The 115,343-nt window shown below is 39.1% G+C and carries 108 protein-coding genes (1 of these 108 only partly in view); 57 read left to right on the top strand and 51 right to left on the bottom strand.

Features of this window, described 5'->3' with window-relative positions:
• Positions 1 to 800 carry the 5' portion of a ChaN family lipoprotein gene (locus QNM16_RS04735; protein WP_284019426.1) on the bottom strand. It extends 40 nt beyond the left edge of the window, so the window shows 800 of its 840 coding nt (coding positions 1-800); the start codon lies at positions 798 to 800; the stop codon falls past the left edge of the window.
• A gap of 410 nt (positions 801 to 1,210) precedes the next feature.
• A complete protein-coding gene (locus QNM16_RS04730) occupies positions 1,211 to 2,194 on the bottom strand; it encodes a response regulator (protein WP_284019425.1) in 984 nt (327 codons plus the stop codon).
• 210 nt (positions 2,195 to 2,404) lie between these two features.
• Between QNM16_RS04730 and QNM16_RS04725 the strand changes: the two genes are divergently transcribed.
• Positions 2,405 to 3,499: a helix-turn-helix domain-containing protein gene (locus tag QNM16_RS04725; protein WP_284019424.1), complete on the top strand. Its 1,095-nt coding sequence runs from the start codon at positions 2,405 to 2,407 to the stop codon at positions 3,497 to 3,499.
• Between the two features lie 68 nt (positions 3,500 to 3,567).
• Here QNM16_RS04725 and QNM16_RS04720 read toward each other — a convergent pair whose 3' ends face one another.
• Genes QNM16_RS04720 through QNM16_RS04710 form a run of 3 tightly spaced genes read right to left on the bottom strand, consistent with a single transcriptional unit; the run spans position 3,568 to position 6,124 of the window.
• Complete coding sequence (locus QNM16_RS04720; protein ID WP_284019423.1) at positions 3,568 to 4,419, bottom strand: hypothetical protein; 852 nt, start codon at positions 4,417 to 4,419, stop codon at positions 3,568 to 3,570.
• A 30-nt stretch (positions 4,420 to 4,449) separates the two neighbouring features.
• A complete protein-coding gene (locus QNM16_RS04715) occupies positions 4,450 to 5,247 on the bottom strand; it encodes a hypothetical protein (RefSeq protein ID WP_284019422.1) in 798 nt (265 codons plus the stop codon).
• Positions 5,248 to 5,275: 28 nt separating this feature from the next.
• Entirely contained in the window at positions 5,276 to 6,124 is an 849-nt protein-coding gene (locus QNM16_RS04710; RefSeq protein WP_284019421.1) for a hypothetical protein, read from the bottom strand.
• A gap of 307 nt (positions 6,125 to 6,431) precedes the next feature.
• Here QNM16_RS04710 and QNM16_RS04705 point away from each other — a divergent pair, with 307 nt between their 5' ends.
• Positions 6,432 to 6,797 carry a hypothetical protein gene (locus QNM16_RS04705; protein ID WP_284019420.1) on the top strand — a complete coding sequence of 122 codons (366 nt, stop codon included), beginning with the start codon at positions 6,432 to 6,434 and terminating at the stop codon, positions 6,795 to 6,797.
• A 78-nt stretch (positions 6,798 to 6,875) separates the two neighbouring features.
• Here QNM16_RS04705 and QNM16_RS04700 read toward each other — a convergent pair whose 3' ends face one another.
• Positions 6,876 to 8,384, bottom strand: a complete 1,509-nt coding sequence (locus QNM16_RS04700) for a hemolysin (protein ID WP_284019419.1) — start codon at positions 8,382 to 8,384, stop codon at positions 6,876 to 6,878.
• 203 nt (positions 8,385 to 8,587) lie between these two features.
• A complete protein-coding gene (locus tag QNM16_RS04695; protein ID WP_284019418.1) occupies positions 8,588 to 8,797 on the bottom strand; it encodes a hypothetical protein in 210 nt (69 codons plus the stop codon).
• Positions 8,798 to 8,874: 77 nt separating this feature from the next.
• Here QNM16_RS04695 and QNM16_RS04690 point away from each other — a divergent pair, with 77 nt between their 5' ends.
• Positions 8,875 to 9,381: a GNAT family N-acetyltransferase gene (locus tag QNM16_RS04690; RefSeq protein ID WP_284019417.1), complete on the top strand. Its 507-nt coding sequence runs from the start codon at positions 8,875 to 8,877 to the stop codon at positions 9,379 to 9,381.
• Here the strand turns inward: QNM16_RS04690 and QNM16_RS04685 are convergent.
• The 9 genes from QNM16_RS04685 to ald form a co-directional block, all read right to left on the bottom strand.
• Positions 9,376 to 9,621: a DUF3862 domain-containing protein gene (locus QNM16_RS04685; RefSeq protein ID WP_284019416.1), complete on the bottom strand. Its 246-nt coding sequence runs from the start codon at positions 9,619 to 9,621 to the stop codon at positions 9,376 to 9,378. The two genes, QNM16_RS04690 and QNM16_RS04685, sit on opposite strands and share 6 nt — an antisense overlap.
• Before the next feature lie 13 nt (positions 9,622 to 9,634).
• The gene (locus QNM16_RS04680) at positions 9,635 to 10,477 is read right to left on the bottom strand and encodes a CsiV family protein (protein ID WP_284019415.1); all 843 of its coding nucleotides are present in this window, start codon (positions 10,475 to 10,477) and stop codon (positions 9,635 to 9,637) included.
• On the bottom strand, positions 10,474 to 13,947 hold the full coding sequence (gene mfd, locus QNM16_RS04675; protein ID WP_284019414.1) for a transcription-repair coupling factor: 3,474 nt from the start codon (positions 13,945 to 13,947) through the stop codon (positions 10,474 to 10,476). Before mfd ends, QNM16_RS04680 begins: the two co-directional genes overlap by 4 nt.
• 17 nt (positions 13,948 to 13,964) lie before the next feature.
• Positions 13,965 to 14,855 carry a carbon-nitrogen hydrolase gene (locus QNM16_RS04670; protein WP_284019413.1) on the bottom strand — a complete coding sequence of 297 codons (891 nt, stop codon included), beginning with the start codon at positions 14,853 to 14,855 and terminating at the stop codon, positions 13,965 to 13,967.
• Complete coding sequence (locus tag QNM16_RS04665) at positions 14,848 to 15,900, bottom strand: agmatine deiminase family protein (protein WP_284019412.1); 1,053 nt, start codon at positions 15,898 to 15,900, stop codon at positions 14,848 to 14,850. The genes QNM16_RS04670 and QNM16_RS04665 overlap by 8 nt, the downstream gene beginning before the upstream one ends.
• Positions 15,901 to 15,956: 56 nt before the next feature.
• Positions 15,957 to 16,553 carry a PilZ domain-containing protein gene (locus tag QNM16_RS04660; RefSeq protein WP_284019411.1) on the bottom strand — a complete coding sequence of 199 codons (597 nt, stop codon included), beginning with the start codon at positions 16,551 to 16,553 and terminating at the stop codon, positions 15,957 to 15,959.
• An 85-nt stretch (positions 16,554 to 16,638) separates the two neighbouring features.
• Positions 16,639 to 18,507: a methyl-accepting chemotaxis protein gene (locus QNM16_RS04655; RefSeq protein WP_284019410.1), complete on the bottom strand. Its 1,869-nt coding sequence runs from the start codon at positions 18,505 to 18,507 to the stop codon at positions 16,639 to 16,641.
• A gap of 122 nt (positions 18,508 to 18,629) precedes the next feature.
• Positions 18,630 to 19,472, bottom strand: coding sequence for an HDOD domain-containing protein (locus QNM16_RS04650; protein ID WP_284019409.1), 843 nt, complete (start codon positions 19,470 to 19,472; stop codon positions 18,630 to 18,632).
• A 153-nt stretch (positions 19,473 to 19,625) separates the two neighbouring features.
• Positions 19,626 to 20,747, bottom strand: coding sequence for an alanine dehydrogenase (gene ald, locus QNM16_RS04645; protein ID WP_039609996.1), 1,122 nt, complete (start codon positions 20,745 to 20,747; stop codon positions 19,626 to 19,628).
• A 137-nt stretch (positions 20,748 to 20,884) separates the two neighbouring features.
• On the opposite strand from ald, the gene lrp reads away from it, so the two are divergent.
• The 7 genes from lrp (at position 20,885) to rmf (ending at position 28,434) form a co-directional block, all read left to right on the top strand.
• On the top strand, positions 20,885 to 21,364 hold the full coding sequence (gene lrp, locus QNM16_RS04640) for a leucine-responsive transcriptional regulator Lrp (protein WP_039609997.1): 480 nt from the start codon (positions 20,885 to 20,887) through the stop codon (positions 21,362 to 21,364).
• 68 nt (positions 21,365 to 21,432) lie between these two features.
• The gene (locus tag QNM16_RS04635; RefSeq protein ID WP_284019408.1) at positions 21,433 to 24,078 is read left to right on the top strand and encodes a DNA translocase FtsK; all 2,646 of its coding nucleotides are present in this window, start codon (positions 21,433 to 21,435) and stop codon (positions 24,076 to 24,078) included.
• Between the two features lies 1 nt (position 24,079).
• A complete protein-coding gene (gene lolA, locus QNM16_RS04630; protein WP_284019407.1) occupies positions 24,080 to 24,709 on the top strand; it encodes an outer membrane lipoprotein periplasmic chaperone LolA in 630 nt (209 codons plus the stop codon).
• Positions 24,702 to 26,057, top strand: a complete 1,356-nt coding sequence (locus tag QNM16_RS04625; RefSeq protein WP_284019406.1) for a replication-associated recombination protein A — start codon at positions 24,702 to 24,704, stop codon at positions 26,055 to 26,057. The genes lolA and QNM16_RS04625 overlap by 8 nt, the downstream gene beginning before the upstream one ends.
• Before the next feature lie 6 nt (positions 26,058 to 26,063).
• Complete coding sequence (gene crcB, locus QNM16_RS04620; RefSeq protein ID WP_063360119.1) at positions 26,064 to 26,444, top strand: fluoride efflux transporter CrcB; 381 nt, start codon at positions 26,064 to 26,066, stop codon at positions 26,442 to 26,444.
• 10 nt (positions 26,445 to 26,454) lie between these two features.
• The gene (serS, locus tag QNM16_RS04615; protein ID WP_063360088.1) at positions 26,455 to 27,744 is read left to right on the top strand and encodes a serine--tRNA ligase; all 1,290 of its coding nucleotides are present in this window, start codon (positions 26,455 to 26,457) and stop codon (positions 27,742 to 27,744) included.
• 519 nt (positions 27,745 to 28,263) lie between these two features.
• Positions 28,264 to 28,434, top strand: a complete 171-nt coding sequence (gene rmf / locus QNM16_RS04610) for a ribosome modulation factor (RefSeq protein ID WP_023398857.1) — start codon at positions 28,264 to 28,266, stop codon at positions 28,432 to 28,434.
• A 69-nt stretch (positions 28,435 to 28,503) separates the two neighbouring features.
• On the opposite strand, the gene fabA is transcribed toward rmf, so the two are convergent.
• A complete protein-coding gene (gene fabA / locus QNM16_RS04605; protein ID WP_046355548.1) occupies positions 28,504 to 29,019 on the bottom strand; it encodes a bifunctional 3-hydroxydecanoyl-ACP dehydratase/trans-2-decenoyl-ACP isomerase in 516 nt (171 codons plus the stop codon).
• 191 nt (positions 29,020 to 29,210) lie between these two features.
• Here fabA and QNM16_RS04600 point away from each other — a divergent pair, with 191 nt between their 5' ends.
• From QNM16_RS04600 to QNM16_RS04580, 5 genes are all read left to right on the top strand, one after another.
• Positions 29,211 to 30,065 carry a 6-carboxytetrahydropterin synthase gene (locus QNM16_RS04600; protein WP_284019405.1) on the top strand — a complete coding sequence of 285 codons (855 nt, stop codon included), beginning with the start codon at positions 29,211 to 29,213 and terminating at the stop codon, positions 30,063 to 30,065.
• Positions 30,058 to 30,876 carry a peptidoglycan DD-metalloendopeptidase family protein gene (locus QNM16_RS04595; protein WP_284019404.1) on the top strand — a complete coding sequence of 273 codons (819 nt, stop codon included), beginning with the start codon at positions 30,058 to 30,060 and terminating at the stop codon, positions 30,874 to 30,876. Before QNM16_RS04600 ends, QNM16_RS04595 begins: the two co-directional genes overlap by 8 nt.
• Positions 30,876 to 31,307, top strand: coding sequence for an acyl-CoA thioesterase (locus tag QNM16_RS04590; RefSeq protein ID WP_063360085.1), 432 nt, complete (start codon positions 30,876 to 30,878; stop codon positions 31,305 to 31,307). The genes QNM16_RS04595 and QNM16_RS04590 overlap by 1 nt, the downstream gene beginning before the upstream one ends.
• A gap of 511 nt (positions 31,308 to 31,818) precedes the next feature.
• Positions 31,819 to 32,112, top strand: a complete 294-nt coding sequence (locus QNM16_RS04585) for a hypothetical protein (protein WP_284019403.1) — start codon at positions 31,819 to 31,821, stop codon at positions 32,110 to 32,112.
• Between the two features lie 372 nt (positions 32,113 to 32,484).
• The gene (locus tag QNM16_RS04580; protein WP_284019402.1) at positions 32,485 to 32,853 is read left to right on the top strand and encodes a hypothetical protein; all 369 of its coding nucleotides are present in this window, start codon (positions 32,485 to 32,487) and stop codon (positions 32,851 to 32,853) included.
• Positions 32,854 to 32,916: 63 nt separating this feature from the next.
• Here QNM16_RS04580 and QNM16_RS04575 read toward each other — a convergent pair whose 3' ends face one another.
• Both QNM16_RS04575 and azu read right to left on the bottom strand, forming a co-directional pair.
• Positions 32,917 to 34,857, bottom strand: a complete 1,941-nt coding sequence (locus QNM16_RS04575) for a S41 family peptidase (RefSeq protein ID WP_284019401.1) — start codon at positions 34,855 to 34,857, stop codon at positions 32,917 to 32,919.
• Between the two features lie 305 nt (positions 34,858 to 35,162).
• Positions 35,163 to 35,612: an azurin gene (azu, locus tag QNM16_RS04570; RefSeq protein ID WP_284019400.1), complete on the bottom strand. Its 450-nt coding sequence runs from the start codon at positions 35,610 to 35,612 to the stop codon at positions 35,163 to 35,165.
• A gap of 511 nt (positions 35,613 to 36,123) precedes the next feature.
• Here azu and QNM16_RS04565 point away from each other — a divergent pair.
• A complete protein-coding gene (locus QNM16_RS04565; RefSeq protein WP_284019399.1) occupies positions 36,124 to 38,124 on the top strand; it encodes a S8 family serine peptidase in 2,001 nt (666 codons plus the stop codon).
• 56 nt (positions 38,125 to 38,180) lie between these two features.
• Here QNM16_RS04565 and QNM16_RS04560 read toward each other — a convergent pair whose 3' ends face one another.
• Both QNM16_RS04560 and QNM16_RS04555 read right to left on the bottom strand, forming a co-directional pair.
• Positions 38,181 to 41,549, bottom strand: a complete 3,369-nt coding sequence (locus QNM16_RS04560) for a hybrid sensor histidine kinase/response regulator (RefSeq protein ID WP_284019398.1) — start codon at positions 41,547 to 41,549, stop codon at positions 38,181 to 38,183.
• A gap of 122 nt (positions 41,550 to 41,671) precedes the next feature.
• The gene (locus QNM16_RS04555) at positions 41,672 to 42,808 is read right to left on the bottom strand and encodes a response regulator (RefSeq protein ID WP_284019397.1); all 1,137 of its coding nucleotides are present in this window, start codon (positions 42,806 to 42,808) and stop codon (positions 41,672 to 41,674) included.
• Between the two features lie 115 nt (positions 42,809 to 42,923).
• Between QNM16_RS04555 and QNM16_RS04550 the strand changes: the two genes are divergently transcribed.
• Complete coding sequence (locus QNM16_RS04550; RefSeq protein WP_284019396.1) at positions 42,924 to 43,622, top strand: response regulator transcription factor; 699 nt, start codon at positions 42,924 to 42,926, stop codon at positions 43,620 to 43,622.
• Between the two features lie 105 nt (positions 43,623 to 43,727).
• Positions 43,728 to 44,759: a CHASE3 domain-containing protein gene (locus QNM16_RS04545; RefSeq protein ID WP_284019395.1), complete on the top strand. Its 1,032-nt coding sequence runs from the start codon at positions 43,728 to 43,730 to the stop codon at positions 44,757 to 44,759.
• A gap of 127 nt (positions 44,760 to 44,886) precedes the next feature.
• Here QNM16_RS04545 and QNM16_RS04540 read toward each other — a convergent pair whose 3' ends face one another.
• Both QNM16_RS04540 and QNM16_RS04535 read right to left on the bottom strand, forming a co-directional pair.
• Complete coding sequence (locus QNM16_RS04540; RefSeq protein ID WP_211037211.1) at positions 44,887 to 45,954, bottom strand: response regulator; 1,068 nt, start codon at positions 45,952 to 45,954, stop codon at positions 44,887 to 44,889.
• Positions 45,955 to 45,958: 4 nt separating this feature from the next.
• Positions 45,959 to 47,161 (bottom strand): EAL domain-containing response regulator, encoded by a 1,203-nt coding sequence (locus tag QNM16_RS04535; RefSeq protein ID WP_284019394.1) that lies wholly within the window; start codon positions 47,159 to 47,161, stop codon positions 45,959 to 45,961.
• A 185-nt stretch (positions 47,162 to 47,346) separates the two neighbouring features.
• Here QNM16_RS04535 and QNM16_RS04530 point away from each other — a divergent pair, with 185 nt between their 5' ends.
• Together QNM16_RS04530 and QNM16_RS04525 are read left to right on the top strand one after the other, a co-directional pair.
• Positions 47,347 to 48,300 carry an ABC transporter substrate-binding protein gene (locus QNM16_RS04530; RefSeq protein ID WP_284019393.1) on the top strand — a complete coding sequence of 318 codons (954 nt, stop codon included), beginning with the start codon at positions 47,347 to 47,349 and terminating at the stop codon, positions 48,298 to 48,300.
• The gene (locus tag QNM16_RS04525) at positions 48,297 to 51,458 is read left to right on the top strand and encodes a PAS domain S-box protein (RefSeq protein WP_284019392.1); all 3,162 of its coding nucleotides are present in this window, start codon (positions 48,297 to 48,299) and stop codon (positions 51,456 to 51,458) included. The genes QNM16_RS04530 and QNM16_RS04525 overlap by 4 nt, the downstream gene beginning before the upstream one ends.
• Here the strand turns inward: QNM16_RS04525 and QNM16_RS04520 are convergent.
• Positions 51,455 to 53,680, bottom strand: coding sequence for a TonB-dependent siderophore receptor (locus QNM16_RS04520; RefSeq protein ID WP_284019391.1), 2,226 nt, complete (start codon positions 53,678 to 53,680; stop codon positions 51,455 to 51,457). The genes QNM16_RS04525 and QNM16_RS04520 overlap by 4 nt on opposite strands.
• Positions 53,681 to 54,059: 379 nt before the next feature.
• On the opposite strand from QNM16_RS04520, the gene QNM16_RS04515 reads away from it, so the two are divergent.
• Together QNM16_RS04515 and QNM16_RS04510 are read left to right on the top strand one after the other, a co-directional pair.
• A complete protein-coding gene (locus QNM16_RS04515) occupies positions 54,060 to 55,130 on the top strand; it encodes a sensor histidine kinase (protein ID WP_237139290.1) in 1,071 nt (356 codons plus the stop codon).
• Between the two features lie 4 nt (positions 55,131 to 55,134).
• A complete protein-coding gene (locus QNM16_RS04510) occupies positions 55,135 to 55,959 on the top strand; it encodes a LytR/AlgR family response regulator transcription factor (protein ID WP_284019390.1) in 825 nt (274 codons plus the stop codon).
• A gap of 104 nt (positions 55,960 to 56,063) precedes the next feature.
• On the opposite strand, the gene pyk is transcribed toward QNM16_RS04510, so the two are convergent.
• On the bottom strand, positions 56,064 to 57,497 hold the full coding sequence (pyk, locus tag QNM16_RS04505) for a pyruvate kinase (protein ID WP_284019389.1): 1,434 nt from the start codon (positions 57,495 to 57,497) through the stop codon (positions 56,064 to 56,066).
• Between the two features lie 433 nt (positions 57,498 to 57,930).
• Here pyk and gndA point away from each other — a divergent pair, with 433 nt between their 5' ends.
• Complete coding sequence (gndA, locus tag QNM16_RS04500) at positions 57,931 to 59,304, top strand: NADP-dependent phosphogluconate dehydrogenase (protein WP_284019388.1); 1,374 nt, start codon at positions 57,931 to 57,933, stop codon at positions 59,302 to 59,304.
• 58 nt (positions 59,305 to 59,362) lie between these two features.
• Here the strand turns inward: gndA and ansA are convergent, their stop codons facing one another.
• Positions 59,363 to 60,373: an asparaginase gene (ansA, locus tag QNM16_RS04495; protein WP_284019387.1), complete on the bottom strand. Its 1,011-nt coding sequence runs from the start codon at positions 60,371 to 60,373 to the stop codon at positions 59,363 to 59,365.
• An 84-nt stretch (positions 60,374 to 60,457) separates the two neighbouring features.
• Positions 60,458 to 62,326 (bottom strand): signal peptide peptidase SppA, encoded by a 1,869-nt coding sequence (gene sppA, locus QNM16_RS04490; protein ID WP_284019890.1) that lies wholly within the window; start codon positions 62,324 to 62,326, stop codon positions 60,458 to 60,460.
• Between the two features lie 239 nt (positions 62,327 to 62,565).
• Here sppA and QNM16_RS04485 point away from each other — a divergent pair, with 239 nt between their 5' ends.
• From QNM16_RS04485 to upp, 4 genes are all read left to right on the top strand, one after another.
• Positions 62,566 to 64,527, top strand: a complete 1,962-nt coding sequence (locus QNM16_RS04485; RefSeq protein ID WP_284019386.1) for an FAD-dependent oxidoreductase — start codon at positions 62,566 to 62,568, stop codon at positions 64,525 to 64,527.
• 109 nt (positions 64,528 to 64,636) lie between these two features.
• On the top strand, positions 64,637 to 65,326 hold the full coding sequence (locus tag QNM16_RS04480) for an HvfX family Cu-binding RiPP maturation protein (protein WP_284019385.1): 690 nt from the start codon (positions 64,637 to 64,639) through the stop codon (positions 65,324 to 65,326).
• An 81-nt stretch (positions 65,327 to 65,407) separates the two neighbouring features.
• Positions 65,408 to 65,956: an NAD(P)H nitroreductase gene (locus QNM16_RS04475; RefSeq protein ID WP_284019384.1), complete on the top strand. Its 549-nt coding sequence runs from the start codon at positions 65,408 to 65,410 to the stop codon at positions 65,954 to 65,956.
• 18 nt (positions 65,957 to 65,974) lie between these two features.
• On the top strand, positions 65,975 to 66,607 hold the full coding sequence (gene upp, locus QNM16_RS04470; RefSeq protein WP_063360063.1) for a uracil phosphoribosyltransferase: 633 nt from the start codon (positions 65,975 to 65,977) through the stop codon (positions 66,605 to 66,607).
• A gap of 38 nt (positions 66,608 to 66,645) precedes the next feature.
• On the opposite strand, the gene QNM16_RS04465 is transcribed toward upp, so the two are convergent.
• The 3 genes from QNM16_RS04465 to QNM16_RS04455 form a co-directional block, all read right to left on the bottom strand.
• The gene (locus QNM16_RS04465) at positions 66,646 to 67,230 is read right to left on the bottom strand and encodes a TVP38/TMEM64 family protein (RefSeq protein WP_284019383.1); all 585 of its coding nucleotides are present in this window, start codon (positions 67,228 to 67,230) and stop codon (positions 66,646 to 66,648) included.
• A gap of 111 nt (positions 67,231 to 67,341) precedes the next feature.
• Entirely contained in the window at positions 67,342 to 67,737 is a 396-nt protein-coding gene (locus QNM16_RS04460; protein ID WP_284019382.1) for a DUF2141 domain-containing protein, read from the bottom strand.
• A 47-nt stretch (positions 67,738 to 67,784) separates the two neighbouring features.
• Positions 67,785 to 68,519, bottom strand: coding sequence for an SDR family oxidoreductase (locus tag QNM16_RS04455; protein ID WP_284019381.1), 735 nt, complete (start codon positions 68,517 to 68,519; stop codon positions 67,785 to 67,787).
• Positions 68,520 to 68,717: 198 nt separating this feature from the next.
• On the opposite strand from QNM16_RS04455, the gene QNM16_RS04450 reads away from it, so the two are divergent.
• The 4 genes from QNM16_RS04450 (at position 68,718) to QNM16_RS04435 (ending at position 71,583) form a co-directional block, all read left to right on the top strand.
• A complete protein-coding gene (locus QNM16_RS04450) occupies positions 68,718 to 69,236 on the top strand; it encodes a Crp/Fnr family transcriptional regulator (RefSeq protein WP_284019380.1) in 519 nt (172 codons plus the stop codon).
• Positions 69,237 to 69,415: 179 nt separating this feature from the next.
• Positions 69,416 to 69,919 (top strand): DUF3887 domain-containing protein, encoded by a 504-nt coding sequence (locus tag QNM16_RS04445; protein ID WP_284019379.1) that lies wholly within the window; start codon positions 69,416 to 69,418, stop codon positions 69,917 to 69,919.
• A 206-nt stretch (positions 69,920 to 70,125) separates the two neighbouring features.
• On the top strand, positions 70,126 to 70,383 hold the full coding sequence (locus tag QNM16_RS04440; protein ID WP_284019378.1) for a hypothetical protein: 258 nt from the start codon (positions 70,126 to 70,128) through the stop codon (positions 70,381 to 70,383).
• A 1,014-nt stretch (positions 70,384 to 71,397) separates the two neighbouring features.
• Positions 71,398 to 71,583, top strand: a complete 186-nt coding sequence (locus tag QNM16_RS04435) for a YqaE/Pmp3 family membrane protein (protein ID WP_063360053.1) — start codon at positions 71,398 to 71,400, stop codon at positions 71,581 to 71,583.
• Positions 71,584 to 71,688: 105 nt separating this feature from the next.
• Here QNM16_RS04435 and QNM16_RS04430 read toward each other — a convergent pair whose 3' ends face one another.
• Positions 71,689 to 72,516: a hypothetical protein gene (locus tag QNM16_RS04430; protein WP_284019377.1), complete on the bottom strand. Its 828-nt coding sequence runs from the start codon at positions 72,514 to 72,516 to the stop codon at positions 71,689 to 71,691.
• Between the two features lie 239 nt (positions 72,517 to 72,755).
• A complete protein-coding gene (locus QNM16_RS04425; protein WP_284019376.1) occupies positions 72,756 to 73,598 on the bottom strand; it encodes a LysR family transcriptional regulator in 843 nt (280 codons plus the stop codon).
• A 144-nt stretch (positions 73,599 to 73,742) separates the two neighbouring features.
• On the opposite strand from QNM16_RS04425, the gene rimK reads away from it, so the two are divergent.
• The 5 genes from rimK to QNM16_RS04400 are packed head-to-tail and all read left to right on the top strand — an operon-like array spanning position 73,743 to position 77,245.
• On the top strand, positions 73,743 to 74,648 hold the full coding sequence (gene rimK, locus QNM16_RS04420) for a 30S ribosomal protein S6--L-glutamate ligase (RefSeq protein WP_284019375.1): 906 nt from the start codon (positions 73,743 to 73,745) through the stop codon (positions 74,646 to 74,648).
• A gap of 20 nt (positions 74,649 to 74,668) precedes the next feature.
• Complete coding sequence (locus QNM16_RS04415) at positions 74,669 to 75,703, top strand: succinylglutamate desuccinylase/aspartoacylase family protein (RefSeq protein WP_284019374.1); 1,035 nt, start codon at positions 74,669 to 74,671, stop codon at positions 75,701 to 75,703.
• Positions 75,700 to 76,134: an ATP-dependent zinc protease family protein gene (locus QNM16_RS04410; RefSeq protein ID WP_284019373.1), complete on the top strand. Its 435-nt coding sequence runs from the start codon at positions 75,700 to 75,702 to the stop codon at positions 76,132 to 76,134. The genes QNM16_RS04415 and QNM16_RS04410 overlap by 4 nt, the downstream gene beginning before the upstream one ends.
• 2 nt (positions 76,135 to 76,136) lie before the next feature.
• A complete protein-coding gene (locus QNM16_RS04405; RefSeq protein ID WP_284019372.1) occupies positions 76,137 to 76,637 on the top strand; it encodes a DUF1003 domain-containing protein in 501 nt (166 codons plus the stop codon).
• Positions 76,634 to 77,245, top strand: coding sequence for a mechanosensitive ion channel domain-containing protein (locus QNM16_RS04400; RefSeq protein WP_284019371.1), 612 nt, complete (start codon positions 76,634 to 76,636; stop codon positions 77,243 to 77,245). The genes QNM16_RS04405 and QNM16_RS04400 overlap by 4 nt, the downstream gene beginning before the upstream one ends.
• A 58-nt stretch (positions 77,246 to 77,303) precedes the next feature.
• On the opposite strand, the gene QNM16_RS04395 is transcribed toward QNM16_RS04400, so the two are convergent.
• Positions 77,304 to 79,868 carry a TonB-dependent receptor gene (locus tag QNM16_RS04395; RefSeq protein WP_284019370.1) on the bottom strand — a complete coding sequence of 855 codons (2,565 nt, stop codon included), beginning with the start codon at positions 79,866 to 79,868 and terminating at the stop codon, positions 77,304 to 77,306.
• A 149-nt stretch (positions 79,869 to 80,017) separates the two neighbouring features.
• On the opposite strand from QNM16_RS04395, the gene QNM16_RS04390 reads away from it, so the two are divergent.
• A complete protein-coding gene (locus QNM16_RS04390; RefSeq protein ID WP_284019369.1) occupies positions 80,018 to 80,542 on the top strand; it encodes a YaeQ family protein in 525 nt (174 codons plus the stop codon).
• Here QNM16_RS04390 and yfaE read toward each other — a convergent pair.
• The 4 genes from yfaE to QNM16_RS04370 all read right to left on the bottom strand — a co-directional run bounded on the left by yfaE (position 80,534) and on the right by QNM16_RS04370 (position 85,227).
• Entirely contained in the window at positions 80,534 to 80,806 is a 273-nt protein-coding gene (yfaE, locus tag QNM16_RS04385; RefSeq protein ID WP_284019368.1) for a class I ribonucleotide reductase maintenance protein YfaE, read from the bottom strand. The two genes, QNM16_RS04390 and yfaE, sit on opposite strands and share 9 nt — an antisense overlap.
• Positions 80,806 to 81,936, bottom strand: coding sequence for a class Ia ribonucleoside-diphosphate reductase subunit beta (gene nrdB, locus QNM16_RS04380; protein WP_039610058.1), 1,131 nt, complete (start codon positions 81,934 to 81,936; stop codon positions 80,806 to 80,808). The genes yfaE and nrdB overlap by 1 nt, the downstream gene beginning before the upstream one ends.
• Before the next feature lie 630 nt (positions 81,937 to 82,566).
• Positions 82,567 to 84,579, bottom strand: a complete 2,013-nt coding sequence (locus tag QNM16_RS04375; protein WP_284019367.1) for a hypothetical protein — start codon at positions 84,577 to 84,579, stop codon at positions 82,567 to 82,569.
• Positions 84,580 to 84,759: 180 nt separating this feature from the next.
• Positions 84,760 to 85,227 carry a nuclear transport factor 2 family protein gene (locus QNM16_RS04370; protein ID WP_284019366.1) on the bottom strand — a complete coding sequence of 156 codons (468 nt, stop codon included), beginning with the start codon at positions 85,225 to 85,227 and terminating at the stop codon, positions 84,760 to 84,762.
• 506 nt (positions 85,228 to 85,733) lie between these two features.
• Here QNM16_RS04370 and QNM16_RS04365 point away from each other — a divergent pair.
• From QNM16_RS04365 to QNM16_RS04355, 3 genes are all read left to right on the top strand, one after another.
• The gene (locus QNM16_RS04365) at positions 85,734 to 87,314 is read left to right on the top strand and encodes a sensor domain-containing diguanylate cyclase (protein ID WP_284019365.1); all 1,581 of its coding nucleotides are present in this window, start codon (positions 85,734 to 85,736) and stop codon (positions 87,312 to 87,314) included.
• Between the two features lie 121 nt (positions 87,315 to 87,435).
• A complete protein-coding gene (locus tag QNM16_RS04360; protein ID WP_284019364.1) occupies positions 87,436 to 88,842 on the top strand; it encodes a YfcC family protein in 1,407 nt (468 codons plus the stop codon).
• Positions 88,843 to 89,117: 275 nt separating this feature from the next.
• Positions 89,118 to 91,682 (top strand): putative bifunctional diguanylate cyclase/phosphodiesterase, encoded by a 2,565-nt coding sequence (locus QNM16_RS04355; RefSeq protein WP_284019363.1) that lies wholly within the window; start codon positions 89,118 to 89,120, stop codon positions 91,680 to 91,682.
• A 164-nt stretch (positions 91,683 to 91,846) separates the two neighbouring features.
• On the opposite strand, the gene hemH is transcribed toward QNM16_RS04355, so the two are convergent.
• Positions 91,847 to 92,866 (bottom strand): ferrochelatase, encoded by a 1,020-nt coding sequence (gene hemH / locus QNM16_RS04350; RefSeq protein ID WP_284019362.1) that lies wholly within the window; start codon positions 92,864 to 92,866, stop codon positions 91,847 to 91,849.
• Positions 92,867 to 93,093: 227 nt separating this feature from the next.
• Between hemH and QNM16_RS04345 the strand changes: the two genes are divergently transcribed.
• On the top strand, positions 93,094 to 94,644 hold the full coding sequence (locus QNM16_RS04345) for a methyl-accepting chemotaxis protein (protein WP_284019361.1): 1,551 nt from the start codon (positions 93,094 to 93,096) through the stop codon (positions 94,642 to 94,644).
• Positions 94,645 to 94,849: 205 nt separating this feature from the next.
• Here the strand turns inward: QNM16_RS04345 and QNM16_RS04340 are convergent, their stop codons facing one another.
• Together QNM16_RS04340 and yddG are read right to left on the bottom strand one after the other, a co-directional pair.
• Positions 94,850 to 96,058, bottom strand: coding sequence for a tyrosine-type recombinase/integrase (locus QNM16_RS04340; protein WP_284019360.1), 1,209 nt, complete (start codon positions 96,056 to 96,058; stop codon positions 94,850 to 94,852).
• 46 nt (positions 96,059 to 96,104) lie between these two features.
• The gene (gene yddG, locus QNM16_RS04335; RefSeq protein WP_284019359.1) at positions 96,105 to 97,037 is read right to left on the bottom strand and encodes an aromatic amino acid DMT transporter YddG; all 933 of its coding nucleotides are present in this window, start codon (positions 97,035 to 97,037) and stop codon (positions 96,105 to 96,107) included.
• 164 nt (positions 97,038 to 97,201) lie between these two features.
• Here yddG and QNM16_RS04330 point away from each other — a divergent pair, with 164 nt between their 5' ends.
• Positions 97,202 to 97,711: a peptide-methionine (S)-S-oxide reductase gene (locus tag QNM16_RS04330; protein WP_284019358.1), complete on the top strand. Its 510-nt coding sequence runs from the start codon at positions 97,202 to 97,204 to the stop codon at positions 97,709 to 97,711.
• Between the two features lie 316 nt (positions 97,712 to 98,027).
• Here the strand turns inward: QNM16_RS04330 and QNM16_RS04325 are convergent, their stop codons facing one another.
• Positions 98,028 to 98,369: a hypothetical protein gene (locus QNM16_RS04325; protein WP_284019357.1), complete on the bottom strand. Its 342-nt coding sequence runs from the start codon at positions 98,367 to 98,369 to the stop codon at positions 98,028 to 98,030.
• Positions 98,370 to 98,438: 69 nt separating this feature from the next.
• Positions 98,439 to 100,262, bottom strand: a complete 1,824-nt coding sequence (locus QNM16_RS04320) for a hypothetical protein (protein WP_284019356.1) — start codon at positions 100,260 to 100,262, stop codon at positions 98,439 to 98,441.
• Between the two features lie 735 nt (positions 100,263 to 100,997).
• Between QNM16_RS04320 and QNM16_RS04315 the strand changes: the two genes are divergently transcribed.
• A complete protein-coding gene (locus QNM16_RS04315) occupies positions 100,998 to 101,228 on the top strand; it encodes a hypothetical protein (RefSeq protein WP_284019355.1) in 231 nt (76 codons plus the stop codon).
• Positions 101,213 to 101,512, top strand: coding sequence for a hypothetical protein (locus tag QNM16_RS04310; protein ID WP_284019354.1), 300 nt, complete (start codon positions 101,213 to 101,215; stop codon positions 101,510 to 101,512). The genes QNM16_RS04315 and QNM16_RS04310 overlap by 16 nt, the downstream gene beginning before the upstream one ends.
• A 51-nt stretch (positions 101,513 to 101,563) precedes the next feature.
• Here QNM16_RS04310 and QNM16_RS04305 read toward each other — a convergent pair whose 3' ends face one another.
• Both QNM16_RS04305 and QNM16_RS04300 read right to left on the bottom strand, forming a co-directional pair.
• Entirely contained in the window at positions 101,564 to 102,049 is a 486-nt protein-coding gene (locus QNM16_RS04305; RefSeq protein ID WP_284019353.1) for a hypothetical protein, read from the bottom strand.
• Between the two features lie 161 nt (positions 102,050 to 102,210).
• A complete protein-coding gene (locus QNM16_RS04300; protein WP_284019352.1) occupies positions 102,211 to 102,417 on the bottom strand; it encodes a hypothetical protein in 207 nt (68 codons plus the stop codon).
• Positions 102,418 to 102,672: 255 nt separating this feature from the next.
• On the opposite strand from QNM16_RS04300, the gene QNM16_RS04295 reads away from it, so the two are divergent.
• From QNM16_RS04295 to QNM16_RS04285, 3 genes are all read left to right on the top strand, one after another.
• On the top strand, positions 102,673 to 103,221 hold the full coding sequence (locus QNM16_RS04295; RefSeq protein WP_284019351.1) for a DinB family protein: 549 nt from the start codon (positions 102,673 to 102,675) through the stop codon (positions 103,219 to 103,221).
• A gap of 146 nt (positions 103,222 to 103,367) precedes the next feature.
• Positions 103,368 to 103,547 (top strand): hypothetical protein, encoded by a 180-nt coding sequence (locus tag QNM16_RS04290; protein ID WP_284019350.1) that lies wholly within the window; start codon positions 103,368 to 103,370, stop codon positions 103,545 to 103,547.
• Positions 103,548 to 103,748: 201 nt separating this feature from the next.
• Positions 103,749 to 105,158: an ATP-binding protein gene (locus QNM16_RS04285; RefSeq protein ID WP_284019349.1), complete on the top strand. Its 1,410-nt coding sequence runs from the start codon at positions 103,749 to 103,751 to the stop codon at positions 105,156 to 105,158.
• A gap of 37 nt (positions 105,159 to 105,195) precedes the next feature.
• Here the strand turns inward: QNM16_RS04285 and QNM16_RS04280 are convergent, their stop codons facing one another.
• Together QNM16_RS04280 and QNM16_RS04275 are read right to left on the bottom strand one after the other, a co-directional pair.
• The gene (locus QNM16_RS04280; protein WP_284019348.1) at positions 105,196 to 105,426 is read right to left on the bottom strand and encodes a hypothetical protein; all 231 of its coding nucleotides are present in this window, start codon (positions 105,424 to 105,426) and stop codon (positions 105,196 to 105,198) included.
• 19 nt (positions 105,427 to 105,445) lie between these two features.
• The gene (locus QNM16_RS04275; protein WP_284019347.1) at positions 105,446 to 105,724 is read right to left on the bottom strand and encodes a hypothetical protein; all 279 of its coding nucleotides are present in this window, start codon (positions 105,722 to 105,724) and stop codon (positions 105,446 to 105,448) included.
• A gap of 147 nt (positions 105,725 to 105,871) precedes the next feature.
• On the opposite strand from QNM16_RS04275, the gene QNM16_RS04270 reads away from it, so the two are divergent.
• Positions 105,872 to 106,375 carry an RNA polymerase sigma factor gene (locus tag QNM16_RS04270; protein WP_284019346.1) on the top strand — a complete coding sequence of 168 codons (504 nt, stop codon included), beginning with the start codon at positions 105,872 to 105,874 and terminating at the stop codon, positions 106,373 to 106,375.
• On the top strand, positions 106,375 to 106,932 hold the full coding sequence (locus QNM16_RS04265) for a hypothetical protein (protein WP_284019345.1): 558 nt from the start codon (positions 106,375 to 106,377) through the stop codon (positions 106,930 to 106,932). Before QNM16_RS04270 ends, QNM16_RS04265 begins: the two co-directional genes overlap by 1 nt.
• A 126-nt stretch (positions 106,933 to 107,058) precedes the next feature.
• On the opposite strand, the gene QNM16_RS04260 is transcribed toward QNM16_RS04265, so the two are convergent.
• Positions 107,059 to 107,271, bottom strand: coding sequence for a hypothetical protein (locus QNM16_RS04260; protein WP_284019344.1), 213 nt, complete (start codon positions 107,269 to 107,271; stop codon positions 107,059 to 107,061).
• A 431-nt stretch (positions 107,272 to 107,702) separates the two neighbouring features.
• Between QNM16_RS04260 and QNM16_RS04255 the strand changes: the two genes are divergently transcribed.
• Together QNM16_RS04255 and QNM16_RS04250 are read left to right on the top strand one after the other, a co-directional pair.
• Entirely contained in the window at positions 107,703 to 107,876 is a 174-nt protein-coding gene (locus QNM16_RS04255) for a hypothetical protein (RefSeq protein ID WP_284019343.1), read from the top strand.
• An 885-nt stretch (positions 107,877 to 108,761) separates the two neighbouring features.
• Complete coding sequence (locus QNM16_RS04250; RefSeq protein ID WP_284019342.1) at positions 108,762 to 109,412, top strand: hypothetical protein; 651 nt, start codon at positions 108,762 to 108,764, stop codon at positions 109,410 to 109,412.
• A 72-nt stretch (positions 109,413 to 109,484) separates the two neighbouring features.
• On the opposite strand, the gene QNM16_RS04245 is transcribed toward QNM16_RS04250, so the two are convergent.
• A complete protein-coding gene (locus QNM16_RS04245) occupies positions 109,485 to 109,889 on the bottom strand; it encodes a type II secretion system protein GspG (RefSeq protein WP_284019341.1) in 405 nt (134 codons plus the stop codon).
• A 345-nt stretch (positions 109,890 to 110,234) separates the two neighbouring features.
• Here QNM16_RS04245 and QNM16_RS04240 point away from each other — a divergent pair, with 345 nt between their 5' ends.
• The 6 genes from QNM16_RS04240 (at position 110,235) to QNM16_RS04215 (ending at position 113,102) form a co-directional block, all read left to right on the top strand.
• Complete coding sequence (locus QNM16_RS04240; protein WP_284019340.1) at positions 110,235 to 110,390, top strand: DUF3164 family protein; 156 nt, start codon at positions 110,235 to 110,237, stop codon at positions 110,388 to 110,390.
• 153 nt (positions 110,391 to 110,543) lie between these two features.
• The gene (locus QNM16_RS04235) at positions 110,544 to 110,726 is read left to right on the top strand and encodes a DUF3164 family protein (RefSeq protein WP_336620297.1); all 183 of its coding nucleotides are present in this window, start codon (positions 110,544 to 110,546) and stop codon (positions 110,724 to 110,726) included.
• Positions 110,696 to 110,857, top strand: coding sequence for a DUF3164 family protein (locus QNM16_RS04230; protein ID WP_336620295.1), 162 nt, complete (start codon positions 110,696 to 110,698; stop codon positions 110,855 to 110,857). Before QNM16_RS04235 ends, QNM16_RS04230 begins: the two co-directional genes overlap by 31 nt.
• Positions 110,821 to 111,531 carry a phage head morphogenesis protein gene (locus QNM16_RS04225; protein WP_284019338.1) on the top strand — a complete coding sequence of 237 codons (711 nt, stop codon included), beginning with the start codon at positions 110,821 to 110,823 and terminating at the stop codon, positions 111,529 to 111,531. Before QNM16_RS04230 ends, QNM16_RS04225 begins: the two co-directional genes overlap by 37 nt.
• Positions 111,525 to 111,815, top strand: a complete 291-nt coding sequence (locus QNM16_RS04220) for a hypothetical protein (RefSeq protein WP_284019337.1) — start codon at positions 111,525 to 111,527, stop codon at positions 111,813 to 111,815. Before QNM16_RS04225 ends, QNM16_RS04220 begins: the two co-directional genes overlap by 7 nt.
• A 420-nt stretch (positions 111,816 to 112,235) precedes the next feature.
• Positions 112,236 to 113,102, top strand: a complete 867-nt coding sequence (locus QNM16_RS04215) for a hypothetical protein (protein WP_284019336.1) — start codon at positions 112,236 to 112,238, stop codon at positions 113,100 to 113,102.
• Positions 113,103 to 113,481: 379 nt separating this feature from the next.
• Here QNM16_RS04215 and QNM16_RS04210 read toward each other — a convergent pair whose 3' ends face one another.
• From QNM16_RS04210 to QNM16_RS04200, 3 genes are all read right to left on the bottom strand, one after another.
• Positions 113,482 to 113,772, bottom strand: coding sequence for a hypothetical protein (locus tag QNM16_RS04210; protein WP_211013347.1), 291 nt, complete (start codon positions 113,770 to 113,772; stop codon positions 113,482 to 113,484).
• 63 nt (positions 113,773 to 113,835) lie between these two features.
• Entirely contained in the window at positions 113,836 to 114,156 is a 321-nt protein-coding gene (locus QNM16_RS04205) for a hypothetical protein (protein WP_284019335.1), read from the bottom strand.
• Positions 114,157 to 114,720: 564 nt separating this feature from the next.
• Positions 114,721 to 114,945, bottom strand: a complete 225-nt coding sequence (locus QNM16_RS04200; RefSeq protein ID WP_284019334.1) for a hypothetical protein — start codon at positions 114,943 to 114,945, stop codon at positions 114,721 to 114,723.
• Positions 114,946 to 115,343 lie beyond the last annotated feature (398 nt).

Genomic DNA, 115,343 nt, shown 5'->3' with positions numbered 1-115,343 from the left:
GCTTTTATTGCATTGTTCATGTTTTCTTTTTGAACGTACCTTTCTGGCAATGGTTTTATTGTATAAATGAAATCACCAGCAGCCCAATCTATTTTTTTATCTACAAATTGTGGACTGATAACAGCGATCTTAAGATCAGGGGAAAGGCGTTTAAGCGCATCGACTGTGCCGAGATGATAATTACTGTGGAAAGCGCCATTGAAGTGTATTATCTGGCTGTTAGGGTTACGCTTTATTGCATTAAAAATTGACTCTGCCATTGTGTTGTCACGTGCTAGTTGAGCGTAAAAGCTATTGCTTAGTTTGACAGGTTCTGACTTAGCAGCATTTGGCCTATGATGACTCATAGCAGCCATAAATTTGTCTTGGTATGCAGCAGAGCTAGAAGTTATATCTGTCGCTACCCAATTTCTCTGTGGGGTTTTAAACCCCTGAATGTAGTCAGGACCTTTTCGAGCAACGCAGCGTACTACACTCAGTGGGGTATTTGCAGCAATAGCGTGTAGTTTATTTTCACGTGCAAATTCTACCAGAGGGCGATAGTCGCTCTGATAGTTGTCCCAAGCATCGGCTTGTTTTATTAACGTTTGCTCTCCTATTTCATTGTTAATATATTGGGTTAGAGTTATTTGTTTATCTCTTGAAAACTGCTCGAAGCTTAGCTGTAAATTGTTGTTTTGTTGGTATATCAATGGCAATAACTCGGCTTGAAGTCGATGAGAGGCGCTATGTGTGTGGTATTCACCAATAAATATTACATTCGCTGATTTCAATTGAGTTGCTAATTCTTCTAAGCTCATAAGCTGCTCATTTTTCGTATTTAAGATATTATAATTGTGCAGCATAGTTATCGGTTTAGGTGTTAATGTATTTACGTTGTTTATTACACAGCCTTGTGTAAACATCAGTGAAATGGACATTAAAAGAGCAGGTTTTAAAAATTTGGTTTGTGTCATGAAGATCCCAACGTGATCATTAACTTATGAGAATAATATTAGCATTAATGTAATGATAACGATTCTCAATAATGTTGTCGAGTTCGGCAAAATTGAAAACTGTCATAAATAGATAAATGGCCTAGTAGAATGAGTATTTCAAAAGGTTTTAGTGCACAATATGAACATGGCCTTTTACGAAAGAACTATTTTTGGCGGAGAATATAGCCGTAATAAAGTGAATCTAACGAAAAGCAGAATGGATAATTACACTGTCAGAAAAAAACCATGTCATCATTGTCATCACTTAAATCTTTCTCGATTGTGATTGCTGCTAAATCATCAACTAACTCATTAACTAATAATAGGCTTTTATCATCTTGCCGGTCGCTTAAATGCTCCTGTATATCTTGAATTATCGAGTCCATATGCTGCAGCTTGGCAATTTCATTCAGTCTGATGTCAATGGCTTCGACAACGTAATGAAAAATATCGATCAATGATCCCTTGTTGTAACTGTCGGTTGGCATGTTTTTGACAATAAGTTCGGCCTGATGATATTTAAAAAAAGTTGATTGGCCGAAAGATTGTACGTTTGCGCTGTTAACCTCTAAATCATTGAATAGCTCAAGTTCCATATCACAAATAGCTTCATCATTATTTTTAAAATGATATTCAGTACCATCAGTGAGCTTTAGGCGGGCAATGTAATCAAGTTCCCAGCTTTGCATCAATGAAGATAAATAGCCCGAAAACTTGTTGATGTCGTTAAGGTTTAAGCATTGACGATAAAAGTGTATAAGTGCGTTGTGGTCGAGTTGCGTTCTAAAAGTTCTATCTGTTTGGATTTGTGAGTCTTTTTTGGCATGCTTTAGCGCGCGCAATCGCTTCGCTTGATAATCTAGCAAGCTGTCTAATTTTATTTTTAAAACCTCTTTGCCAATGTCTTTTTGTATGTAATTTTCTGCCCCGGCTTCAAATGCTCTCAGTCTCCACTCTAAGTCAGTTTCACCGCTTAAAAACACAGTGATCGTATCTTCTTTTTTGGGTGTGTTTATCCTCCGGCAAAACTCTATGCTGTCGCCGTCTGGTAAATAAAGGTCTAGAAGAAATATATCGAATTGTTGTTTATCTAGCGCTTTGTTAGCTGCTTCTAAGCTATTACACCATGTAAACTCAGCTCTATCTCCACCTAAAAGCTGTACTAGGCTTGCATAAACTTGGTTGTCTTCGACCAAAAGCACAGAGAATTTTTTCATGGCTTTCAACTTGCGAATAGATTTGATTAAACCTGATAGATAAGTATGTGCTGCAATACGACAAAAGCAATGGTTGTACCTATATGTTTAAGACTAATGCTATTTAAGAATGTTTTGGATCACATTTTATTAAATTTGTAATTATTTCTGTAACATTTTTGAGGGTGACACGGTCTGCCTCTTTGCGCAAATGAAAATAAGGAAAATAGTATGTTTGAGCTAGTAAGCGACGTGATTCGAAATTTTTATATTCTCAGCTTAGTTTTAGGGTGCATCGTGTGCCTATTACTCTTTTTATCAAAAACTAAAACCCTCGCATGTAGTCTCCTCGGCATTTGGATCTTGTTGTTTGTAACTGAACTGACGCAAGTTGCACTTGTCATGATGGATATAATGGCATACAACAGCTTTATATCATTTGACGCTTTATATGGGTTGGTTTTCTATTTTTATGTTCGCTTTCAAATAGAAGCGAAAAAAGTTTCCTTTGAAGATATATTTCATGCTCTGCCTATCTGTGCAAGTTATTTATTTAGTATGACGTGGGATTTTTGCTTTGGCGTTGTCTGTGCCTTGTCTTACGCTGTTTATATTGTCCATTATTTAAATGTTCATCGGCCAAAACTCAAAATTGAAGTGACCAATCAACAGTACGACAACTTTACTTGGCTTGTCGCTATGGCTAGGTTTCAACTTATTTGTTGGTGCTTAGTTCTTTTACTTTTGTCTGTAAACGATATTTTCTCTGTGCCGGTTAGTAAACTCATTGCCTTAGCAAGTTATGTACCTATGAGCTTTTGGCTATTTTATTTGTCATACTTTAACCAAATCAAGCCACTTTATGTACAAGGCAATGTGTATAAATTCAGTGAGAGTCATGAGAATGCGCAAGTACATAAAAATCACTGCAAGTCATATGAGCACATTATTCACCGACTTAATAGTTCAATGCGTAGTGATAAACTATTTTTAAACCCCCAGTTAAGTATTTCAGAACTTGCTAAGCATATCGACTCAACAACTGCTGAAGTGTCTTGCACATTAAATACGCATTTAAACATGAACTTTTATGACTTTGTTAACCGTTACCGTGTTGACGAAGCCAAGCTTTTATTGTGTAAAACTCAGCATAAGGTGCTCTCTGTAGCTTTTGATGCTGGTTTCAATAGTAAATCCACATTTAATAAGCTGTTTAAATCTTACACAGGTCTAACACCAAGCCAATTCAGAAAAGAAGCCTGTGGCTTATTTCATGATGATTCACAAGGAGCTGTTAGATCTCTCAATCATTTTCTGGTTGAATAATTCATTCACTCTTAAAAAAGCCATCAAGTTGATGGCTTTGACCGAAGAATGATGGGAGATGATTGTTACTACTGATTAGAGAAGAAGTTACTACCTGCTCGATAGTCATGTATGCCTGTTGTTGAGCGCTTGAAGCCACCTGCGACCGTTGAGGCTTCACCATTTGCTTCGTTGAAGCGTCCGCCAAGTACAACCGCAGCTGGACTACCTGATTTATTGTCACTACCGCCCACAACCACAGCATATGGTGCACTGACAGTGGTTTGGTTAAATTGACCGCCACTGATAGAAGAGGCTATACCAAAGGCTGAGTTGTGACGACCGCCTACGACACTGGCAAGTTGAGCGTAAACTCGGTTGGTTTCGCCACCAGAAATGCTTGCCCAAGTTGCATCTGCGTATATCGTATTGTTAGTACCCCCAAAAATACTGGCATGGTTTGCTTCAACAGTATGATTGCTACCTGACATAATGGCAGAGCCATAACCACTGATTTTATTGCCAGAGCCTGCAATGACAGCAGATTGCCCAGTCACTGTATTGTTTCGCCCAGTGACTAACGTGCCTGTTGATTGATAGCTATGACCATCACCTAAAATGACATTGTGTGAGCCTCTACGGTCTAGTTCAGGTGTTTGGCTACCGTACTGAAGTGTGTTGTATCCCAAGATTAAGTTTCCAACACCATTGGCGGCGCTAACATTATTCTTTTCATGCGTGTAGCCTGTGCCGTTTGCGATATGTAGATTACAGCCGTTGACTACCAGTGTATTTCCAACCTTGCTCATACACTGTAAAATCGCGCGTAATGCTTGGTCATTGTTTATCGGGTCGTTACCATGGTCGTGTGAACTTGCAAATGAGGTAGTGCTGACAATTGCAAGGCTAATAAGGGCAAATGGTTTTTTTAAATTCAACATGTTGTTACTCCAAAATAGTTTGTTTTTAGGTTATTTATCAGAGAAAAAGTAGCCAGCTTGATAGTCATCTTTACCGCCGACAGTCCGACTAAGGCCGCCACCGATACTGGAAGTAAATCCATTTGCGCGATTGAATTCGCCACCTAATACAGCACTGAGTTCACCATTAGATTCGTTGTTACGACCTCCTGTAATACTTGAAAGCGGACCGCCTGAGAGGTTATTCTGACCGCCTAAAATCATTGAGCTTTGGCCCTTTGCAACATTGTTTTCACCGCCGTAAATAGAGGCAAAAAAGTTTTTAGCAGTATTGCCTTTACCACCGGCAATTAAAGCGAAGTTATGGAACGGCAAGGCGCTATTTTGTTGCCCACCTAAAATTACGGAGAAAGCCGCTTCTGCTGAATTTGACTCGCCGCCCCATATTACGCTGTTAAATCCTGAGACGTGATTATTAACACCAGCTACGGAAGTCGAGTTTGCAAAAGCAGAATTACTGTCACCTGCAATGACACTGCCGATTGAAGAGAATTGGTGTCCATCTCCAATCACTAAGTTATGTGAACCTGTGGCCGTCTGTTGAGAAGTAGTTGCTTGTTTGTTGTATCCAACAATGACATTGCCTTTACCATTTTTAGCCTCGTTACCGTGAGAGCCATTAACGACTTGAACGTCACATCCTCGCACAACAAGTGTGTTGTCAACACGTTCTAAGCAAGAAAGAATATCAATTAAAGCAGTTTGTTCTTGTTCAGTGAGGGTTGTTGCCTGTGCGTTTATAGAGGCGGCTGAAAGTGCAACAACAGCAAATTTAGATAATAGTTTCATGTTCGTTATCCTTTAGTTTTTGTTTTCATTAGTTTTGTTCGTTTAAAGCGTCCGCTCTATATGGGTCTTGTGAGTTGAAAGTTCCCGCTCGAAATTCATGGTCATTAGTTGTTTGTCTGTCTGCTCCACCTGCGATGGTCGAGCGGAACCCTTTTGCCGTGTTGTTTTGCCCACCCAAGATGGTGGCGGCTTCCCGTGCTGCGGTGTTATTGCGGCCACCGGCAATAACCGTCTGTTGCACTGTAGCTGTATTGTTTTGACCGCCTAGAATATTGACTTGTAGTGCTTTAACTACTTTGTTATTTACGCCGCCAGCAATTGTGCTGTACTGGCCATCTAAATCATTACTTTGTCCGCCTAAAATGACCATTGCATGGGAAAACTCATCTGAAATTGTGTTGTTATTACCCCCTAAGATGCCACTTAAAAACGCCTTGTTTGTGTTGCCTAAGCCGCCAGCAATCGTGCCTCTGTCTGCATTTGCTCCCTCAACTAAGCTGCTTGACCCAGTAACGAAACTTGAAGGGGCATGCACGGTATTTTTAGTGCCTGCAATCAAAGAGCCTGAGCGGGTATAAGTGTGCCCATAACCAATAATTAAATTATGCGAGCCTGATGTAGAAACTGGTGGTTCAGAGCCAACATCGTTATAGCCGATAATTAGGTTACCTGTACCATTATTAGACTGTGTATCACCCAGTCCATTGGTAATTTGTAAGTTGCAACCGTGGATGTGGATAGTGTCATTAGACTGAGACATACAGCCTAAAATGTTCGATAATTTAGCGCGTTGATCAGTATTCAAATGATGTGCGCTGGCTGAGATTGATATGCAGGTTAGCCCAGTTACAATGGCTAGTTTTTTAAATGTATTCATATTAATAGCTCCAATTAAATATTACGCTCATATTGCGTGCTTCTGGTGTGCAGATAGCTTGATGAACTGTTTTGTGCTTGTTGCTAAGCACTGGAGCCACTTTATCGAGTGTTTTTATAGGAGGCGTCCGAACTGTTTTAAGTAGACCCTTTTTATTTTGATGATTTTTAACTCATTGAATGTATTTAATTTATTTTCAAAAAGTTAAAGTGCACATAAATCTAGACTAGAAAATAAGACATTTTCAGGCTGGCTTTGCAGTACTTTTTATGATTAAAGTAAAAGGGTGGATAAAAAAGGAGAAAATATGGTTATATCTAATATCAAGTATGTAATATTAGGATGTTTAGTCTCTTCTAGCGTATTGGCAGCCCCTGTATTTTCGGACTTTAGTGATAGAGTAGACATACCAAGTGCTAAATCGGTCACTGTTGAAAATCAAACACAAAAGCAGTTCAACAATTATCTCAATAATATAAAGGCTCAGAAGCACCATACTTCTATTGGGGCTATGTATTCAGCGCTGACGCCTGACGAGCAAATCAAATATAAATATGAAAAAGGCATTTTACGAGAGGCAGTCAAGTTTGAGTCGCTACATGAGTATACTTACAAAGTGAAAGTGTCAGCTAACAAGGTTGAACAGCAAACACACTATATATTTTGGGAGTAGGAGAGAGCTCGATAAAAAAGCGATTTGCTGTTAAGGCCAGTTAAGCAGCAAATCGCATAAAGGTTAGATTAGTTAAATTTAGTCACATCCTTTTTGGATTGGCGTAGTCCAGACCCTCACGACAAAATCATTGTAGTCATTATCGTTTTGATCTTCCCAGTATTGCTTGTCACCATATACAGTGTAATTTGTGGTTAACTGATTACTGTTTCCGTTGATCGCCAATACATAATTATAGCTACTGCCGACTAGCACATCGTAACTACCAGAGCCGCCGTACTCGTCTAACAGTTTGACATAGCTGCCATTAACTTTAACGCCCCAGTCGTTATTATATCCAGCGCTTTCACTCACAAATTGATAGTTGATACGGGTATATTCGTCTGGAATACACTGCGGGTCATTTTCAAGTACGGTACCTGGTAATGACGCAGAGCCAGTCACATTCTGATCTGCGGTAGCTTGAAGGGTGAATGTTTCGTCGCCTTCATAATCTTGGTCGTCAGTTGTATCAATGACTATATTCGCGGTGGTATCACCGCTCGGGATTGTGATGCTACTTTGACTTAAGGCTAAATCAGCTGAACTCGTCGTGCCATGCGTAATACTTAAATCAATAGAGACATCCTGATAGTAATCATTACTCAAGGTGACTTGATATTCTAGCTGTGAACCTTCAAAAGCAGAGTCTTTAACTGCTTCCAATGTAAAAGTTGGAATAGGGTCAGTTTCACACGTTGGTGTGGTGTAACAAGCAACTTCATTGTGCGTGTTCGTGGCTAGGTCGTTGAGTCTCACAGGTACAGTCGCCAGTAGGCAAGTGTTACCAGACTGTGGATTCATTTTATAAAGCTTGGAGCGATTCACATGACCATAGTCATTGATCAGTGTTCGACTAACCACGACTTCTCCAGCTTGGTTTAATGTCGCGCCGGTTGCAGCAGTTAATGAATGGTTTGCAAGCTTGGTGACTTCGTATGTAGTTCTATCAATTTGATAAACAGATCGACTGGTAATTTGATAGAGATTACCGTCTTGGATGACTAAGTCTCCCCTAAATTTGCCCTTCAATGAACCCAATGCACCTAATTCAGTGGCCGCACCAGTATTTTTATTAATTTGATATAGCTTTTTAAAGTCAGTACCAAGTAGCTCGTTACTGTCAGGGTCAAAGACCATACTCAAAACTTGTGTGGTTCTATCAACCACGGTGTGTGAGTTTGTATTAAAGTCATAATAAGCAAGGCGTAGATACTTAAAACGCTGACCTTCAATAGGTAAGTGCGCCTTTTGCTCTTCAGTGAGGTCTGTTAAGCCACTGATGTCCACTTTGTATTCAATGGGTCTTGGTGCCGAAATGTAATACATGCGCTTATCTTCACTGTCATAAGCTAACGCGGAGGCGCTAAATTCGGCAAGGGTTTGTGCATATGCACTATTATTCTGCTCATTTAAGCCAAATAAAATCCCCACATCGCCACGACCAGCATTGATGCCGAATAATTCGCCGTGACAAGTATTTGCAAAGCCAAGGGTGGGCAATGACGCAGTTGCGAGGGTTAAAATGGTTAGTGATGTTTTTAGCATGGTAACAAACTCTGTTCAGTTTATCCTAAGCAAGCTAACACAACACAAAGTAATCACACATCTACATCCTCTGTACGATGTGCATTCTTATTCCTTCGAGACAGACGCATCCATTATTATCTTTGCAATCTCATTATATCATCCTCCCTTATGAACAAAATTGCAACAATAAAATACAACTAATGGATTAAAAAAAGCGAGAGTTAACTGTTTTTGTGTGATTCCAAGTAGTTAGGCAGTAGCTCATCAACAATTAATTTTGCAGGGAGTGTATAGCGAACACCTTGGAACATGACAGAAGTGTGTTCATCGATGCCTGTGATACCTGTTAAGGTCCAGCCTTCGCCTTTTTCTGGACACAAAACTTTTGTAGTCGGTGGGATCACTTTAAATTCGTCACTTTTTTCAGTCATATTTTTATCTTCACTGGACTTTCAAATAAGATGAGGTAGTTTATACCAAAATAATAAAAAATCGACCCATAAACCAGATGGAACTACGAACAAAGAGGCTGATATTACGCCCCGTTTCTTATAGAGACTGTAACGCACTGCTTAAAATTTTAAATGACCCAAAAGTGAGTCACTATAACGACTACGGTACTGATTTATCTTTGCAAGATATCAAAGCCATGATCCAAGGTGATTTAGAGCTTTTTTATCAGGGGGTTGGAGCGCGTTTTGCACTATTAAAAGAGGGGGTTGTAATTGGCTCAATAGGTTTTTTTGACTATCAAGATTCTACATCAGAAATTTCAATTGGTTATGAACTTGCTCCTGAATATTGGGGTAATGGGTATATGCGCGAAGCGGCTAGTTGTCTAGTTGACTCATTGGCAAACGTACTACCTAAAGCGCTTATTGAGCAAATTAATGCCAAAGTTGATAAAGAAAATAAAAGAAGTATTAAGTTATTAAAGCATTTGGGTTTTGAGCAAAAGCACAAGCGATATCGCTTACACCTTTGCCAAATTGAATCACAGATGCGTGCTTTATAGGCCTTTTTTGCTAAATAATGTCACGCGATCAGAAACCAGTGTCACAGTAATGTTCTTGGATTCATTTCCCCAAACACAGTTAGTATGCAACGTTTTTTCTTCGCATGAATCTGCTGAACCTAGGACTTGTTCAAGTTCTGCTTTCTCCATACCAACAGATATTTTTTCGTAATTTTCGATACTGACTTTTGAGCAAGCAGTAAGTGAAAGTAAAGCTGCAATGACTAAAAGTTTTTTCATGCTATTGATCCTGTTAGTGCTTATATTTTCTTATCTGAAAAATAATACCCATTTTAGGGTGATCTAAATAATGTATATCGCCACTATAAACGCGAGTGAACTGAGACATTCTAGCTGACTCCAGCTCACCAGAATCTGACATATAGCGATAATCAAAGTTACTCGTCACGTATAAGTAGTGGCGAATATGAATTTTCATCGTACCATCTAGCTCCCACAATGTGTCACCGCCAGTTCTTATACTGGGCTTTGGCTCGTTACTGAGTAGGCTGATAAAGTTATCGTTACTCGACTCATTATAGATGTAGCTGGCAGGCTCAACGTACTTTTTACCGCCATAAACAACAACGTTGGGAGCACGCTTTTTACTTTGATCAGGGAAACGCCAACCAGTATGTAAAATAGCTGTATGCCCTTTACGTTCAAGCTTTTTGCGTATTGACTCAAACTTAAGTTGCTCAGGTGCCAACAAATACATAGATTGCATATGTTCAAGTGGCTCACTGACAGGCACAACAGGTAGAATGTCATAGCGTCTTACATAGTCAATGTCGTCATCGCAATACCATGAACTTTGGGCTCTAGTAAACTGTTCAGTGACACTGCGTGGGTCGTAGCTTGGGTCTCCTGATAAGCAAGACTGATGACCAACATTATTGTACCCTTGCGTGAGTAAATCTAATCGTTTCTCAGTAGGTAACGGCGGCGTTTCAATTGAAAAGTCCTCCTTAATGGTTGACGCATCTTTTTGAGAAAAAGCGATTAACTCAACTTCATACCAGCGCACCGCAAAAGCAGGCATGGCTGATGTGCTCAATGCTGCTAATAGTCCCCATTTAACGATCGATTGCTTCATGCAACAGCCTTTTTCTGAAAGTCATCCATCATGGCATTAATGAGCTTCAAACGCTCTTGGCCATTTTTTTCTTCTATATTAAAGCGTAATTTACTCGCGCCTTCCATACGATATATGGCAGGGTTGCTTTGTATCAAGCCGATGATGAACGTCGGGTTAACACTGGTGTTATTACTAAATTCAAAATAGCCACCTTTTGGATTCGCTTCAATCTTCTGTATTCCGATTTGTTGTGCTTTACATTTCAATAGCTGTATTTCGAAGATATTTTTAGCAGCATCTGGTAATAAGCCAAAACGGTCTATTAGCTCAACCTTTAACTCGTCTAGTTCATTTTCAGAAGACAGAGTAGCAATGCGCTTGTACATGCTAAGGCGAGTATTCACATCATGGATGTAATCATCAGGCAGTAGAGCTGGAAGTTTCAAGTCAACTTCGCTTTGTTGTTGTAATAAATTCTCAAGCGTTGGCTCTTTACCATCTTTGAGTGCTTGGACGGCTTGCTCTAACATTTCCATGTACAAGGTAAAGCCAACAGTTTGGATTTGACCGCTTTGGTCGTCACCTAGCAGCTCACCTGCGCCACGGATCTCTAAATCATGCGTTGCAAGTGCAAAACCAGCGCCTAAGTCTTCAAGAGACTCAATAGCTTGTAGTCGTTTTATCGCATCTTTGGTCAAGCTTTGGCTATTTCGAGTTAGTAAATATGCATATGCTTGATGATGGCTACGACCAACTCGGCCGCGAAGCTGGTGTAGCTGTGCTAAGCCAAGTTTGTCAGCACGATCCATAATGATGGTATTCGCTGTTGGGATATCTATACCTGTTTCTATGATAGTGGTACATACCAACACGTTGTGTTTTTGATGGTAAAAGTCACTCATCAAATGCTCAAGTTCGCGTTCGCGCATTTGACCATGCGCAACAGCGATATTTGCTTCTGGTACAAGCGCTGAGATATCCGCTGCAGTTTTTTCGATGGTTTCAACGTTGTTGTGCAGGAAGTAAACCTGACCACCGCGTTTTATCTCGCGTAAGATGGCTTCACGAATAAGTTCGTCGTTGCGCTCATGGACAAAGGTTTTAACTGCCAGTCGCTTTGCTGGTGGCGTTGCGATAATAGATAAATCACGCATACCGCTCATCGCCATATTAAGCGTTCTTGGGATTGGCGTTGCTGTTAGCGTTAAAATGTCGACGTCTGCACGAAGCTTTTTAATCTTTTCTTTTTGGCGTACACCAAAGCGGTGTTCCTCATCGACAATCAATAAACCTAAGTCTTTAAACTTTATGTTTTCTTGAATGAGCTTATGGGTGCCAATGACAATATCAATTTTGCCGTCTTCCAAGGCATTTAGTGTTTCTTTTTGTTCTTTTGTGCTGTTAAAGCGAGACAATACGCCGACTTCGATAGGCAGATCGGCAAAGCGGTCTTTGAAGTTTTCAAAGTGTTGTTGTGCAAGTAGTGTTGTTGGTACTAGCACGGCAACTTGTTTATTGTCGTTTATGGCAACAAATGCGGCACGCATGGCGACTTCTGTTTTTCCAAAGCCCACATCACCACATACAAGCCTATCCATTGCTTGATTAGTCTGCATGTCACCAATAACAGCCTCGATTGCGTTACGCTGATCGTCTGTTTCTTCAAATGGGAAACTATTGCTGAAATCTCTATAGGCGCCACCATCAAGTTTAAATTGATGGCCTGGTTTGCTTTGACGTTTAGCGTAAATATCTAATAGTTCAGCTGCAACATCTCGCACTTTTTCAGCGGCTTTACGTTTGGCTTTCTCCCAAACATCTGAACCCAATTTATGCAGTGGGGCAGAGGCTTCTTCACCACCAGAATAACGACTCAGCATATGCAAAGATGAAACCGGAACATAAAGTTTGGCATCACCAGAGTAGATAATGGTCACAAACTCTGTGGCAACCCCCGCAGCATCAATGGTTTGCAAACCAAGGTAGCGACCAACACCGTGGTCTAAATGCACAATTGGCTGGCCCTCTTTTAGCTCAGCTAGGTTACGAATAAGGGCATCTTGTCCTTGCTCGTATTTGTGCTTACGACGTCTGCGTTGGGATACTTTAATCCCCAGTAATTCTTGTTCTGTGATGAGTGATAAAGGTTTCTCGCCATTAAGAAAAACAGATGCTTCAAGCGGGCTGACTACCAAACCAACGTCGGTACGGCCTTTATTGAATGCTGCAAAGGACTCGAATTCTTTTAGTTTCAAGCCTGTTGGCTTTAAAAGCGTTAATAATGATTCACGACGACCATCTGACTCAACACTGAAAAGTACTTTACCTTTTTGTTTTTTTTGTTCAGTGATGTAACTCACAATGGCTGAATATGGATCTGCTTGCTTATGATCAATACGCACATCATCAATAAGGGCAGAATTAACGTTTGTGTGGCCTGCTTTGGTCCCAAGAGGGGCTTGGCTTAATCGAATTCTGGGGTAATGTGAAAACGCCTCAAAAAGCGACTCGACATTAAGGTAAAGTTCTTTTGGTTCTAGCAATGGTCTTAATGGATCAACTCTACGGTTTTCATATCGTTTACTGACATCTGACCAAAAGTCTCCAGCGGCGTGCTCGATATCGCCTAGATGCATGAAAACAACATCTTTAGGTAAGTAATCAAAAATGGTCGCCAGCTTGTCATAAAATAGTGGTAAGTAGTATTCAATGCCTGCTGGCCAATTACCCCGTGTTACCTGCATGTAGATGGAGTCTTGTTCAGAGCTTGCTCCAAAGGTTTCACGGTATTGAATTCGAAAGCGCTCAATGTCACTTTCGTTGGTTGGAAATTCGTGTGCAGGCAATAAGTCTATTGACTTTATGGTCTCGCTTGAGCGCTGTGTTTCAATGTCAAAAAGACGAATACTATCTAGCTCATCATCAAAAAAGTCTAAGCGGTAAGGGTGCTGACTGCCCATTGGGTAAAGGTCAATAATAGAACCGCGCACAGCGAATTCACCATGTTCCATAACCTGCTGTACGTTACGATACCCCGCTTGAGTAAGGGTGTCTTTGAGACCTTGCGCATCTAGCGTGTCGCCCACTTTAAACTGCAGTGCATTGCCATAGATAAACTCAGGCGGCGCGGTTCTGAGCATTAATGTTGCAACAGGGATGAGCAGCACCCCTTGTTGCTTTGTGCGTAGCGCATTAAGACTGGCTAAACGCTGAGAAATAATATCTTGGTGCGGCGAAAAATGGTCATAGGGGAGGGTTTCCCAATCTGGAAAAACCATGACATTGTCTTCACCAAGTAAATAACCTAGCTCAGTTTCTAATCGAAGTGCACTGGGGGTGTCTGGCGTGACTAAGACAACAAGGGATTGGTTCTTTTTTACTCCCTCGCTGATAGTAATTGCCAAACTACTACCGAGTAATTGACCCCAATGGATCTTGTCCTTTGCTGATTTTACCCAAGGTAGCTCATTCCACTGCACTAATGCCATTCTTAACTCCTAACTACTTAATCTCTGTATATTTTACATAGGTCTTGATAATGATCTATACGTCTATCGCGTAAATACGGCCAAATACGACGAACCGACTCACTGCGGTCTTGATCAATATCGACGACAAGCACTTCTTCTTGATCTTCAGTACCATGAACAAGCAGTTCACCCTGAGGACCGGCGACAAAAGAATTGCCCCAGAACAAGATACCTTCGCTTTGCGCACTTGGATCAGATTCGTGACCAACTCGGTTAACACTAATAACAGGTACACCATTAGAAACAGCATGTGCGCGCTGTGCAATCATCCATGCATCACGTTGACGAATTTGCTCATCTTTATCATCACGCGGGTCCCAGCCAATGGCAGTTGGGTAGATAAGCAACTCAGCACCCGCCATGGCCATTAATCTCGCGCCTTCAGGGAACCATTGATCCCAACAAACTAACACGCCTAATTTGCCCACTGATGTTTGGATTGGTTCAAAGCCTAAATCACCCGGGGTAAAGTAAAACTTTTCATAGAAGCCAGGGTCGTCAGGAATATGCATCTTACGATACTTTCCTGCAATGGTGCCATCCGACTCAATTACGACTGCGGTATTGTGATATAAGCCCGTTGCTCGTTTTTCAAAAAGCGAGGCGACAATAACAACGTTGAGTTCTTTCGCAAGCGAACAAAATGCATCCGTACTTGGGCCCGGTATGGTTTCAGCTAAGTCGAATAAATCCGTGTCTTCAGTCTGACAGAAATATAGGCTACGGTGAAGCTCTTGTAATACAACTAATTTTGCACCTTGTGCTGCCGCATTTTTAATGCCTGAAATGGACTTTTCGAAGTTACTTTCTAGGTTGTCGCTATTAGCGTGTTGGATTAACGCGACTTTCAAATTATTGTTACTCATTTGGGTTCCTACTTAAAAAGCCTTGAGGTAGTTGCATTGTGATACAGTGCAAACTGCCAAATTGATGAATAATTGGCAGGCAGTCAATGCCAATAATGGTTCTTTCAGGATGTGCCTTTTGCAATTGAGTCAATGCAAGTGCGTCTTTTTCATCTCCATAAATAGGGAGCAACACAGTATCGTTAATGATCAGATAATTCGCATAGGTTGCAGGTAAACGCTCATTCTCATCATTGTATTTAGCACTTGGCCAAGGTAAAGGTACTAAGTTATATGGTTCACCTGAAGGAGTGACAAACTCTTTAAGTTGAGACTCCATCGCATTGAGTGCCTGATAATGTTCGTCTTGTTCATCGTCACATTGCACATAAACAAGGGTATTATTCGGTGCAAATCTGACTAGCGTATCAATGTGGCTGTCCGTGTCGTCACCAGCAAGATAGCCATGGTCAACCCACAAAAATGAAGTTGCGCCTAGCTCTTTAGTGAGCTCAGCTTCAACTTGCTGCTTGTTCAGGTGAGGGTTGCGATTTGGATTCAGTAAGCACTCTGATGTGGTTAACAAAACTTTGTGCTCGTTAATCTCGACACCGCCACCTTCTAACACCAAGTTGACTTGTTGAACTTGGTTATGTTCGTCTGCAATTTGCTGACACATAGCGGCATTGATCTTGGTATCTAAATCGCTTTGGTATTTGTTTCCCCAGCCGTTAAAGATGAAGTCTTTTATACTGAGTTCACCGCTTGTATTGGCTGTAGTCAGCGGGCCATGATCACGTGCCCAAGTATCGTTGCAAGGCGCATCAACAAATACGATTCGTTGCATATCTACGCTGGCATTAATCAGTAGGGTGGTAATATGGTTTTTAAGCGCTTCGTCGTGGGCAACGATAACCACTTTTTGAACTTGTGATATTTGCTGACATAAGGCGATATAAACAGGCTCAACTTGCTCAAGAATATCAGCCCAGTCAGTATTTTTGTGTGGCCATGTGACCATCACCGCATCTTGCGGTGACCATTCAGGTAATAACGTAAAACTCATGACGATAATAGATTTTTAATTGCTAGGGGCTAAGTGTATCACTGCACGGCGCTGTGTCAGCTATTTTGATCACTTTCGGTGTCTGATTGTCGTTTTTTTAATTGCCTTGTTTGTGCATGTAAGCTGGCTCGAACTAATAGCTCTTGGTCTGTATCTCTAATTTGAGTGAAAGCTAGGGTATATTGAAGGGCATCATCATCTTGTTTTGAAATCTCAATCACTTGGCTATAGCAAAAAATGGCACTGGCTTCATATTGCAAAAACACTTTGGTTCTAAAGTTCTGCCCGATTTGAAATTGCTCATTTGTCGTGAACTTGATCCCACCACCGCCATAACTGTCGCAATAGCTGGTTTCATCTTCTGGTTGTTCATTGGCAAGAATGTGGCTCATGATGAGGTCAATTTTTCGCGATTGAGCTTGAAGGTAAGCGGCCAAGTCTGAAGCAACATCACCTAGGTTTCTCAAAGGTCTTAGCGCATTCAAATCTAGCTCATTAATTTCATTAGCCAGCCTGAATAAGGGAGGTATTGCGGCTTCAAGCTGAGCTTGGCTTCTAGGCACCATGTTTTCATCAACAGGGAATAAGTTGATTTGATTTGCTTCGTCTATCTGAAAATATTGGTCAAAGTTTTCTTTTAAGTTCGTTTGCATTTATGTATGCCGATATTAATGTTGCTAGAGTAGCTATACCTTTATTTTCGCCACTCTAGCCATTTAAATCAAGATGTTAACTAATTTATACTTTAAATTGCTCCAACATGTCCTCTTGTTTTGCGATTTTATCAACTTGAGACTTCATGGTGTGATCCACCACTTTCGCTTCATCGACAACGGTATTTGACAGGTTTCGTATCTCAGATGCATTGTGATCGACTGCTTCTACCACTGTTTTTTGCTCTTCCAACATGCTGGCAATATTTACATTTAGCTCAACAATATTGTTAATTGACTCTCGAATGGCGTGGAGGGCATCTTTTGTTTCTTCCGCTTTGACAACGGTCTTTTCAACAATAGTTTGGCTTTGCTTCATAACCCCTACAGCATTTTCAGCCCCAGATTGAAGTTGGTCGATCATCGATTTAATTTCTGTGGTGGCCTCTTGTGTGCGCTGGGCTAAGGTTCTCACTTCATCTGCCACCACTGCAAAGCCTCTGCCAGACTCTCCGGCTCTGGCAGCCTCGATTGCCGCGTTAAGAGCAAGTAGGTTTGTTTGCTCTGCAATACCATTAATGACAGAAAGGATCTGCTCAATTCCAGACGAAGATACTTCTAGTTCATTAACGACTTCTACAGCGCGTTCAATTTGTGATGAAAGCTCACTGATGGAGCTAGTTGATTGCACGACTATGCTCTCACCATCTTTTGCCAAACCGTCTGTAGTCTTAATTGCGTCAGCAGCAAGCTGTGCTGTACTTGCAACCTGTTGCTCTGTATTGGACATATTGGCAGTCGAGTTGACTAACTCATTCAGTGCTTCCAGCTGTCTTTGGATGGCTTGTGTTGCGTGGTTAGCACCGGCAGATGTTTGCTTGGCATCATCGAGTACTTCGTGTCCTAAAGTTTGAATTTCGGCAATGATGTTTTGCAGTCGAGAGGTAAATAAGTTGAAGTTTTCTGCTAAGTCAGAAAACTCAGGTTCACTCGAAGCTTGCAACCGAACTGTAAGGTCTGCGTTCCCTCTGGCAATATTAGACATCGCAGCGTTAATCGCTTCAAGTGGTTTTAATAAGATATTAATGACATAAGATAAGGCTAAGAAGCTTGCGATAACTGCGATGATAGAGACGACTGTTGCGTTGTAGGTGAGCGTTTCCATAGCAGAAAACACTTTTTCTTTCTCAAGGGCAACACCGACATACCAATCATATCCTTCAACTGCTTTAAACATAACAAGGTAGGTGACCCCGTCAATTTCAATTTCCTGTGATGATTCCCTGACAACTGTGTTACCTAAGAAGTTACGTGCAGGTTGGCCATTTAGCGATACATCTGGATGAGAAATGGTGCTGCCGTTAGAGCTCACCATAAATGAAAAACCAGCATCAAATAAGTTAAATGAATTAATCATGTTGCCCAGTTTCGCAAGGCTGACATCATAAAAGATGGCGCCGTGAAATTGACTACCTTTAAATACTGGTGCACCAATGGATACAACAATCTCACCACTGACGGCATCCGCATAAGGATCTGTCACGACTAAATTCTTTGCCGCCTTTGCATCTTTATACCAAGGGCGAACTCTTGGGTCCCATGTCGAACCAGGGTTCCAGTTTGGGTCGCTTGCCACATATTTACCTGAACTTTCTTCACCGTAGCCGATGAGTAAAAACTCAGAGGTTAGCTTGGGCTGAGAAATCATAGGCCGTGCCTTTTCAAGGCCATCGACCTGAGCGACTAGCCCAGTAGTAAGCGCTGCAAGGTTCATAGCGCCCTGCATTTGAGCAGTGACAGTATTACTGATCCCTTGGATCACTTCTTCCATACTGTGAGTGACTTGTTCTTCTAAGTTTTCTTTAAGCAGGAAGTATTGCTTGACCGACAGTAAGAATAAGGCAAGCACTAAAACACTCGCAGAAACGGCGACTACTTTATATTTAAACTTCACTGAACGTCTCCCAGATGTGAGCTTATTATTAAAGGTAAATCATAAGCGAATAGTTGCAATGATTTACGGTAGTTTAATGGTTTTATTTACAATTTAGCATCAAAACTTCAAAGTAAAGTACGTTATGTTGACTCCAAAGTACTATATAACTCATCCAGTTCTTCTTCAGACATATTCACAAAATCTAATACTTCATCACTAATCGCCTGCCATTCATGATCGTGCTCGATGGTGGCGGTATTTTTGAATAGAAAATTACCGTGACGAGCAAGCTTTAAAACCGAAAGAAGTTCCAAAGCAATACCGTCTAGCTCGCCAGAGCGGAATATGCCATTGGCATCATGTTGGTAATAGATGACGTTGATCATAGGTTTTGGCAACTTCCATTGCTGCGCAAGTAGTGCGCCTATGGTGGCGTGGCTAGTATTGTATTTACCAAATTCAAACTCAGTTGCTTTGCTCCAACCATGGGTTTTCGCAACGTCTATCACCTCGATGTAATCATCAAAATGTACACACAATAAAGGGATCCCAACGGTATGGAATAACCCAAGCATGTAAGCATGGTTCGATAAACCGGGTTTGTTTAACTTCAAGCAGAGCGTTGAGCAAAGCTGCGCAATATCGCTTTGGTCTTGCCAAAAGTTTTCTAAAGCTGGTGGCGTTTCAACAGTCGCTTTAACAGCAACCGCTTTAACAAGCGGTATTAAACGCTTCAGACCAAGGATCATGATGGCTTGTTCAAGAGATTCAATTTCTTTACTACGGCGAAAGGCTGCTGAGTTGACGACTTGGAGTATTGCGGCGCTGATGGCAACGTCACTTTGTAAAATTTGAGTGATTTTATTGATGTTTGGTTCAGGGGATTTTGTTTCTTGTGAAAATTGAACAAGTGCTTCGGGTCTTGGTGGGATGGATATAGACCTGAGGATCTGTTTTTCTTGTTGGGTTAAAGATATGGCCATAACTTCTCGCTCACTGCATTATCTTACATTGATAAGAATAGCCAAGAATTGTAAAAACGAGAAAAATAGAAAGGGTATGGGAGGGAACAATTGATTTAAAATCAAAAAGGCCCGCGAAAAGCAGGCCTTTTAAATATTCAATGCTGTTTGCGATTATGCGTTTTCAACAGCTGAACGTGGCTCAACAAATTCCATATTGAAACCTTCAGCAACTTCTTTACAAGTTACTTGGCCTTTAAGAACGTTAAGACCGTTTAAGAAGTGCTCATCAGAAAGAAGCGCTTCTTTGTAGCCTAGGTTCGCAAGCTTGATGATATACGGCAGAGTTGCGTTGTTAAGTGCAAACGTAGAAGTACGAGGAACCGCACCTGGCATGTTAGCAACACAGTAGTGAACAACGTCGTCAACGATATAAGTTGGTTCTGCGTGTGTAGTCGCTTTAGAAGTAGCGATACAACCACCTTGGTCGATTGCAACGTCAACGATAGCAGCGCCAGGCTTCATCGCTTTGATGTGTGCTTCAGTTACTAGCTTAGGAGCAGCTGCACCTGGGATTAGTACACCACCGATAACAAGGTCTGCTTCAACAACGTGCTTCTCTAGTGCATCAACTGTTGAGTAGATAACTTTTGCTTGGCTACCGAACTGAGCGTTAAGGCTACGTAATACGTCGATGTTACGGTCAAGGATAGTAACGTCAGCACCCATACCAACAGCCATTTGAGCTGCGTTACGACCAACCATACCGCCACCGATAACAACAACTTTAGCTGGCTCAACACCAGGTACGCCACCAAGTAACATACCGCGGCCTAGGTTTGACTTTTCAAGCGCCTGAGCACCTGCTTGAATAGACATACGGCCAGCTACTTCTGACATTGGCGCTAGAAGTGGAAGACCACCACGTGAGTCAGTTACAGTTTCGTATGCAATACAGATTGCGCCGCTCTTGATTAGATCTTCAGTTTGCGGAAGATCTGGTGCTAGGTGAAGGTAAGTGAACAGGATCTGATCTTCGCGTAACATTGCACGCTCAACAGCTTGTGGCTCTTTTACCTTCACAATCATTTCAGCTTTAGCGAAAACGTCCGCAGCTGTAGGTAAAATTTCAGCACCCGCTTGGATATAATCTTCGTCAGTGAAACCAATGCCGATACCTGCATTTGTTTCAACAATAACCTGGTGGCCGTGGTTAATTAGCTCACGAACACTTGCTGGAACCATACCAACACGGTACTCGTGGTTTTTAATTTCTTTAGGTACACCAATAATCATAATAAATCGCCTCAAATAAGAACGGATAACATTTTCGACTATTATAATTATGCAAAGCTAGTGTGTCCTACCTTTTTTGTGGTAATTTAAAGATGAATTGACTTTAAATTTTATAAAAATAGGATAAAACACTTTTCATGCATACTCAGCTAGATAGAACTGATAGAAAAATTTTAGTCGAATTACAAAAAGACGGAAGAATTTCTAATGTTGAATTAGCCAAACGAATTGGATTAAGTGCAACACCTTGTCTGGAAAGGGTAAAAAAACTAGAGCGAGAAGGGTTTATAAAAGGTTATAAAGCGGTAGTCGACCCGGTTAAACTTGGGCAAGGACTGCTGGTATTCGTTGAAGTGACCATAAATAAAAACTCGCCAGATGTTTTTGAACGTTTCAATGAGGCGGTGAAACAACATGATGAAATCATTGAATGTCACCTAGTATCTGGGAATTTCGACTTTTTGCTAAAAACCCGTGTAACGGACATGTCAGAGTATCGAGGAGTGTTGGGGGAAATCCTGCTTAAATTGCCAAATATTAATGAAAGTCGTACTTATGTTGTTATGGAAGAGGTAAAAGGGGAGGAGGGGGAGATTATAAAACCTTGTGCACCTTAAAGAATTTCTTGATATGGTGTAACCTATAATAGAAGTTTACAACAAAAGATAAATACAGGTTGAATGTAATGCGCTTAAATGGTGTTCAGCGCCTACTAGAAACGGGACTTATTGTTAGCACAGCAGCTGCAATTTTTACGCTTTGCGCCTTAGTTTCATTTGATCCAGCCGATCCGGCGTGGACACAAACGGGTGAGTTTGTACAAGTCAATAATATCACAGGTGCTGCAGGCGCTTGGGTTGCTGACATTTTATTGTTGAGTTTTGGTTGGCTTGCCTTTTGGGTGCCAGCAGCGATGCAGCTGTTTGGTTATGTGTTATTCAAAAAGCCTCACAAAATTCTGCAGCTTGACTACACAACGCTTGGTTTAAGAATTATTGGTGCAACGCTTTTAATTGCGTCATCAAGTGCCATAAGCAGTATCAATTTTGATGATATATACACCTTTTCTTCAGGCGGGGTAGTGGGAGATGTGGTCGCCGGCGCGATGATGCCAGCGTTCAACTTTACAGGAACCTCTATTCTACTTTTGTGCTTTTTCTTTGCTGGTGTCACTTTACTAACAGGCGTTTCTTGGGTTGAAGCGGTTGATTATTTAGGGGAAAAAGTTGTTCAGTTTGTTAAATTTTTATTTAAAAAAGCGACCACAAGGACGCCTAAGCCTGTGCCCACCTCTGCACAAGTAATCGCAGCAGATACTGAGCAAGTACTTGAAGTAGAACAAAAGGTAAGTATCGAAGATAGAGAACATATTGATGAAAGTGAGCGCGCTCAAAAAGAGCCTGAGGGAGTTGTAGAAGAGGCTAAAGAACCTAATAAAGAACAAGCTGAAAAACCGCTAAAATTAAAAGATAAACTGTTTTCAGTTGTTGGCCGTAAAGATAACAACGAGCAGGTGTCTCCTAAAAATGTTGAGCCTGTATTTGAGCAAAAGCAGGAGTCTAACGATGCGGTTTCTGCAGATGTCTTTGATGAACTTGATCATATCCTTGAACAAGAAATTAATTTCTCTGCTATTGATGACGAGTCACTTGATACGGTTGCTGCCCTTAATGCGCTAGATGATGCAGCGGTTAAAGAAGAGCCAGTAACTAAAGTGGTATCGCCAGCAAGACCAATAAACAAGCCAACGCTAAGCTCTGAGCAAAAGCCAGCTTATCAGCCGCCTCCTTCTGCTAAAGAGCAGTTTGAAGCACTGTTAGAAGCGCAGCCTCCTAAAGATCCACTACCATCTCTTGACCTGCTTGATAGACCTGATAAAGCGGAGAACCCAATTACTAAAGAAGAGCTAGACTCTGTGTCACGTCTTGTTGAAGCAAAATTATTGGACTTTAACATTCAAGCCGCAGTGGTGGGTGTTTACCCAGGTCCTGTTGTTACGCGTTTTGAGCTCGACCTTGCACCAGGTATTAAAGTGGCCAAAATTACCGGCCTTGCAAAAGATTTGGCCCGTTCACTGTCAGCTGTAAGTGTACGTGTAGTCGAAGTGATCCCCGGTAAAACTTATGTTGGACTGGAATTACCGAATAAAAACCGAGAAATAGTCAGGCTTTCAGAGGTCATTAACGCCCCTAAATTTGAGCAAAATCCTTCACCATTAACCATGGTTTTAGGTAAAGACATCGCAGGCGAACCAGTTGTAGCTGACCTTGCAAAAATGCCACATTTATTGGTAGCTGGTACAACTGGTTCCGGTAAGTCAGTTGGCGTTAATGTTATGATATTAAGCTTACTGTATAAGTCACCGCCTGAAGACGTTCGTATGATCATGATAGACCCTAAAATGTTGGAGCTATCAGTGTATGAAGGTATTCCACACTTGTTGTGTGAAGTTGTGACAGATATGAAAGAAGCAGCCAACGCACTTAGATGGTGCGTTGGTGAAATGGAACGACGTTATAAGTTAATGTCTGCATTAGGTGTAAGAAACTTAAAAGGTTATAACCAGAAAGTCACTGCTGCCAAAGAAGCTGGGCATCCTATTTTAGATCCGTTATTTAAAGATACCGATGGTATGGCTGATGGACCAGAGGAGTTAGATAAGCTGCCAAGTATTGTGGTCGTTATTGATGAATTTGCAGACATGATGATGATCGTTGGTAAAAAAGTTGAAGAGCTCATTGCCCGTATCGCTCAAAAAGCACGTGCAGCCGGGATACACCTTGTATTGGCAACACAAAGACCGTCAGTTGATGTTATCACAGGTCTGATTAAGGCAAATATACCGACGCGAATGGCGTTCCAAGTTTCAAGTAAAATTGACTCGCGCACCATACTAGATCAGCAAGGTGCAGAGAACTTATTAGGTATGGGTGATATGCTCTACTTACCACCTGGCACGAGTGTACCGATCCGTGTTCATGGTGCGTTTGTAGATGACCATGAAGTACATGCCGTTGTGAATGATTGGAAAGCGCGTGGTAAGCCAAACTACATCGAAGATATTTTATGTGGTGAGGCAACGGAAGAAATTTTATTACCTGGCGAGCAGCCTGAAGGTGCTGACGATGAGTCTGATCCGCTCTATGATGAAGCCGTTGGCTTTGTTATTGAAACTGGTAAGGTATCGGTTTCAAGTGTGCAACGAAAATTAAGGGTTGGATATAACCGAGCAGCACGTTTGGTTGAACAGATGGAAATGTCAGGTGTTGTAAGTGCGCCAGGTCATAATGGCGCGCGAGAAGTATTAGTACCGAAAGGTGGAGCAAATTAAAATGAAGTTTAAAACAATAGCCTTAGTACTAGGTTTTAGCTGTGGCTTGATGTCACAAAGCTTTGCTGGAGATGCGGAGTCTCTTAAGACAAAGCTAAAATCGTTAAATACATTTAAAGCAAATTTCACGCAACAAGTGAAGGATGAAGAAGGTACATTATTACAAGATGGAACAGGCAATATTGCGCTAAAATACCCTTCTAAAATCCGTTGGCAGCAGTTAGAACCTGATGAAACGCTTTTAGTGTCTGATGGTGATAAGACTTTCTATTTCGATAGTTTTGCTGAGCAAGTAACAGTTATGAATACAGCCGGCTTAATTGACACTACACCTTTTGTTTTACTGACAACACAGGATAAGTCTCAGTGGGCAAAATATGATGTCACAAAAACGACAGTTGGTTATCGTGTATTGCCAAAGCCTGATGTTGAATCACAAGTGGAGCAATTAGATATTGTGTTTGAAAGCGCAGGGCTTGCCATTGATTCGTTAAGTATCAAGGATGCTTCAGGGCAGATCTCGACGTTTAAATTTGTAGATGCGAAAACGAATTTAGAAATGGACGATAAATCTTTTACCTTTAAAATTCCGCATGGAGTGGTCATAGACGACCAGACAACAGGTGAGTAATCTAGGTTTTGATTTTGCCCCAGATGTTAGACCTTTGGCCGCTAGAATGCGGCCAAAGTCGTTACAGGGCTATATTGGGCAAACACATATCATTGAAACAGGCTCTGTACTTTATCGTGCCATTGAACAAGGGCGATGTCACAGTCTGATTTTATGGGGCCCGCCGGGAGTTGGAAAAACTACTTTAGCGGAGATCATAGCAAATCATGCAGATGCAGAGCTTGCAAAGTTATCTGCCGTGACTGCGGGTGTGAAAGAAATTCGCGAAGCTGTATTAGAAGCAAAAAGTCGGCTGTCTCAATCTGGCAGGCGAACTTTACTTTTCGTCGACGAGGTCCATCGCTTTAATAAATCTCAGCAAGATGCTTTTTTACCTCACATAGAAGATGGCACATTTGTTTTCATTGGTGCGACAACGGAAAACCCATCATTTGCATTGAATAATGCTGTTTTGTCTCGTGCCCGTGTGTATACACTAAAGCCTTTATCGCAAGATGAATTACTGTTTACGCTACAAAATGCCATTGAGCATGATGAGCAATTGAGTCAGCTGACTATTCACATTGAACAAGAAGCTTTAATTGCGATTGCACAGGCGGCTGATGGTGATGCTAGAAAAGCATTAAACTTGTTGGAGCAATCGGTTGACCTTGGTCATCGCACTGGCAGTGACATAAAAATTGACAGTGATGTTCTTTCGCAAATTTTACCAACTCACCTAGCCAAGTATGATAAAGGCGGTGATATTTATTATGATTTGATTTCTGCATTTCATAAATCGGTTCGTGGTAGTAACCCTGACGCAGCACTTTATTGGTATTGTCGTATTTTAGCAGGCGGCGGCGATCCGCTTTATGTTGCAAGACGTCTGCTTGCCATTGCCAGTGAAGATATTGGAAATGCAGATCCAAGAGCGCTTCAGGTTGCACTGAACGCGTGGGATATTTTTCACAGAGTAGGGCCTGCTGAAGGCGAAAGAGCGATTGCACAAGCGACCATCTATATGGCGAGTGCAGCCAAGAGCAACGCAGTTTATACCGCATTTAAACAGGCGAAAAGAGACGCTGAGACAGACGGTGACTTACCTGTACCGGAACATCTTCGTAATGCGCCAACAAAGCTGATGAAGGAAATGGGCTTTGGCGCAGAATACCGTTATGCACATGATGAACCTGGTGCCTACGCGGCAGGGGAAAACTACTTTCCAGAATCTGTTTCAGACAGACAATATTACCACCCAACTGAACGTGGGCTAGAAAAACAGATTAAAGAAAAACTCAATTACTTAAAAAGCCTCGATAATGCGAGTGCTCAACAAAGGTATGCTCAAAAACTGGGTAAAACGTAAATGGAAGTGCTCAAAACTTATCTAATGATTGCCGTTGGTGGCGCATTTGGTGCCTGCTTACGGTTTTTTATTAGTGATATTGTGTTAAAACTCATGGGTAAGGGATTCCCTTTTGGGACATTGACCGTTAATATTCTTGGTTCATTGTTGATGGGCATTCTTTACGGATTAATCGAAAAGCAAATAATCGCGGTATCTCCTGCCAAGGCGTTGATAGGGGTTGGCTTTTTAGGTGCTTTGACGACATTTTCAACATTTTCTATGGACAGCCTTTTGTTGTTACAACAAGGCCAGTTCGTGAAGATGGCACTGAATATAGCGTTGAATGTCGTCGTATGTATATTTATGGCCTGGATAGGTCTTTGCTTAGTCATGCAAAAAGGTTAAAAGAACAAACATGTTAGATCCAAAGTATTTAAGACAGGACATCGAAGAAGCTGCTGCGCGCTTAAAAAAACGTGGCTTCGAGTTAGATGTTGAGGCAGTTAATGCGTTAGAAGAACAACGCAAAACGTTACAAACAAAAACACAAGAATTACAAAGCGAGCGTAACAGCCGCTCTAAAGCGATTGGTCAAGCTAAAGCAAAGGGTGAAGATGTTCAACCATTGTTAGATGCTGTTGCAAATCTTGGTGATCAGCTATCAGCTGCAAAAGCTGAGCAAGATAAAATATTAGCTGAGCTACAAGACTTAGCGTCAACATTGCCAAACTTACCTGCTGAGGATGTGCCGGCAGGCGCTGATGAAGATGACAACGTTGAAGTTTCTAAGTGGGGCGAGCCTAAGCAGTTTGATTTTGAAGTAAAAGATCACGTTGATTTAGGTGAAGCATTAGGCAAAGGCCTAGACTTTGAAACGGGTGTTAAATTAAGTGGTTCTCGCTTTACTGTTATGCGTGGCGGCGTTGCACGCATGCACCGTGCACTTGTTCAATTTATGCTTGATACGCACACTGATAAAAACGGCTACACTGAAATGTATGTACCGTATCTTGTGAACAAAGCAAGCTTATATGGCACTGGCCAGTTACCTAAATTTGCTGCGGACTTATTCCACACTGAAGTATTAGAAGAAGATCAGGATGGCTACAGCTTAATTCCAACAGCTGAAGTACCATTAACAAACTGTGCTCGCGATGAAATTTTCGACGAGAAAGAGCTGCCTATCAAGATGACAGCACATACACCTTGTTTCCGTAGTGAAGCGGGTAGCTATGGTCGTGATACGCGTGGTCTAATCCGTCAGCATCAGTTTGACAAAGTAGAATTAGTTCAACTAGTCAAGCCAGAAGATTCAATGGCTGCACTTGAAGAGCTTACTGGCAGCGCTGAGGGGATTCTTCAAGCACTAGAGCTTCCTTACAGAAAAGTGGTTTTATGCACGGGCGATATGGGTTTTGGTGCGGCGAAAACATACGATCTAGAAGTATGGCTTCCTGCTCAAAATACATATCGTGAGATTTCATCTTGCTCTAACATGCAAGACTTCCAAGCTCGTCGTATGCAAGCGCGCTTCCGTCGTGCGGGCGAAAAGAAACCAGAGTTACTTCATACATTGAATGGTTCTGGCCTTGCTGTAGGTCGTACATTAGTTGCAATATTAGAAAATTATCAACAAGAAGATGGCTCGATTATCGTACCAGAGGTACTTAAGCCATACATGGGTGGTTTAGAGATCCTTAAGTGATCAACCCAAGTGATTGATATCAGGCCGCTATCTTGCGGCCTTTTTTATGACAAAATAATGAATGTTTTTTTACGTTCGATCTGGTTTTTTCTATTCTGATTTTTGATTTTTTTGTATTATAAAATTGATTAATTAAATTTTAATGCATAAATATTGCAAATAAAAATTTCACAAAAAGTTCTTATCTACTCTTAGTTGCATGTGCTTTCAAACTATGATTAATTAGAACTTGAGGTTTGGCCATTCCTTCTAAATAAGTCTTGCGCGCTTTTGAAAAAAGCGAGCTGGAGTCTTATTGTTACCATTATTGCAAAATTGATATTTGATTCTATCCAAGGTAGTTAGGCAGGTAATACACGCTCATAAATCGCGGTAAATATTTTTCATATCAAAGAGGTTGTATGTGCTTTTGCATAACACGCGAAAAGAGTTTGCAAATTACAGTTGCGTTAACTATTTATTAAATGTGGATGTCGATAAGACGAAGCAATCAAAAATTTGAAGGTGAGGAATTTACCTATGAAGAGACAGAAAAGAGACCGTTTAGAAAGAGCACACTCACAGGGATTTAAAGCAGGTTTAGCAGGGCGGTCTAAAGATTTATGTCCATATCAGCAAATTGAGCACAGATCAGAATGGTTAGGTGGCTGGCGAGAGGCCATAGACAATCGCAACATGTTTAAAACATAAAACAGAGCCAACAGAAACGAATTGAAAGAATAAAGCCCCGAAAGGGGCTTATTTGTTTAAAGCGCTAAATTAGAAAGCGCTCGTATCTTGGAATAGACCTACTTTTAGATCTTTTGCTTCGTAGATTACACGACCGTCAACTTCAACAACGCCGTCAGCAAGACCCATGAATAGTTTGCGCTTGATAACACGCTTCATGTCTACGCGGTAAGTTACTTTTTTAGCAGTAGGTAAAATCTGACCAGTAAATTTAACTTCACCAACACCTAGTGCACGGCCAAGACCAGGGCCACCAGACCATCCTAAGAAAAAGCCAACAATCTGCCACATAGCGTCTAAGCCTAGGCAACCAGGCATTACAGGGTCGCCACGGAAATGACAATCGAAGAACCAAAGATCAGGGTTGATATCAAGCTCAGCAATGATTTGACCTTTACCGAATTCACCACCGTCTTCGTTTATTTCAACGATACGGTCCATCATCAACATATTATCGATTGGCAGGCGACAGTTGTTTTCACCAAACATTTTGCCTTCAGCACAAAGGATGAGTTCTTCTTTTGTGTAGCTATTTTTAGGTTCCATAGTATTCATTCTTCATTTTTTAATTGCGGGTACTCTAGCGTACAGTTGTACGCTAAACAACTCTGAACAGTTAAATTTTTATCTCAACATTACGTCAAAAAGATTAAAATCAATTCTCTTTATGAATAACGCGATTTTTAGTTGAAAAAACTTTATAATTAGTTTGTTTGTTAGTAATTTAATGGAAATTTATGATCCTTTTTGTAGATGCCTTGACGGTAATAGACTTTTCTTACTTGTGTGCTAAGCGCGGAGCTGTTGGAGAAAGTTGGATAGTTGACATGACTTTGCATGGCCAACTCAATGAAGAATCAATGGTTTTGGACTTTGCTAAAGTAAAAAAACAAATCAAAGCAATTATTGATAACACAATAGATCATAAGTTAGCCATTCCTTCTGCATTGCAGTGTCAATTTGAAAATCGAGATGGTCGTGTATCTTTTGACTATGAATTCAGTGGTCATCACCTTGCTATGAATGCACCTGATGAAGCTGTTTGCATGGTTGAAGGTGATAAAATTGATGAGACGTCAGTGATTGCTTTCTTAAAGCAACAGATCCTCCCACAAATGCCAGATAATGTTAAAGACATTGAAATTACGCTTCGTCCAGAGCAAACAAGTAGCTTCTATTATCATTACAGCCATGGACTCAAAAAGCATGATGGCAACTGTCAGCGTATTATTCATGGGCATCGTTCTTTGATAGGTATTTTCTTTGACGGTGTCAGTATGCCTAGACTGCAAAAAGAATGGTCTCAGAAATGGGAAGACATCTATTTAGGCACACAAGAAGATTTAATTGAGCACGCTCAATTACAATATATTACGGCTACAGAAGATGATTACTCTTTTGCTTATGAGTCATCTCAAGGCTATTTCGAAATGTGTATTAGCAAATCACGTTGCGATATTTTGCCATGTGATACAACGGTTGAGTGTATTGCTGAATATCTTGCTAATGAAATTAAAAAATCAAACCCAGACAAAGAAGTTAAAGTAAGAGCTTACGAAGGTGTGGGTAAAGGAGCGATTGCGTATGCATAAACTGCTGCTGGCACTTAGCGCATGCTTTGCATTAAGTGCACAAGCAATTGAACTGAAGGGACATCTAACTCAAGGAGGTATGGTTACTGGCCAACTGGAAGGAGTTAAATCTGTTTCTTTCAATGGTAAAGAGCTAGATGTTACGCCCGATGGTCAGTTTGTGTTTGGATTTGGACGAGATGCTAAATCTGATCACTCTTTAACTTGGGTAGATAAAAATAATCAAAAACATACTAAAAGCTTTTTAATTACAAGTCGTGATTACGATATTGATCGTATTACGGGTGTTGCAAAAAAGTATGTATCACCACCTAAAGAAGTGCTTCAACGCATTCGTAACGACTCTGCGAAAGTTGGCGCTGCGAGGTCAAAGAGTAGTAAATTAGAATTCTTTGATATGCCAGTTTATCGTCCTGCTAAAGGGCGAATTTCAGGTGTATATGGCAGTCAGCGATATTTCAACGGTGAGCCCAGAAGACCACATTTTGGTTTGGATATAGCTAATAAAACAGGCACGCCTATTTGGGCACCACTGGCTGGAAAGGTAGTGCTTGCTGAGAGTGACCTGTATTACAGTGGTGGTACGCTTATTTTGGATCATGGCTATGGCATAACCTCTACATATATTCATATGAGCAAGTTGCATGTCAAAGTAGGTGATATGGTTTCAACCGGTGATGTTATCGGTGATATTGGGGCAACTGGTAGAGTAACAGGGCCGCATTTAGATTGGCGTTTTAACTGGTTTGGCGAAAGGTTAGACCCTGAATTACTTATGATTGATAAACTAGCAAACAAAAGCAGTAAATAATGACAGAACAACATAAAGACGCAACCATCGCGAAGCGTATTGAAGATTCAACAACCTCTGTAACTAAAACGGTATTCCCAGGAAGAACTAACCACCACAATACACTGTTTGGTGGTGACGCACTTGCTTGGATGGATGAAGTCGCTTTTATCGCAGCGACTCGCTTTTGCCGTAAGCCACTTGTGACTATCTCTTCAGATCGTGTGGATTTTAAAGAAGCAATTCCTGCTGGCACTTTTGCTGAGTTAGTAGCAAAGGTAGTACATGTCGGTAACACGAGCTTAAAAGTAGAAGTGCAAATTTTCTTAGAAACGATGCACAAAGATGACAAGCATTTAGCTATCTCAGGTAACTTCACATTTGTTGCTGTTGATGACAACCATAGACCAACACCAGTTGTGTGTGACAAGATGCTTAATGGTTTTAAGTAAATAAAATTGTGGGGCGATAAGCCCCATTTCTACTTAGATTTCAATTTATGCTCATTGACTAATTTCAAAATATTGTCACTGTTACATTATTTTGTATGTAATTTTACCCACTACGTTTGCAGTTAAACTTTCTGTTTATGCAGAACACTTTTTCCATTCCTTTTGTACAATTCACAACATCCACTATGAATTTATTTAACGCTGCCAGTTCCTTGATAGGCTTTGATTATCCTTCGTTAACTTATTAAAGGTAGGTTTGATTTATCCATAGTTGCTATTGAAGCTTGGTTTTTCATCGAGCTCTATAGGTGTACAAATTGCGTTTTGTGAGTAAAACCTTTGCTATTGATACATACCTCATAAAATATTACATAAGTAGAATGTGTATTATTTTCATATTCAAAATATAGTTTTTTTAAAAATCTTTAGGGTCTTTTCCCGTCAGCATACTTATCCGTAAATCCTGATCTACACTTGTCATTGGCTTTCATTAAACAGTAAGGAGCTTGTGATGATTACAGTACATAGAGAATATTGCTTATCAGGCGAAAAAGGGCTACATGCTCATGTTGAAGTCTTTCCAACAGGACAATTAGACGTTGATATTATTGAACTTCACGAGCATCACTCGACTGAATTCGATAAAATTAAGTATGAGCATACAGGACCTGATATTGTGGTGACAGGCGTTGAGGGAACAACCAGTTGGCAAGTTGTCCTCAAAGAGCGAGATGCAAGAGAGTTATCTCATTTAATTGCTGATGCTAACGAAGAGTATGAAATTTTAATGCGTGATCTCGGGTAATCTCGATATTTTTGGTTGAGACTGTATTTATCAGCTAGGTACTTTGATGAAGCGAAGGTCGTGTATCCGAACGATTCGGCACCAAGTGACTAGCTGTGAGCTTGCGTGGTATGCAGTAGAGTACATTATCGCTGAAATGATTGAGGATGTTCTGTAAAGACACCCTCAGTTCTTCCAAGTTTTCTTATCGATTGAATAATTTTCAAGGTTTCAGAGTTTTTTCATATCAACTAGTACGAAGTACTCTTGGAATGTTCCAAATTGTGCAGTAATTTTCTTACATTCATTATATAATTTCGTTTTTGTAAATAAATGTCGATTTAGTTTGTTTTAGCAGAAATGGGCTTATGTAGGTTTTGTTGGATGTAGGGTATGCCTGATTCTGTATTTTTTTTGATTTTGATAATTGCTACTTTACACCATTGGATTGGTAATAAATTAGTATTGAATGAAAAGTTACTTAAACGGATCAAACCAAAACGTTTGTTAGGGCGTTATTGTACTGAAACTTTCTTGCTAAATATGTGGCATTTTTCAACGGCTTGTTGGTTTGGCTTTGCTGCAATTGTTTTTGTTTTTACGCTTTTTGAGAAGCCTTCTAAAGAGGTCATATTGTTTGTCACATTGTGCATCTTTTCATTTAGTGGTTGGTTATGCTCCTCTTCTAGAAAATACAATGTAATTTATTGGGGTGTGTTCTTAATCATATTATCAATAAGCTTTATTGTTGCTAAACATTAAAAAAGCTCTTGTGCTTCTATCAAATTAGAGTCACAAGAGCTAAGATTTCGTTAAATTTTAACTTTAGTTAAAATAGCGAATACCATTCCATAATGGCGCTTTACCACCATCTAAACCAATGAATCTTACTTGGCCTTCAATAGACGAGGCTGGTATTGTATATTCGACGGTTTTACTTGAATCGCCGTAAGCACTGATATTGATAACATCAACTTTTACATCATTTAGGTATATCTCAACTAACTCTGTATTTGTTACTTCGAGTGAGAATGTTCTGCCTGCAGTACTTAGATCAGTTACTCTTGATTGTAAAAAGCGAACCGTTGATTTGTTCGGTGCTTCGCTTAACAAATCTCTTGCGATAGTTTCAAAGTTACCTAGCCCTGAATCTTTTATGCTTTCAAGAGTTTTCGGAACGTGTTTGTCTGCAACACATCCAAAATCTTCGATGATGGCATTTTTGTTATGACCATGACGAATCATTTGTCTCCAAGAAACAGTCATCTCTTGGCCATAAGGTAGCGCTTCAAAATAAGGTGCACCAACGTATTGTGAAAATACTGAATGTCTCATCACATTAGCACCACCAGCACCAGTTCGTTTATGTTCGCCATATACTTTGGCTACACCATTATCTTGTACGGAACAGGTGAATACATCTCCTGAAGAATAGGTTCTCGCGTCAGACCATACGCCAACAGGCTTGTAGTATGATTGGCCGAATTCATTGTTTTGAGCAACCGTGATGTAGCTTGCAGTATCAGTGTATCGAGCATTTGTACCAGTTACGTCGGCTAATACTTTCTGCCATTGTGGGCCGAATGTACTAAAGATTGTATTGTGCAAGATGTCATAGTTAAGTTTGGTGTTGATAAACTTTAACTCAGTTGGCTTTGCAAGCTTAGGAGTAAATAGTTGCACCAATCTGTCAGCATAAGTGATATATCCGCCTGGGTTATCCCTTACGTCAAATACCAATGCATCTGTGTCTGCTAACTCATCAGTTAATAGTTCACTCAGAATTCTAAGTGAATTATCGATTTCACCTACAACTCTAAATCTGTCTAATTTGATATAACCAACTTGCTGGCCATCCACTTCACGAATTGCCCAAGATACTTCTGGATCAGCCGATGGGTTGGTAAAGAAAGGCGCACCAGAATCAGTATCTAGCTCAGCTTTAATGCTATGGTGTTGATCGGCTTCGAAGTTTGTACTTTCTTCTAATAGCTGTCCAACATTTGCAGTGCTTTCACTGTTTGCCGATGTTGCTGGAACTCTGGTTATCCAAGGGATAGTTGTTGTGTACGTTTCCCCAGTTGCATGAGAGATAAACTCGATAGTAACGTCATTGTCTTCAGGTACAAGAGACAATGCGTGGCCTTTGCGAGTGATCGCTGATAGCGCTCTAATAAAGCCAGCATCTTCGTTTGCACCAAAACCAACATACAAATTATCTTCAACAACTTGGTGGATTGGCTTGCCATTATAAGAAACAACTTTATCACCAACTTCTGGTAATCGGCTATCTGTTACATAAGGTACAAGACTCTCAAATAAATTCGATACACGGACTTCTGAATTACCGAATAAATCTGATGTTTTATCAAACTCAAAAGGTAAATATGAAGCGTAGCTACGCACTGGTTGAGGATGAACGTATACTAAGTGTAAGTCGCGTTGTGCCTTGAATATTTTTGTAAGGCGCGAGTGCATTTCGTCTGTACTAATAGCATCAAGTTCATCAATTAACTTATGGATTTCAGAAACAGCGTTTACATGGCCGTTTGGAGAGATCCCATAATAAATATCTTTTGCATATTGATGTACATAAAGGTCTTCCAAGAAGATTCTCGCTTGCTCTACAACAAGTTGTTTTTCTTGTTGAGTATATTCAGGAGATTTGATCTGTTCTCTTACTTCGGAAAGTGGTGCATAGTTGTTAGCTAGCGCTGTTGAACTCAAAACTAGTGCTAGAGTACTAGCTAATATTGACCTTTTCATTAGAATATCCTTACTTGTTATTAAGTCACATATTCAAACGATTAATATTTAAGAAAATAACGTTCTAGCAGGATATTTTTAAATTTTTTTTAAAAAAAGTTGGGTTAAAGTTGATTTGAGTTGAAAAAGTTAGCAATAAAATTAGTGGAAGTGATTATAAATATACACATTTCAACGCATCTGAATAAGTAAGTTGCTTTATAACTTTAAAGGGATGTAATTTTATATTACAGATTTCTTATGTTGAATGAATATTATTCAATATGCCAGTATAGTACGAGTTATATCTTATACTGGCACAAATTTTATACAATATTAAAAGTCCCTTTCATGATCGCAAAATGTCCAGGGAATGAGCAAAAGAAATTATATTCTGTATTTTTGTTCATGCCATTTGTTGAAAAGGTAATAGAAGTAGATTCTCCGCCACCAATAACAGACGTAAATGCAAATACCCTTGGATCATTAGGTTTAACATAGCTACTTTTAACACCAGCCCTCATTCCATCAGATGCAACAGCCTTAACATTTTTCTTTTCTGTTAATACCCAGTTATGACCCATAACTGTTGCTGGAAGCTTGCCTGTGTGAATAAGTGTTAATTTTACTTCTTTGCATTTCTCTGGTACGGACAATGACTTTTTTGAGAATTGCATCATATCGTTTGATTCAATTGTTAGCTCGCAGTCATTGGCTGAAGCTTGAAAAGCTGAAATACAAAGCATGGCAACCGCGAATTTTTTAATAATTTTCATTGATGTTACTCCTTAATGGAAATTATTCTCATTATCCTAGAATCTGGTTCTGGAGTAAATCATAATTGTTTGAAATAGTTTTATTTAAGTTGATCTTGATTATTTCTTAGCTTGATTTTAAGTGGAATAGGGTCTTTGTAATTGACGCACAGACAAAAAATTGTTCTGAAGAGTTTTTGTCGACTCAATTTTCCATATGATTAAATTAAGCTGGTTACTTTTTAAAAAATATTCCCAATATTGTTATTTTTTTTGATTGTTGCTGTTTGTATTAATGGGCAAGTAATTCTCAAAAAGCATTATTTACAATATCTGCTCAAAAACCAGTCAGTTGCATATTTTTATTTATTGCTTTTTTACTTTTAATGAAGAAAAAATGAATTTTTGTAAATAAATGGTTGTAAATGAAGTTTTGCTTGTGTAGTGTGTTTGCAAGTTAGGTACACAATTACTAGCGCAATAGGGATTCACCGCATTGGATGCGGATAAAAATAAGAATATAGGAATCAGCATGAAAAAAATGTTCAAATTAACTTCAGTCGCGTTAGCAGTTGCAGCGCTTTCTGCAACGGTTGCTCAAGCACAGGAAACAAAACAATACATCTTAAAGCAAAGTGATCTTAGTATCTTTGCTCCAGAGACTAGTCGTTTTGCAAGGGCCAATATTACAGAAAGTTTCAGCGCAGAAGCTTCTGCAGAAGTTTTATCAACAGACACAACAGGTACTGTTGTGACTATGGATTTAACACCTGAGCAGGTAGCTAAGTTAAAAGCGTCTGGGCAATATGCATATATTGAAGAAGATTTTGAGTATGTACCATTTACACAAGACTTTGTAGGTGAAGTATCACCTTATGGTCTTGCTGAAGTTCAAGCAAACCTATTGCAAGATACCAATGCGGACTTGTTTAAAGTGTGTGTTATCGACTCTGGTTATGACTTAGGTCACCCTGATTTACCGCAAAACGCAACCGGTTTCACCGATTTACCTGGTGGTTTAAATTGGTACCAAGATGGTTCAGGCCACGGTACGCACGTAGCAGGTACTATTGTTGCGCTTGATAATGGCAAAGGTGTGGTAGGTGTACTTCCAAACGATAAGATTGGTATACACAACGTTCGTGTATTTGATAACGATGGCAAGCAAGGTCTTACTTCTCGTATTGCTCGCGCAGTAGACAACTGTGTTGAGAATGGCGCTAAAGTTATCAACATGAGTTTAGGTGGTGGCAGCCCAAGTCAGTATTTCCAAGAGCGTTTGCAGGCAGCTTATGATAAAGGCGTATTGATTATCGCTGCAGCAGGTAACGATGGCAACGCAACGATGAGCTATCCTGCGAGTTATGACACGGTTGTATCTGTTGCAAATATTGATGAAAATAGAGTGAAGAACCCATCCTCACAATATAATGTACAGGTTGAAATTGCAGCGCCAGGTACTGATGTACTGTCAACTGTACCAAGAAGCTCAGGTATTCTTGCTGGTATTACTGCAGGCGGTAATTTTGTAAAAGCTGGTGGTATGACTCATTCAGTTGAGGGTACAGTTAGCGCAGAACTTGTAGATTGCGGTCAAAGTTTAACAGCATGTGCGGCAACACAAAGTATCTGTTTAATTGAGCGCGGCGGTGCATCATTTAAAGATAAGGCTGCAAATTGTGAAGCGGGCGGAGGTGTTGCTGCAATTATATACAACAATGCAGCAGGTGAATTTGGTGGTACGCTTGGAGATGCAAACCACGGTTTAACTATTCCTGTGCTTTCTTTATCACAAGACGCAGGCACTGCACTTAAAGCATCAGTAGGTAGTTCAGTTAAAGTAGAATTGAATGCAGTGTTAGATTATGGTCTTAAGACTGGTACCTCAATGGCAAGTCCGCATGTTGCAGGTGTTGCAGCGCTAGTTTGGAGCCAGCACCCAAGTTGTACAAACGTAGATATTCGTAATGCACTTAATGCTACTGCAATTGATTTAGGTACTGCAGGTCGTGATGATGAATATGGTTATGGTCTAGTTCAAGCGAAAGCTGCATCAGATTACATTGCTGCAAATGGTTGTGGTGGTGCTGTTGATAATCAAGCTCCAGTTGCAGACTTTACTTTCAGCTGTAGTGCATTAGCATGTGATTTTAATGCGACTTCAAGCCGCGATGCAGATGGTCAAATTGTAAGTTACGACTGGAATATCGGTGGATTTAATACAACAGGTGCCAGAGTTTCACACGCATTTTCTAATGCTGGCGCATATCAGGTTTCTGTTACTGTGACTGACGATGCAGGAGCAACACACAGTATTTCTAAATCTGTAACTGTGACAGATTTCGTTGATAATACAGGCTGTGTTGGTCTAAGTGAGTGGAGTGCATCAAAAACATATGTTGCAGGTTCTGAAGTTTCTTACCAAGGCAGCAAGTATCGCAGCAACTGGTGGAATAGAGATGCGAACCCAGCTCAAAACTCTAATGTTGGTAACGACTGGAAAGTATGGACTGACCTAGGAAAGTGTAACTAATTCCTTAAAAACCTTGAGATGAAAAGGTAAGAAGGCGACATCTTATGTCGCCTTCTTTATTTGATAACGTCTAGGATTTTTTTAATAAGCTGTTGTTTATTGAATGGTTTGTAAAGAATTTTATCAGTTGTTAGCTGCTCAGTATCTTCGCAATCAATAAAACCAGAAATAAACAAATAGTGTAAGTTATTTTGAATCGTTAATGCGGATTGAATAAACTCTATGCCGTCAGAGTGTGGCATAATGACATCGCTCACCACGAAATCAACATTCTGCTGTTGTAAAACAGATAAACCCACTTGAGCATCACACGCTTCTATCACTTGCACATGTGTACTCTCTAAAAATGATTTAACGAGATACCGAATATCTTCTTCATCATCGACTATCAATAAGGTTTTAATCGCCTCTGGCAATACTAAGGGGTGATCAGTAACAGTAGGGGGGACGGAAGTAGGTTTCTTGGTAACAGAGGGAAAATATACTGTAAATTCAGTACCTTTCTCAACCTGTGATACGACGTCAATTGCACCATTTGAGGCTTTTACAAAGCCGTAGCATTGTGAAAGGCCTAAACCGTTACCTGTTTCCTTTTTAGTAGTAAAAAATGGGTCGAAGATTTTTTCTATATTTTCTGGAAGAATGCCAATGCCTGTGTCTTTAAAGCTTACCTTGATAATATTGGGAGTGTTCAGTTCAAGTGCTTGCATTCTCTCTTGAGGAAGTAATATTTTTTCTGTTGATATTCTTAATTCTCCACCATTTGGCATTGCATGCATGGCATTGATGGACATGTTCAATAGTAAATCTTCAAACAGGTTCTCCTCTAGATATGCTTGTTCGATATTGGCATCTAGGTTTAGGGTGAGCTTTATTTTGGAGGTCATTGCCGCTTCAAGAAGTTTTTTGTTTTTTTGGATTAATTCATTAATATCGACATAGTTAGGTGAACTAGGTGTTTTTTTTGCAAAGGTGAGTAGATTACCTGTTAGCTTTTGTCCGCGATAGCATGCTCTTTCAATGGCTTTTAAGCTAGTTGTGGTGTCTTTACTGAAATCTTCTAAGAGGTTTGTATAGCCTAAAATAATCCCTAATATATTGTTGAAATCATGCGCAACACCACCTGCTATATTTCCAAGAGATTCAAGTTTGGAACTGCGATTAATTAGCTTAGCTTGTTGCTCATGCTCACTCATATCTTGAAAGTTGGCAATAAAGTGTAATTCTCCGCATTCGGTTAATGGCATACTAGCAACCGAGATCCTTATTGGGAAAATGTACCCGGTTTTATGCTTTGCGTTTACATCTCTACCCAAACGGTTGTTGATGATTTGCGATGATCCTGATTGTATATAACTGGCAAGTTTTTCAGTGTGTTGGCCAACACCATCAGTTAATTCGTCTATGCTGCGGCCAACAATTTCATGCTCTTTATAACCAAATATATTTTCAGCTTCAGGGTTAAAAGACAGGATAGTGCCATGTGAGTCCGTGGTGAAAATACCCTCTAGTAATGATTCAATGATACGTTTTTGTTCTGCTTCTTTTAGTTCGATTAATTTTTGTTTAGATTCAAGCTCCGTTATATCTTCCCCTTTAAAGATAAAGCCGATAATTTCCTTGTCACTAGAGTGGTAGGGAATATAAGAAACTTGCAGTTTGCGTTCTTTCGGTGTGCTCACAAATAAAGTTTCTTTAAATGAGATTGTCTCACCTTGAAGTGCTTTGTCTATTTTGCTTTTGACTTTGTCAAACAAGGAGTGACCTAATATTTCAGAAACTGTACGACCTAATACTTCGTCACGGTTTTTGTTATGTAGTTTTAAATAAGCTTCGTTTACAGTTACAAACTTGTACTTTAGGTCAAGAAAAGCGAACATATCATTGGAATTCTCAACGATGCCTCTGTATCTTTCAAGTTCTCTCATTTGCTTATATTTGTCAGCTAAGCTTACTATAAACACAATGAACTCTTGATTGGTTTTATTGAAAATAGAGCCACCAATTAAAATAGGGACTTCGTGACCTAATTTGTGTATATAAACCTTTTCAAATGGCGTCCAGTATCCCTTTTCATTTGCTTCTTCAACGGCACGAAGGTCTAGAGGAAGGTATTTATCTGGAGTAAGGTTTTTCCAGTCGATTTGGCCATTTAATAGTTCATCTTTTGTATAGCCAATCATGTCTAAAAGTGTTGTATTGGCGTCAAGGATATTTCCTTTTGCATCGGAGTGAATAATGCCGATAAAGTTGGACTCTTTCCAACGCTTAAATCGCTCAGCTTCAGAATCTAATTGATGATTTAACTTGATGAGCTCATCAATATTATTTTGTAAAGCCTGTTCAGTCTGGTCGCGCTGCTGGAGCATGAAATCTATGGATTTGATAACCTCCTGAATCTCATGAATAGTATGCTTATCAGTAATTCTGAAATGCTTGCCATCTGCAGCTGTCACCAAAGCTTTATGAATGATAAAAAAAGGTTTAGTGAGCCAGCTGATTAAAATAAAAGAAAGTAGAGAAACGAAACAAAGTGCGCCTATCACAATTTCTATTGACTGTAAGTTTAATTGTTCAACCCTTTTAAAAGCTTCCGTTTTATCTATTTTTACAACCATCCCCCAGTCTGTTTCTGGTATGTGATGTGAAATCGCTAAAACAGGGATCTCCCTATAATCCACATAATCAGGAAAAATATCGTTTGTACCATTGATAGCGTGTGTGATAGGGATCTCTAAATTATTTTTAGAGACAGTAAATGAGAGCGCGACAGATGGGTCGTTTCGTGTGGGCGTAAGAAATATGGCATCCCCGTTTGTATCTCGAGACGCAAGTACAATTTCACCACTTTTTCCAAGGCCTGTATAGTCATTAACAATGGCTTGCAGCTCATCGTTTGTGAATGCGACCTCAATGTAACCAATCAATTGCTTATTTAATTCGATGGGTTCGATAAACAAGAGTAATTGAGACTTTTTTGAAAAAAGTATTTTTACGTTATAGGGGGAGCCATCAGTTTTTAAATCGCTTGTGTTGATAAGTGAATGTAAGTCGTCTTTAGAGGTAAATACAAGTTCCTTGTTGTCGTTGTAGATTGCAATACCGTATATGTTTGTACTGGATGAAATGGCATGGGTTATTATTTCACCAATTTTTTTGACCAAGTGGTGTTCTGGTTTGCTTGATGTTTGCTTTAAAAGATTTCTGAGTTGAGTACGACTTTTAATAAGTGCGACAGCATTTTTTTTGTTGGCCAGCAAGCTGGTTATTCGTTTATGATTGATATCAGCAACATCTTGCAATTTGGCGATAGTTTCATTGCGAAGCAACTGCTTTTCACTGGTGACGTTTAATAGGTGAAATATGATTAAAGGAACAGTGGTACAGGACAGCATAACCAAAAGAATTAATGTTCTAAGCTTCATGCAATGTTCTCAATTAAATAAGATACTAGACTCTGATTTATTATGACTGGCTCAAGCGAGCTAATGGTATTGAAATTCACGTTGCGTCTACAAAGTGTAGTTAAATAACTGAATATGTGTATCTAAGGTTTTGACTTTGGCTCCGAAAAAGGACGAACCTGTGACGATTCTGTTTTGTTGATTTCGGTTGATAAACTTGCCGCTGAAGAGGTAAGCCTTTGACTTGCTTCATCTATTCGAGATAGCGTGTGTTTGGTTAGCTCAGTCAGCCATTGTTTTTGCTGATCTGTTATGTTTAATGATTGAAAATTAGCTGTGATTTCATACATCATGATTGTCAGGAGTCTATTCGTATCGTTTTGATAGTCATTGACTTCGAGACGAAGTGCTTCAAGCTTTTGAGGAAGAGTGTAGATTGGTGATTCGTTTTTTGATGGCTGACAAAGTTCTAGTGCTTTTGCGTTCATTGCCTCAGCTAAACCACACGCATTTTGCTTTACCAGCTCAAAGTTATGGCTATTATCTGGCGTGTGTTTAATCAAAAATGACACATTGTCCTGATTAATAAGTACTCGGTTGGAAAACTCATGTATGTGACCTGCATGTTTTAATATCTCAAAGATTTCTTCCTCAATGGGCGTGGTGCGAATACGATCATCTCGCAGGCAGGTTGGCTTGGGTAACCTGAAACAAATAGACGTCTGTAACCCAAAGCTTGACATGAGAGAGAAAAAAGCGTCGGCGATACCGTGTACAGTAGAGCATAAGGTAATATCGTTATAAAAGTGCATGATTTGGTTGCATTGGGACACTTGCTCTATACGTTTGTTATATGCCCTGTTATTACTATTAATGGATTCTTGTAACTGCTCCCGGTTTAATTGGCGTCCTATACTAGTGCCAATTTTGTGTTTGAGTTCATCTATTTCAAACGGCTTTGTGAGAAAGTCTGCTGCTCCCATCTCAAAGGCTTTTAGCTTTTGAGATATATCTGTCTCACCAGAAATGAAAATAATTTCGAACTTGGACTGCTCGAAATTTTTCTTATGCAGTTCTTCACAAAATTCTATGCCAGTGATATCGGGTAAATGTAAGTCAAGTATGATGGTTTGCGGTTTAAGCTTTTCAGTAGCTTGAAGCGCTTCTCGTGCGCATGTGAATGTGTAGACATCGAATTGAGTATTTAAAATTTCTTTGTAAAGGGCTAAATACTCCAAATCGTCCTCAACAATCATGACTTTACCTTTTGAGAGTTGCATTTGACACCTCAATTACTATGCAAACTACATTGAAGCCTAGTACTTATTTGTGTCTATACTTTTTCTAGAATATTTCTGAGATATGTCTGGGTTGATAAATGTGATGGGAGCGAATATGCACACTTTACTGCTCATTGAAGATGATGAACAGCTTGCCGAGGTCACTTGTGCCTATTTGGAGCTAACGGGGTTTAAAGTAGATAGGGCATCGAGTGCAAAAGCATGTTGGGAAAAACTGCAAGAGAATTCATATGCCCTAATCATTCTCGACTTAGGGCTGCCTGATGAAGATGGCTTGGTATTGCTGCGTAAGCTAAAAAACCGTCAAGGTTTAACCCCTGTAATCGTTTCTTCAGGGCGTGGAAGTGATGAAGACAGAGTGGCTGGCCTTGAGTTCGGTGCGAATGATTACCTAGCAAAGCCTTATACAGTTAAAGAGTTATTGTTGAGAATTAACCTTTTGATTGATAGCACGCCAAATAAAATGACAGGCACAGACAAAGTTGTGCTTGGTGATAAGACGATAGATTTTGATAATCAAGTGGTGTTAGATTCTAGTGGCAGTGAAGTCGTGTTAACGCTCCATGAGCAAACTGTGTTATTTTTACTTGCCAAAAACGCGCCACGTATATATACCCGCGAGGAAATAATAGACGCCACGAGATTGCATCAAGGCCCTGAGTCGGTGCGTGCAGTTGACACCATTATTTGCCGGCTACGAAAAAAGCTTGAAATTAACCCAAAAAAACCTCAGGTTATCCAAACGAAAAAAGGCCTAGGTTACCGTGCTATTACCAAGTCCAGTTTATGCTGAATTGGCTGAGCTTTACTAATTTTTTGCAAAGCCACTTTAATTAATGTCCTTTTGCCAGATCGTGTCTACACTCTTTGAATATGTGACAGCAAAGAGGGTATCCTTTTGAATTACAGCCTAAAAAGTGTACTTGTTATCTTTATCAGTTTTAGCATTTTTGCTGGTACTGTTAATCTATTAATTATTACAAGTAGTTACTCAAATAAGAATGAGCATGAATTTTGGTTAATCCACACATATGAAGTGCTAGATTTAGTTAGCCAACTTAAAGTTCAAGTTAAAAGTACTGAAACTGGACAAAGAGGTTACTTGTTAACTGAAGACCTAGAGTATTTAGTACCATATAACCAAGGTCTGAACCTGAGTTTGAATACCTTTGAGGCGCTAAAAATAAAAACCAAAGATAACCCGACACAACAGAAAAGGTTAAATGAACTGAATGGTATCCTAAACCAAAGGTTTTCAGAGTTGGAGCAGACAATCCAGCTTGCCAAAAAAGGCGCTATAAATGAAGCAAAAAAGTTAGTGAAAACGGATATTGGTAGGCATTTAATGGAAGAGATTGAGTTGGTTTTATTGGCATTTGAGCAAGAGGAGCGATACCTACTCAATAAACGCACAAGAGAGTACATCGAAGCAAAAAGTTTGCATTCCACTTCGGTCATTATTTTGGAGTGCGTGTATATTATATTGATAGTATGGCTGATCTATTCTATTCGAGATAAAGTGCTTAAGCCACTAAGAGTACTTGGGTTGTATATTAAAAATTATCCAGAGTCTGAAAAATTTGAAATAGCAAAAGATAGTAACTGTATCGAAGTAAGTGAACTGGCACAGGGGATCAAAAGTCGTTGTTCAGAAAGTGAAAAGGCAATTATTCAATTAAAGCAAAACGAGCAGGAAATGGCTGAGCAGTTGAAGTATGTTACACAACGTGCTTTAGCACTTTGCAGTTCAAATGAGCACTTTACGGCAAAGTTATCTTCAATGCTACAGCAGTATTTTCGAGATAAGCAGGGGGCCTTCAGCTATGAAGATATTGATAATATTCTAAAGCTCACCATTTCCGAAAGAGATTCTAATAAGGAGTTAGAACTTTATTTAAAAAGTAATATAAATCAAAGCAACAAAACTTAAAGCAGTACAGGGTATGGGTTTTCATTCTGAATCGTTAATACAATAAAGACTATTATATCACTAGCCAGAGCGTAATCGGTACTTTTAAATTGTCAGACAAAACCCAAGCTATTCAGTTAAATGTATTTTAAACATCGCGAGCGGCATCATTGATGTGCTCAAGTATATCTTGTAATTCAGATTCTATTTCATAGCTTGTTTCCATCAAAGAATCTGCATTTTTCTGAGCGCGCTCAATTAAGGCGAGCAGTTGTGTTTCTGTTTGCTGTGAAAGCTCATGGCCTAACTCAAAAGTTGCGAAGACCTGATTGAGTTCTGATTCAAGGTTATCAATAATATTAACTACGCCAGATTTGATGGCGGCGTTCTTATCTTTGTAATTAGTCAGTGCATTATTTAAACTTATTTCTGTCATTATCCTGATAATACAGCTTTCTATCCCATCCATAAGATAAGCCAAATAATCTTTCATAACGCCACTTTTACTGTGGTTACTCGGCATATTTTTAACCAGTAAACTACAGTATTGCCAATTGAATGCTGCGCGATTGCTACCAAACTCCATAATACGCTTGGCACTTTTTAGGGAGCTTAGCAGACTGACATCAATGTTGTTCAGTATTTTATTGTCAAAAAATACTATCTCTTCTCGATTGACTCTAAAAGTGAGAGATGTACGCAACCCAAATGAACGAGTGGTGTGAAAAATAGCATTTGCAAGCTGACTAAATGTTCGACATTGTTGAGTTTGTTTATAAAACTGAATGATCGTGCCTAAAGATGCGATGTCTGATAAAGCCTGAATGGCAATTTCATCTGCATCACTGCTTGTTTGTTGTGCATAAGAAAGTAGTGTATTGATCTTTTTAATGAGTTCAGTCGGCTCGGCAGGTTTGGCAATAAAATCATTGCCGCCAGAGTCGTACGCTTTGAGCCTTTCTTCAATCGAGCATAAGTTGGATAAGAACAGAATGGGTATTTGGTGACCAGCTTGACGTATTGAGTAGGTCGCTTCATAGCCACTTATTCCGGGCATCTGTATATCCATAATGACCAAATCAGGCTGGAATATGTTGACGCTCTCAAGTGCTGCCTCTCCGCTGCTTGCAGTTTCGATTTCATAGTGCCCAGAAAGCGTATTTATTTGATATTCCAAAGCGAAGTCGTCGTCATCGACGATTAATATTTTATTCATATAATTACCGTGTTAGTTGGTTGTTTAGCCAATGAACGAAATCTTTAAAAGGGAGTGGTTTAGATATAAAGTAACCCTGTGCGAGGTCACATTTTAGGTCTCTTGCAAGATCCCAATCAGCTTGCGTTTCAACACCTTCAGCGACAATATGCATACTCAGCGTTTTCGCAAGACTCACACTTGATTCAATGATGGCTTTACTTGTTTTGTTATTGGTCGCATCAGAGATAAATTGGCGATCTATCTTTAACTCTGTAAACGGTATTTTTTTTAGTTGCTCTAAACTCGAATACCCCGTGCCAAAGTCGTCAATACTTAAGCCGAAGCCTTTCAACCTCAGTCGTAAAAGTACATCAAGGGTGGAAACTAGATTTTGTATGAGTCGACTTTCTGTTAACTCTAAAGTAATGCTGTTACAAGGAATACCATGGATGTTTGCGAGGTCTTCAATTTGCTCGGGCAAATCAATGGCACACAAGCTATCCGTGGAGAGGTTTATGGACAAGTTTAATTGTTCACCATAGATATTAGAAAGCTCTTTAAATTGCTTTAGAGCTTGCCGAAAAATACTTCGGGTGATCGCATCAATCATACCAGTCTCTTCAGCCATTGTAATAAATGATGCGGGGCCAATTATTCCTCTTCTAGGATGTGCCCATCTAGCGAGTACTTCTATCGATTTTAGTTGCCCGGTTGAAAAGTCGAGTTGTGGTTGATAAAAAGGGATAATTTCATCGTGGGCTATGGCCTCTTTGAGCTCTTCAAGGCAAATATCCTTGGTAATTGGGTTGAATACTGGTGCTTTCTCCTCAAAAAGCCGATTTAGCTTTTGGTTTAAAACCTCAATGGTGATCGGTTTAGGGATGGCACCTAAAACTCTAATATGTTGAGCACCAGCAAGCGCAGCTGTAGTGTCTAGGATGCGTTGATCTTGACCACTTAACAGTATAACAGCGCCTTTGAAACTATACTCTGACAAGTGTCGAAGCACTTCAACGCCATCCATATCAGGCATGATTAAATCTATAATTATCAGGTCAAAACACTCACCATTTTTGATACGTTTAAGGGCATTAACTCCACTTATTTCGACTTGGATATTTTCGACTCCGAGCTGATTAAATTCATGGGTGAGCATGTCATGAATAAAGTCATCATCGTCTATTACAAGCACGTTAAGTGCTTTATATTGTTTTTTTAATGTCAATGGTACCAAGCCTTATATTTACAATGATGACTCTAAATTGAGTAGAGTGTATATGGCAATGCCTGTGTCTAATAATCGTAGGTCAAATGGTGATAACTTGCCAAAAGCATGGAGAAAAAACCATAACCTTTAAGTTGGGCTACACTATTTTTAATTATTCGGTGATTGAAATGAGAGTGAATCTGATGAAACTTAAGTACTTTATGTGTTTTTTATTTTTTTTCTTAGCTTCACTCAGTCAATTTGGATGCTCAAAGTTTGATAATAAAACAATTAGAGTAGGTTCAAATGTATGGCCAGGTTACGAGACTTTATATTTGGCGAGGCACCTAGGTGAGCTGCCTGACAACATTAAGTTAATAGAGTTACTGTCAGCAACAGATGTCATGGAAGCGTTTCGTTTGAAGCGCCTAGAAGTCGCTGCACTTACTATGGATGAAGCAATGACGCTCGTAGCAGAAGGTATTGATTTGAGAGTCTTTTTAGTGATGGATGTGTCAAATGGCGGAGACCAACTCATAGTACGTCCTGATATTAATGAACTATCAGAACTAAACGGAAAAACAATTGGGTATGAGCAAACTGCATTAGGTGCATTGATGTTACACGAGGTCTTGTTCGCTGGTGGGCTCGATATCAAAGATGTTACGTTGATACACCTTCAAATTAATCAGCAATTAGATGCTTTCTCGAAAGGCTATATAGATGCGTTGATAACTTTTGAGCCAGTTGCCACGCAATCAAAACAACTTGGCGGTAAAGTCATATTTGATAGCTCACATATTCCCAATACGATAGTAGATGTATTAGTAGCGAGGAAAGAGACACTTGAAAAGCATAAAAACCTTATCCAAACACTTGTGAATGGACAATCCAAAGCGCTCGATACCATCGAGACTTCTAAAGTTGAAAGCTTAAAAGTGATGGCGCAGCGGATGGAAATTTCTCAAGAGCAGTTAGATGAGGCAATGCAAGGGATCCACTATCCGGATTTGCAAGAAAATCAGACATTACTAAGGAAAAACGGGAAGTTATTTGCGACGGTAGAACGCTTAAATACAATTTTATATGAGGCGAACCTAATTGCTCAACCGGTTGAAGCACATAAGCTTTTTGATGATAGCTTTGTAAGCCAATGAAAAATTTACTCTTACCGCGTTCTATTGTCGTATGGGTGCCATTGTGCACTGCTTTGATTTTTATCATTTCTATTACAACTGGCGCCAGTCTAACTTACATTGGTAGTCGCAATGTAGCAGAAGAGAATAGCCTATCTCAAATAAGTTATGTGTTACTGTCATTAAAGAATAAAGCAGAGCAAGAAGTGTTTAGGTCCGGTCACGATGTTTTAAATCATGAAGCATCAATTATCGGTACTATTTCTGCGGTTGATGATGTGGCGGTGACTGACGATAAAGGTATCATCTGGGCGTCAAATCGATATAGCACCAGAGGCAAACCTTTACTAGATATTGCTTCTTATATGTCTAAAGCCGATATTCAAAATACACAAATGTATAAGTCTATTCAGTTTCACTACTCACCTGATAAGCAAATGGTTGAAGCTACTTTGAGCTATATATGGCCCTCAGAGAGTGAAATCCGGTCTAGTAAAAGAGGACTTATCTATCTGAAATACGATTTGAGCTATGACAGATTACATTTATCTGAGTTTATTACACATCAACTGATGTTTATTGGATTACTTGGATTGGTATTGATAATTTGTACCATGGTGCTTTTACGTCACTTTTTTGTAGAGCCAATTAAACAGCTTATCGTGCAAGCCTCGGCGTTGGCAAAAGGGGACTACGGCAAAAAAATTGAGGTGCAAGGCGCAAAGGAAGTACAAGCTTTAGCAAAATCATTCGTGCAAATGCGTGAAGCAGTATCAAGACATATAAATGAATTAGATGAAGTCAGGTCTCAGTTGGAAAAACGCGTTCAGCTGAGAACGTCTGAGCTAAATAAGGCCAATTTGAATTACAAGTATGCTCAAAATATGGCTATGTTAGGGCATTGGTCTTATGAGCTTTCTACTGGAGTTTGTGAGTTTTCAAATGAAGCAAGAACAATATTGGGTATTGAAAAATCAGGTACCGCAGGCCATGTCCAATGGCTATTTGGCAGTCAAGATCCGAAAGATGACAACAAGAATGAGTTGCTAGCTGACTTATTGGATCATGAGCAGGAATTTAAGGATTTTAATTATACCATTATTGTAAATGGCAGTATGCGTTATATCCGCATGGTTTCAGAGCACGTATTTGACTCGTTAAGTAAGCAAGTAAAGATCACGGGGATTGTGCAGGATGTTACTGACTTAAAGCAAAAAGAACTATCTTTGCTTGAGAGTGAGGCAAAAATGCGTGCAATAGTTGATACAGCAGCCGATCCAATCATTGTTATTGACACTCAAGGATTCATTCAAGAGTTTAGTCCTTCTGCGAGTAAAGTATTTGGGTATAGCAAAGATGAAGTGTTAGGTCAGAATTTGAAAGTGTTGATGCCAGAACCAACACGAAGTGAGCATGATAACTACCTTGAAAAGTATAAACAAACTGGTATACGTAATGTGATAGGTAATAAAAGAGAGGTGACTGCACAGAGGAAAAATGGCAATCAATTTCCAATTGATTTAGCGGTGACAGAAACAAACATTGCAGGTAAAGGCTATTACACAGCCATCATCAGAGATATTACCCAAAGAAAAGAAGCAGAAGAAATATTATTAGAGGCAATGAAAGCCGCCCAGAGTGCCACAGTTGCAAAATCCACATTTTTAGCCAATATGTCTCATGAAATTCGCACGCCTATGAATGCAATAGTTGGCTTGTGCAGCTTGATGTCTGATACTCCGCTATCTCAAAAGCAACAAGGCTATATAACAAAGTTGACGCGCGCATCAAACAGTTTACTGAATATCATTAACGACATTTTAGACATATCAAAAATTGAGTCAGGGAAGCTTGAAATTGAGCATATACCTTTTCGTTTAGAAGATGTTGTGGATTTAGCAAGTGATATTATTTGTGACCGGGCTCAAGAGAAAGATATTGATTTTTACATAGAGATTGCTAGCTCTGTGCCTACGGCTTTAATTGGTGACCCTGTACGTTTAGGGCAAATACTCATTAACTTACTGGGCAATGCTGTTAAATTCACGCCAAATAACGGGAAAGTCGTTCTAAAGCTTGAGGCTGACACATTAACAGATACTAAAGTCATGCTTTTAGTGTCAGTGATCGATACTGGTATTGGTATCGCTAAAGATAAACAGGAAAAGCTCTTTTCAGTTTTTACCCAAGCTGATATTTCTACAACAAGAGAGTTTGGTGGGACTGGTTTAGGTTTAGCGATTTGTCGTAATTTAGTTTCGATGATGGGGGGACAAATTGGCCTTGAAAGTGAATTGGGTTCTGGCAGTCGATTTTACTTTACGGTGAATATTTTAAGACAGCAAGGGATACCATCAGCAAGGCAGCAAAAGACCAATACTATCGATAAAAAAGTATATGCGGATCAGGCGGAGCGGATTAAGAATATTGAAATTCTGTTGGTTGAAGACAATGATATAAATCTAGAAATTGCATTAGAACTCTTAACGAGTATAGGAATACAAGTTGTTACGGCGACTAACGGTAGTGAAGCAATAAGCGTGCTTAAGGAGAAACCAAATATTGGCTTGATTCTAATGGACTGCCAAATGCCAATTATGGATGGATATAGAGCCACTGAGTTAATTAGGCAAGACAAACGGTTTATTGACCTACCTATTATCGCTCTGACAGCCAATGTTATGCCTGAGGATATAAAAAAGATTGAATTGAGCGGAATGAATGGTTTTATTGCTAAGCCGTTGAACGTTGATACACTGTTTCAAATGATATTTGAAGGAGTTAAGCCTTTAATAAGCTCGTCTGAATCAAAATTAAACTTGCCAGTAGAAGGTTTTAATTCCGAAATTGATTTTGAATTGGGTTTAAAGCAAGTAAATGGTGATGTTGATTTTTATAAAAAGATGGTGGAAAAATTCCGCATTAAACAGTCAGACTTCACTCAGAGACTTAGGTTACTGGTTGAAGATAAAAAGTTTGAAGAGGCAAGGCGAGAGGCTCATACTTTAAAAGGTCAAGCTGCTTACCTAGGCTTTAATTCTGTTTCTGCAAAAGCTGCGTTGTTAGAGAGTAAATGTGCGGATAAGTTACCCTGGGACAACATTGAGCACGAAGCTAATAGTGTTGCCTCATTAATTAGCACTGCAATTAATGAGGCAGAGTTAAAGATAACTACTTAAAAACGATATTTCAGGTTAGCTGTGACAGTACGACGCTGGCCGTAGAAGCAATCGCCTCGGTACAAACAACTTGTGATGACTGTTTTGTCTGTTAAGTTGTCAATGTTAAGGCTTAATTCATAGTCGTTTAACTGGTAACCAACCATCATGTCGTATAAAGTAAAGCTGTCAGTGGTGAGTGCTTTATGGTATTCAACACTACCGACTGATACTGAGCGGCTGCCATCAAATGTTTTACCAACATATCGGATACCTGCACCAAACTTTAGCCCCTCTAATAGGTTGTCTGCACGATAAGTTGCCCATATAGATGCTAAATGCTCAGGAGTTGCAGACAAAGGTACGTCATCGGTACCGGCCTTTAATACTGCACCAGCCATAATTTGCTGCTGTTGAGTAGGAGCCTGTTGAGCTAAAGTAGCTGCTTGGGTAAAGATCTCTTGTGCAGATAGCGGAGTCGTATCTTGTTCTGATTCTGTGTAGGCATATGAAGCATATATATCTAAACTTTCCCACTCTAATTGAGCTTCAAGCTCAAAGCCATCAACTGAGACTTCACTATCTTGTACATGTTCAAGAGGGGAAATTTCTCTTACATGATTTTTATCTGTAATATGGAAAACACTAGCAGTAATTAAGTGTTCAGTGCCAGCAGGCTGATATTTCACACCGTATTCAATTTGCTCACCTTCTTTAGGCTTAAAACTACCGCCTTGTGGCTTTGAACCATATAAAGGTTGGAATGATTCCGAGTAACTAACATAAGGTGAGATACCATTTTCAAATTGGTATAGTCCGCCAATTCGGCCGGTCAAAGCACTTTGCGATTTTTTAACTTGCAACAAACTTGCAACATCACCTACTTTTTCCCATGTTTTTTGTTCGAGATCGTCGTGACGTAGTGCAGTGTTTAATACAAAGTTATTGTACTCAAACGTCGCTTGGATATATCCACCTAGTTGAGTATTCAATTGTTCTGGCGCGATGTCTTTTATTTCTGTCGGTAATGGGTCATTTAAGCCATAGACTGGGTCGTATAAATCCAGTGCAGAAGAGACTGCACCGCGCAAACGGCTGGTGCGTGTTTCTGCGTCTTGAAAATCAATACCAGCAACAATGTTTACTTCTATATCATTGAATTCAATATACTGATGCAGCTGGATATCACTTAACAAGCTCTTTGATTCGCCATCTGACATGCTAAAGATACGGTTGATTGAACGTTTATCTGCTTCAAACTTAGGTGGCCAAGAGAAAATAGTACGGTACTCAGAAGAGCTATCACTGTAGCGAGTTGACCAGTTAACTTGCGTGTCTTCAGAAATACTGTGCTCTACGATTGTTGTGATTGCAAACTGCTCCGTATCATAGCTGTCCCAACCTGGCTCGCTCACAAAACGTTCACTCGGTATTTGTCCATACTGTGCTGGTAAAATGGTGCCTTCGTGAGGGAAGAATTGGGTTGAAGAGCCTGACTCATTTTCTTGGATATTGGTTAGGATTGTTAAGCGAGTATCTTGATTTATATCCCAAGCAAAGCTTGGTGCAAATACAAGTGTATTGTCTTCAACAAAGTCTGTTTGGGTATCACTATTGCGATATACGCCAACAAACCTTGCTTGATATTCATCGTTTTGTCCAAAAGCAGTGTTGTAGTCACCAGCCAGCTGTGCGCGATCATAGTTACCAACTTGAGCCCAGATCTCGCCTTGAGTTTCGCTATGCGGACGTTTTGATACTGAGTTTATGATACCGCCTGTTGAACCTTGACCATAGAGAACAGAAGAGGGGCCCTTTAAAATTTCAACGCGCTCAAGTGTATATGGGTTAGTACGAGTGTTGTTGTAGTGCCCAAACTGCATTTGCAGGCCGTCTACATAAATTAGGGGATCCACACCACGCACTTTTGACCAATCACCGCGTGTATCGACACCATATGGGCCATTGTACACACCAGCGACATAACCAATTGCATCTTGCAATGTTTCTGCACCAAGATCAGCTATACGCTTTGAAGTTAAAACAGAAACTGAAACAGGTGTTTTGGTGATAGGCACATCTGATTTTGATGCACTTGCACTAACATAAGAAATAAGCCCTTTAGGACTGACTTCAATCACTTCCAATTCATTTTTTTTTGAATCGTCAGCGAGTGACACACCAGAAAAAGCAATCGCAAGTGCTGAAAGAAGCATTGGATATTTGGTTTTAAATGAGCGCATGATTTTCCTTCATTATTAAATAATCGCGCGAATAGTATTGTAAGTGATAACGATTATCAATGGTGTTTTTGGTGTTTTTTTTATAAGAAACATATATGTAAGAAATTACTTAACACGCCACTATTTCTCTTCATTTTTAATTTACATGCGTACCTTTAATAGGGGTGTTTGTATGTGGATTTGCAGGTTGTAAATTATGGTTGGAATCGTAATTTAAACTGATGTTTAAGGCTGTATTTGATTGGTAAGCGTGTTGTTACGGTGTTTCAATAACCTTTATGTTTGCGGTTAATTGTTGGAAATACAAGACTATTGGTAGTGCTTAACTGGTTTTCTATGGGATATAATCCAAGGTAAGTTATACGAGGTAAAAATTAATTTGAATTGGCAAGCTTTAGTCGATAATCGACAACGATTTTTTTGGGTTTTACAGATATCTGGTTGGATTGGTTATGCACTGGTTAACTATATAGGCTCAAAAGTATTTGAAATGCGTGACATTTATGTATTTGTCATCGTACTCAATGCGTATGCTGGTTGTTTGATGACGGTGCCCCTTAGGTATCTCTATCGACGAGTTTGGAATGCAAAACCTTGGATTTTAATATTCGTTGTTTTTAGTGTTTCTTACATTACAGGCACGTTGTGGTCAGTTGTACAAAAGTATAACTTGTGGGAAATATATCGTCATGGTTATCGACCTGAAGAGTGGTTCTATTACCTTCAGCAGGGATTAGATTCAGTCTATATCGTGTTGTGTTGGAGCGGTCTTTACTTTGGAATTAAGTATTACCAATTACTGCAAAGTGAACGACAAAAAGCACTTAAGGCCAATACCATGGCCCATGAAGCACAATTAAAAATGCTTCGTTATCAGCTAAACCCTCATTTTTTATTTAACACATTGAACGCGATATCAACATTGATTTTGGTTGAAGAGAACAAAGACGCTAATCAGATGGTGTCTAGGTTAAGTGACTTTTTAAGATATACCTTAAACACAGACCCAATTAAAAAAGTGCCTCTTGAGCAGGAACTTCACGCATTAAAATTGTATCTAGAGATAGAGAAGGTTCGCTTTGATGAGCGCTTGGCGATAGATTTAGATATTACAGAGCAAGCAAAAAATGCGCTTGTACCAAGCTTAATATTGCAGCCATTGATTGAAAACTCCATTAAATATGCGATTGCGCATATGGATGAGGGCGGCAAGATTGAAATTAAAGCGCAAGTATTCGCCAATGAACTATTGTTAGAAGTTGGTGACAATGGTCCTGGGGCTGAGCTTACCGATGGTCAGCTGACCAATGCCAGCGGTGTTGGCATCGCAAATACTAAAGACAGATTAAAAACACTTTATGAGAATAATTACTCGTTTGTGTTATCAAATAATTCGCCTTCAGGATTGAAGGCAAACATACGAGTTCCGTTTGAAAAGGCCGAGAAGTGAAGTAATGAGCAAGATTAAAACGATAATTGTTGACGACGAGCCACTAGCAAGAAAGGGCTTGGCAGTCAGATTGAAAGAATTTGATGAAATAGAAGTAGTCGAACTTTGTAACGGTGGACAAAAAGCCATTGACATTTGCCAGCAGCAGGATATTGATTTGGTCTTTTTAGATATCCAAATGCCTGGGCTAAATGGTTTTGAAGTAGCGCGAATTCTAAGTGAAAGTGTTAAACCTTTGCCTGCTATTGTCTTTGTTACAGCGTTTGATCACTATGCGGTCAAAGCGTTTGAGATCCACGCTTTGGATTACATTCTAAAACCAGTTGATGACAACAGACTAAAACAGGCGATCGAAAAAGTGCAAAGTTATTTAAAGAACCAACAAGATAACGCCCATAAGAAAAAGCTAGCCAGCTTTGTGGCGGGGATAACGGGTAACAATTGCGAAGAAATTCTTAAAAAGCTAGCCACTGGTGATGCAATTGAAGACAAAAAGTTTCCTGAATCTCTTGCTGTAAAAGAGCAGGGCGAAATAATTAGAGTCTCGACTGCAACTATCCAGTGGATTGATGCTGCGGGTGATTATATGTGCTTACACTGTGCTGACGGGCAAACGCACATCTTACGTAAAACAATGAAAGAGCTAGAACAAGAGCTTGACCCGAAACTGTTTGTACGCGTCCATCGTTCAGCTATCGTAAATACCGGACAAATTAGTAAATTAGTGACGCAAAGCAGTGGTGAGTATTTGTTGGTATTGGATAACGGTCAAGAGCTCAAAGTAAGCCGAAGTTATAGAGATAAAGTAAAGTCTGCGTTGGCAAGTTAGTAACTCATTAACTCAGCACTTTTATATCGTTTTGTCTTAACGTCTGATACAAAAAAGCCCAACTAATTAAGTCGGGCTTAAGTATGTATCAGTAATCGTAACGATTAAACAGTGACGATTTTCAACGTATTGGTAGCACCAATAGTTTCCATTAAGTCACCGTGAGTAAGAATAACGGTATCGCCTTTTTCTAAAGAGCCACTTTCAACAAGCGTATTTAGCGCATCATTAACAAGCGAGTCAGCTGTGCAACTTGTTGAATCAAAGTACACTGGGTAAACACCGCGATATAGTGCTGTTTGACCCAGTGTAGTGGCGTGGCGAGATAGAGAGTAAATAGGCAATCCAGAGCTGATCCTTGACATCAGTTTAGAAGTGTTGCCAGATTCAGTTAATGCGACAATTGCCTTAACTGAATCTAAGTGGTTCGCTGCGTACATTGCTGATAGAGCTAAAGTCTCCGATGTATCTGAAAACATACTATCTAGTCTGTGTTTAGAAATATGAGTCTCAGGTTGAGATTCTGCCCCCAAACATACGCGAGCCATTGTCGCTACAGTTTCCTCTGGATAGTCGCCAGCCGCTGTCTCAGCCGAAAGCATAACTGCATCTGTGCCGTCTAAAACTGCGTTTGCAACATCCATTACTTCAGCACGAGTTGGCATTGGGTTGTCAATCATTGACTCCATCATTTGTGTCGCTGTGACTACGGTTCTATTTAAAGAACGTGCGCGGCTGATAATTTGTTTTTGTTTACCAACAAGCGCTGCATCGCCAATTTCAACACCTAAGTCACCACGCGCAACCATCACTGCATCTGACGCTAATACAATATCGTCAATTGCTTCAACTGTTTCAACAGCTTCTGCACGTTCGATTTTAGCAAGTAACTGAGCGTTAGAACCCGCTTTTTCAGCAAGGCTTCTTACATAACGCATGTCATCACCGCTACGAGGGAAAGAAACTGCAATGTAGTCTACGCCAATTTCTGTGGCAGTGATTAAGTCTTCTTTGTCTTTATCTGTAAAGGCGGGAGCTGTTAAACCGCCACCCAATCTATTAATGCCCTTGTTGTTTGACAAGATGCCACCAACGGTTACGGTACAAATTACTTTTTTATCGACGACTTCATTGACTGTTAACTGAATTAAACCATCATTCAATAATAGAAGATCACCTGTATTTACGTCTTGTGGTAACTCTTTATAGTCAATGCCCACAGCTTCAACAGTGCCTTCGCCAAGGCCAAGCTCTGCATCTAGAGTGAATTTAGCGCCCACTTCTAGGTTTACTTTACCTTCAGCAAAAGTCGAAACGCGAATTTTTGGTCCCTGTAAATCTGCAAGGATTGAAACATGCTTATCTAGTCGTTTAGCTATTTCACGAACAGCGTCTGCTCTGTTTTTGTGATCTTGCGCTACACCATGGGAAAAGTTTAGTCGTACTACATTAGCACCTGCGCGAATGATTTTTTCTAAATTATTATCTCTATCTGTAGCTGGTCCCAGTGTGGCAACTATTTTAGTGCGTCTAAGCATCAGATTCTCCTGTAGGCTGCTCTTGCTAACATCTTCTCAATTCAAAGTGGTTAAATAATGGACTTTTAAACCTTAATTAAGCAAATATTCTCAGATAATTACGCTTTTCTGTAAAGTTTTGCCACTTAACCCTTTTTCATACACAAATTAAATTATATGATCTGTATGACGTGATTATGACACCGGTGTCAGTAGTCGTCAATCTTAGAGTGAAAGAAGATTATCTTTAACACTCTGACTGATAATGTGTTTAGCCTGTGTGTAGAGCAAACTTTTGCTTGTGCTAAAACACGAGATGACTAAAAAAGTACTAAACTTCAAATTGTTTGATACTTAAGGTGGCCCGAGCAGAATATTGTTGAATGCTCAGGTATAATGTACCGGACATCGTGTAGACGAATTTAAGTGTGGTTGTTACCGAGGAGGAAACTTAATGCAAGTTGCATTAGTTGGTTTAGGTGTAATGGGCAAAAACCTTGCACTGAACTTAATAGAGAAAGGTATGACATTAGTCGCCTATGATAAAAACCCAGACGCAGGTGCTGAATTAATTAGTTGTGCGCAGTCTTTGGGTGTAGAAGAGCGTCTCCATATCGTATCGGATCTCGGTGATATGGTTAGAAGACTAGAGCCTCCTCGCTCGGTACTATTATTAGTACCTGCAGGCGAGCTTGTAGACTCAGTATGCAATGAATTGATTGAAGCCGGCGTGTCAAAAGGCGATATTATTGTTGATTGCGGAAACAGTAACTACAAAGACGGTATTGCTCGTAAACTTAAATACCAGAACAAATTTGAGTTTGCCACCATGGGGATCTCAGGTGGTGCAGAAGGCGCAAGACATGGCCCAGCTATGATGGCCAGTGGCTCAGAGGGCGGCTGGGAGCGTTTAGTTCCTTGGTTTGAAAAAGTTGCAGCCAGCTACAATGGCGAGTCATGTTTTGCCCGTGTAGGTCAGTCTGCGAGTGGGCACTTTGTGAAAATGGTTCACAACGGCATTGAATATGCGCTAATGCAATTAATCGCCGAAGTTTATCATTTGCTTCGCATCGGTACAGGTCGTTCACCTAAGGAAGTCGCTGAGATTTTTGAATCTTGGTCAGAAGGTGAGTTGAACAGTTATTTATTATCGATCTCTCGCCATATCTTAAGTCTAGAAGACGGTAACCAAACACCTTTGGTTGATTTAATTGATAATAAAGTAGGGGCGAAGGGCACTGGCCTTTGGACTGCGCAAAATGCGCTAGAGCTGGGTATTGCGGTGCCTTCACTGGTTGCTGCGGTACAGGCGCGTCACTTAACAAATACTATCAGTACGCTTGCAGCGAAAGAGATGACGTACCAAGCGAAAGAAACCAAAAAAATTGATATCGATTTAGATGAACTTAAATCAGCATTTTATTTTGCTAGCTTGCTTTGCTACCGTCAGGGCCTTGCGTTAATTAAAGGTGCATCACGTTCACATCAGTGGAAAGTTGACCTTGCTAAGACATTACAAACATGGCGTGCTGGTTGTATCATTCGTGCAGATTACCTTGATGATATCGCTAAAGGTGTTGATTTCATCGATACACTTGAAGCAGAAGCGCATGCACTTAGAAGTATTACGGGCCAAGCAATTCAGACTGGATTAGCTTTCCCTGTACTCGCTTCGACACAAACTTATATTGCAACGCTGAGCACACCTAGCAATGGTCATTTAGTTCAAGCTCAGCGTGACTACTTTGGTGAGCACGGCATCAAAACACACAGTGGTGAGACTTCTCATTTAACTGATTTAGTCGATTTACCTGAAAAGGTACGTTAACTATCAGAAAAGGCCACAGTATGTGGCCTTTCTTAATCGTTTAAACAATTAAGCATAATTATCTTGTTAGTTCACCGCGCAAGTTATCCTGCATTAAGTGACGAATTGTTTCTAACTCCAACTCTTGGCTAAATAAGTAATGCAGCTTTGTTAAACACGCTTCTAGTGTCATATCGTAGCCGCTGATCACACCACAGTTTAACAATGCATTACCTGTTGCATAGCCCCCCATATTCACTTGACCTTGTATACATTGAGTTAAGTTTACAATTACTACTCCACGCTCAGAAGCACTCTTTAGGGTCTTTAAAATATCATCTTGCTGTGGGGCGTTACCTACGCCAAAGCTAAGTAAAATTAGTGCTTTAACATCTGACGACAGGACATTTTCAACCATAGCAGCGTTGATACCTGGATAGAGGTGTAGTACCGCTATTGGCTGAGATTGAATAGAAGTTACATCTAAGTCTTGATCAACGTAAGGGCTTAACTTGCCTTCTTGAAGTTGAATATTGATCCCTACTTGTGCAAGCGGTGCTAGGTTAGGAGATGCAAAAGCATCGAACCCATCAGCATGTGCTTTAAGTGCACGGTTTCCTCTAAACAATTTATTATTGAAAAACAAACTAACTTCAGCGATAGGATAGTTTGCGGCAAGATACATGGCGTTCAATAAGTTAACTTGCCCATCAGACCTAAGCTGAGATAATGGAATTTGAGAGCCTGTGACGATTACTGGTTTTGTCAGATTTTCAAACATGAAGGACAGGGCTGATGCTGTGTATGCCATAGTATCAGTCCCATGTAATACCACAAACCCATCATAATCATCATATTTAGATTGAATATCTTCAGCGATTAATTGCCAGTGCAGAGGTGACATGTCCGAAGAGTCAATGAGCGGACAATATTCATGAATATCAAATAACGGCATTTCTTCACGTGTGAATTCAGCGTTATTTTTTACAGTCTCAGTGAGATAACCAGCAACAGGTACATAGCCTTTGCTTGATTGTTTCATCCCTATGGTACCGCCGGTATAGGCAATGTAGATTTTTTTTCTTTTCATAAAAAAGCCCAGATTTGAGTCTGGGCTTAGTATACCAACTGCAGCATCACATTGCAGTTTATTCATTAACCTTGTAACTATGAACTATTGCGACACATCACACATAGTACACAGACTATATATACTGTTTGGGTCGTTATATAGTTCAATCATATTCGCACTTTGTTGTACTTTATTTATCAGCTGATTGATACTTTGGTGCGTTATTCTTTGGAAAGTATCCGTTTGTGACGCACTTGGTAATAGGGATTGCACTATTTCAGCACCAAAAATTTGTTGCATTAATAATTCTTTTTCACTGAGAGTTTGCTCAACCGTGAACACTTCATAATGCTCTAAGCTTGCAAGTGCAGCGGCAGATTCAATGGCATCACCTTTTGTACCAAGCTTATCTATCAACCCAAACTCCAAGGCTTGAGGGGCGAGCCAAACTCGGCCTTGTGCAATTTCATCTACTTTTTCCTTGTTTAGGTTTCTAGCTTCAGAAATCATCGACAAAAACTTATCATAAGCATCGTCAACGCCCATTTGTATGATATCTGCATATTGAGGGTCGATACCACGCGAAATAGAAGAAGACCTAAGTTCAGTCGTTGCTACACCGTCAGAGTAAACACCAAGCTCTTTTAATGAATTCTCAAAGGTAAATATAGTGCCGAAAATACCGATTGATCCCGTAATGGTTGAAGGTGATGCCCAAATCTCGTTGGCTGATGCAGCAATCCAATAACCACCGGATGCAGCAACTGATCCCATAGAAGCAACGAGTGGTTTACCTGCTTCTTTTATTGCTAATACTTCATCTCGTATCTGCTCTGATGCAAACATACTTCCGCCACCTGAATCAATGCGTAGTACAACCGCTTTGACACTATCATCAAGTCGCGCTTTTCTAAGTAATGCTGCCGTAGACTCACCACCGATCACACCGGCTTTACGTTTACCGTCGACTATTTGTCCTTTGGCTACAACTACTGCTACTTTGTCAGTGAATGGACTAGGTTGAGTGGAGAAGCCAGATATTGATGCTAAGTACTCTTTGTATTTGACTTGTTTGTATTTATTTCCTTTTGCATTTGTACCGACTAAGGCTACCATTTTTTCATTAAATTGCTGGTCTGTTTTGAGTGAGTCTACCCAGCCATATTTTATTGCGAATTGTGCAGAGTCACCTGATACAGAGGACATTTTTTCACTAAGTTGCGTTAAAGTCTCATCAAAATTATCTACGTTAAATGGTCGACGAGCAGTTACGTCATTTTTGTATTGTTCCCATAGACTATTTAACCATAGCTTATTCGCTTCTTTAGCAGCATCAGACATATCATTTCTGATAAATGGTTCAACTGCTGATTTGTAGGTTCCAACACGGAAGATGTGCTGAGTAACATGTAACTTATCTAACGCATCTTTGAAATACATTGGGTAAGTGCCGAATCCTTTAATGCTTACGCCACCATATGGGTGTATAGAGATTTCGTCTGCAGCTGCTGCTAAATAGTATTGCGTTTGCGTAAAATAGGGACCATGAGCATAAACAGGTTTTCCTTGCGCCTTGAATGCGTCAAGTGCCACCGTAATATCTCTTAATTTGTCTAAGTGTCCTTGATGTAAACTTTTAAGATCCAAATGAATCGCTTTGATGCGGTCATCATGGGTTGCTTTGTTAATGACTTTAATTACGTCATCCACCAGTACTTCCATTGGTTTGTCACTGGGGCCGAATGCATCATCCAGTGCCGCGTCGACAGGGTCAACGTACGTTAGTTGCTCTACTAACTTACCTGACAGGTTCAAACGTAAAACGCTATCTTGAGGTATGAGGACTTCCTCTTCTGAAGACATCATGGCAGCGACAATACCTATGATAAGTACAACAAATACCAAGTTTACAATTAGCCTGCGTGAGAAGTTCAACGCATGCCATATACCTTTAAATAGTTTTGCGATCAGCTTCAATGTTTTTCCTCTGGTTTAAGTACCGAAATGCTCTCATTAATATCATAACTTAGTTGTTCGCTCAGTGTTACTTTTAAAACGTAACGAAGTATTACTTCGCTCACTTTAGTCGCAAATTTGTGGAATTATTATAAATTTATCTACTTTTAAGTAATAAATTTTTGCTTTTTACTTGCCAAAATCTATAAATTGGTTAATGTTCACAGGTAAGACCAGTTACATTGGGGCGAGCAATGTTAGAACAAAAACTAAAACTTAATAATTCTGAGCTACGTAACCGCTTGGTCATGGGTTCAATGCACACAGGACTTGAAGAAGGATGGCACAATCGAAAAAGGCTGCGCGCTTTTTACGAGGAAAGAGCAAAAGGCGGTGTAGGCCTAATCATAACGGGCGGATATAGCCCTAATATTCGTGGCAAACTTACTCCCATCGCGTCGTCTTTTAATTCCCGCTATGACGTGATTAAACATAAGGCATACACGGAAGCAGTTCATCGGCACCAAGGTAAAATTTGCCTACAACTTTTGCATGCTGGGCGCTATGCATACCATCCATTCAATGTTGGACCGAGTAAAATTAAAGCGCCTATAAACCCATATACACCAAAGTCCATGTCGCTAGGCATGATCAAAAGCACGATTAAAGATTTTGCGAAATCAGCTTATATGGCTGAAAAAGCGGGATACGATGGTGTAGAAATCATGGGCTCAGAAGGATATCTAATCAACGAGTTTATGGCACCACATACCAACCACCGTAAAGATGAATATGGCGGTACACTCGAGAACCGTATGCGGCTGGCTGTTGATATCGTAAAAGCGGTCAGGGCACGCGTGTCTGACCAATTTATTATAGTGTTTAGATTATCCGTGATGGATTTAGTGCCAAATGGCTCCACCAGCGAAGAAGTAACGGTGCAAGCCAAAGCCCTTGAAGCTGCAGGTGTTGATATTTTAAATACGGGGATCGGTTGGCATGAAGCCCGTGTGCCGACCATTGCCAGTATGGTGCCCCCTGGTGCATTCAGAGAAGCGTCTAAGCGTTTAAAAGATGTCGTAGACATACCCGTTGTCGCGGTAAACCGTATAAACACACCTGAACTCGCTAATAACATCCTAGACAAAGGTGAAGCCGATCTTATTTCTATGGCAAGGCCACTGCTTGCAGATCCTGACTTTTTTAACAAATACGCACAGAATAAGTCTGAGCAAATCAATATTTGTATTGGATGTAATCAGGGGTGTTTAGACCATGTTTTTAAAGGTAAGCGAGCAACTTGCTTAGTGAACCCTCAAGCTGGTTTTGAATTAGATTATCCCCTTGAGCAAACCTCAAGCCCTAAAGATGTCTTAGTTGTTGGTGCGGGACCTGCTGGATTATCAGTTAGCTGCTATTTGGCTAAAAAAGGTCATAAAGTTACATTGATAGATAAAAATGAGCATGCTGGCGGCCAATTTAATCTCGCAATGCGTATCCCCGGCAAAGAAGATTTTAAGTTAGCGCTTAAATATTTTTTAAACGAAGTGACACGACTCGGCGTAAAAATGGAGCTAGGTAAGCCTTATAACAATAAAATGGATGCTGATTATGACGATATTGTTTTTGCAACAGGGGTAAGTCCGCGTTTGTCAAAAATCGAATGTAGTGATGGAAAACGTGTTTTGGCATATGATGAGGTTATTCGTAAAGAAGTTGAGCTCGGCAGTAAAATCGCGATTCTAGGGGCTGGTGGCATTGGTTTCGATATGGTCGCATTTTTAACTGAGCCTGAAAACCAGTCTATTGAAGATTTCAAAGGCCAGTGGGGTATTGAACAGTCTGTCGTTCCATCAACTGAGCAACGAAAAATATATATGCTTAAACGCAGTGCGGGTCGCTTTGGCTCAGGCTTAGGTAAGACCACAGGTTGGATCCATAGAGCTGTGGCTAAGCACCACCAAGTTGAACAGATAGCAGGCTGCGAATATGTTTCTTTTTCAAATAACGGCCTAGTTGTACGTATTGATGGTAAAGAGCAAACACTTGATGTGGATACAGTGATTGCTTGTATTGGTCAAACTTCAAATGAGTCCGATTTTGAAAAAGAAAACTTACCAAATAATCATCACGTGATCGGTGGAGCTTTGCTTGCCAGTGCCATTGATGCAAAGCGGGCTATTTACGAAGCATTGCAAGTCGCAAGAAAGATATAAACGATAAAAAACAAAACGGCACAAGGGTGCCGTTTTTTTTACCCTGCAATAAAAGTTGCCGCGCTTCGGTCTACACTGTATGAATACAATCAAAGGTGTAAATCGTTATATGATTAATAAAATCCAATCCATTTATCAAACAAGTATCGCAAAAGCAGATATCTTAAGTGGTCTAGCCCCACTTATTTTAAGGTTGATTGTTGCGCCAGTCATGATTATCGCGGGCTATAACAAACTCAATTTAGCGAAAGAAGAAGCAGGCTTTTTCGAAAGCATGTTAGCAGATGAAAACGTGGTTGCTTGGTTTGGTAATCCAGACTGGGGGTTAGGGTTACCATTTCCAGAATTATTGGCATTTCTAGCAGGCTGGACGGAGTTTTTAGGTGGCTGGTTAATTCTAATTGGGTTACTCACTAGATTGGTGTCTATACCATTAATGGTGACTATGTTTGTCGCTGCTACACAAGTCCATTGGCATAATGGTTGGTTTTCGGTTGCGCCAGCAAACCCTGATACCAGTGCTGCGCAGGTATTTGCTTGGCTTGGAAGTGACACAGCAAAAGCAAGTCTTGAAAATAGCTTAGAAGTGGCAGACCGACTAGATAGGATTAAGTCTATTGTCAGCACCCATGGGTTTCCAGAATTCCTGTACGAAAAGGGTAATATCGTGATTCTAAATAATGGTATTGAGTTCGCTGCGATTTATTTTGCGATGTTTTTAAGCTTATTCTTCACAGGTGGCGGGCGTTTATTCAGTTTGGATTACTGGATAGCTAAGCTACTCAGCTCAAGGACATAAAAATATTAGGGAAAGTGCTAAACTTTCCCTAACACTTCACGTTAAAATAGTAAGTGTTTGTTTATCATTAAGGAATTATATATGGATGCCATCGAGCTTTTGATGACACGTCAATCTGACAGTAATTTATCCTTTCCTGGCCCGACTGAGTCGCAACTAGAAATCATTAAAAAAGCCGCGTTAAAAGTGCCAGATCACGGTGGCTTAGCACCATGGAAGTTTATCGTTGTCAATGAAGATGCAAGAGATAAATTAGGTGAAATATACTACAAAGCAGCGGTTGAAGAAGAGCAAAACGAGCGCACAGTGTCCCGTGCTAAAGACCTTCCACATCGCGCACCTATGATGATCATTGCTATTTCTCCTTATCAAGAACACCCAAAAGTGCCACGTGTTGAGCAAATTGAAAGTGCAGCTTGCGCTTGTTTTGCTATGCAGCAAGCTGCATTTGCACAGCACCTATCTGGTGTTTGGAGAACTGGCTACTTTGCGCAAAGCCCAGCAGTTAAACGCGAACTTGGCTTAGACGAGAAAGATGAAATTGTTGGCTATCTTTATCTAGGTACACCGACAATTCAATGTACTAAACCAGTTCGTCACGAACCAAAAACATTTTTTACTGAATTATAATTTTTACAGAGGCAAGTTATGGCACTACATGTTGTTGAACACCCGTTATTACAACACAAAATAGGCTTATTGCGAGAGCATGGTATTTCAACCAAAAAATTTCGTGAGCTGGTGTCGGAAGTTGGCAACTTGCTTACTTACGAAGCGACAAGAGATTTACCTACAGAGACAACGACGATAAAAAGTTGGACTGGTGAAGACTTAGACGTGCAAGAAATTAAAGGCAAAAAAATCACACTCGTGCCGATTTTAAGAGCTGGCCTTGGCATGTTAGATGGTGTGATGCAGTTGTTACCTGCAGCAAAAATCAGTGTTGTCGGATTACAGAGAAACGAAGAAACACTGGAGCCAGTATCATATTTTGAGAAATTAGTGGGTAACTTAGAATCTAGACGGGCTTTGGTTGTCGATCCAATGCTGGCTACGGGCGGTTCACTCATCGCGACAATTGACTTACTTAAAAAATCTGGCTGTAAAAATATTACAGCCATTGTATTGGTTGCAGCACCTGAAGGTGTTGAAGCGGTCGAAAAAGCGCACCCTGATGTGGACGTTTACACAGCTGCACTAGATAGTCATTTGAACGAAAATGGTTATATAGTGCCAGGCCTAGGTGATGCCGGCGATAAAATATTTGGCACTCAAGCTTAACAGCTTTGGCTGGCGAAATTGAGTTTGCCAGCCTTCTTTTAAGTGTGTGACGCTGTCGCTTTAACTTTGCGTGTTTGCTTATTGAATAACCACCAACATACCCAGAAAAATCCAGTTAAACCAATCGCTGCATAAATAGCAGGCTTGGGGTTTTCTAATGTACTGATTGAACCTGCATACGCTGCAATACACGCGTAGGGTATAGTGCTTATCATCCAATAAATAATGAATCCCTTAAACGGCATTTTGGTCATCCCTGCCATACATGCTGAAATCTCAGGTAGTATTGGTGTCGCTCTAGAAAGTAAGATCACTACCGGACCTCGCTTTTGAAATAGTGCGATGGCACTGGCTCTCTCGTTTGGGTCTTTAACAAGTGTATCAAACAGCTTATTGCCAAACCTATAGCTAATGGCATAACCTGCTGTGCCAGCGAGCATCAGACCAACGATACCACTGAGCCCGCCTACATAGGGTCCAAGAAAAAATCCAGCTAATAAAATAAGCGTGAGTGTCGGCACCGCGATAAATAAATCTAAAAATAGTAGTCCAATTACAATGAGTGCGACTAAGTATGCATTTAGCTCTTTTGCTGCCTTAAGCCAAGTTTTGATGTCATCCATACTGAGGACACCGCTTATTTTGAGAACAATAAAGGTCGATGCGAAAAAGCAAAATAATATCAGCATCATTTTTAAAAGTGATTTCATACAAAACAGTTCCGTCGTTAGAGGTTATGGGTAGTTTATGGTGACTGAAATTGGCTTGTTAATATCAGCCAATGAGAGTTTTGCGTCTTTAAACTTGGGAGGCCCGCGCCAACTAATTCTGGCACCATTAGAAAAACCAAGCCCTTCAGATGGAATGAGACCAGTCCAGTTTTTAGAGGTTGTTTGTGAGTTGTCTTCATCATGTAGTACTTTGATTGCAAACTCTGCTTTACCAGTTGTAAATTCGACGGTTAGCGATTCATTTTCAGGACTGTGAAACTGAGTTTGCAATGCTTGTTTGTGTTTGACAGGAAAGCCATTATCTTCAAACAACATCACCATGATTTGTCCCGGTCGCCCTGTATCTATGCCGTTAATTTTAACCTTTACGCTCGTAGCAATTGCGGCTTCAGTAGTCATCAGCAGTACTCCAAAAATGATTGATTTATATAGTTTGCACATGGTCATTAAGATCCTTTCAAGAGGCGTTTAGCTAGATTGGGTGTCAGGGTATTTAAAATCCGTAAAACCTTGATTTTGCCAATATCATGCTGAGGTTTTTGTTGAATTAACCCCTTAATAATTGACTTGGCAGCGCACTCGGCTGACATTTTATTATCGCCTCTGCCTAGGGTCATAGGGGTATCTACTAAAGGAATAAATGCTTGTAGCACCTTGATATTTGTGTGCTCTAATTGGTAGCTTAAACTTTGTGAAAAAAGGTTGACTGCTGCTTTAGAGGCACAATAAACGCTAGCACTTTTTTTAGCGACAAAAGACAGCCCAGAGTTGATATTTAAAATAACAGACTGAGCTTCACTAGCATTAAGCGCAGGGAGCAGTAAATAGGAGAGTGAACATACAGCAGTAAAGTTCACATTGATTTCCCTTGCAATTTCCTCGTATTCGAAATCAGGACCTGTAAAAAGTGGCTCGTTTTGTATGGCCGCGTTATTAATTAATACATCAACGCGGGGGAATTCAGATTTTATGCGCTCTGACAGCGGTTGATAACTTTTGGGATCAGAAAGGTCAGCAGGAAAACATGTGACGTTTTTATATCTCTTTTTGAGCTCATCAAGTCGTTGACTGTTTCTTGCAACGACAATAATGGCATTTTGGGCTTGTAGTTGCTCGACAATTTGACGGCCAATGCCGGACGTTCCGCCTGTTATCACGATTACTTTATTCACTAAGTTCACGTTTGTATCTCCAGTGGTGAATCTGATTGATACTTTAAAGGGCGTCTTTTTGCGGGGCATTAACCTATGTTAAAAATCACGGAATAATTTAAATTAAAGCTGCTTCAATTAGAGCGCACTCTAGATTACTCATTGATAATTAAAATTGACGAGATCTCAGTTGCTTATTGTTTCGTACAAGAAAATAAAGGATGCAAAATGGAATTACAAAGTTACATAACGAAAAATGGTATTCCCCTTGAGATTGAAAAAGGGCAGCAAGTCTTCGCTCAAGGGGAATTGTGTGACTATGTGTACTTGGTAAAAAGCGGGTTATTAAAGGCTTTCTACATCACAGCCGAAGGTAAAGAAACCATTAAATCATTTATTCAAGCTGGTACCATTATTGGTAGTCTAAACGCAGCACATTGCAATGTGCCAAGCACTTTTAGTTTAGAAGCTTTAGCGTCCTGTGAACTAATACAAGTGCCTTTTAACGAATTACTAGCGTTAAGCAAAAAGTCCATATCTATCTCTCAAGAGTTTATCCAAATCCTATTGTCTTTATCACTCAAAAAAGAGCGCAGAGAGTATGAGCTTCTCACCTTGTCTGCTTCTGAGCGGTATAAGAATTTATGCTATGACCAACCAGAGTTAGTAAAGATGCTTACTCAAAATGATATTGCTAAGTATTTAGGGATCACACCCGTTGCATTGAGTCGGATTAAACACCAATAACTGGTGGGTAGCGTTCTGCTAAGCATAGCAACTGTGGTTGCTTGAGTGGTTGAAAGGATTGGATAAGTATTAGCTCTTTTTAAATAAATACATCCTTGCTAAAATTGCATGAGTAATTAGCTATTAAAGTGACAATATTCTCTTTGGGGAACCTGCTCTGAAGCCTTTAAGGAAGTAAAGTGAATAATTCAAGTAAAGTTATAATTTTGTTGTTAATTGCCAACCTAATCGCAACGATATGGTTTGGTACAAAAAACTCAGTGACAGCCGTTGATGTTAAGCCTTATGAGGAAGCATCTAAACATGAACTTCCATCGTTTATTACTGAGCAAGTTAGAGAAGATATTTTAAATACCTTCATAGAGCACTTTAATGCGCAAGATTTTGATGCTTTATACAACATGTTTGGTCCAGTTGCGAAGTCACAAATATCGAAAGAAAAAATGGATGAAGAGTTCTCTAAACTAGTTAGAGTGTTCGATAAAATAGAGCAGGGTACATATAGTTTCGCTGAGCTTTCGGGTCAACAAGGTAGCACTACGGTTTACGTGCTAAATTATACAGTGACCTTATCAGAAAAGAGCACATTTGGTGGCGCAGGTAATCTTAAAATTACAGTTGCCGTTGACTCTAATTCTTATCAAATATACGGCATTTTCCTGCATGGTAATTCAAACAGCTAAGATGCTGATAAGCACATAGCTGAGGCTAGTTATGTGCTTTAATTACTGTGCCGTATCAAGCATTACCAAAAGTAGGCAAAAGAAAAGCGTATTAAGCTTACAATAGCCGATTAAGAACTTTATTCATTATTACGACTACTCACAGTTTCTCACATAAAATGCATTTATAGTTTCATTGACTTTATCAGTTAAGGAAACTATCAGTCATGCTTCAGAATAAATTTGTCAGCCTTTTATTTGCGTGTACCTTTGTATCTGTATTATCTGCCTGTAACAATAAATTAGACCTCAGCGAAAATCCGTGCACAACACATACATTTGATTCATTCGATAACCAATTATCCGCTCGACTCTACAAACCCAAGTTGCATTCAGAATCTGATCCTATCGTCATTTTTGTTCACGGCAATGGAGATAAGGACAGTACCGAAAATAGTTTTTATCTACCCATTGTTGATGCTTAAAATAAGCAAAAGATTGCAATCTTTTCGTGGGATAAACCTAGAATAGGTAGTTCTGCTATCTCTATCTATGGCAGAGAATTTTAGTGGAACAAGATGCCATTGCCTAAGCCAAGCAAGTTGAGTATTCGCTACTTTCACAATGAAACTGCGTTATATCAGATGGCCGAGTTTTTGGTTCGCCACAATGTGAAATAAAAAGAGGGGGCTGTATTGCTTGATATATGTCTCTGATTGTATCATGAACGTCTGCTAATATAATCGGGGTAAATTTATGAGTTTCACAGCAGATGACTTTTTTGGGTTAGTATTAATTGCTTTGGGTTTAAATTGCATACTAAAAGGTGAGCTTACTATACAATCTGGCATCACGAATGGCGGCGAAAATATGAAGTTCATTAAGTCGACAAAGAGTAAAGTAACAGGTATTAAGGCAAGAATTATAGGGTTTCTAATCTGCCTTGCAGGCTTAGCTATAATTAAATTTCTAAACACCGGTGAAGTCCTTTTCTCTATATGAAGCTTATAGTTTATTATTTCTTTGAGGTTAGCTTTTAGCTTCATACATGCTTTTGGTTGGTTCTCGAAAGAGTTTTATCCGTACGCTTTTTAGGAGGCGATTGCAACAGTTTTAAGCTGACAACTTTAATAGACATGTTTCGATGTATATGCAGCCAATTTCTCTCCTTTTGAACCTTTCGGTTTTATAGCTTTTTTCACTTAGAACAGCACTTCGGATTAGTTTATTAAGTCATTAATTTTGGTTTGTGTATTTCAGAAAACTTTTGCAAGTGCCTTAACTTAACTCCTATTGTTATTTAAAAGTTAAAAATAGATTTCGATTAGTTAGTAGTTTCCGGTTTATCAGCTATCTTTTGTGCAGTAGCACATTTTTTAGCATACATGATCAACGTGATTTGTTTCTAAATTGGCTATTAGTGGTTTTTAAGAATACTCAGTAAGCTAGCATCTAGTTTAGCAGGATTTAACTTTGGTTTAATAAGGTAGAGAGTGAATATGAGCTCAAGTAATGTAAGTATCTTAAACTTAATTTTTGCAATTTTTCTTCCACCTATTGGTGCATTTTTGCAAGTTGGCTTCAGTCTACACTTTTTTATCAATATTGTGTTGACTCTACTTGGTGGCCTCCCGGGAATGATTCATGCTATTTGGCTCGTTGTCACAAACAAATCTGGTGAGTGAGACAAACTCAATCAATGAGCTAATGCGATCTGGTTAGCCCATTGATTATCTGAGGGTCTTAAAGTCTCATAGCTGACTTATCTTGTAGATAATTTTCGAGGATTTTTAAGTAATTGGTGTTGACCACACATTGACTGATACTAGCTCGCCGTGTTGATATCTTTGGTTTATTAGCCGTCCAGAAAAATTGAACCCTGCCTGGTGGAGTACTTTGTTTCTATCGTAATTGTCTGACAAACAATTTGACTGAAGCAAAACGATACCTAACGATTTTAAATGAGACTTTGTTAGAGTGATTAGGTCTCGTTTTACATCTAGCGTATCTAGATGATCAGCAATGACTACGTTTGAAATATTGGCTACATTGCCATGGGAGAGATACGTTACCCTCACGTACGCGACTATATTATCTAAAAATTCAAACACAAGGTAATCATTGCCTTGTTGCATATCGTCAATAATCGCCCGTTCGCCTTGATTAAAGGCTGTATAATGGCAGTTGGTACTAAATTGTAATTTAGCGATATCCATTGCATCATTTTGTTGAGCGAGTCGAATGATAGACAAACCCGACGGTATCACATCATGTTCATTGGGCGCTGATGTAATCACATCCAAAACAGAATCGTGCTCTAACTTACCTACTTCTTGTGCTCTTGTCATATCAAAGTATTTTGCGATATATAAAGCGTCATGTGAACCACAATAGCTAGGGACGGCTGCTTCTATTTGATAATCTTTATTTGAAAACAGGCCAAACTGAGATTCGTTAATGATATAGCTAATTTTAGTATTACAGTGTTTATGCGTTTCTTGCTCAATTGAGTCTATAGTGTGTTCTTTTAGAGTGGAATTGATCAAGTTGGCGGACGTGAGCCTGTTAACTGTATTAAATTCCAATATGCTATCTACATCCATCGAATTTTTTCTCATTTTACCTGAACTAATTTCACTGAGCTTTTTGATTAGAGCTCTAATGTTTTATTGCTTTTTATCATGGCAAATATAGAGATAAATTTCAAACTATATCGTTTTTTGTATCTTTGAGTCCTATTTCTTTAATCTTTTTATGTTTCTTTTAATTCGATCTCTAATTAAATTTTTTCTTTCTAGAAAAATAAATTTATATGACAAGTTCAGATGATAAATAAAATTTATCAATCTGATAGCGGTTAATTACGTAAATATGGAAAAAGCATCAAAGAGTCTTTGATAAGTTCTGTCTTATTACTTTTTGCCAAGTACATAGCAAATATTTCTCTGGTATAAGTAGGGGCTTGTTCGACCAAAAAAAGTTTTTTCTTGCGGATCAAATCAAAGCACATTTGTTTTGGTAGATAAGCCGTACCACCTGCTTCGGTGATGAAGTTTAACGCGATTCTTGGCTGGCTCATGGTGTGCTTAATCGTCGTGTTGTCGCAAAAATCACGGACAAATTGACTATTCACAGCCTCGCCATAATCAACTTGGATTATGCTTTCGATTTGGTCTACCTCTAAATCTTGCTGGGTTGATACTAGTTGTAACGGTACTGTACTTACTTTTTCGGTGACGATCTCTTCAATGTAAGGTGGCTCGAATATGAACGCGATGTCTATTAACCTAGCTAGCAGCTGCTTTCTTAATTCCAAAGGAGAGTAATTTTGAATATGAAGTTGAACATCATCTAAGTTCCTATCAATTTTTTGTAGCCAATCTTGTAAAACAATGTCCCAAATCGACATCATGGACCCAACAAATAGCTGACTTACATTACCTTCACTTACACCGACATCTTGCTTTAATTTTTGCCACATGATCATCATCTCATTGGCGTGTTTGACAAGTCGATGTCCTTCAGGTGTAAGCTTTAGGCGCTTTTGACTTCTATCGAATAGTAATACACCCAGTTCTTGTTCCAGTAATTTGATTCGGCTGCTAATTGCTGCCTGTGTTATGTAAAGGTTGTCTGCAGAAGCTCTAAAGTGCAATGTTTGGCTAACTTCTAAGAATGTAGTGAGAAGCTCTATTTTCATATAAAAGGTCTTTAATAAGCCAAAAGGATAGCTTAGTTTAATAAAAATATTTTATCAAACAATGAATTTTATTTCGTTTTTCTTTTCAATAAAGCTGACTTACATTTGCGTCATCAAACACAAAGACACAGTGAAATTATAAAAATGAAAATTGCAATTTTATCTCGTAGTGAAAGCTTGTATTCAACGCGCCGTTTAAAAGAGGCTTGTTTAGAAAGAGGCCATGAAGTGGATGTAATAGATACCTTGCATTGCTATATGGATATCACAAGTAGTAGGCCTGCGGTCCGTTACCATGGTGAGGAGTTACCTAAGTACGATGCAATTGTGCCACGCATTGGTGCATCAATTACTTACTACGGGACGGCCGTTGCAAGACAGTTTGAAATGATGGGGACATTTAATGTCAATGAGTCTGTCGCAATCAGTCGTTCTAGAGATAAATTACGCTCTTTGCAGCTTTTATCTCGCAAAGGCATTGGGCTACCTAGGACGGGGTTTGCTAGCAAGCCCGATAACATCAAAGACTTGATTAAGAATGTTGGTGGCGCACCGCTTGTTATTAAGCTACTTGAGGGAACTCAGGGAATAGGGGTTGTGTTGGCTGATACGGCAAAAGCGGCCGAAAGTATTATTGAGGCTTTCATGGGACTTAAAGCAAACATACTTGTGCAAGAGTTTGTTAAAGAAGCTGGTGGAGCAGATATCAGGTGCTTAGTGATCGGCGGCCGTGTCGTCGCTGCAATGAAGCGCCAAGGTGCAGAAGGGGAGTTTCGCTCAAATTTGCATCGTGGTGGTACAGCAGAAATTGTAAAGCTTACTAAAGACGAGCGTGAAACTGCTGTGAATGCAGCAAAAGTGATGGGGCTGAACTTTTGCGGTGTAGATTTACTGCGCTCTAATAATGGGCCTATGGTCATGGAAGTGAATTCATCTCCCGGTTTGGAGGGTATTGAAAGCGCAACGGGGTTAGATGTTGCTGGTAAGTTGGTTGAGTTTATCGAAAAAAATGCAAAGCCAAATTCAACGCGTACTCGTGGTAAAGGTTAATCAAATAGGACTGTAAACGTATGTCAGTAATAACCATTGGTGGTAAAGACATCTTGCTGGGTCAAACGTGTCAGGTTGATATACCCGTTGCGAAACTCTACACAGATGCTGATGTTCATTTACCTGTGCACATTGTGAGAGCCAAAAAACCGGGACCGACAGTTTTTGTCAGTGCAGCAGTACATGGTGATGAGTTGAATGGCATTGAGATAATCCGACGATTACTTACTCTAAAAAACTTCAAAATAACAAAAGGGACGTTAATAGCGGTGCCAATTGTGAATGTATATGGTGTGGTGAACCAGTCTCGTTACATGCCAGATAGACGAGACTTAAATCGGAGCTTTCCAGGGTCTGATAAAGGCTCATTGGCTGCAAGGCTCGCTAATACGTTTTTAAAAGAAGTCGTGGCGCATTGTGACTACGGGATTGATTTACATACAGGGGCGATCCATAGATCAAACCTGCCGCAAATTCGCGCCAATTTAGCGGATGAGGTAACGCTTGAGCTGGCAAAGTCGTTTGGTGCTCCAGTGGTGCTAAACTCTGAAATTTTAGAGGGGTCGCTTCGTGAAGCTGCTGCAACATGTGATACCAGAGTACTCGTATATGAGGCTGGTGAAGCATTACGGTTTGATGAGCTTTCTATACGCATGGGTATAAAAGGCATCGTTAATGTCTTGCGCTACTTGAAAATGATGCATTCTAGGGGAGCAAGTGCCAAGAAAACGTCTAGTTTTATTGCTGACAACAGCAGTTGGATCAGAGCCAGTGCTAGTGGGATTGTAGCCAATTATTTCAACCTTGGCGATCAGGTAAAAATGGGCGATGTATTGGCCGATATTGGCAATCATTATGGCAAGACTTTAGGGCAAGTTGTCGCAATGAAAGATGGCGTGATCATTGGAAAGCAAAATATTCCGTTAGTACAAGAGGGTGAAGCAATGTTTCATATTGCATTTTTTTCAGGGTCTAGTCAGCAGGTATTGAAAAAGATTGAACATGTTGAGCAAGAGTTAGTTGTCAATACAGAATCAAGTGAGCAGTTATTATGAAAGATAAAATGATTATTGGGCATATTGAAGCGATTAACTTACCAGCGTTTGGTATTTCATCTTTGCCCGTAAGGGTTGATACCGGTGCGCAAACCTCATCACTGCATGTTGATAATATTAAGCAAGTGTCAGTACAAGGCAAGCCCGGCGTTGAGTTTGATATTCATCCAGAGATGCACAATGTAGATAAAGTGATCCGATGTAGTGCGCCACTTCATGATGTAAGAAAGGTAAAGTCATCAAATGGCATGAGTGAGCAGCGTTATGTGATCAAGACGCGTGCTCAGATGGGAGATTTTGAATGGGATATAGAGGTAACGCTGACCAATAGAGCTGATATGACATACTTGATGTTGCTAGGTAGGCAAGCGTTAAGCGGTTTATTTTATGTTGATGTATCACAAACATTTGTTATGTCGAGCGAGGTGTAATTATGAAAAGTGACAAAATTGAGACATTTGCAAAAGCGTCTTTAGGTTCTGAAGGCGATGAGTTAGGCCCTGTTGAAAAAAGTGTTGTCGACAGTATTTCTTCGCAAGAAGTTATTGTCGCAAACATCAATGAAAGCTTTCATGATGAACTGACCTTTGGTCAGCGCATGGCTGATAAAGTGGCTGAATTTGGCGGTTCTTGGCGTTTTATCATTATATTTGTGTCAATTATGATATTTTGGGTCGTGCTAAATACGGTGTGGCTGACACAGGAAGAGGCATTTGACCCATACCCTTTTATTTTGCTGAATCTCGTGTTGTCAACGCTTGCAGCTGTTCAGGCTCCGATCATTATGATGTCGCAGAACAGGCAAACATCGAAAGATAGATTGGCATTTAGCAAAAGTTATGAGGTTAACCTAAAGTCAGAGCTTGAGATCATGCGGCTTAACCAAAAAGTAGATGAAATACATAAGTTACTGATAAAAGAGAGTAAAAAATGACAGAAAGCGCTATCCTAGATACAGCAGTACTTTGGTTACAACAACAAGGTGTGCCCGTATTTTGGTCCTTCATTGTTGTGCTGTTTTACGTAGTACTGACGCGAAAGCTGTTTCCTAAAATTGATAAAAGCGTAGATGAAGGCGGATTCAAAAATGATGCTCTGAAAAAAGCCTATTTAACCGTTCGATTTTTAAGTGGCATTGTGGTCGCTGCGGTATTGCTAGTGGTTTGGGGGGTAGACATCAGCGGTATGATGCTGGTTTCTACTTCAATTTTAACTGTGACAGGTGTGGCATTATTCGCTAACTGGTCCGTACTGAGCAATATCACAGCATATTTTGTATTGTTATTTCACAGCGCATACAGGCGGGGCAATTTTATAAGAGTGATTGACGGTGATAATTACATCGAGGGATATATTGCAGACATCGGTGTTTTTAACACTCAATTTATTACTGAAGATAGAGAAGTTGTGATTTACCCTAATAACTTATTGTTGGGAAGACCAACGCAAATAAATCCCAGAACGCGTGTTGCTGGTATGGGCAAGGTAGCACAGGTTTATGAAAAGAAGAATGAAGAGTCAAAAGAAAAGGAAAACCTTTAAAATAAAAATGCTGCCCCGAAGGACAGCATTTTGGGTCTCTATAAAAGAAAGGAACTGGTTAGAAGTAAGCTCTGACCCCAAGCTTAACATTGCGCCCAGGCAGAGGCGCTTGATCCTTGATGAATGAGCTATGCACAAAGCCTAGTTCGTCCGTCAAGTTTTCTAAATTTAGGTAACCAACCATATCGATACCTTGAACTGCAAAATCGTAGCTCATGCTTGCATCCACAAGTGTGTAACCCTTGGTGACTGTCTCATACGATGTAATTTCGTCTTGTTCTAGGTAACGGGTAATTGTCATATCCGCTGAGAAAGGACCATTCTCATATCCATAATTTATACCAAGCTTGTTGCTAGGAATACGCGGTAGGTTTTGGCTATTATCTAGCTTAGCACGTAGATGGTCACCAAAGATTTTAACGCGGTTGACGTCGTTAATTTGGTAATGAACGTCGAATTCTAAGCCATATAATTCTGCATCTTGGCTAACGAACTGATAAACATCACGTGCACCTTCGTGCTCATGATCTGCAACCTCTAATCCGTGTTCAGAGGTGAAGAAGTAGTTCGTTTTTTCTTGATAGTAGAAATCTGCAATATCGTTATAGAAGAAGTTTACAGTGTAACCGAAGTCACCAATGAAACGACGGAAACTAATGTCTAAGTTAGTCGCAGTTTCTTTCTCGATGTCTGTTGGTTCAAAATGAATTTCTGTGCCTTCGATGTGATAGCCAAGACCTAGTTCATACGTGCTTGTTGCAATGTGCAGACCATTAGATAGCAGCTCAGCAGTAAGTGGTGCACGCTCTGAACGTGATAAACTTACAGCGACATTGTGACCTGGCGCATAGGTATAAACACCACCTACAGATGCGCTGACATTCGTCATTTCAAGTGTATAATCTGAAATTTGAGTCGTTTTAACTAGTGTCTCTTCATGGCCGTGGTCATGGTCATGATCGTGCTCATCGTGACCATGCTCGTCATGATCATCTTCATGGCCAATATGTGTTTCTGTGATGCGGCTAGATAGCTCATAGTTTTCAACACGCGCACCTAACTCTAAAGTAAAATCACCAAACTCACGCTCTTCTAATACGTAAAACGCATGTGTCGTTGTGTTAGTTGCTGGCGTAAATGCTTCTGCACCTTCTGCTTCATAGTCGCTGTCAGAATAGTGGTAACCAAAAATACCATGCCACTCACCGATACGGTGTTCGAAGTTAGTTCTTAGTTCAGTAGTTTCATTTTTGAATACTGTGCCAACCATACCTGCTTCGATTTCAGCATGCTCATAATCTGTGTAACCAGCGCGCACTTGGATTGACTCAAGCCAGTTGTTATGAAGGGCATAGTTAAACAATGCTTGCCAACGATCTTGCTTGACGCGTGCAAACACATTGTGGTTTTCTTCGTCATGACCATGTGCATCTTCATCACCATGGTCGTCGTGGTCGTGCTCATCATGACTGTGCTCGTCGTGACCATGTTCATCATGATCATGCTCATCGTGGTCGTGCCCGTGATCATGTCCGTGGTCATGACTGTGTGCAGGGATACCATAATCTGTCTCTATGCTACCGTACGAGAAGCCTACAGTCATATGGTCAGTGACATAGCTTGTGCCAACGTTAAATACTTCAGAGTCAATAAACGTATTATCTACTTTTTCTGCGTATTCAGCTGCGTGCTCCTCACCTTCATGCTCGTCATGGCCATGTTCTTCATGGTCGTGATCATGCTCATCTTCGTGATGCTCGTCATGATCTCCAGGTAACTTAAAGCTTGGAGTTTCATAGTCACCGCCTTTACGCTTAACGCCATCAAAGTGGAAGTTGAAGCCGTTATGGCCAGCTTCAAATAGTGCTGCGACTGTATTGGTATTTGAATTTGTATCATGGCTGTAATCAATAGCACCTTGAGGCGCTTCAACAACATCTGTTGGAATACGGTTATCAACAACGTTTACAACACCGCCGATTGCGCCAGACCCATAGAGTAGGGTAGCAGGGCCACGAAGTACTTCAATTTGTTCTGCACTTAATGCGTCATTGGTGTTAGCGTGGTCAGGGCCGATGCGAGATGCATCACTGCTATCCAATCCATTTTGTGTGATCTTAACACGAGGACCATCTAAGCCACGAATGATTGGGCTTGAAGATACTGGGCCAAAGTAGCTTGCATTGATACCTGGAAGGTCTTTTAGTGTCTCACCAAGAGTTGGTTTTGCTGAATTCTTTAATTTATCACCGCTTAATACTGTTACAGGTGATGCCATCTCCATATTACTTTTGTGAAGCGCTGAAGCATATACGACAATGCTTTCAATAGAGCTTGGTGTAAGTGTAACAGTAACAAAAGGAGAATCAGGGTTTACGTCTAAACGTTGATCGATAAAGTTGTTTTTTGAAACGTGAAGCTCAGACGCTGCATCTACCGCAATAGTAAAGTTACCATTATCATCTGTTTTAATGGTTTGAGACTTACCGTGTAGGTGAACATTCGCATTGCTAATAGGGAGATTGTTGTTATCAACTACTTTACCGCTTAACTCACCAGCATAAGCTGACGTTGACAGCATTACTGCGCTGACACTCAGAGAAATCAAAGATTGTTTAAACATTATACTTCTTTTCTGTATGTGATTGTGAACGTGTAATAATATAACACTGCAAAACATATAAAACAATGATGTTATACTATAACTTTATATTTGAATTATGCTTGTCTGTTCCTATATTTAAAATAATAAAATGTTCACTGGACGTAACGATGACAGGGCCATTTGTCTTCAAAGTAAGATTGAAAATTGCTGATTTGTTTCATCAAGCTAATCACCTTGAGACTTTTACGGCTGCACTTCAAAAAGCGGAGACGCTGCAACATTTTGTACTTAAGCTGATTGCTTACTGTGCTTTGTCATACAAAAGTGAGGTTCGATGGTTAAATAGTAGAGAAAAGCACCACCCAGACGTTTGGCACGAACTCGAAAATGGTGAAATAGAAAATGCGCTTTTTGTAGAGTGTCCAGATTTGAGTGAACTACAGAAGTACGCGCGCCTTTATAGTAAAATTATTATTTTTAACACTCATAACGAACAATGGTTTGATGAGTTAAAACCTCATCTTATTGCTTTTAACAACCTAAAAATTTTTGCAATTGAATCGCGTTTTATTGATGAGCTGGTGGAAGCACTAACACGCAGCTTGCATTGGGATGTGATTATTGAAGACGGCGCCATCAGTATCAGTAATGGCGACGATTATTTCCAAAGTGATGTTGTTCGATTAAGTTAGCTTGATGACAACATCTGTTATTGGCTTCGAGCAACACAGTAAAACCTCTCCATCCCTTACAAATGCCAATGGCTCTTGGTTGTAAATAACTTCACCGTCAACGAGTTTGGCTCGGCACGCTCCACAATAGCCTTCACGGCATTGATAAGGGATGTCGATGTTGTTTTGTTCTAAAGTGCATAGTAGAGAAGGTGACTGAGCCGCAAATTTAAGCGGCTCATCATGGTCTTCAATTGAAATCTTCAGTTCTGGTCTTTCTTCCATTACAGGTCGAAATCACCAAAGTCTGAAGCACTGACTTCTGCATCGATTTGACCTACTAGATATGAACTTATCTCTGCTTCTTGCGGTGCAACCTGAACGTTATCAGATACTAACCAAGCATTGATCCAAGGAATTGGGTTACTTTTACTCTCAAACTGAGCAGGTAGACCTACAGCAGTCATACGTACGTTTGTAATATACTCGACGTATTGGCACAATATGTCTTTGTTTAATCCGATCATAGAACCGTCTTTAAACAAATATTCTGCCCATTCTTTTTCTTGCTCAGCCGCTTCGACAAACATCTTAATCGCTTCTTGCTCACATTGAGCTGCAACGATTGACATTTCAGGGTCGTCTTTACCTTCTTGCATGATATTTAGAATATGCTGCGTACCAGATAAGTGAAGCGCTTCATCACGTGCGATTAACTTGATGATTTTGGCATTACCTTCCATAAGTTCACGTTCAGCAAATGCAAAGGAGCACGCAAAACTAACGTAGAAGCGAATAGCCTCAAGAATATTCACTGACATAATACATAGGTAAAGCAACTTTTTAAGTTCAAACAAGTTGATGTGAACTGTTTCGCCGTTGATTTGGTGTTTGCCTTCACCATACATGTTGTAGATAGATACTTTTTCTATCAACTCGTCGTAGTATTTAGTAACTGAGTCTGCACGTTCACTGATCTTTTCATTTTCTACGATATCATCAAATATTACTTCTGGCTGTTTAGTTACATTTCTGATGATATGAGTATATGAACGACTGTGTATCGTTTCGCTAAATGCCCAAGTCTCAATCCATGTTTCCAACTCAGGAATTGATACTATTGGTAATAACGCAACATTAGGTGAGCGACCCTGAACACTGTCTAGTAACGTTTGATATTTTAAGTTGCTCAAAAAGATGTGTTTCTCATGCTCAGGCAGCGCCTGAAAGTCTAACCTGTCTTTACTTACATCGACTTCTTCTGGTCGCCAAAAGAACGAAAGTTGCTTTTCAATTAGCTTCTCAAAAATTGGATATTTCTGCTGATCATAGCGAGATACATTAACAGATTGGCCAAAGAACATTGGCTCTTTTAGTTGGTCATTATGTTTTCTGTTAAACGTAGAATACGACATAAATAATACTCGACACCAAAATATGAAGCGGTCATCGCATAGCTCTAACCGCGGAAAAGTTTACAATTTATCATGACTTGAAGTGGTTTATATCATACAAAAATCTGTGTTTAGATTCCGCACCCAAATTAGAATCTAGCCACTTCACGTCATCAAACCCAGAGTGTTTTTTCAATATACGAATGTATCACAGAAATAGATTTTTCACCGCAAATATATTTCAGACAATTGACACTTTCGCGTCTTGACAAAAGTGCCCACATGAGTGTAACAATGTATCGAATCATTCAAGTTTTAATGTTTTTTATCAATATTTACAATGGCTTATTTGGGGTGTGATATTTATTTTTCGTTGTTGTCATATATTTGAATTCAGGTTCAAATTGAAAAATGTAAATTTTAATTGATTCTTCTGTACTATTTCTAACCTACTTTAATTTTGTGGTGTTTTTGAAAGTTAGTAAGGGAACCTCATTGTTATTTTCAGTTGTCGTTTAGTGTAAGAAGCTAGGTAGAAGTTTGAGGTGAACGTTTTGAGAAATCAGAAAGTTTTTTATCTGGTACTGTTGATATTTCAGAGGGCAAAATGTATTACAGCTTTTTGCCCTCCAACTTGTTTATTGATTAATATTAGCCACCTGAACCGCCTGTTGATGACACTACCGTCACATCAACCTGCATATCTTCATTTATATGACGGTATCTAAACATCTTGATAGACGCTAAGTCTTCATTAAGGAAAAGCATAATGACTGGACCGTCATCATCAGCACCGTAATTGACTTGAATTCTCGGTTCTTCTAATACTGTGCCATCAGCCCCTCTACGTCTGTCGAAAACCGCAACTATCATAGATTTATCAAAACTGACACTTGTATCAAAATCTATTGTGCCGTTAGATTCAATAATAACTGTACCTCGACTATGTCCTGTGCCAGATACTGCGTATGTGTTAGCAAAATTGGTTATTAATTCAAAGTTTTCTATTTGGCCATCCGTTGACTTTTCTGTAAATTGTCCCAAAAAGACTCCTTCTAAAGTATTTAGATTAACTTCATGAAACTTTTCGTTAAGGAGTGCTACTGTATATTTATATCCATTTTGCTCGTCTGTGTAGATATAATTTGTATCAACTTTTTCAAATTCATTAAGTTGAATATCAGAATTGTCAGTTGATTCTGGATCAGGGTCTATAAATAAGGCACCAGAGCTAGAGAAAGTAAATTCGACAACTTGTCCATCGCTGTATGATGATCCGCTTTCACTCATCGTGAAAGTGAGTGTGAATGATTTTCCTTTTAATGCATCAGGTAACATACTTGAACTATCGTCTGAATCGTTATCTCCATCATTAGAATAACCAGGTGTCCAAGTGTAGGTTAGATCAGAAGTAGAAGTAACACCCTGTGTAGATATTGTATATTGTACACTTACAACAACCTTACTTTCATCTGCACTGACTAACTGGAATGAAAAATTTGAAACAGTAATGCCTTGCGATTCGATTTGCGCTTTAATGTCCTTCTCTATTGCGTCCAAATCTTCTGGGTTTGGCGCAGGTGCATTTTCAATTTTAAGCTCCGGAATATTAACGGATATACCTGCAGTCGTTGAGGTGCCTGTAATAGTTAGGGTAGGCACTGTGTCATCATTACCTTGATCGTCATTATCATTATCTTGATCGTCATCATCGTCGCCACCAGGTAAAAGGCCACCAGGTACAAAGTCAAAAGATAAATCATCCAAGTTAAGGTCTTTCAGTATTTCTTCTAAACCTTCTAGAGACTTCTTGATTTCGTCGAGCGAAAATATACCGTTCACATCGGCTGATAGTTCAGATACTCCAAAGCTATTTGCGTAAGCACTTATCTGCGACGACAAATCTGCGACAAAAGTATCTGCATTGTATATTGGATTTTCGAATGCTTTGTCTCCGACTTTGCCATCTAAAACATTATCTAGAAAATCGGCTTTAAGACTGTTTAAAATTGCAATTGCAGGGTTATCTTGACTTGAACCTAATTTAGCTAACCCAGCTAGAGTTGTGGCATAGATACCAGCTTGGTCATTATTTATTGACCCTTCGACATTCTCTGAGATTAACTGTGGCGCTTGTAGTATGTTGTCAAGCGCTGGCGCTAGTGCATTTTTAATTTGTTCATTTACGGCGTTTACTGAGCTTGCGTCAACGACGTTGGCTGAAATAATTGAATTGGCTGCGATCTCAGTCAATGTAGTAACACCGACTTGCTCTTGAAGAGTGGCCATGACGGCGCGTAAGGTCGTTGCTGTAGGTAAAGGTAAAAACTGCCCTTTAGATTCATCAAAATATTCAGATTCACCAGTGGGTTTAACTTCAACAATAAAAGGCCCTGTCGTGCCGCTTGGCACCGTTATTGTGGCTGTACCTGTTTCACCAGTAGAACCAGTTGCGCCTTCTACTACTTGCTTGTCTGCCAATGTTAGTAGTTGTACATCAGCATTCTTTATTAAACCTAGGGAGGGAGTAACAGTCACGCTAGTGCTTTGGTCTACTGGGGTAGGATTAGTCACTGGATCGTCATCATCATTATCTAAACAGCCTGACAACGATAATAATGCCAAACCCAAGCATAATCCTTGGAATGGTTTATAAATGTTCATAGCAATGCCTACAAGGTTATATTAAACGGGTGTGCTATTGCATCTAACAACCTGTCAAATCCTTGTATCTTCACTGGTACCTATGTCCGTTTCTAGCTGATGTTGAATATGAGATCCAATAGCTTAATAGAATGTAGCCTAAAATTGCTATTTTAGAAGTAATGTGAAAAAAACATGTCGTTAAAGTGTGTCTATTCTATCCACAAGTACTTCACGGTGGCTGAATTTACAGGCGCTCTCTGTCACTGAGAGTTTATCAAGGTAGCGACCTGCTATGACGGTTGTATCACCCTCATTATTTTTGTTTCTTAAGTAAAGGATAAAATTGGAGTTTGCGTTAAGGTTTGAGTTTTTGTCTAAGTAGAGCCTGCTGCTGGTCATAAGGTGGATCGATTTTTTTGTTTTCCTGGCTGATTCAAACCTTGAAGCAAGTGCATGATGGCCGGACAAGGAAATATTCAGTCTTTCTACATTAAAGGTTGCGTTTTCAGTAAATAAACCAATATATTGCTCAGTCGTGCCTTTATCTCTAATTTTAGTATATTGGTATAACGTTTGTTCACATAATTGATATGTCGACTGCTCAATTGGTTTGGTAAGTGTGCAAGCGGTTAAAAAAACGAAGGGAATGGCGCAGAGCTGTTTCATAGGTTTCCTTGTTATTTTTGTTTACTTCCTTCTTTTCGTTACTTCGAAGAATGTTTGCTTTTTTTCTTCATTGCAACAAACCTGGAAGCGAGTGCGTAAACAACATACACCAATATTAAAGAATTGCCGAGCACTAATACATCCTTATCCTCTGTTATTAACCACAAAAAAGCGAGTGCAATAGCCGCAATGGTGAAGTGTGTAACTAAGGGGTTGGATTTTCTCTTTTTACCCATTAAATAAACCTAAGCTAAATGTAAGGCGACATTATAAAGTCAAAATCGAACACAAACCATGCTTTTGGAACGTTTTATTTAGCTTGTTTACCTAAGTCGCTGTTATCAACAGAAATAGATTTTGGTTTCTATTACTTCACAATAAAGCCACTCAAACTAAAGGATTAATATTAAAGTTGTATTAATGATTTGCTTCTTGACCTAGGTTAATTTTTTACCTGTATTAGGGTTTTAAAATACAGGTAGAGCAGGGAAAACATATGATTGGATATGGCTAAAAAAAATTTACTACGGGTGATCAGGTACATTTTTAGAATCGATTTAAAAAAACTCATATTGGCTTTAGCGACTTGTGGTGTCGTACTATCGCTCTTGAATACCCTTATTGCTAGTTATCATGTACATAGAGAAGCGTTTATTAAAGATACTCTGCACGCTAATCAAACTTACGCAATAAAGCTTGCAGAGGTCACACAGCTTTTCTTGCAATCAGTTAATAGTCAGCTAAATGTCAGTGCATTCCATATTGCCAAGAATATTGATGATAAAACCCTTATCAATGCTGAGCTAGAGCGTTTATTGTCGCAAACGAACAGTTTTGATTCATTGGTAGTGGTGAGTCGGGCAGGGCAAATAATAGCAGTTCATCCTGAACTGCCGGTATTAGGGCATTCAATTTCTTCAAAGCAACTCGAAAAAGTAATGTTGCAAAAACCTATTGTTCTTGACCCTTTTGTATCGCCAGCTGGCAATTTGATGATAAGCCCAACTTATCCCCTTTTTGATAGCCGGGGACACTATCTTGGCTTTGTTGCTGGGGGTATTTATCTGCATGGTGATACCATTCTTAATCGATTGTTAGGAAGACATCATTATGCAGATGGCTCATATTCTTATGTTGTAGATAAAACACAGCGTATTTTGTATCACCCTGACCCAGATAGAATTGGAGAGAAAGTATCCAACAACATTGTTATTGACCGTGTTTTGAATGGTCAAACAGGGGCGATGGAATTGGTCAATAGTAGTAATAATCAGATGATAGCTGGGTTTGCTGCTATTCCAATGACTGGGTGGGGGGTTGTTAGTCAGAGGCCGCTGATTTCAATTTTAAATCATCTTGCAACTACTCATAAATCAGTCGTTTATACCAGTATACCTTTTACCATTGTGATTCTTGGGTGGATTTTTGTTGTTGGGGTTCTAATTGCTAGACCATTAGCTGTATTGGCAAAGCAACTAACTGTAACTGAAAAACAGCGCATATCAGGAGTAGGAGTGAGTGCATGGTATTATGAGGTTGCAAACCTAAAATGTGCTTTATTACAGAGTCACCGTGCGATTAGGCAGGTGATTAAATCACTTGATACTGATAGAAAAACTGACAAGCTCACGTCTTTACACAATAGACTGTCATTGGATCTTTGGCTTGAAAATACAACGAACTCTAAAGTTGGCTTTTGTGTATTGGCGATTGATATTGACCACTTTAAATCTATTAATGATAGTTACGGACATTGCACAGGTGATAAAGTTCTCAAAGAGTTGGCAAAGTTAATGATTCAAAATGCAAGAGCAGATGATTTTTGTTGTCGAATAGGCGGTGAAGAGTTTTTAGTCTTAATGCCTTCTCAACCCATTACTCAAGCAATGGAAGCTGCAGAGAGATTAAGAACGCTAATTTCAAAACACACTATGCCTAATGGGATCAGAATAACTGTCTCTATTGGTGTGTCTCAGTGGCCAAACAATTCTATGCCAATAGATAAGGTAATTGAAATGGCTGACAAAGCACTATACCAAGCGAAGCAAAGCGGAAGGAATAAAAGTTGTTGTTTAGAAGCTGCCTAAATGGTCTTTTTGTACATAAAACAGCTAATCATTTACAAACTTTTAGCTTAGACAATGATCTTTGTCTTAAATGTGGGTAATATGCGCGCCAAATTACAATATTATTGATTTGGAGTAGTAAATGGGACAGACTTTGAAAGTACCACATACGCTCGTGCTGTTACTTGGCATGATGGTGGTTGCCCTATTAGCCACATGGGTGGTACCTCAGGGCTTTTTTGAAACAAGCGTAACTGAAAGCGGCAGGCAAATGGTTGTCGCTGGTACTTATCAACTCGTTGAACAAAAAGAGTTTCTGACTCCTTGGGATCTTCTTACTGCCATTCCTAAAGCATTTGCACAAGCGCAAGACGTTATTTTCTTCGTATTAATCGTAGGTGGTGTACTGAGTATAGCTCGTGCAACAGGTACCGTTGATGCATTGATTGGTCGTTTATTAGAAAAGCATGGTACTAAGCCTCAACGCCTTATTTTTATGGTGGTTTTTTGCTTCGCCTTGGCATCAAGCACAATCGGAACCGCAGGTGAGTACATTCCATTTGTGCTGATTTTAGTTGCGCTATGTAAGGCAATGAAATTAGACGCTATGACGGCTGTCGGCATGATTGTGGCTGGTTACGGCATTGGCTATGGTGTTTCAGCGTTTAACCCATTTACCGTTCTTATTGCACAGCAAATTGCAGACATCCCCGTTTATTCCGGTATTGAACTTAGACTTGCCATCTTTGTGCCTTTCGTATTAATTGGTTTTCACCATGTGTGGAGTTACGCGAAGAAAGTATCGAATGACCCCAGCAAATCAATGATGATTGGTGTGCCTTGTCCTCTTGAGGGTCAAGCTAAGCCAAACTACCCTAAATTAAACGGGCGTCATCAAGCTGTTTTATTTAGTTTTATTATTACTCTATGTATTGCTGTATGGGGTATTGCTACTAAGGGTTGGTACCTTTACGAACTAGGTGGCTTATTCGTTGCTTGGGGTGTTGTGATAGCGGTTATTGGAAAATTGTCGGCTGACGAGACTGCCGAGCGTTTTATCGATGGTGTATCTGAGCTTGTAACTACTGCTGTATTAATTGGTGTTGCGCGTGGTATCGCACTAATTCTTGAAGATGGCCAAATCCTTCATACTCTGGTTTACAGTTTGTCTTCGCCTTTATCTCATGTTGCTGCGGAAATTTCAGCAGTGGGTATGTTAGTCATTCAAACTTTCTTAAATACATTTATTCCTTCGGGTTCTGGTCAAGCATATGTAACGATGCCGCTGATGGTACCAGTGGGTGATTTGGTTGGTGTACCTCGTCAAGTTGCGGTGTTAGCGTATCAATTTGGTGATGGTTTCTCGAATATGATTATTCCAACAAATGCAGTATTGATGGGTATTCTTGGTATGGCTGGTGTTCCTTATACTCATTGGTTTAGATTCTGTTTACCTTTGATTGGTAAGCTATTACTCGCAGCATCAATTGTCCTGATACTTGCAGTGAGCTTTGGTTATGGTCTAGATGTACAACCAATTATTGAATAAATTTAATTTTTATTAATTAAAAGCCGTCTAATTAAGACGGCTTTTTTTTTGCGTTTTAATTGGCATTCTTATTTAAAAAACAATATGTTTGTATCTATTTTTGGTAAAGTGGATATTGAAAGGTTGAAATATTGTTGAATATATATTTACTAATCTTGTTATTGATATTTTATTGATCTATCTTCATATCTTAAAATATCAATTATCTATTATTGCTAACTTGTATTAATTCCGGTTCATATTAATAACTATAATTATTAAAAGATTGTTAAACGATGACGCTATCATTCAGTACCTTTTATAATTTGCCAAGCAGCGAAGCTCGTTACGAATTGGCACTAAATTTGATTTACGATAAGTTTCAACCCGCTCATTGTTTAATAGGTAAATTCATTGACTCAGATACGCGAGTAAAAACCGTGGCGTATTCTGTCAATGGAGAAAAGTCCAATTATATCATTTATGATCTTGAAGGGACGCCTTGTAAAGACGCTAAAGACAGCCAAAGTGTCTGCTCTATTAGCTGTAATTTACAGCAAATGTATGCTGAAGATGAGATTTTAAAAATATTTGATATCGACGGTTACCTCGGCGTGACGCTTAGAGCGTTGAACCATAAACCAATTGGTATTATGGTCTGTTTATTTGATGAAAAAATAGAAATTACCAGCGACGACAAACATTGGTTTAGAGAGCTGAGTTTGCTGGTGGGCGCTGAACTTAATCATAATTTAGAGCTTGCTTCACAGGAAATTTTAGTTAAACAACTTGCTAAAGGGGAGCGTATTGCGAGGCTTAGCTCTTGGTCTTGGAACATTAGCAGGAATATTCATAACTTCAGCCAAGAGATGCAAACTCTCATAAACGCTCCAGATCAAGATGTTGATTTCGAAATCTTTTGCGAGAGCTTAAAAAGCAAAGACCAGAAAGCACTTAGAGTGCTGATGCAAAAGCTCAGAAATGGGCAGATAAACCATATTGATATAAACGTTTCTCACCGAGAAAGAAGTCAGTTCAAAGGGTTATTTAGAGTAATAGGGCATATTGAGAGATCTGATGAGCAAGAAGACGAACGTATTTTTTGCGCTTCTGTGCAGGATATTTCATATATTTACGCGCTGAACAAACAGCTTGAGCTGACCAATGTGGTATTTGAACACGCCACAGAAGCAATAATGATAACAGATCATAAAAACAATATTGTTATGGTAAACAGGGCTTTTGAACGTTTAACTGGCTACTCCGATACAGAGCTTTTAGGCAGAAACCCATCTGTTTTGTCTTCAGGTAAACACGGTGCTGAGTTCTACAAAAGAATGTGGGCTGAGTTGAGTAAAGAAGGCACATGGAAAGGAGAGATTTATAACCGGAGGAAAAATGGTCAAATTTTCCCTGAAGAATTAACACTTAATATTGTCAGAGACGAAGACGATGAAATTGTAAATTATGTAGCTATATTCCGTGACATTACCGACTGGAAACGTAACGAAGCTCAGCTAACATTTTATGCAAACCATGAACCGCTCACAGCACTGATCAATCGCCGTTGCTTTATGGATATTTTAGAGTCTCGTATCTCAGAAAATCGCAGTACATTGCAGCCGTGTTCTCTCTTGTTTATCGGTCTTGACCATTTTAAAGAAGTAAATGATATTTATGGCCCTGAGATTGGCGATAAAGTACTTATTTCTGTTTCGAGACGTTTAAAAAATGGCTTGAGGCGAGCAGATACAATCGCACGATATGGCGGTGATGAGTTTGCAATCTTGCTTGACGCAACAAATCAGCAAAGCGCATATGATATCGCTTCGAAACTTTGTGAAAAACTAAAGCAGCCATATGTGTTTAATGAATTAGCGATAGAGTTGACCGCAAGTATAGGTGTCGCTCAGTTAGACTATCGAAAACGCATAACAGCAGCGAAGTTTATTCGTAACGCAGCGCACGCATTAGAAAGCGCTAAAAAGACTAACCGAGGCAATATTGCACTTCATAACCAAGATATCCAAAACGCTTACCTCAATAAAATCGCACTAAGAGATAAACTAAGAAATGCGGTCAAGCATGAGTTGCTTGATGTTTATTATCAGCCAATTGTTGATCAATCAACTGGAAAAATTGTTAAGTTCGAAGCATTAGTTCGTTGGTTTGATGATGAGCAAGGCATGATCTCTCCTGGTTCATTTATACCTATTGCAGAAGAGTTTGGTCTAATCCAGCAAATAGGGCACTTTGTACTTAAAAAAGCTTGTCAGGATTTAAATAGAATACATTCATTGGGCTTTAGTGACGTGAGTATATCTGTGAATAGGTCAGTGAATGAATTTAAGGTGAGTAACAATCAGTTTGATTTAATTTCAGAAGCCATCGAACATGCAAACATTCCTTTCAAGAGCTTAACTGTTGAGGTAACAGAGTCGATGGCTACTAATCATTACACATGGAAGTTACTTGCAGAACTTAGAGCTAAAGGAGTTAAAATTGCGCTAGATGATTTTTGCACAGGCTACTCATCACTTAGCCATTTGATTGAAAACCAAGTAGACTACTTAAAAATTGATAAATCTTTTGTCGACAGCTTACTACAAGATAAAAGCAAGCAAATCATGATTTCTTGCTTGATTGAAATGGCTAAGCAATTAGGTATTAAAGTAATCGCAGAGGGAGTTGAGAGTAACGCACAGCTAGATGTATTGAATGAGCTCGGTTGTGACCACATTCAAGGGTATTACTACAGTCCTGCGAGGCCTATCGGAGCTTGCATTCATCTTTTAGAGGAATTTAACGGTGAAGGTTCCATCGGCTTTGATTTATTGAATTTTACTTCAAATAGAGTATAAAACACTAAATTCGATAAACTACCCAGTTAAAACTATGTTTTGACTGGGTTTTTAATGTCAAACTGTTGCTTATGTATCTAAGGCTACACTGTAATCAAATTACTCTGAAGTGCGTGATGAAGAGAGCCAAGTTATCGAGCTCTCTATAGCCTTAAATTTGAATGTTAAATATGTGGTTTTAAAATGTCGTAAAAGGCCTCAATGTGGTCATCTCTATCATTGAGTGCAGGGATGTAGTCATATCGTTTACCGCCAGCTTCAATAAAATACTCTCTATTTTCTTCCTCTAGCTCTTCCAGCGTTTCTAAACAATCTGCACTAAATGCAGGGCTTAAGATGGCAATGTGTTTCGTGCCTGATTGAGCAAGCTCCTTGAGTGTAAAATCTGTATACGGCTTGAGCCATTCTTCACGACCAAATCGGCTTTGAAAAGTGGTCATTACTTTGTCTTTGTCTAAGCCTAGTTTAGCTACAACGGCATTTGTCGTTAAATGACAAAAACAATGGTACGGGTCGCCATTAGTCAAAAACTTTTTAGGTGTACCGTGGTATGAAAACAAGATCTTGTCAGGTGATGGATTGTGATCTAAATACTCTTGAACAGAGTTACTTAGAGATTCGATGTATTTTTCGTTGCCGTGATATCCATTGATAAAGTGAAGTTCAGGAACCCAGCGCCATTTAGTTAATACACGAGAGACTGCATCAAATGTTGAGCCGGTCGTTGCACTCGAGTATTGAGGGTAAAGTGGTAGCACAACAATTTTAGTGATGCCTTTTTGACGTAACTCTTCTAAACCGGCCTCAATAGATGGGTTGCCATAACGCATCGCCATTACCACTTCAACATCATTATGGTTTTGCTTTTTTAAATATTCACGTAGTTTATGGCATTGTTTCTTTGTGATATCGATAAGTGGTGAGCCTTGCTCGGTCCAAATGCTTTCATATGCTTTGGCGGATCTACTCGGTCTGATCCTAAGTATGACACCATGCAGTATCATCATCCAAATAATACGTGGAATTTCTACAATACGAGGGTCTGATAGAAATTCTCTAAGATAAACTCGAAGGGCTTGTGTAGTTGCTGCATCAGGGCTTCCCAAATTGGTGACGAGTACGCCAACTTTGCTGTTGAAACGGTTCTCATGAGGGTTGTCAGTAATTGCCGAAAATCTGGACACTTAGCACTCCTTGGTGGCATTTTTAAACGGGTAGTATTTTACAGTAAAGCGTATACGTAAAACACGCTTATTTGGATCTAACTCCGGTGTTTTTAATTTAAATCATGTCAATACGTCTTAAAATTGTAGTAATAGAGTGAAAATAGGTTGCTTATGTCATGTATAAGTCGTATGTTCCTCTATCCAGCGTCGAGTTTATGCGTAATTTGCAGAGAGTTTTAAGTTAAATGCGAGTTAATCAACCAGTTACAAATCGTGAACAGCGATTTGCACCAGAAGATAAGCTCATTTCAGTTACTGATTTGAAAGGTACAATCACTGACTGTAATGAGCACTTTATAAATATAAGTGGCTACTCAAAAGAAGAATTAATTGGCCAACCTCATAATCTAGTTAGACATCCAGATATGCCTGAGCTTGCATTTAAAACCATGTGGATGCAGTTAAAAGCGGGCAAGCCTTGGATGGGGATGGTCAAAAACCGTTGTAAAAATGGTGATTTTTATTGGGTAGATGCCTATGTCACTCCAATGACAGAAAACGGACAAGTCATTGGTTATGAATCGGTTAGAACATGCCCTAGTCGTGAAAACATTGCAAGAGCTGAGGCTTTGTATCGCTCGATTCAAAGTGGCTCTAAATCAGCAATTAAGTTACCAAGATTACGAACCATTTGGCCTGTGGCTGCATTTGCAAGTTCACTCGCCTTATATGCATTTGGCTCTGAAGCAAGCGCATTTGCGTGGCTTATGCTCAATAGTGTCGCGATCTTTGGATACAATCGTTATCGTGATAATGAGCAACTTGAAAGAATTAACCAAGTCTTAAAACACAGTTTTTGTGATGATGTATCTAAACAGGTGTATTCACCTTGGCAAGGTAAAATGGCTGAATTGCACGTAAAGCTATTAAGTGAGCACGCGCATTTAGACACGGTAATCACTCGAATTGAACATGCGTCAAATCAAGTTACCTCCGGTGCTGAACAAACAACAGGTAAAAGTCGTTCAACTACTGAGAAACTTACTCAGCAGCAACAAGAAACGGAGTTGGTCGCGACGGCCATGAATGAGATGGCCACGACTATCCATGAAGTTTCGCAAAACGTGCAATCCACCTCAGCGGATGCAGCCGACGCCCTTGAACTTGCAAAAGAAGGCGCTAAAAGCTCTGAAGAGACTAAAGCATCAATCGAAAGTCTTGGTTCAACTGTAATTGACATAAAAGACTCTGTGTTAGGTGTAGCGCGTCAAACTAGCAAGATCGCAGATGCGGCACAAATTATTGAGCAAATTGCTGAGCAAACCAACCTACTAGCTTTAAATGCTGCCATTGAGGCGGCGCGAGCAGGAGAGCAGGGTAGAGGATTTGCTGTGGTAGCAGATGAAGTTAGACATCTAGCACAGCGTACTCAAGAGTCTACTAAAGAGATCCATGCAATTATCGATGAATTAACGCAAAGTACTCAAGAGTCAGAAGTGATTGCACAGCGCGGTGAGACTGAATCTCAACTAGGTATTGAGAAGTTGAATGCTTCAACACAAAAAATTGAGCATATTTATACTTTGATTGAAACGATGAGCGTGAACAGTATGCAAATCGCTGCAGCTGTAGAAGAACAAGCAACCGTTTCTGAGGATATTAATAAACAAGTCGTTAATATTGCTTCTCTGGCCAATTCAAGTGTTATTAGCTCACAAGAAAGCCAAGAGATTAGTGAAGAGTTAACGCGTGTTGCTAAAGATATGCATGAGCTTGTGGTAAGATTCAAAAGATAATACAAAGGGCCGCCATGGCCCTTAAAAACACACCATCAAGAACACATCATACTTATATGTGCCATAAAGATATTTAAAATAAATTCGTATTACTTAAGGTCTAATTTTATCAAAGGAATGAATAGGTTTTAGACTGAGGGTTGAGTATATGGGCACCTAACAGCTGTACATAAAGTTATGCACAGCCTGGGTAAAACACTTGAGTTTACAACTTTCGCTTAACGCCGGACTTTGCTCGCTCTTTTATATTTGTTTGGATATAAATCTGGTCAGTTGTCGCAATTTTAGAATGCCCAAGATCTTCAGATAAGTGCTTTAACGGTCTTGTCTGAGCATCATGAGTGGCACCTGTGTGCCTTAACCAATGACTGGTCGCGGCTTCTAGGTTTTCAGATTCTTCACTAAAACCATCTTGTTTCAACTTATCAATGGCCAAGTCAAAGCTTTCTTGAACGATACGTCTTAATTGGCGAACATTCATCCCGCCTTGTCCACGCAGTTTATGAATAATTGGATGCGGTTCATCAACACGAGGAAGTGAGGTCAAACCGCGCGACTGCCTATATCGTTTAAGGTATTCAACAAAGTCATCACTCAATGTGACATCGCGGAGCTTATTACCTTTACCCATAATTCTTAAAAACCAAAAACCATCCTGATCTTGCCAGAAATGACTCATTACAGGAGACCATTGCGGGCGCTCAGATAGCTCTGATATACGCAGATAAAGCCCTTTTAGGCACGCTAAGGTGAACAGGTTTCTTTCAAGTTTTGGATTTTGCTCACACAAGTCTTTAGTTACACCAAAAACATACTCCCATTGCAGATCACTTAGTGTATCAGGGAGCTTAATTTGTGACTGTACGACCAAATAAGGACAGTTCTTTTTAACAACAGGCACAAAATTGGCGAATGCTTTTTCCTCTAAAATCGCAAATTTATAGAAGACATTAAGCGCTGTGAACATGGAGGCGAGCGTTTGTTGGCTCACGCCGTTTTCTTTAAAAACAAAAGGGCGCCAATTAGGGTTAACTTGTCGAGTGCCTTGATGATTTTTAAACCGCCACTGAACAGAGTCTGCAAGCCAAGCTTTATCTGGCTCGACAACAAAATCAACATATGCTTCTATGTCATCACGTTTAAGTTCAAATACAGATTTTTCTTGAATGAGCCAGCTCCAAAGATGAAAACGCTCTATCTCATTTCTAAAGCGGTTGAATGTGGCCTCTGATTTGCGTCCATAAACGTATAAGAATTGATAAAGAAACTTTAACTCGTCCAAACATACATTTTCTTCAAGTCGATTATTATTTAAAAACTCTGCCATTGCGGGGTATTCACTTTGCAAGGTTTCATCATCTAAATGGGCGATGAGATATCTGAGTTGTTTTAGCGTATCGACTAACGGCGTCATATATTGTTGATCCAAGCGGTATGTTTGTATCAAATTATATGTATATTTATTCAGTATTGTCTAGCACAGTTTGTACCTGGCTAATTTGTTGATTTTTAAGGCGTGTTGATTGCCAGCATAATAAAGAACCAATCGTGACGGCGACAACACCCAACCAAAAACTTTGCTGCAAACTCACGCCTAAAATAATAGCAGCGAAGATACCTGAGAAAACCGGGGTGAAATAAGAGATGGCTGCAAGTAAGATCATATTGCCGCCAATAATGGCTTTATTCCAAAGGCCATAGCCTAGCGCCATTCCACCACCGGCAAGCACCAGCATAAAGACACTTTTGAAAGAAAAGCCTGACGAGAAACCAGCGTCCAATAGATACCATTTTAGCCACAATGTGCATGCCGTAAAAATGAAAAATAGCGTAATTGCGTTTTTGCCGTTAGACATAGTCTTGGTTAAGTTACAGTATATTGCCCAAATAATTGCACCACTAAAGGCAAGTACAAATGCCAGTGGGTTACTCATGATATTTGTCAACATCCCTGCAAACAGGTTTGACTCACCCGAAACGACAAAACACACACCGATGAAGGCTATAATACTGCCTGGGACCAATAACTGGAGACTCGCTTTACTATGTTTACAAATGACTGCGCCTAAAATGGTGAATAAAGGCCAAAGATAATTAACAATGAGTACTTGTGCGGATTGTTCTCTAGAGTTTGCAAAGCCAAGTGACAGTGAAAGACATAATTCATATGCAACAAAAAGAAAGCCGCCAAGAAAAACGTAACGTTTTGGGTATTTTTTGATATTTGGGAGTCCGGAAAAGGCGACCAAGAATAACGCTGAGTAGGTGTATACCAGGGCAGCACCACCAATCGGGCCAAAGTCCTCAGTCACGATACGTACGATGTGCAAAACAGCACTCCACAGCAGTACAGCTATAACGCCAAATAGTGTAAATTTGTATCGAGACAGCAAACTTTTAGGCTCCCAAAAAACGCTTCATTATATAGATTTTGAGTTTGACTGCACCTATTTTAATTATGCAGGCAGTTCTTAAGAGAATAAATTATCCTTTTTATGGGGTGAGTTTGTTATGCGAAATGATATAAACAGTAATCTGTGTTTATTTTGGGGGGAGTATGGATAATAAACTGGGTTTAGGGGGAAGTTGTTACTGGTGTACTGAAGCGATATTTCGCTCTTTGATTGGTGTTGAGAAAGTAGAGCAGGGTTGGATAAACAGCTTCGAAAACAACGAATGGTTTTCTGAAGGGGTATGCTTGGCTTTTGATAAAAACATCATCACCTTAGCTGATTTGGTTGAAATACACCTTTTTTCTCATAGTTCAACTTCAAACCACTTAAAAAGAGATAAATATAGAAGTGCTATTTATTGCAACAGCATCGAGCAGCAAACTGAAGTAAAAGGTGTATTGTCAGTACTTCAAAAGCAATTTGAGCAACCCATAATTACGCAAGCACTATTACTTAATGAATTTAAGCTATCGTCTGAGCATTACCAAGATTATTTTTATACCGCGCCGGACAGACCATTTTGTCAGAACATCATAGCCCCCAAATTGCTCAATTTAATGGAAAGGTTTAAAAATAAAGTGAACACTCCGCTACTAAATAAAGCTCTGAAATAACATTTGTTCTATATACTAGAATAGTCTATTGATTAAACCCCGGTATTTTTTATAAAGTCGTTCTATATAATCGAACTTTAACCTAGTTGATAGGGTCTTTCTGGTTTTACGCAATCAATAGGGACTATTTAGTTCTTGAAAGTGTTTATTCAGTTATGTGTTTACGTTCGGCGCAACTGAATGTACTAAGTCAATCATAGCTTCAAATACAAAATAAATTATGTTAAATAGTAATTTTTATAGAATAGTGAGAGAATACATAGGTTATTTTTTAGAAATAGCCCAGATAAGCTCTGGGCTTTATATTGAATGTTATTTAACCATGATTTTCATGGAAATGTTCACCGTGCTGATGATGCCAATGTCCATCATGATTATATTCCACACGACCTTGTTCAACACGACGTTTATGACCGCAATCTAAGCTATGGCCGTGTTTGTGCTTTTCATGGACTTTGACTTTAGCCTCATGAACCTCACCCGCATGATTGTGATGGTCATGGCCACTGTGGTTGAAATCGAAATGGTCAACATGCCATTCGGCTGCATGGCCGCAGTTATATCCATGCTTATGTTCATGCTTATCATGGGAAACATGATCAGCAGCCACTGCGGCACCTGTAACCCCTATAGCCAATGCTAAAATAATTTCCTTCATAGAGTTTCTCCGATTGTGAGTATCAAATCTACACTAGGATGTTTTTAACATTTTAGCAACCTGAACTTATTAATGAATGCTTATTAAGTTATGCAAAGCGCGGATACGCGCACGGTATTGTGCTTTCAAGTATTCTTGAGTCTCTTTTTGGTTCAAGCCCTTACTATGTTGTCTGAGATTTTTCAGCCAAAGACGCTGTGTTTGACGAACATGATCGGCATGCTCTGTGTTTCTTAACCTTTTATAGGCTGCTGCAAGCTCTCTGTCGTAAAGCGCAAGCCCAGCACTTGAGCAAATCGCTTTTTCTTGCTTTGATTTTGCCAATTTACAATCAAAACTAGCCGTAATTTGTGCAGAGGTTTTTGTGCCTTTAAGTAATTTAAACTCGGTTGCCAGCGCTGCCACCTTTGGCCTTGGGTTTTTTGCAAAATAAAATGATAAGTCATTACCTCGAGAGTCGAGTAGCTTTTTATCCGCTCCAGCAGTGATAAGTGCGTTGATCACTTCTAAAGAAGCGTTCTCTGCTGCATAAGTGAGCGCTGAACGATTAAGCCTTTTTACATCATTAATAAAAGCATCCGAACTACTGTATTCGTCGTCTTCATCGATAAAAGTGACTGCGTTAATATCCGTGCCAGCAGCTATTAAGGCATTAACGGTGTCTAGGTCGTTGAAATGTGAAGCTAACATTAAATGTGTTTTATTAAACCAGTTCTTATAGGCTGCTGCTTGAGCAAATTCTTCTGCACTTAGGTCGTTCAGTAAATATTGCGCTTTAAAATACTGAGGAGAGCCCGCTTTTAAATCCATATAACCTTGATAGGGAGTGAGTAATCTTCCTAAGAATTGATATATCAATGTTTGCGCATAAAAGTGGGCTTTGTCTTTGTCATATTTATGATATGACATGTAAAAATGCGCAACTTGTAATTGTGCGTCTGCCATATGGTTTTTTAGTGTGAGTAACTCTCGATGACTCCATGCATCCACATTGCCAAATAATGCCAAGATATTATCAACCTGTTTTTTCCTCGCGCAGATAGCAGCGTTTTTATCACAACCGCCTTCACCTTTTACTTTCAATGAACTAGGTGTTTTCAAATACGCTTCAAATGGTTTTTTTATTACAAAATACGGGCTTCCCCAAGACCCCATCAACATAGGGTTGCCTTTAGTCATAATAGATTGATGTGCCAGTTTGTTTAGCGCGTTCAGCGATATTAATACTGGTAATCTAGTTTCTTCAACTTCACAAACGACCTCATGTTCTAACGCTTCTGTAAGTGCAATAACCTTGTTATTGTCTTTGATGTAATAAGCATTTCCCTGATGTTCAAATGGGAAAGAAATATCCGCGACTTGTAGGATCTCAGATAGCTCACGATCAATACTAAATGGTCTGTCTACTGTGATACTGTTTAAGTACTGAACGATGTTATCACGCTTTGCAATGTAAAAAGTGCGCTGCCAATTGTTTGGGCTTTGTGAAAAAACTCTTTTAACTGTGTATAAAATACTAAGGTTGTTTACAGACTCTAAATGAGTAATGTTAAGCTCTTGCCTAATATTATCTTTAGCTTGAAAATGGTATTTAAAGGATGGGAACAGTTTAAACGAAGAAAATGGAGCACTCTTGACGGAAAAGTTTGATTCAATTGGGATGTCAAAGGTATCTATATTATTATGGTTTATTTGAGTGCCATCTCCAAATGATGGTGACAGCCAGCTTCTAAAATCCACATTAGCGTTTTGTTTATACTCTTTTTGGTAAGCAACGAAGAAATCGTTACAGACTTCAGCTTTATTTGTAGTTAATTGTACATTTAACAACGGGCTTGAAATTGAGTGAAAAGAGAGAGATAAAAAGGTAGAGAGGGCAATTTTTTTAATCATGTCATAAAATCCATTTGTTTTTAGAGCATTATATCTAAACAACTTCTCCTTAACCTCAAAATTTTAAACTTATATTCGTTAAAATATTTTATTGTGAATATAATAATTCACTCACAGTACAAGTGCATTTCAGAATTCATATCGATGATAGTTAGTTCATTCTTAGAACATCATGCAGCGGATATAAACCAAACTTTGTGTCATAGCACTTGTTTGAAACATGCTCGCCGTTATCAGCTTTATAGAAAACTGTTTTATCTGACTTCATTGCATAAAACATTATGCCAAGATACTCGTAGAAGTTAGTGTTAGTAGGCTCCAATTCAAGGGTGTATGTCTATCAGGCCAAATCCAAACAGATCTATTTGACTGCATACTAATACTACTTATTTCATCTGATTAACTGACTTCTTTAGCTTATGCTGTGACCGCTAGTAACAAAAGAGAAAATGGTGCTTGTTTTTTCATCATAGATTTCCTTATTTTTTATTTAATTACAGATTTATAGCGCGTATGTAATTTAGTCCCTAAAAGTTACAAACACTTAAATTTAACTTGAAAATAAATCAGAAAATATATGGCTTTGGACCTAACTTCGTAAAATATCTTTCAAAAAATTTACGGGTAAGAAATATAATTTCACTTTGGAATGGTATTTGCTTAATTAATATCCAGATAAGTAATGAAGCTTTTTAATTACATATGGACAGACAGATATTTTAAAGGGAAATTATTATGAATGTGACTAATCAGGTCAGCACTCAAGGTGTTTATGAGATCAAACATAAACCTACAAATGTTCAACGCTCAGCGGCAGGTTCAATTCGTACGATCCAAGAGTCTGATAATAGAAGCGAGTATCTTGAATATATAAACTCAGCAAGTGATGAAAAGCTTGCTCAATTTATTGATGCAATTAAGCAATACGGCCCCCAACAGCCATGTTTAGAATGGAAGACATCTTAAGTTCACTTAATGTTGAAGAAATGCATGGTCGAGTATCAAGAGAGATTAGCCATTTTAACAAGGAGGCTGAGCAATTTCACAAGCAAGAATTGGCGATTATCAAACGAGTAGAAGAAGGGGGTAAGTCAGCTAAAGAAATCATGACCGATTTAGTTACTTTTCGAGATAAACAATCTGAATTATTTAAGATGGCAACAAGTTTGGGAAGTAAAAACCTTGCGCACCCCGATAATTATCACAAATTTGTTGAATATACGGCCGATTACATCAATGTACATATATAATTGTATATTAGGAGTATTCGGTTAGGCCTAAAAAGACCTATAATTTACATATTATGCATATGTATTGACCGCCAACATTCCTGCTTTCACCTGGTAATCTAGAGGTAGGTCTCGATTAAACTCCATGACTTTATTAAAAATATCAGCATCAGTCGCACCTTCTTCTGTCATTTTGTTATATATCTTTATACGTTGTTCAGTTACCACAGCTGCTTCTTTGTCAAATTCATCTGATTTACTAGCCCATTTTGTAAATGCTTTTACGTCTGTTAGCGGCGGTGCCTCGGCTAAATTGATAAGCATTTTATCTGGTATAAAAGAAACAGCTTCAGCCATATCTGCAGCAAATGATGGATCTGACTCTACTTTTTCGGTAAAAGCTTCCCATGCAAGCTTTCTTTGTGGCTCATTTGAAGATTGTTCCGTTTTATCTGTTTGTGTCGAAGCTTGAGTGGACTCTTTATTACTAACAGCTCGGGTTTGCTGATACTGAGAAGCCGCATTCGTTACTTGGTATGGATTCGAGCTTAAAATCATGACTTATCTCCTTATCTCAGTAATAAATACGTAGCAAGTAACAGGCCAATCGAAGTAATAATAAATTTACATAAAATACAATGTGTAACATAAAGCAAAAATTAACATTACGACAAGTTGCCGCTTTTTCGAGCTCCAAGGCTGAGCATTGCCGCTTAGTTTCAGATGTGCTGGTGATCAGAGTGCAGAGCACGATGAGGTTCTTTTCCACTGCCCAAAAGCACTGGTACCTCAACCACTGACTTTTGCAAAAATAAAGGCATAAATACCAGAAGAACCAGAGCAACGCCAGCACTAAAGTTGTGTATTGAGGTTGCAAAAGAGAGAAGTAAATCTATGCCTTTTACTGCATTTGACAGTAAACTCACGAGGGCGCGCTTCGAATTTCATTTTCGTTAGTGTTTGAATTATCGTATGTTCGAGCCCTGCCAGTAATTTAAGATTAAGCTTGCAAACAATAAATAGATTAATCCGAGTTAGTCAATCAAAATTAATCAAGTAAACTTATCTTTCACAGCTTCTATCTTGGATAGATCTTAACAGGCGTTAACTTAATATTTGATTAGGTAGTTTAAGTATTTAGTAATAAACTGATTTTAATAAGACCAGTTAAAACGTAAATCATGCAACATATCGAACACTTTAAGTTAATGGCTTTATATAACCAAAGAATGAATAATCAACTAATTCAAGCTGCACAAAGCTTAACACACGAGCAGCTAATAGAAGACAAAGGGGCTTTTTTTAGTTCGATATTGGGCACCTTTAATCACCTCATCGTAGGAGATCTACTGTGGTTATTAAGATTTTCTAAGCACTCTAATTGCTACCAATCCCTTTTTAAACTTGGCGAGTTACCTTATCCAACTAGCCTTGATGAAATCTTGTTTAATAAGTTAGAAGAGCTGGTTTCTGTCAGACAAATTTTGGATCAAACAATCTTACAATGGTTGGAAATAGAAGCACAAGAGTGCGATTTTCACAAAGCCTTGAGTTATAGCAATTCTCTAGGCGAGAAAAGTACCCGAGAATTTAGTGAGTTGGTATCACACATGTTTAATCACCAATCTCACCACAGAGGCCAATTATCAACTTTGTTTAACCAACTCGGAATTGACATAGGCAGCACCGATTTTTTGTTAGACATACCGGATTTAAATCAACAGCCATAGCAATCATAAACTTTTAAATGCAGGGAAACGCATACTGATAATCTTTTGGCTAATATTAACAGGTAGAAGAAACCTCTTTTTATTCGAGATTGATGTTAAATTTCTATGGCTTAAGCGATAGTGATGGATTAAAAGGACCGTTATACGTGACAACTAAAACCAGTAATGCGTTGAATAGCTTGCGTTTAAAATCTTCCTTAGTGATCTTAATCGGTGTAGGGCTGACATTGGTTTCCCTGTTGTTTTATCACAAAGTAGAAAGCCAGTGGCGTTATTATTCTAAAGATATTTATGAAGTTTATTATTTGCATGATGACCTTGTTTAGCACTTAGGTTATGGCGGATTCATACATGACTTTAAAAATTTAGTTCTTCGTAAAGACAGAACTCGTTATGAATCTAAGCTAAGACAATCTATCTACGAAATTAAAACGCTCATCAGAAAACTTGAAAGATATGAGCAATATGACAGTAAATCATTACAAATAATTAGAAATGTCGTACTCGAATACGAACAAAACCTCACATTGACATTAAAGCTTATTGAGCATGGTGCTTCAAGTGAAGAAATAGACAGAGTAGTTCAAGTTGATGACACAAATGCGTTGGCCGCTCTCTCTAGATTTCATTTAGATAGTCGCGCACGTATAAGTAGAGAGGAGCAACAACTAAATAATAACTTTGTGATTGCCCACACTGTCAATGTCATAAGCGTAATGATATTTATTGGGGTATTAGTTTTATACTTTTTTAGGCTAAAATCAGCCTTTGAAAAAGAGCACACCTTAACGATAGAAGCACAGGAGGCTTCAAAAGCAAAGTCAGATTTTTTAGCCAACATGAGCCATGAAATTAGAACGCCATTAAACGGTGTTATGGGCTCATTACAACACCTTCAATCTAGTATAACTGACAAGCGCCACTTAGAAACAGTGTCTATCGCACTGTTCTCCTGTAAAAATTTACTTCGCATTATTAGCGATATACTCGATTTTTCGAAAATTGAAGCAAACCAACTTTCTTTAGAAGTGACCGAGTTTTCAATAGATAGCATTATTGATCCACTTGAAGTAGATTTTTCATCACAAGCAAAACAAAAGTCTCTATCATTTCACATAACTCGCACAGATAAAATTAAGCACAGCATGTGGCTTGGCGACCCAGTTAGAATTAGGCAAATTTTGATAAACTTGATCTCTAATGCAGTTAAGTTTACTGAAGAAGGTTCCGTAACTGTCAATATAGATCAAATGCAAAGTGAGGAACAAAATCTACTTATTTTTGAGATAAAAGACACCGGAATCGGTATGTCTAATATTGGGCTAGATAATTTGTTTATGCGTTTTAAACAGGCTGATAATTCAATAACTCGAAAGTTTGGAGGAACAGGGCTAGGTATGGCTATTACGCAAAACTTGATAGCATTGATGAATGGCCAGATAGAGGTAAATAGCAGCGAAGGGGTAGGGACTGACATCTGCGTTACATTACCACTGAAAAATTTCAAACATCACATCGCTGGCAGCTCCACACCGAGCATTGAACAGACACTAGCAGTTCCGAATTTATCAAACGTTTATATCTTAGTTGCTGAAGATGATGCCATTAATATGAGAGTAATAAGTGCCATGCTTGAAAAGACAATGGCTCAATTTGATGTTGCGAAGGATGGTGTTGAAGCTATTGAATTATTTAGAAAAAGGTTACCGGATATCATTCTGATGGATATTCAAATGCCAAAGATGAGTGGTATTGAAGCATGTGAAATCATAAGAATTGAAAATCAAGATATACCAATAATTGCACTTACCGCCAATGTAATGAGTACAGATATTGAAAAATATAAACAAAGTGGATTTACGTTTCATGTAGCCAAACCTATAGACCAAACCGTTTTGTATGAATCATTGAGTAAACATTTAGATATAGATAATTAAAAGAGTTGGAACTAGTTAGTTGCAACTCTTTATAAATTTAATCACCTATGAGACTTTTATAAACTGACGCAACCATAGGGTTGTTTTCGCCTACTTTCTTTGTCCAATAAATTGTTAGTTGTGTTACAAGGACAGCAAAACAAAGAGCACTCACTTCAAGAAATGTAAAAGGAGAGAGTGACATGACAAGTGCTGTATTAGCCCAGCAAAAAATACATAACAACCAAGCTGCAACCAATTTTTTTTCATTAAGATTTAACGATTTCATATTTAGAATCTCTAATAGATTAGTTATTAAGGTTACGTTGACCGGTTAGTATGTTTTTAATCGCACGAATAATAGCTTTTCTGCCGTCAACAACAGCAACACCTAACACTACAGCAGTACACCATATTGCTAATTCAGTTATCATTGCTGCAATAGTAACTACGATGATATGCATACTTTTTGTCTCAGTACTAAAAAGTACAGCAAATATAGCGGACCAGCTTAAAGTAACGACAAACCAAATTGTTCTTAGTACGCGCTTTTTATTCAAATGTTTTAATTTTCTGAAAGTTTGCATGTTTACTTCCTTGGTAATTAAGTAAATGAGTTATTTGATTCGTTTAGTCGAATAGAAAAGGGATTCATTACAAACTTTTTTAAGTTTTTTGTAATGATTGCGTTTCTGTAACGACTAATAATAAAAATAACTTGGAGGCGTAGATCGTTGGTAAATATCACCAAGGACACAGAGAAAGAAGAACTAATAGCGCAATTTTGGCCACAAATAAGCAGAGCTGCGGCTGGGTATGAAAATCGACCAGCTTTATCAGATGAACTAGCACAAGAAATGGCTTTGTCAGTTTGGCGATCGTTAGAAGGGTTTAATGACCAATGCTCGCTTAGTACTTATATTTACCGTGTTATCCACAATACGGCTATTGATCATATAAGACGGCATAGTAAAATTTCTGAAGATGAACTTGATGAAGCAATGCTATGTGAGTCGCCCACACCTGAGAAAAACACTTTGCAAGCACAAAGGCAGAAACAGTTAATTGTAGCTGTGAATCAATTACCTCTTAGCTTAAGGCAAGTTATGTTGCTGAAATTAGAAGACTTAAACAATATAGAAATGAGTGAGGTACTAGGGATAAGTGAAGCTAATGTCGGGGTGAGACTACACAGAGCAAAAGAGCAATTATCAAAGTTACTAGCGGGTATGAATTAATGGATAATAATGAATTTGAGCAGTTATCATCTCTTTGGCAATCAACTGATGAAAAGCCTATGCCGCAAATGGACAAAGTACTGAAACGGCATAATAGGCAGGGCGCCATACTAAGAATTAATTTATGTATTGAAATGCTGGCGCTTATCGCTGTTAGTTATCTACTCATTACATCCGCTTTAAATGGACTTGAGTTTATTAAACTTACCTGGATAAGCTTTGTAACCGCGTGGGCTGTTATCATTTTTATTCTGGCTAGTAGAAGTCGTTTAGATAGCTTAAAGCAACTTAAAAGCCAAGAAATAAGCACTTCAATTGAAATTCATAAGAAACTAATTAAAAACGAAATTTATAGATGGAATTTGAACATAAAAGCAACCTGGACTTTTGTTTTAATTTTTATGGTGTTTAACATAATAATTATCTACCAAAATGGTTTTGAATTGAATAACTTGCTAATTGAAGCTGTATTAATGTCTGGACTATTAATTTCAATATTTTTCTTTGTTATCAAAAACAAAAAAGCCAAGGAGACCTTACATACTTTAGAACAGTAGGGCAGTAACCTATAGATTTGATTTATAAAGTACACTTTTGAAGTGTTTTTTGAACAATCTGCAACTTACCGTCTTCTGCTTTTTGATATCAGTTGAAGACGGTAAGTCAAAACCAAGCGAATCTCTTTAAAAATATGAGGCTAGCTTAATTACTTGAATAATAGCGACAAAAGCACCACACATAATTAAAAGATTTGCACGATTCTTAAGCTTTACTGCCTCATCTTTTTCTTTATCCGCTAGATTTGACTTAAGCACTTTCCCTTGAAAAGCCATTCCAGCTGATACTAAAAGAATAATGAATGTAATAGTTAAATCTGTCATTGATTCCGGTGACATGTAGCATACCTCTTATGGTCAATTCACGGCCTTTGATATTGATTCTTAGCAACAAAATTTTGCCACTAATGACGCAGATCCTAATGTAATCATGACGAGAAATAAAGGTCATGAGCCTTTCAAAAAGTTTTATCATTTGGACCCGACGGCACACAGCTTCAACAAGTTTCATAAATTATGAGGTTACTTATAACCTACGAGTTAACTTTAACTAGCAAAGTGACCTTAGAAACCCCGAACAAGCCTTTAATCCAGATTGAAAACTGCTTTAAAAACGCCTCAACTCGTTTAAACCAAATTTAAACACAAGCATTTAAAGTGCCATTCAGGAGCTTTTTATTAACATTGTTAATTTAGTGGTTTTATTTTGCTTACCTAAGCATCATGCTCGTGATAGAGTGGTTTCAATTTCACAAAAGGAGATGAAGAAAGTGAATAAAAATATAAAAGTTAAAGACCTAAAACTGGTTGTCGCAGGTATTGGCGGCGGTGGAGATCGTGGTGGCCCACCTGCTATACGCTCCCTTACAAGTAAAGAAGTACAAAAAGTTGTAGGTGGAACTGGTAATTGCCACCAAGGTGGTCCTCCTCGTAACCATAATTAGATGCATTAGCCGCTATGTGCGGCTTTTTAGCTTAAATTTTGAGAGCATATTAGGCATTAGTTAGGATTGGGCCAAACTAAATAACCTCAAGCTTTTTTTATAAAAAATTTAAAAACGTTTCTTCTTGTTAGAATTTTAATTTATTATGCGAATAACTTGGCATCTTTATAATAGTCGCTGTCAATTTCATCACAATCAGATCCATAAAGTACTTTTCAAATTGAATCCCGAAGACGAAAAAACCATAAGTACTAAATCATAATTAACGATGCATCATTTAAGCAAAAGTGCTGAAAGATATGGGTTTGACGGCCTTTTGGCTAAAATTACTGTTAAATGGTCTTTTAGCTCTTGGGACATAGAGCGCCTCTACTAGTAATAAACTGGTTTCTCCTTCCTTATAAAGCTTCAATTTTATTCTGTCTTAAAACTTCATCTTCATCGGGGGAGTAATCACAGTGCCATTTAATCATTGTTGGCAACATATCCAAACCTTGTAAATTATACTAGTGGATCTTATAAAGGGTTGATCTCGTTCTTAAATAAAATCATGATTCAGCTGCGAAATATTAAACTGAGAGAGGACTTTAAAAAGGCGATTCAATCCATGATATGGTTAGGCGCTATCACCTGTACAGACAAAATGATCCATGTAATAGTGACCTCCAAAGTACATGGCGCACCGATAGTAGTAGGCGATTCGCACAAGTAGATGGAGTTGAAGTTGTAGGTCAGTTAGAAGAGTGATCAGCCTTCATTATTAGGTGTTGGGGCTAGGTTTGTCTTAGAAATATTTATATTTTATACTTCATCTGCATAGACCCATACTGGAAACTAAATCAAATATTTGATAGCCTGCTTAACTTTGAAATTCTAATAATTCATATGATCTCTAATCTTCCTTTAATTGACATTTTACAAGTTAGACCTGAATTTGAAACTTATGTTGAGCTTACTGAAAAAATTTTAAATGACCATGATTACGCAGCGTCCGAGTCAAATAATACAGACCTTGATAATTTTGAACCATATATAAATGCAAGAAGACTGATGGTGGATGAGGTACCTGAAATTTTAGAATGGTACCAAAGTAACTACAGTTTATGTAAAAGTAAGGAACTAGAATCAGTATCCCAAACCATAGATAAAATAGGAGTAAAACCAGCTGTTGGTCAAATCGTTTTCCATGGTGGAACTTTACCAATTGACAGTGAAACAAGTTCATTTACTACTACTAGACCATTATCTACTTCTTTGAGCCCAGCAAAAGCAAGAAACAACGCTCTGGATCGTCAGAAGGCGTTCGATCGTGGTGAACTAAATATATATATAATTGAGATACTAAAACCGGACACGAACATATTTCTATTCCCATATACAAAAGATGGCTACGATGAGAAAGAGGTTTTGTTTGCTGCTGGTTTAGAACTAAAATATATTGAGAAGTCAGAAGTAACGAAAGTTACAGTATATAACTGTGATGCGACCAATACTAAAGAAATTCCTTTTAACATAATAACTTTAAAAGTACAATAAACGTCTTAGTGCTTTCAACCTTGATACTAAGCAAGACTATAAGCACTAAACAAACACGGCAAAACACATAATCTAATTATTACAGCTCCAAACTGGCCTTTTAATACTATCTATTATTTTTTCAAATTCTTCCTCGGTCATATCTGAATGTAAATCTGCAGATGCTCCAATTCCACCTTTAACAGTATCTGACCCAAGTGAAGATATTTTGTAACCATTATAAGTAGATTCATAAATGTAGTCTTGATCCCAGATATCAATTGGTATTTCTGAAGCGAACTTTGGCACAAGGTCTTGGAGAGATTTTGGTAGCGAGTTATTTTCAAGCCTGTACAACTTTATAGCCTCAGATAAAATTGTAATATCTAGAGAGGTCTTGTACACAGCTGATGTATGGTAGGCACACCTTCCTGGGTAAATAATCGAAAATGAAAACCAAAAAATAGATATAAAGAATCCTATCAGTAGTACTTTCATGAGTACCCGTTACTCCTAGTCAAAATCCAACGGTACATTAATAAGGTTCTCCTGAACTAAACATGAAGTGAATTAACAAAACCATATTTAGATTTAGCCTAATATATCGCCTCAATAATGGATCCGTGTAAAACATTTTACACCTAAATTCCCGCGCTTAATTTGCCAGACTAACCATGTTCAACCACTTGTGGAAATAAAACATCCTCGATGAGTTTTCAAATATCTCCAATTCAGCCCTAGCAGAAGTTGCGGAAAAGGCAATTGAATTGGAAGTTTTAGAAGAAATGAACGATGTAAATCAACAGAAGATTTAACCGTATTAATGCGATACCTGAAGGCTTTTTGAAAGATGTTAAAGGCAATTTAGTTGCACTCACGAACGTGAAGCAATCTGACCTGATAAAGGACGAATATGTCAAAAAAGCGATAAAGCTTGCAGAGAAACAGCAAAAACAACTCGCTGATTTTAAGCAGCAAAAAATGGATGAAGCTGACTAATTTTTAGACCTTTTGACACGAGAGCATGGTGTAAATTTGGGTGTAAAAAAGGCAAGTTTAACACAGCGATCATTCGACCATTCATTGTCTGTAAAAATACAAATTCCAGAATAAATTGAGCTTGGCCCTGAACTACAAATTGCCAAAGAGTAGATAGACGAATGGATTAGTGAATGGACCGAAAGTTGCAATCAAAACATCAAAGCCATCGTCAATAAAGTGTTCTCAGCTGACAAGCTACACACTATAAATCCACAACGGATTTTGAGTCTTCGTAAGTTAGAAATTGATGACGAAACAGGCTTATGGCCATGGACATCATTGCTGAGTCTGTAAACGCCAGTGATAGCTTTCGATTTATTCGGTTTTACAAGCGAGATCAGCAGGGCGCTGATCAAGCAATTTCCCTTGATATAGCTAAACATATAATATGTCCGATACCACTACCAAGTATGGCCAACTCGTAAAATTCGACGAGGCCATTTCAAATCTAAAATCAAAAGTGCAAATACCAACTGAATCGTACAAAGATTTATTTGGTCACATACATGCACGTGCATTTACCGTTGCCGGTGCAACAAAAACAGAATTGTTGGATGACTTATATAAAGATGTACTTGCTGCAATTGAGAATGGCGAGGCGATCACCGACTTTAGAGCGCGCTTTGATAAAGCGGTTTCAAAACATGGTTGGTCTTGCAATGGAAAACGCGGTTGGCGTACGCAGGTAATTTATCAAAACAATAAAAACACAGCCCGTGCCGCTGGACGATGGCAACAGCAAGATCGAATAAAACATCGCAGGCCGTATCTTTTATATTTAACGGCGGGTGACTCGCGAGTAAGACCGCAACATAACGCGTGGAATTATATTCTTTTACCAATTGAACATAATTTCTGGCACACGCATTATCCGCCGAACGGTTGGAACTGTCGGTGCAAAGTCGTGAGCATGAGTGACGCTGACATCAAACGTATGGGATTAACGGTTACGCCAGATTCAGCGCTTAAGAATTATCAAAAACCATTTACCGAAGTTGATCCAAAAACAGGTGAAGAACTGGAGCGTTTACCGCGCATAGACTTCGGTTGGGATTATAATCCTGCTCTTGCATGGTTAGGGCAGCAGGCCAAATGTTAGCGAAACTCGATCACCAAATTCGAGAAGTGACCACGCCAATTTTTAATGCTGCTATAAATGAAGGAAGAGATTATTTTATATCTCAAGTTGCAAAGGTCGCAGCCAAACAAGCCTTAGGTAAACCAGACTCAGGCACAAAATTAACGCTAGGGCACTTGCATCCGAAATTATTCAAATCAGTTTTGGATGTTGCACCTGAAACAAAAAGCACGCTGGTAGTTATTGATGAATCAATGCTGAAACCACTATTCAAATTATCGGGTTTGAACAAACGACTGAGTTAATGAAGTTAGTGCAAACACAAACTAATTCCACATTTAACCAAAGCGTTTTGCAGTTCGTAACTAATGGAATTCAGATCACAATTCAAATCGACTTGAAAGTCTTTTTAAAGGGCGTTTAAACGTTTTTAAAAATGGCGATTTTGAGTCTAATTATAAACGTATTGTGAGCAGGAATTGTCTAAAAAAATGTTATAGGTCCAGTATTTACGAGGCTTTCAGAAGAATCGAAAGTTGAATTTTAATGTTGGACTAAATCTAGAAATGCACGACCCCTTACACCAATACATTTATTATGTTAAATTACCTGTTTTTATTATTTATCACAGTAAAGCTACGGGTTTATAGGGAAGTCGACCTTGAGAAATGACTTATCTTGAACTTGATTATGTTCAATATGTATCAGTTCAGGGAGTGACGACTATGGTTAGAGATCGTTATGAAAAATGGATCGAAAAGAAGGTTACTTTAACTGTATCTGAAAACCTAAAAATTTATAAAGTGGCTTTCTGGTCATTTATTGCTGGGTTTATGTTGTTTCTAACATTGGGTTTAGTCAATGAAGGGGCAATCTTTAGAACTATAATTAAATCTCTGTATCCACCTAAAGAAATTTATAAAGATGTAGTCAATGAGTTTTTAAAAGATGAAGAGTTTAAAAACTCATTGGTTCATAAGACAGATTATTCAAAGTTAGAAATTAAAGGTGCAAGCTTTGAAACATTTCCGCAGTTAAATGAAAAACTTCCTGAAAAAGTGTGGAATACAATGGCCAAAGGCAGTTCAGAAGATTACTCTGAATTTGTATCAAGAGATGAGTTTTTTGAGGCTCTTAAAAGTTATCATACCGAGCTGACAGAATCTTTTTTAGCGCCAAGCAATAGTAAGGTTGAAATTTTATCTAAGCTTGAAAAAGTAATGAATATTGAAATCGATGTTTTAGTTTTAATGGCCGGGGAAAATGCACATACAGCACAAACAGCTAATTGTTATAACTGGTTTGAAAATGATAGTTATCATGTCGAGCTAGTCATCCCAAAAACATATTCTGCACAAGAGCTTTCTTGGTTTAGGTGCGACTTTGCTTGGCCTGAAATGTATTTAACCTTGACAGTAGATGGTACTGAATTACCCAAGCCGGTAAAACTGGTTGGAGCTAGACGAAATGGAAACTCAAATAAACCTGTGCTTTTAATTTCACAAAAAATTGCTCAAGATTTAAAATTGCATAGCTGGGAACGTTTTCTAAGTAAGGCATATGGATCTATATCAATCAGCGAAGTTAAATAACAACAAGTAAGCCAAAAAGTGCTTGCATAAACCCTTCAAATGTCCGATACCGTCTAGTATTGGACATAGTATGGAGGAGTTGTTTAATCCACTATACCTGTAATATTACACAAAACCACCATTTAACATAATATAAATTATGGGATGTTGTGCATAGGCAACAATCACTCGAAATAAAGATATTTCATGTAATAAAACCTATGAAATGCGTCACCATTTACCTGCCCCATACGGCTGGATTTTGCTATGTTTGGAATTCAGGAAAACTGAATTGCAAATTAAGTATCAAATCCACTGGCAATAAGACGATTGAAAAAGACAAACTCTGTCTTTCGTCACTACGCTCAGGCTTCGCTTGGCTCCTTAATCCAGAGCATGTCTAACCATTCATAGAAACAGATGAAACTGAGTAGCCCATCTCCTCAAAAGACTTCTTCTGATTAAGAAGCGATGCAATATCGTCAGATTGCTCCAATAAGCGGAAAAGTAAGGGCTCAATATCCTTAATTTGAGCACCGCCATTCAGAACAGCATAAACACCATGACACAACTCACGATGCTCAAGAGCTAAATCAGTGACTTTTTCGCATGAAATAATTTTATGGATAAGGTTTTGTTGAACCTGTGTAGAGTTACTGTTTGCAGCTAAAATGATATTATTATCAGACATATTAAAGTTATCCTATTTTAATGTGTTAAACCTGTAAGGTGTTGCAGCACCTTGCAGGTATCTTTACTTGTTCACTCGAACAATATGACTCATAAACCTCTTTAAATGAGAGCTAAGAGACGAATCCGAAAAGAACTCAGAAAATTGATTTTTCAGCTCAGAATCGACTTTGAAGTTACAGCTAGTATCTAAGTCAAAACTTTCCTGATAGTCAGATGTAGCTTGATTGTATGTTGAGCCATCATCACCCCCCCTAACCTTGCTCATTACACTTTGTACAGCGTTTACACCTTTAGAGTAATGAGAGTGCTCAGAAGATGCCCCATAAGACGATAAACATGGGGAATCATAATTTATTGAACGAGATTCCAAAGATCGCTTCAAAAAGCCTCTTAGCTCGTTACTAAGAGTCGTATGATTTGATTTGCAAATATCAGAGAAATCTATTTTCAATTGTGAATTGACCCTAAAACGGCAAATAACAACCTCACTAGACACTAATTATCTCCTAAAGATATACATAACGTAAACACATCGTAGCAACTAAATACCACGAGTCAAGCTTTTTGTGTATACAGTGTTATTATTAAATACTACCTAGTATATACATGGTGTTTAATTTTGTGCATTTTAAAAAAGACTAAAAACACAATAAAAACAATTAGTTAAAGCCATTTTTAATTCAAGGAATGCCAAAATGGCACTAGAGTCCACTATTAAAGTATGTGGACTCTCCAACGTACCCGTTCCGGTACAACAGAGCTGAATGATAGTTAGTTTGGCTTATCAGGAGGCGAATTAACTTTTTCTAACAGCTATAAATTGGGGCGCATTCGTTAATGAAAAACAGACGGCCACCCTACCATGATGACCATCGAATTATTTGATAAACAATTCCAGCAAACATTAATTTACTGGAATGCTTGTCGCGGCTATGCCGCAAAAACACTAACGCAAGTTAAGGTTAAAAGGCGTATCAGACCAACCACCATCAAGCGTGTAGTACTTACCTGAATTATCTCCAGTAACTTGTAAAAGATAAATCTCAACATCTGGCCTATCATGCTCTAAAGTCAGCATATTAATTAAAGAAAGTGCATTTTCTAAATTCAATGCCACATCATGAGAGCAGTTAAATTTTGAGTCTTTGGTGATAATCACTAACCCCAACATAAACCTCCATATTTTTTCGAAGTAAGACATCTAGATTTTAGCAAAGTTTGAGAAGAAACAACCCATAATTGGCCATTATGTTACGGGCGCAGCGGCAACGCCTTGCGGTGCTCGGGTATAAATATTTTCCCTCGCACAAACCACAAGGCCCTTGTGACAAACGAGTCTACAAGGGCCTTTCTAAACATAACACCCGTTCAAATTATAGGTTGTTAAATTACAGAAGATATTACGAATCTGTTGATGATTATCATATTGGTTTTTTCCATACACACTCTACTATTTTCTTCCACTGAAAATGCACTAACTTCACAAGTCTAGTTGTTTGTATCTTATGGTGATATTAGAGTTTCACCTACATTAAAAATACCTGTACTAACGTGAGCATTTAAATATTT

This window comes from Pseudoalteromonas umbrosa, assembly GCF_030125375.1.
Classification (GTDB): domain Bacteria; phylum Pseudomonadota; class Gammaproteobacteria; order Enterobacterales; family Alteromonadaceae; genus Pseudoalteromonas; species Pseudoalteromonas umbrosa.
This window is presented reverse-complemented; position numbering and strand designations above follow the sequence as displayed.

Excerpts from the sequence above, each read along its gene's own strand:
- QNM16_RS04730 (WP_284019425.1), bottom strand. The coding sequence starts at position 2,194 with ATGAAAAAATTCTCTGTGCTTTTGGTCGAAGACAACCAAGTTTATGCA.
- QNM16_RS04725 (WP_284019424.1), top strand. The coding sequence starts at position 2,405 with ATGTTTGAGCTAGTAAGCGACGTGATTCGAAATTTTTATATTCTCAGC.
- QNM16_RS04720 (WP_284019423.1), bottom strand. The coding sequence starts at position 4,419 with ATGTTGAATTTAAAAAAACCATTTGCCCTTATTAGCCTTGCAATTGTC.
- QNM16_RS04715 (WP_284019422.1), bottom strand. The coding sequence starts at position 5,247 with ATGAAACTATTATCTAAATTTGCTGTTGTTGCACTTTCAGCCGCCTCT.
- QNM16_RS04710 (WP_284019421.1), bottom strand. The coding sequence starts at position 6,124 with ATGAATACATTTAAAAAACTAGCCATTGTAACTGGGCTAACCTGCATA.
- QNM16_RS04705 (WP_284019420.1), top strand. The coding sequence starts at position 6,432 with ATGGTTATATCTAATATCAAGTATGTAATATTAGGATGTTTAGTCTCT.
- QNM16_RS04700 (WP_284019419.1), bottom strand. The coding sequence starts at position 8,384 with ATGCTAAAAACATCACTAACCATTTTAACCCTCGCAACTGCGTCATTG.
- QNM16_RS04695 (WP_284019418.1), bottom strand. The coding sequence starts at position 8,797 with ATGACTGAAAAAAGTGACGAATTTAAAGTGATCCCACCGACTACAAAA.
- QNM16_RS04690 (WP_284019417.1), top strand. The coding sequence starts at position 8,875 with ATGGAACTACGAACAAAGAGGCTGATATTACGCCCCGTTTCTTATAGA.
- QNM16_RS04685 (WP_284019416.1), bottom strand. The coding sequence starts at position 9,621 with ATGAAAAAACTTTTAGTCATTGCAGCTTTACTTTCACTTACTGCTTGC.
- QNM16_RS04680 (WP_284019415.1), bottom strand. The coding sequence starts at position 10,477 with ATGAAGCAATCGATCGTTAAATGGGGACTATTAGCAGCATTGAGCACA.
- mfd (WP_284019414.1), bottom strand. The coding sequence starts at position 13,947 with ATGGCATTAGTGCAGTGGAATGAGCTACCTTGGGTAAAATCAGCAAAG.
- QNM16_RS04670 (WP_284019413.1), bottom strand. The coding sequence starts at position 14,855 with ATGAGTAACAATAATTTGAAAGTCGCGTTAATCCAACACGCTAATAGC.
- QNM16_RS04665 (WP_284019412.1), bottom strand. The coding sequence starts at position 15,900 with ATGAGTTTTACGTTATTACCTGAATGGTCACCGCAAGATGCGGTGATG.
- QNM16_RS04660 (WP_284019411.1), bottom strand. The coding sequence starts at position 16,553 with ATGCAAACGAACTTAAAAGAAAACTTTGACCAATATTTTCAGATAGAC.
- QNM16_RS04650 (WP_284019409.1), bottom strand. The coding sequence starts at position 19,472 with ATGGCCATATCTTTAACCCAACAAGAAAAACAGATCCTCAGGTCTATA.
- ald (WP_039609996.1), bottom strand. The coding sequence starts at position 20,747 with ATGATTATTGGTGTACCTAAAGAAATTAAAAACCACGAGTACCGTGTT.
- lrp (WP_039609997.1), top strand. The coding sequence starts at position 20,885 with ATGCATACTCAGCTAGATAGAACTGATAGAAAAATTTTAGTCGAATTA.
- QNM16_RS04635 (WP_284019408.1), top strand. The coding sequence starts at position 21,433 with ATGCGCTTAAATGGTGTTCAGCGCCTACTAGAAACGGGACTTATTGTT.
- lolA (WP_284019407.1), top strand. The coding sequence starts at position 24,080 with ATGAAGTTTAAAACAATAGCCTTAGTACTAGGTTTTAGCTGTGGCTTG.
- serS (WP_063360088.1), top strand. The coding sequence starts at position 26,455 with ATGTTAGATCCAAAGTATTTAAGACAGGACATCGAAGAAGCTGCTGCG.
- rmf (WP_023398857.1), top strand. The coding sequence starts at position 28,264 with ATGAAGAGACAGAAAAGAGACCGTTTAGAAAGAGCACACTCACAGGGA.
- fabA (WP_046355548.1), bottom strand. The coding sequence starts at position 29,019 with ATGGAACCTAAAAATAGCTACACAAAAGAAGAACTCATCCTTTGTGCT.
- QNM16_RS04600 (WP_284019405.1), top strand. The coding sequence starts at position 29,211 with ATGATCCTTTTTGTAGATGCCTTGACGGTAATAGACTTTTCTTACTTG.
- QNM16_RS04595 (WP_284019404.1), top strand. The coding sequence starts at position 30,058 with ATGCATAAACTGCTGCTGGCACTTAGCGCATGCTTTGCATTAAGTGCA.
- QNM16_RS04590 (WP_063360085.1), top strand. The coding sequence starts at position 30,876 with ATGACAGAACAACATAAAGACGCAACCATCGCGAAGCGTATTGAAGAT.
- QNM16_RS04585 (WP_284019403.1), top strand. The coding sequence starts at position 31,819 with ATGATTACAGTACATAGAGAATATTGCTTATCAGGCGAAAAAGGGCTA.
- QNM16_RS04580 (WP_284019402.1), top strand. The coding sequence starts at position 32,485 with ATGCCTGATTCTGTATTTTTTTTGATTTTGATAATTGCTACTTTACAC.
- QNM16_RS04575 (WP_284019401.1), bottom strand. The coding sequence starts at position 34,857 with ATGAAAAGGTCAATATTAGCTAGTACTCTAGCACTAGTTTTGAGTTCA.
- azu (WP_284019400.1), bottom strand. The coding sequence starts at position 35,612 with ATGAAAATTATTAAAAAATTCGCGGTTGCCATGCTTTGTATTTCAGCT.
- QNM16_RS04565 (WP_284019399.1), top strand. The coding sequence starts at position 36,124 with ATGAAAAAAATGTTCAAATTAACTTCAGTCGCGTTAGCAGTTGCAGCG.
- QNM16_RS04560 (WP_284019398.1), bottom strand. The coding sequence starts at position 41,549 with ATGAAGCTTAGAACATTAATTCTTTTGGTTATGCTGTCCTGTACCACT.
- QNM16_RS04555 (WP_284019397.1), bottom strand. The coding sequence starts at position 42,808 with ATGCAACTCTCAAAAGGTAAAGTCATGATTGTTGAGGACGATTTGGAG.
- QNM16_RS04550 (WP_284019396.1), top strand. The coding sequence starts at position 42,924 with ATGCACACTTTACTGCTCATTGAAGATGATGAACAGCTTGCCGAGGTC.
- QNM16_RS04540 (WP_211037211.1), bottom strand. The coding sequence starts at position 45,954 with ATGAATAAAATATTAATCGTCGATGACGACGACTTCGCTTTGGAATAT.
- QNM16_RS04530 (WP_284019393.1), top strand. The coding sequence starts at position 47,347 with ATGAAACTTAAGTACTTTATGTGTTTTTTATTTTTTTTCTTAGCTTCA.
- QNM16_RS04525 (WP_284019392.1), top strand. The coding sequence starts at position 48,297 with ATGAAAAATTTACTCTTACCGCGTTCTATTGTCGTATGGGTGCCATTG.
- QNM16_RS04520 (WP_284019391.1), bottom strand. The coding sequence starts at position 53,680 with ATGCGCTCATTTAAAACCAAATATCCAATGCTTCTTTCAGCACTTGCG.
- QNM16_RS04510 (WP_284019390.1), top strand. The coding sequence starts at position 55,135 with ATGAGCAAGATTAAAACGATAATTGTTGACGACGAGCCACTAGCAAGA.
- pyk (WP_284019389.1), bottom strand. The coding sequence starts at position 57,497 with ATGCTTAGACGCACTAAAATAGTTGCCACACTGGGACCAGCTACAGAT.
- gndA (WP_284019388.1), top strand. The coding sequence starts at position 57,931 with ATGCAAGTTGCATTAGTTGGTTTAGGTGTAATGGGCAAAAACCTTGCA.
- ansA (WP_284019387.1), bottom strand. The coding sequence starts at position 60,373 with ATGAAAAGAAAAAAAATCTACATTGCCTATACCGGCGGTACCATAGGG.
- QNM16_RS04485 (WP_284019386.1), top strand. The coding sequence starts at position 62,566 with ATGTTAGAACAAAAACTAAAACTTAATAATTCTGAGCTACGTAACCGC.
- QNM16_RS04480 (WP_284019385.1), top strand. The coding sequence starts at position 64,637 with ATGATTAATAAAATCCAATCCATTTATCAAACAAGTATCGCAAAAGCA.
- QNM16_RS04475 (WP_284019384.1), top strand. The coding sequence starts at position 65,408 with ATGGATGCCATCGAGCTTTTGATGACACGTCAATCTGACAGTAATTTA.
- upp (WP_063360063.1), top strand. The coding sequence starts at position 65,975 with ATGGCACTACATGTTGTTGAACACCCGTTATTACAACACAAAATAGGC.
- QNM16_RS04465 (WP_284019383.1), bottom strand. The coding sequence starts at position 67,230 with ATGGATGACATCAAAACTTGGCTTAAGGCAGCAAAAGAGCTAAATGCA.
- QNM16_RS04460 (WP_284019382.1), bottom strand. The coding sequence starts at position 67,737 with ATGACTACTGAAGCCGCAATTGCTACGAGCGTAAAGGTTAAAATTAAC.
- QNM16_RS04450 (WP_284019380.1), top strand. The coding sequence starts at position 68,718 with ATGGAATTACAAAGTTACATAACGAAAAATGGTATTCCCCTTGAGATT.
- QNM16_RS04440 (WP_284019378.1), top strand. The coding sequence starts at position 70,126 with ATGCTTCAGAATAAATTTGTCAGCCTTTTATTTGCGTGTACCTTTGTA.
- QNM16_RS04435 (WP_063360053.1), top strand. The coding sequence starts at position 71,398 with ATGAGCTCAAGTAATGTAAGTATCTTAAACTTAATTTTTGCAATTTTT.
- QNM16_RS04430 (WP_284019377.1), bottom strand. The coding sequence starts at position 72,516 with ATGAGAAAAAATTCGATGGATGTAGATAGCATATTGGAATTTAATACA.
- QNM16_RS04425 (WP_284019376.1), bottom strand. The coding sequence starts at position 73,598 with ATGAAAATAGAGCTTCTCACTACATTCTTAGAAGTTAGCCAAACATTG.
- rimK (WP_284019375.1), top strand. The coding sequence starts at position 73,743 with ATGAAAATTGCAATTTTATCTCGTAGTGAAAGCTTGTATTCAACGCGC.
- QNM16_RS04415 (WP_284019374.1), top strand. The coding sequence starts at position 74,669 with ATGTCAGTAATAACCATTGGTGGTAAAGACATCTTGCTGGGTCAAACG.
- QNM16_RS04410 (WP_284019373.1), top strand. The coding sequence starts at position 75,700 with ATGAAAGATAAAATGATTATTGGGCATATTGAAGCGATTAACTTACCA.
- QNM16_RS04405 (WP_284019372.1), top strand. The coding sequence starts at position 76,137 with ATGAAAAGTGACAAAATTGAGACATTTGCAAAAGCGTCTTTAGGTTCT.
- QNM16_RS04400 (WP_284019371.1), top strand. The coding sequence starts at position 76,634 with ATGACAGAAAGCGCTATCCTAGATACAGCAGTACTTTGGTTACAACAA.
- QNM16_RS04395 (WP_284019370.1), bottom strand. The coding sequence starts at position 79,868 with ATGTTTAAACAATCTTTGATTTCTCTGAGTGTCAGCGCAGTAATGCTG.
- QNM16_RS04390 (WP_284019369.1), top strand. The coding sequence starts at position 80,018 with ATGACAGGGCCATTTGTCTTCAAAGTAAGATTGAAAATTGCTGATTTG.
- yfaE (WP_284019368.1), bottom strand. The coding sequence starts at position 80,806 with ATGGAAGAAAGACCAGAACTGAAGATTTCAATTGAAGACCATGATGAG.
- nrdB (WP_039610058.1), bottom strand. The coding sequence starts at position 81,936 with ATGTCGTATTCTACGTTTAACAGAAAACATAATGACCAACTAAAAGAG.
- QNM16_RS04375 (WP_284019367.1), bottom strand. The coding sequence starts at position 84,579 with ATGAACATTTATAAACCATTCCAAGGATTATGCTTGGGTTTGGCATTA.
- QNM16_RS04370 (WP_284019366.1), bottom strand. The coding sequence starts at position 85,227 with ATGAAACAGCTCTGCGCCATTCCCTTCGTTTTTTTAACCGCTTGCACA.
- QNM16_RS04365 (WP_284019365.1), top strand. The coding sequence starts at position 85,734 with ATGGCTAAAAAAAATTTACTACGGGTGATCAGGTACATTTTTAGAATC.
- QNM16_RS04360 (WP_284019364.1), top strand. The coding sequence starts at position 87,436 with ATGGGACAGACTTTGAAAGTACCACATACGCTCGTGCTGTTACTTGGC.
- QNM16_RS04355 (WP_284019363.1), top strand. The coding sequence starts at position 89,118 with ATGACGCTATCATTCAGTACCTTTTATAATTTGCCAAGCAGCGAAGCT.
- QNM16_RS04345 (WP_284019361.1), top strand. The coding sequence starts at position 93,094 with ATGCGAGTTAATCAACCAGTTACAAATCGTGAACAGCGATTTGCACCA.
- QNM16_RS04340 (WP_284019360.1), bottom strand. The coding sequence starts at position 96,058 with ATGACGCCGTTAGTCGATACGCTAAAACAACTCAGATATCTCATCGCC.
- QNM16_RS04330 (WP_284019358.1), top strand. The coding sequence starts at position 97,202 with ATGGATAATAAACTGGGTTTAGGGGGAAGTTGTTACTGGTGTACTGAA.
- QNM16_RS04325 (WP_284019357.1), bottom strand. The coding sequence starts at position 98,369 with ATGAAGGAAATTATTTTAGCATTGGCTATAGGGGTTACAGGTGCCGCA.
- QNM16_RS04320 (WP_284019356.1), bottom strand. The coding sequence starts at position 100,262 with ATGATTAAAAAAATTGCCCTCTCTACCTTTTTATCTCTCTCTTTTCAC.
- QNM16_RS04315 (WP_284019355.1), top strand. The coding sequence starts at position 100,998 with ATGAATGTGACTAATCAGGTCAGCACTCAAGGTGTTTATGAGATCAAA.
- QNM16_RS04310 (WP_284019354.1), top strand. The coding sequence starts at position 101,213 with ATGGAAGACATCTTAAGTTCACTTAATGTTGAAGAAATGCATGGTCGA.
- QNM16_RS04305 (WP_284019353.1), bottom strand. The coding sequence starts at position 102,049 with ATGATTTTAAGCTCGAATCCATACCAAGTAACGAATGCGGCTTCTCAG.
- QNM16_RS04295 (WP_284019351.1), top strand. The coding sequence starts at position 102,673 with ATGCAACATATCGAACACTTTAAGTTAATGGCTTTATATAACCAAAGA.
- QNM16_RS04280 (WP_284019348.1), bottom strand. The coding sequence starts at position 105,426 with ATGAAATCGTTAAATCTTAATGAAAAAAAATTGGTTGCAGCTTGGTTG.
- QNM16_RS04275 (WP_284019347.1), bottom strand. The coding sequence starts at position 105,724 with ATGCAAACTTTCAGAAAATTAAAACATTTGAATAAAAAGCGCGTACTA.
- QNM16_RS04265 (WP_284019345.1), top strand. The coding sequence starts at position 106,375 with ATGGATAATAATGAATTTGAGCAGTTATCATCTCTTTGGCAATCAACT.
- QNM16_RS04260 (WP_284019344.1), bottom strand. The coding sequence starts at position 107,271 with ATGTCACCGGAATCAATGACAGATTTAACTATTACATTCATTATTCTT.
- QNM16_RS04250 (WP_284019342.1), top strand. The coding sequence starts at position 108,762 with ATGATCTCTAATCTTCCTTTAATTGACATTTTACAAGTTAGACCTGAA.
- QNM16_RS04245 (WP_284019341.1), bottom strand. The coding sequence starts at position 109,889 with ATGAAAGTACTACTGATAGGATTCTTTATATCTATTTTTTGGTTTTCA.
- QNM16_RS04230 (WP_336620295.1), top strand. The coding sequence starts at position 110,696 with ATGGCCATGGACATCATTGCTGAGTCTGTAAACGCCAGTGATAGCTTT.
- QNM16_RS04225 (WP_284019338.1), top strand. The coding sequence starts at position 110,821 with ATGTCCGATACCACTACCAAGTATGGCCAACTCGTAAAATTCGACGAG.
- QNM16_RS04220 (WP_284019337.1), top strand. The coding sequence starts at position 111,525 with ATGTTAGCGAAACTCGATCACCAAATTCGAGAAGTGACCACGCCAATT.
- QNM16_RS04215 (WP_284019336.1), top strand. The coding sequence starts at position 112,236 with ATGGTTAGAGATCGTTATGAAAAATGGATCGAAAAGAAGGTTACTTTA.
- QNM16_RS04210 (WP_211013347.1), bottom strand. The coding sequence starts at position 113,772 with ATGTCTGATAATAATATCATTTTAGCTGCAAACAGTAACTCTACACAG.
- QNM16_RS04200 (WP_284019334.1), bottom strand. The coding sequence starts at position 114,945 with ATGTTGGGGTTAGTGATTATCACCAAAGACTCAAAATTTAACTGCTCT.